Source organism: Pseudomonas sp. P5_B3, from assembly GCF_056400405.1.
In genome coordinates this window covers 1-112249 of the sequence record NZ_JBFULI010000008.1, presented here as the reverse complement: position 1 = coordinate 112249, position 112249 = coordinate 1, and the positions used below count along the sequence as shown (strand labels likewise).

The 112249-nt window shown below is 60.4% G+C and carries 111 protein-coding genes, 4 tRNA genes and 1 pseudogene; 89 read left to right on the top strand and 27 right to left on the bottom strand.

Annotation, left to right across the window (positions count from 1 at the left end; all coding sequences use genetic code 11):
• Positions 1-73 precede the first annotated feature (73 nt).
• A complete protein-coding gene (locus AC1DRN_RS07745; protein WP_108215276.1) occupies positions 74-676 on the bottom strand; it encodes a Yip1 family protein in 603 nt (200 codons plus the stop codon).
• A 283-nt stretch (positions 677-959) separates the two neighbouring features.
• On the opposite strand from AC1DRN_RS07745, the gene ttcA reads away from it, so the two are divergent.
• The gene (gene ttcA, locus AC1DRN_RS07740) at positions 960-1784 is read left to right on the top strand and encodes a tRNA 2-thiocytidine(32) synthetase TtcA (protein ID WP_223459736.1); all 825 of its coding nucleotides are present in this window, start codon (positions 960-962) and stop codon (positions 1782-1784) included.
• Positions 1785-1934: 150 nt separating this feature from the next.
• Positions 1935-2609, top strand: coding sequence for a DNA-3-methyladenine glycosylase I (locus AC1DRN_RS07735; RefSeq protein ID WP_223459733.1), 675 nt, complete (start codon positions 1935-1937; stop codon positions 2607-2609).
• A 144-nt stretch (positions 2610-2753) separates the two neighbouring features.
• Here AC1DRN_RS07735 and AC1DRN_RS07730 read toward each other — a convergent pair whose 3' ends face one another.
• The 3 genes from AC1DRN_RS07730 to arsC are packed head-to-tail and all read right to left on the bottom strand — an operon-like array spanning position 2754 to position 4127.
• On the bottom strand, positions 2754-3179 hold the full coding sequence (locus AC1DRN_RS07730; protein WP_223459731.1) for a DUF2069 domain-containing protein: 426 nt from the start codon (positions 3177-3179) through the stop codon (positions 2754-2756).
• Between the two features lies 1 nt (position 3180).
• Positions 3181-3777, bottom strand: a complete 597-nt coding sequence (gene wrbA / locus AC1DRN_RS07725) for an NAD(P)H:quinone oxidoreductase (protein WP_223459728.1) — start codon at positions 3775-3777, stop codon at positions 3181-3183.
• Entirely contained in the window at positions 3774-4127 is a 354-nt protein-coding gene (gene arsC / locus AC1DRN_RS07720; RefSeq protein ID WP_223459726.1) for an arsenate reductase (glutaredoxin), read from the bottom strand. The genes wrbA and arsC overlap by 4 nt, the downstream gene beginning before the upstream one ends.
• Positions 4128-4241: 114 nt before the next feature.
• Here arsC and AC1DRN_RS07715 point away from each other — a divergent pair, with 114 nt between their 5' ends.
• Positions 4242-4709, top strand: a complete 468-nt coding sequence (locus AC1DRN_RS07715) for a TlpA disulfide reductase family protein (RefSeq protein WP_223459724.1) — start codon at positions 4242-4244, stop codon at positions 4707-4709.
• A gap of 87 nt (positions 4710-4796) precedes the next feature.
• Here AC1DRN_RS07715 and AC1DRN_RS07710 read toward each other — a convergent pair whose 3' ends face one another.
• From AC1DRN_RS07710 to AC1DRN_RS07695, 4 genes are all read right to left on the bottom strand, one after another.
• A complete protein-coding gene (locus AC1DRN_RS07710; RefSeq protein WP_223459722.1) occupies positions 4797-5201 on the bottom strand; it encodes an META domain-containing protein in 405 nt (134 codons plus the stop codon).
• On the bottom strand, positions 5201-5635 hold the full coding sequence (locus AC1DRN_RS07705; protein ID WP_223459719.1) for a hypothetical protein: 435 nt from the start codon (positions 5633-5635) through the stop codon (positions 5201-5203). The genes AC1DRN_RS07710 and AC1DRN_RS07705 overlap by 1 nt, the downstream gene beginning before the upstream one ends.
• Before the next feature lie 77 nt (positions 5636-5712).
• The gene (locus tag AC1DRN_RS07700) at positions 5713-6705 is read right to left on the bottom strand and encodes a 2-hydroxyacid dehydrogenase (protein ID WP_223459716.1); all 993 of its coding nucleotides are present in this window, start codon (positions 6703-6705) and stop codon (positions 5713-5715) included.
• Between the two features lie 71 nt (positions 6706-6776).
• Positions 6777-9530 carry a response regulator gene (locus AC1DRN_RS07695; RefSeq protein WP_457266168.1) on the bottom strand — a complete coding sequence of 918 codons (2754 nt, stop codon included), beginning with the start codon at positions 9528-9530 and terminating at the stop codon, positions 6777-6779.
• A 215-nt stretch (positions 9531-9745) separates the two neighbouring features.
• On the opposite strand from AC1DRN_RS07695, the gene AC1DRN_RS07690 reads away from it, so the two are divergent.
• The 7 genes from AC1DRN_RS07690 (at position 9746) to AC1DRN_RS07660 (ending at position 18203) form a co-directional block, all read left to right on the top strand.
• Positions 9746-10465, top strand: a complete 720-nt coding sequence (locus AC1DRN_RS07690) for a response regulator transcription factor (RefSeq protein WP_223459711.1) — start codon at positions 9746-9748, stop codon at positions 10463-10465.
• Positions 10455-11876 carry a sensor histidine kinase gene (locus tag AC1DRN_RS07685; RefSeq protein ID WP_223459709.1) on the top strand — a complete coding sequence of 474 codons (1422 nt, stop codon included), beginning with the start codon at positions 10455-10457 and terminating at the stop codon, positions 11874-11876. Before AC1DRN_RS07690 ends, AC1DRN_RS07685 begins: the two co-directional genes overlap by 11 nt.
• Positions 11877-12044: 168 nt before the next feature.
• A complete protein-coding gene (gene cysM, locus AC1DRN_RS07680) occupies positions 12045-12947 on the top strand; it encodes a cysteine synthase CysM (protein ID WP_108215288.1) in 903 nt (300 codons plus the stop codon).
• Positions 12947-14299 (top strand): 23S rRNA (uracil(1939)-C(5))-methyltransferase RlmD, encoded by a 1353-nt coding sequence (gene rlmD / locus AC1DRN_RS07675; protein ID WP_477786662.1) that lies wholly within the window; start codon positions 12947-12949, stop codon positions 14297-14299. Before cysM ends, rlmD begins: the two co-directional genes overlap by 1 nt.
• A 121-nt stretch (positions 14300-14420) precedes the next feature.
• Entirely contained in the window at positions 14421-16664 is a 2244-nt protein-coding gene (relA, locus tag AC1DRN_RS07670; protein ID WP_108215290.1) for a GTP diphosphokinase, read from the top strand.
• A 134-nt stretch (positions 16665-16798) separates the two neighbouring features.
• Positions 16799-17632, top strand: coding sequence for a nucleoside triphosphate pyrophosphohydrolase (gene mazG / locus AC1DRN_RS07665; protein ID WP_223459706.1), 834 nt, complete (start codon positions 16799-16801; stop codon positions 17630-17632).
• 28 nt (positions 17633-17660) lie between these two features.
• Entirely contained in the window at positions 17661-18203 is a 543-nt protein-coding gene (locus AC1DRN_RS07660) for a DUF2058 domain-containing protein (protein WP_057713659.1), read from the top strand.
• A gap of 69 nt (positions 18204-18272) precedes the next feature.
• Here AC1DRN_RS07660 and AC1DRN_RS07655 read toward each other — a convergent pair whose 3' ends face one another.
• The 5 genes from AC1DRN_RS07655 to AC1DRN_RS07635 form a co-directional block, all read right to left on the bottom strand.
• On the bottom strand, positions 18273-18461 hold the full coding sequence (locus AC1DRN_RS07655; protein WP_223456119.1) for a hypothetical protein: 189 nt from the start codon (positions 18459-18461) through the stop codon (positions 18273-18275).
• 403 nt (positions 18462-18864) lie between these two features.
• Positions 18865-20085, bottom strand: a complete 1221-nt coding sequence (fabB, locus tag AC1DRN_RS07650) for a beta-ketoacyl-ACP synthase I (RefSeq protein ID WP_223459703.1) — start codon at positions 20083-20085, stop codon at positions 18865-18867.
• A gap of 11 nt (positions 20086-20096) precedes the next feature.
• The gene (fabA, locus tag AC1DRN_RS07645) at positions 20097-20612 is read right to left on the bottom strand and encodes a 3-hydroxyacyl-[acyl-carrier-protein] dehydratase FabA (RefSeq protein ID WP_003227150.1); all 516 of its coding nucleotides are present in this window, start codon (positions 20610-20612) and stop codon (positions 20097-20099) included.
• Positions 20613-20859: 247 nt separating this feature from the next.
• Entirely contained in the window at positions 20860-22761 is a 1902-nt protein-coding gene (locus AC1DRN_RS07640) for an ATP-binding protein (protein ID WP_223459701.1), read from the bottom strand.
• On the bottom strand, positions 22758-23690 hold the full coding sequence (locus AC1DRN_RS07635; RefSeq protein WP_223459699.1) for an ABC transporter substrate-binding protein: 933 nt from the start codon (positions 23688-23690) through the stop codon (positions 22758-22760). The genes AC1DRN_RS07640 and AC1DRN_RS07635 overlap by 4 nt, the downstream gene beginning before the upstream one ends.
• A 274-nt stretch (positions 23691-23964) precedes the next feature.
• Between AC1DRN_RS07635 and AC1DRN_RS07630 the strand changes: the two genes are divergently transcribed.
• The 11 genes from AC1DRN_RS07630 (at position 23965) to pyrF (ending at position 33495) form a co-directional block, all read left to right on the top strand.
• Positions 23965-24990: an NAD(P)H-dependent glycerol-3-phosphate dehydrogenase gene (locus AC1DRN_RS07630; protein WP_218427376.1), complete on the top strand. Its 1026-nt coding sequence runs from the start codon at positions 23965-23967 to the stop codon at positions 24988-24990.
• 31 nt (positions 24991-25021) lie between these two features.
• Positions 25022-25369, top strand: coding sequence for a DUF4389 domain-containing protein (locus AC1DRN_RS07625; RefSeq protein WP_223459697.1), 348 nt, complete (start codon positions 25022-25024; stop codon positions 25367-25369).
• Positions 25366-25821: a phosphohistidine phosphatase SixA gene (gene sixA, locus AC1DRN_RS07620; RefSeq protein WP_223459695.1), complete on the top strand. Its 456-nt coding sequence runs from the start codon at positions 25366-25368 to the stop codon at positions 25819-25821. Before AC1DRN_RS07625 ends, sixA begins: the two co-directional genes overlap by 4 nt.
• Before the next feature lie 135 nt (positions 25822-25956).
• On the top strand, positions 25957-27624 hold the full coding sequence (locus AC1DRN_RS07615; RefSeq protein WP_223459693.1) for an AMP-binding protein: 1668 nt from the start codon (positions 25957-25959) through the stop codon (positions 27622-27624).
• 32 nt (positions 27625-27656) lie between these two features.
• Complete coding sequence (locus AC1DRN_RS07610) at positions 27657-28100, top strand: hotdog fold thioesterase (protein ID WP_223459691.1); 444 nt, start codon at positions 27657-27659, stop codon at positions 28098-28100.
• A 113-nt stretch (positions 28101-28213) separates the two neighbouring features.
• Complete coding sequence (locus AC1DRN_RS07605) at positions 28214-29020, top strand: alpha/beta fold hydrolase (protein WP_223459689.1); 807 nt, start codon at positions 28214-28216, stop codon at positions 29018-29020.
• Positions 29017-29871: an alpha/beta hydrolase gene (locus tag AC1DRN_RS07600; protein ID WP_223459687.1), complete on the top strand. Its 855-nt coding sequence runs from the start codon at positions 29017-29019 to the stop codon at positions 29869-29871. Before AC1DRN_RS07605 ends, AC1DRN_RS07600 begins: the two co-directional genes overlap by 4 nt.
• A 50-nt stretch (positions 29872-29921) precedes the next feature.
• Complete coding sequence (locus tag AC1DRN_RS07595; protein ID WP_108215304.1) at positions 29922-30581, top strand: glutathione S-transferase family protein; 660 nt, start codon at positions 29922-29924, stop codon at positions 30579-30581.
• Between the two features lie 8 nt (positions 30582-30589).
• A complete protein-coding gene (locus AC1DRN_RS07590; RefSeq protein ID WP_223459685.1) occupies positions 30590-31396 on the top strand; it encodes a DUF4892 domain-containing protein in 807 nt (268 codons plus the stop codon).
• A gap of 69 nt (positions 31397-31465) precedes the next feature.
• Complete coding sequence (locus tag AC1DRN_RS07585; RefSeq protein WP_223459683.1) at positions 31466-32521, top strand: AI-2E family transporter; 1056 nt, start codon at positions 31466-31468, stop codon at positions 32519-32521.
• A gap of 275 nt (positions 32522-32796) precedes the next feature.
• A complete protein-coding gene (gene pyrF, locus AC1DRN_RS07580) occupies positions 32797-33495 on the top strand; it encodes an orotidine-5'-phosphate decarboxylase (RefSeq protein ID WP_177413210.1) in 699 nt (232 codons plus the stop codon).
• Positions 33496-33620: 125 nt separating this feature from the next.
• Here the strand turns inward: pyrF and AC1DRN_RS07575 are convergent, their stop codons facing one another.
• On the bottom strand, positions 33621-34625 hold the full coding sequence (locus tag AC1DRN_RS07575) for an NADP-dependent oxidoreductase (protein WP_223459681.1): 1005 nt from the start codon (positions 34623-34625) through the stop codon (positions 33621-33623).
• Positions 34626-34861: 236 nt separating this feature from the next.
• Between AC1DRN_RS07575 and AC1DRN_RS07570 the strand changes: the two genes are divergently transcribed.
• The 4 genes and pseudogenes from AC1DRN_RS07570 (at position 34862) to AC1DRN_RS07555 (ending at position 39366) form a co-directional block, all read left to right on the top strand.
• Complete coding sequence (locus AC1DRN_RS07570) at positions 34862-35623, top strand: SDR family oxidoreductase (protein WP_046037522.1); 762 nt, start codon at positions 34862-34864, stop codon at positions 35621-35623.
• Between the two features lie 284 nt (positions 35624-35907).
• Positions 35908-37293 carry an aminotransferase-like domain-containing protein gene (locus AC1DRN_RS07565; RefSeq protein WP_223459679.1) on the top strand — a complete coding sequence of 462 codons (1386 nt, stop codon included), beginning with the start codon at positions 35908-35910 and terminating at the stop codon, positions 37291-37293.
• Between the two features lie 108 nt (positions 37294-37401).
• A pseudogene (locus AC1DRN_RS07560) lies at positions 37402-38505 on the top strand (HAMP domain-containing protein); the annotation flags it as partial.
• Positions 38485-39366 (top strand): methyl-accepting chemotaxis protein, encoded by an 882-nt coding sequence (locus tag AC1DRN_RS07555; protein WP_411740702.1) that lies wholly within the window; start codon positions 38485-38487, stop codon positions 39364-39366. The pseudogene AC1DRN_RS07560 and the gene AC1DRN_RS07555, both read left to right, overlap by 21 nt.
• A 225-nt stretch (positions 39367-39591) precedes the next feature.
• Here the strand turns inward: AC1DRN_RS07555 and AC1DRN_RS07550 are convergent, their stop codons facing one another.
• On the bottom strand, positions 39592-40350 hold the full coding sequence (locus AC1DRN_RS07550) for a hypothetical protein (RefSeq protein WP_223459675.1): 759 nt from the start codon (positions 40348-40350) through the stop codon (positions 39592-39594).
• 385 nt (positions 40351-40735) lie between these two features.
• Between AC1DRN_RS07550 and AC1DRN_RS07545 the strand changes: the two genes are divergently transcribed.
• The 4 genes from AC1DRN_RS07545 to AC1DRN_RS07530 all read left to right on the top strand — a co-directional run bounded on the left by AC1DRN_RS07545 (position 40736) and on the right by AC1DRN_RS07530 (position 41148).
• Positions 40736-40811 (top strand) — tRNA-Glu (locus AC1DRN_RS07545).
• Between the two features lie 2 nt (positions 40812-40813).
• A tRNA-Gly gene (locus AC1DRN_RS07540) sits at positions 40814-40889 on the top strand.
• A gap of 104 nt (positions 40890-40993) precedes the next feature.
• Positions 40994-41069 (top strand) — tRNA-Glu (locus AC1DRN_RS07535).
• Between the two features lie 3 nt (positions 41070-41072).
• A tRNA-Gly gene (locus AC1DRN_RS07530) sits at positions 41073-41148 on the top strand.
• Positions 41149-41206: 58 nt separating this feature from the next.
• Here AC1DRN_RS07530 and AC1DRN_RS07525 read toward each other — a convergent pair.
• A complete protein-coding gene (locus tag AC1DRN_RS07525) occupies positions 41207-42076 on the bottom strand; it encodes an AraC family transcriptional regulator (RefSeq protein ID WP_223459673.1) in 870 nt (289 codons plus the stop codon).
• Positions 42077-42486: 410 nt separating this feature from the next.
• Between AC1DRN_RS07525 and AC1DRN_RS07520 the strand changes: the two genes are divergently transcribed.
• The 12 genes from AC1DRN_RS07520 to AC1DRN_RS07465 all read left to right on the top strand — a co-directional run bounded on the left by AC1DRN_RS07520 (position 42487) and on the right by AC1DRN_RS07465 (position 52822).
• A complete protein-coding gene (locus tag AC1DRN_RS07520; protein WP_223459671.1) occupies positions 42487-42684 on the top strand; it encodes a Flp family type IVb pilin in 198 nt (65 codons plus the stop codon).
• A gap of 149 nt (positions 42685-42833) precedes the next feature.
• The gene (locus AC1DRN_RS07515; protein ID WP_223459669.1) at positions 42834-43028 is read left to right on the top strand and encodes a Flp family type IVb pilin; all 195 of its coding nucleotides are present in this window, start codon (positions 42834-42836) and stop codon (positions 43026-43028) included.
• A 27-nt stretch (positions 43029-43055) separates the two neighbouring features.
• Positions 43056-43583 carry an A24 family peptidase gene (locus tag AC1DRN_RS07510; RefSeq protein ID WP_223459667.1) on the top strand — a complete coding sequence of 176 codons (528 nt, stop codon included), beginning with the start codon at positions 43056-43058 and terminating at the stop codon, positions 43581-43583.
• 46 nt (positions 43584-43629) lie between these two features.
• The gene (locus AC1DRN_RS07505) at positions 43630-44958 is read left to right on the top strand and encodes an AAA family ATPase (protein WP_223459665.1); all 1329 of its coding nucleotides are present in this window, start codon (positions 43630-43632) and stop codon (positions 44956-44958) included.
• 15 nt (positions 44959-44973) lie between these two features.
• Positions 44974-45783, top strand: a complete 810-nt coding sequence (gene cpaB, locus AC1DRN_RS07500) for a Flp pilus assembly protein CpaB (protein WP_223459663.1) — start codon at positions 44974-44976, stop codon at positions 45781-45783.
• 75 nt (positions 45784-45858) lie between these two features.
• Entirely contained in the window at positions 45859-47202 is a 1344-nt protein-coding gene (locus AC1DRN_RS07495) for a TadE/TadG family type IV pilus assembly protein (RefSeq protein WP_223459661.1), read from the top strand.
• 8 nt (positions 47203-47210) lie between these two features.
• Positions 47211-47690, top strand: a complete 480-nt coding sequence (locus AC1DRN_RS07490) for a TadE/TadG family type IV pilus assembly protein (RefSeq protein WP_477786661.1) — start codon at positions 47211-47213, stop codon at positions 47688-47690.
• Complete coding sequence (locus tag AC1DRN_RS07485; protein ID WP_223459657.1) at positions 47690-48184, top strand: TadE/TadG family type IV pilus assembly protein; 495 nt, start codon at positions 47690-47692, stop codon at positions 48182-48184. Before AC1DRN_RS07490 ends, AC1DRN_RS07485 begins: the two co-directional genes overlap by 1 nt.
• Positions 48178-49398, top strand: coding sequence for an AAA family ATPase (locus AC1DRN_RS07480; RefSeq protein WP_223459655.1), 1221 nt, complete (start codon positions 48178-48180; stop codon positions 49396-49398). Before AC1DRN_RS07485 ends, AC1DRN_RS07480 begins: the two co-directional genes overlap by 7 nt.
• 3 nt (positions 49399-49401) lie before the next feature.
• Positions 49402-50844, top strand: a complete 1443-nt coding sequence (locus AC1DRN_RS07475; protein WP_223459653.1) for a TadA family conjugal transfer-associated ATPase — start codon at positions 49402-49404, stop codon at positions 50842-50844.
• Positions 50841-51827 (top strand): type II secretion system F family protein, encoded by a 987-nt coding sequence (locus AC1DRN_RS07470; protein ID WP_223459651.1) that lies wholly within the window; start codon positions 50841-50843, stop codon positions 51825-51827. The genes AC1DRN_RS07475 and AC1DRN_RS07470 overlap by 4 nt, the downstream gene beginning before the upstream one ends.
• A gap of 29 nt (positions 51828-51856) precedes the next feature.
• Positions 51857-52822: a type II secretion system F family protein gene (locus AC1DRN_RS07465; RefSeq protein WP_223459648.1), complete on the top strand. Its 966-nt coding sequence runs from the start codon at positions 51857-51859 to the stop codon at positions 52820-52822.
• A gap of 199 nt (positions 52823-53021) precedes the next feature.
• Here AC1DRN_RS07465 and AC1DRN_RS07460 read toward each other — a convergent pair whose 3' ends face one another.
• The 5 genes from AC1DRN_RS07460 to AC1DRN_RS07440 all read right to left on the bottom strand — a co-directional run bounded on the left by AC1DRN_RS07460 (position 53022) and on the right by AC1DRN_RS07440 (position 58830).
• Positions 53022-53291 (bottom strand): DUF3613 domain-containing protein, encoded by a 270-nt coding sequence (locus AC1DRN_RS07460; protein ID WP_223459646.1) that lies wholly within the window; start codon positions 53289-53291, stop codon positions 53022-53024.
• A gap of 18 nt (positions 53292-53309) precedes the next feature.
• A complete protein-coding gene (locus tag AC1DRN_RS07455) occupies positions 53310-54023 on the bottom strand; it encodes a tetratricopeptide repeat protein (RefSeq protein WP_223459644.1) in 714 nt (237 codons plus the stop codon).
• A gap of 119 nt (positions 54024-54142) precedes the next feature.
• On the bottom strand, positions 54143-55366 hold the full coding sequence (locus AC1DRN_RS07450) for a type II and III secretion system protein family protein (RefSeq protein ID WP_223459642.1): 1224 nt from the start codon (positions 55364-55366) through the stop codon (positions 54143-54145).
• Between the two features lie 534 nt (positions 55367-55900).
• Entirely contained in the window at positions 55901-56308 is a 408-nt protein-coding gene (locus AC1DRN_RS07445; protein ID WP_007991629.1) for a PA2817 family protein, read from the bottom strand.
• 74 nt (positions 56309-56382) lie between these two features.
• On the bottom strand, positions 56383-58830 hold the full coding sequence (locus AC1DRN_RS07440; RefSeq protein WP_223459640.1) for an acyl-CoA dehydrogenase: 2448 nt from the start codon (positions 58828-58830) through the stop codon (positions 56383-56385).
• A gap of 204 nt (positions 58831-59034) precedes the next feature.
• Here AC1DRN_RS07440 and AC1DRN_RS07435 point away from each other — a divergent pair, with 204 nt between their 5' ends.
• The 4 genes from AC1DRN_RS07435 to AC1DRN_RS07420 all read left to right on the top strand — a co-directional run bounded on the left by AC1DRN_RS07435 (position 59035) and on the right by AC1DRN_RS07420 (position 62203).
• Positions 59035-59694 carry a transglutaminase-like domain-containing protein gene (locus tag AC1DRN_RS07435; RefSeq protein WP_223459638.1) on the top strand — a complete coding sequence of 220 codons (660 nt, stop codon included), beginning with the start codon at positions 59035-59037 and terminating at the stop codon, positions 59692-59694.
• Positions 59695-59737: 43 nt separating this feature from the next.
• The gene (locus AC1DRN_RS07430; protein WP_223459636.1) at positions 59738-60361 is read left to right on the top strand and encodes a glutathione S-transferase family protein; all 624 of its coding nucleotides are present in this window, start codon (positions 59738-59740) and stop codon (positions 60359-60361) included.
• Positions 60362-60494: 133 nt separating this feature from the next.
• On the top strand, positions 60495-61427 hold the full coding sequence (locus tag AC1DRN_RS07425) for an ABC transporter ATP-binding protein (RefSeq protein ID WP_223459634.1): 933 nt from the start codon (positions 60495-60497) through the stop codon (positions 61425-61427).
• Positions 61424-62203 carry an ABC transporter permease gene (locus tag AC1DRN_RS07420; RefSeq protein ID WP_223459632.1) on the top strand — a complete coding sequence of 260 codons (780 nt, stop codon included), beginning with the start codon at positions 61424-61426 and terminating at the stop codon, positions 62201-62203. Before AC1DRN_RS07425 ends, AC1DRN_RS07420 begins: the two co-directional genes overlap by 4 nt.
• Positions 62204-62357: 154 nt before the next feature.
• Here AC1DRN_RS07420 and AC1DRN_RS07415 read toward each other — a convergent pair whose 3' ends face one another.
• A complete protein-coding gene (locus AC1DRN_RS07415; protein WP_223459630.1) occupies positions 62358-62873 on the bottom strand; it encodes a DUF2062 domain-containing protein in 516 nt (171 codons plus the stop codon).
• A gap of 135 nt (positions 62874-63008) precedes the next feature.
• Here AC1DRN_RS07415 and AC1DRN_RS07410 point away from each other — a divergent pair, with 135 nt between their 5' ends.
• The 12 genes from AC1DRN_RS07410 (at position 63009) to AC1DRN_RS07355 (ending at position 74463) form a co-directional block, all read left to right on the top strand.
• Positions 63009-65243 (top strand): DNA internalization-related competence protein ComEC/Rec2, encoded by a 2235-nt coding sequence (locus tag AC1DRN_RS07410; protein ID WP_223459628.1) that lies wholly within the window; start codon positions 63009-63011, stop codon positions 65241-65243.
• Positions 65244-65341: 98 nt separating this feature from the next.
• Positions 65342-65977, top strand: a complete 636-nt coding sequence (locus AC1DRN_RS07405; protein ID WP_223459626.1) for a MotA/TolQ/ExbB proton channel family protein — start codon at positions 65342-65344, stop codon at positions 65975-65977.
• Positions 65974-66402 (top strand): ExbD/TolR family protein, encoded by a 429-nt coding sequence (locus AC1DRN_RS07400; RefSeq protein ID WP_223459624.1) that lies wholly within the window; start codon positions 65974-65976, stop codon positions 66400-66402. The genes AC1DRN_RS07405 and AC1DRN_RS07400 overlap by 4 nt, the downstream gene beginning before the upstream one ends.
• A complete protein-coding gene (lpxK, locus tag AC1DRN_RS07395; RefSeq protein WP_223459622.1) occupies positions 66402-67412 on the top strand; it encodes a tetraacyldisaccharide 4'-kinase in 1011 nt (336 codons plus the stop codon). Before AC1DRN_RS07400 ends, lpxK begins: the two co-directional genes overlap by 1 nt.
• A 24-nt stretch (positions 67413-67436) precedes the next feature.
• Positions 67437-67622 carry a Trm112 family protein gene (locus AC1DRN_RS07390; RefSeq protein WP_003179363.1) on the top strand — a complete coding sequence of 62 codons (186 nt, stop codon included), beginning with the start codon at positions 67437-67439 and terminating at the stop codon, positions 67620-67622.
• On the top strand, positions 67619-68383 hold the full coding sequence (gene kdsB / locus AC1DRN_RS07385) for a 3-deoxy-manno-octulosonate cytidylyltransferase (protein WP_223459620.1): 765 nt from the start codon (positions 67619-67621) through the stop codon (positions 68381-68383). The genes AC1DRN_RS07390 and kdsB overlap by 4 nt, the downstream gene beginning before the upstream one ends.
• Complete coding sequence (locus AC1DRN_RS07380; protein WP_223459618.1) at positions 68383-68847, top strand: low molecular weight protein-tyrosine-phosphatase; 465 nt, start codon at positions 68383-68385, stop codon at positions 68845-68847. The genes kdsB and AC1DRN_RS07380 overlap by 1 nt, the downstream gene beginning before the upstream one ends.
• Positions 68844-69863 carry a UDP-N-acetylmuramate dehydrogenase gene (murB, locus tag AC1DRN_RS07375; RefSeq protein WP_223459616.1) on the top strand — a complete coding sequence of 340 codons (1020 nt, stop codon included), beginning with the start codon at positions 68844-68846 and terminating at the stop codon, positions 69861-69863. Before AC1DRN_RS07380 ends, murB begins: the two co-directional genes overlap by 4 nt.
• A gap of 235 nt (positions 69864-70098) precedes the next feature.
• Complete coding sequence (locus AC1DRN_RS07370; RefSeq protein ID WP_008046998.1) at positions 70099-70569, top strand: (2Fe-2S)-binding protein; 471 nt, start codon at positions 70099-70101, stop codon at positions 70567-70569.
• The gene (locus tag AC1DRN_RS07365) at positions 70566-72887 is read left to right on the top strand and encodes a xanthine dehydrogenase family protein molybdopterin-binding subunit (RefSeq protein WP_223459614.1); all 2322 of its coding nucleotides are present in this window, start codon (positions 70566-70568) and stop codon (positions 72885-72887) included. Before AC1DRN_RS07370 ends, AC1DRN_RS07365 begins: the two co-directional genes overlap by 4 nt.
• Positions 72887-73870, top strand: a complete 984-nt coding sequence (locus AC1DRN_RS07360; protein ID WP_223459612.1) for an XdhC family protein — start codon at positions 72887-72889, stop codon at positions 73868-73870. The genes AC1DRN_RS07365 and AC1DRN_RS07360 overlap by 1 nt, the downstream gene beginning before the upstream one ends.
• The gene (locus AC1DRN_RS07355) at positions 73867-74463 is read left to right on the top strand and encodes a nucleotidyltransferase family protein (RefSeq protein ID WP_223459610.1); all 597 of its coding nucleotides are present in this window, start codon (positions 73867-73869) and stop codon (positions 74461-74463) included. Before AC1DRN_RS07360 ends, AC1DRN_RS07355 begins: the two co-directional genes overlap by 4 nt.
• Positions 74464-74634: 171 nt before the next feature.
• Here AC1DRN_RS07355 and rne read toward each other — a convergent pair whose 3' ends face one another.
• Positions 74635-77847, bottom strand: a complete 3213-nt coding sequence (gene rne, locus AC1DRN_RS07350) for a ribonuclease E (RefSeq protein WP_223459608.1) — start codon at positions 77845-77847, stop codon at positions 74635-74637.
• 702 nt (positions 77848-78549) lie between these two features.
• Here rne and rluC point away from each other — a divergent pair.
• From rluC to AC1DRN_RS07335, 3 genes are read left to right on the top strand one after another with little or no spacing between them, the layout of a single operon-like run.
• A complete protein-coding gene (gene rluC / locus AC1DRN_RS07345; RefSeq protein WP_223459606.1) occupies positions 78550-79512 on the top strand; it encodes a 23S rRNA pseudouridine(955/2504/2580) synthase RluC in 963 nt (320 codons plus the stop codon).
• The gene (locus AC1DRN_RS07340; RefSeq protein ID WP_223459604.1) at positions 79499-80161 is read left to right on the top strand and encodes an HAD-IA family hydrolase; all 663 of its coding nucleotides are present in this window, start codon (positions 79499-79501) and stop codon (positions 80159-80161) included. Before rluC ends, AC1DRN_RS07340 begins: the two co-directional genes overlap by 14 nt.
• A gap of 24 nt (positions 80162-80185) precedes the next feature.
• Positions 80186-81175, top strand: a complete 990-nt coding sequence (locus AC1DRN_RS07335; RefSeq protein ID WP_223459602.1) for a S49 family peptidase — start codon at positions 80186-80188, stop codon at positions 81173-81175.
• Between the two features lie 217 nt (positions 81176-81392).
• Here AC1DRN_RS07335 and AC1DRN_RS07330 read toward each other — a convergent pair whose 3' ends face one another.
• Positions 81393-81971 (bottom strand): Maf family protein, encoded by a 579-nt coding sequence (locus tag AC1DRN_RS07330; protein WP_223459599.1) that lies wholly within the window; start codon positions 81969-81971, stop codon positions 81393-81395.
• A 105-nt stretch (positions 81972-82076) separates the two neighbouring features.
• On the opposite strand from AC1DRN_RS07330, the gene AC1DRN_RS07325 reads away from it, so the two are divergent.
• From AC1DRN_RS07325 to araH, 22 genes are all read left to right on the top strand, one after another.
• Positions 82077-82604, top strand: coding sequence for a YceD family protein (locus AC1DRN_RS07325; RefSeq protein WP_007942001.1), 528 nt, complete (start codon positions 82077-82079; stop codon positions 82602-82604).
• Between the two features lie 13 nt (positions 82605-82617).
• The gene (rpmF, locus tag AC1DRN_RS07320; protein ID WP_003179396.1) at positions 82618-82800 is read left to right on the top strand and encodes a 50S ribosomal protein L32; all 183 of its coding nucleotides are present in this window, start codon (positions 82618-82620) and stop codon (positions 82798-82800) included.
• A gap of 4 nt (positions 82801-82804) precedes the next feature.
• On the top strand, positions 82805-83815 hold the full coding sequence (gene plsX / locus AC1DRN_RS07315) for a phosphate acyltransferase PlsX (RefSeq protein ID WP_223459597.1): 1011 nt from the start codon (positions 82805-82807) through the stop codon (positions 83813-83815).
• A gap of 124 nt (positions 83816-83939) precedes the next feature.
• Positions 83940-84878, top strand: a complete 939-nt coding sequence (gene fabD / locus AC1DRN_RS07310) for an ACP S-malonyltransferase (protein ID WP_046037471.1) — start codon at positions 83940-83942, stop codon at positions 84876-84878.
• A 16-nt stretch (positions 84879-84894) separates the two neighbouring features.
• Entirely contained in the window at positions 84895-85635 is a 741-nt protein-coding gene (gene fabG / locus AC1DRN_RS07305) for a 3-oxoacyl-ACP reductase FabG (protein WP_007997043.1), read from the top strand.
• 197 nt (positions 85636-85832) lie between these two features.
• Positions 85833-86069, top strand: a complete 237-nt coding sequence (gene acpP / locus AC1DRN_RS07300) for an acyl carrier protein (protein WP_003175607.1) — start codon at positions 85833-85835, stop codon at positions 86067-86069.
• 108 nt (positions 86070-86177) lie between these two features.
• Positions 86178-87422, top strand: coding sequence for a beta-ketoacyl-ACP synthase II (gene fabF, locus AC1DRN_RS07295; protein ID WP_223459595.1), 1245 nt, complete (start codon positions 86178-86180; stop codon positions 87420-87422).
• Positions 87422-88237 carry an aminodeoxychorismate lyase gene (gene pabC / locus AC1DRN_RS07290; protein ID WP_223459593.1) on the top strand — a complete coding sequence of 272 codons (816 nt, stop codon included), beginning with the start codon at positions 87422-87424 and terminating at the stop codon, positions 88235-88237. The genes fabF and pabC overlap by 1 nt, the downstream gene beginning before the upstream one ends.
• Before the next feature lie 3 nt (positions 88238-88240).
• Positions 88241-89473, top strand: coding sequence for an endolytic transglycosylase MltG (gene mltG / locus AC1DRN_RS07285; RefSeq protein ID WP_223459590.1), 1233 nt, complete (start codon positions 88241-88243; stop codon positions 89471-89473).
• Positions 89474-89492: 19 nt separating this feature from the next.
• On the top strand, positions 89493-90125 hold the full coding sequence (gene tmk / locus AC1DRN_RS07280; protein ID WP_223459588.1) for a dTMP kinase: 633 nt from the start codon (positions 89493-89495) through the stop codon (positions 90123-90125).
• Positions 90118-91104, top strand: coding sequence for a DNA polymerase III subunit delta' (locus AC1DRN_RS07275; protein ID WP_223459586.1), 987 nt, complete (start codon positions 90118-90120; stop codon positions 91102-91104). Before tmk ends, AC1DRN_RS07275 begins: the two co-directional genes overlap by 8 nt.
• 72 nt (positions 91105-91176) lie before the next feature.
• On the top strand, positions 91177-91965 hold the full coding sequence (locus AC1DRN_RS07270) for a TatD family hydrolase (protein ID WP_223459584.1): 789 nt from the start codon (positions 91177-91179) through the stop codon (positions 91963-91965).
• Positions 91966-92352: 387 nt separating this feature from the next.
• The gene (locus AC1DRN_RS07265; protein WP_223459582.1) at positions 92353-92991 is read left to right on the top strand and encodes a TetR/AcrR family transcriptional regulator; all 639 of its coding nucleotides are present in this window, start codon (positions 92353-92355) and stop codon (positions 92989-92991) included.
• Positions 92992-93128: 137 nt separating this feature from the next.
• Positions 93129-94097, top strand: a complete 969-nt coding sequence (locus AC1DRN_RS07260; protein ID WP_223459581.1) for a GTP 3',8-cyclase MoaA — start codon at positions 93129-93131, stop codon at positions 94095-94097.
• Positions 94098-94268: 171 nt separating this feature from the next.
• Entirely contained in the window at positions 94269-94877 is a 609-nt protein-coding gene (locus tag AC1DRN_RS07255) for a DUF4823 domain-containing protein (protein ID WP_223459578.1), read from the top strand.
• 16 nt (positions 94878-94893) lie between these two features.
• The gene (locus AC1DRN_RS07250) at positions 94894-95454 is read left to right on the top strand and encodes a DUF1285 domain-containing protein (protein ID WP_223459576.1); all 561 of its coding nucleotides are present in this window, start codon (positions 94894-94896) and stop codon (positions 95452-95454) included.
• Between the two features lie 192 nt (positions 95455-95646).
• Entirely contained in the window at positions 95647-96363 is a 717-nt protein-coding gene (locus tag AC1DRN_RS07245) for a FadR/GntR family transcriptional regulator (RefSeq protein WP_046037461.1), read from the top strand.
• Between the two features lie 45 nt (positions 96364-96408).
• Positions 96409-97284, top strand: a complete 876-nt coding sequence (locus AC1DRN_RS07240; RefSeq protein WP_223459574.1) for an SMP-30/gluconolactonase/LRE family protein — start codon at positions 96409-96411, stop codon at positions 97282-97284.
• A 273-nt stretch (positions 97285-97557) separates the two neighbouring features.
• Positions 97558-98376 (top strand): SDR family oxidoreductase, encoded by an 819-nt coding sequence (locus tag AC1DRN_RS07235; RefSeq protein ID WP_223459572.1) that lies wholly within the window; start codon positions 97558-97560, stop codon positions 98374-98376.
• Positions 98377-98518: 142 nt separating this feature from the next.
• Positions 98519-99523 carry a substrate-binding domain-containing protein gene (locus AC1DRN_RS07230; protein ID WP_223459570.1) on the top strand — a complete coding sequence of 335 codons (1005 nt, stop codon included), beginning with the start codon at positions 98519-98521 and terminating at the stop codon, positions 99521-99523.
• Positions 99524-99588: 65 nt separating this feature from the next.
• On the top strand, positions 99589-101127 hold the full coding sequence (araG, locus tag AC1DRN_RS07225) for an L-arabinose ABC transporter ATP-binding protein AraG (protein ID WP_223459568.1): 1539 nt from the start codon (positions 99589-99591) through the stop codon (positions 101125-101127).
• A gap of 12 nt (positions 101128-101139) precedes the next feature.
• Positions 101140-102108 carry an L-arabinose ABC transporter permease AraH gene (gene araH, locus AC1DRN_RS07220; RefSeq protein ID WP_223459566.1) on the top strand — a complete coding sequence of 323 codons (969 nt, stop codon included), beginning with the start codon at positions 101140-101142 and terminating at the stop codon, positions 102106-102108.
• A 214-nt stretch (positions 102109-102322) separates the two neighbouring features.
• Here the strand turns inward: araH and AC1DRN_RS07215 are convergent, their stop codons facing one another.
• Positions 102323-102652, bottom strand: coding sequence for a hypothetical protein (locus tag AC1DRN_RS07215; protein ID WP_223459564.1), 330 nt, complete (start codon positions 102650-102652; stop codon positions 102323-102325).
• Between the two features lie 81 nt (positions 102653-102733).
• The gene (locus AC1DRN_RS07210; protein ID WP_223459562.1) at positions 102734-103939 is read right to left on the bottom strand and encodes an MFS transporter; all 1206 of its coding nucleotides are present in this window, start codon (positions 103937-103939) and stop codon (positions 102734-102736) included.
• A 240-nt stretch (positions 103940-104179) separates the two neighbouring features.
• Here AC1DRN_RS07210 and AC1DRN_RS07205 point away from each other — a divergent pair, with 240 nt between their 5' ends.
• From AC1DRN_RS07205 to AC1DRN_RS07180, 6 genes are all read left to right on the top strand, one after another.
• Entirely contained in the window at positions 104180-104662 is a 483-nt protein-coding gene (locus tag AC1DRN_RS07205) for a GNAT family N-acetyltransferase (RefSeq protein WP_057400335.1), read from the top strand.
• A gap of 147 nt (positions 104663-104809) precedes the next feature.
• On the top strand, positions 104810-105802 hold the full coding sequence (locus AC1DRN_RS07200; protein WP_223459560.1) for a 2-dehydro-3-deoxygalactonokinase: 993 nt from the start codon (positions 104810-104812) through the stop codon (positions 105800-105802).
• 19 nt (positions 105803-105821) lie between these two features.
• Positions 105822-106442, top strand: coding sequence for a 2-dehydro-3-deoxy-6-phosphogalactonate aldolase (locus tag AC1DRN_RS07195; protein WP_223459558.1), 621 nt, complete (start codon positions 105822-105824; stop codon positions 106440-106442).
• Between the two features lie 48 nt (positions 106443-106490).
• Positions 106491-107639: a galactonate dehydratase gene (gene dgoD / locus AC1DRN_RS07190; protein ID WP_223459556.1), complete on the top strand. Its 1149-nt coding sequence runs from the start codon at positions 106491-106493 to the stop codon at positions 107637-107639.
• A 171-nt stretch (positions 107640-107810) separates the two neighbouring features.
• On the top strand, positions 107811-109121 hold the full coding sequence (locus AC1DRN_RS07185; protein ID WP_457266337.1) for an MFS transporter: 1311 nt from the start codon (positions 107811-107813) through the stop codon (positions 109119-109121).
• 60 nt (positions 109122-109181) lie between these two features.
• Complete coding sequence (locus AC1DRN_RS07180) at positions 109182-109985, top strand: IclR family transcriptional regulator (RefSeq protein ID WP_223459552.1); 804 nt, start codon at positions 109182-109184, stop codon at positions 109983-109985.
• Between the two features lie 11 nt (positions 109986-109996).
• Here the strand turns inward: AC1DRN_RS07180 and AC1DRN_RS07175 are convergent, their stop codons facing one another.
• Positions 109997-111049 carry an NAD(P)-dependent alcohol dehydrogenase gene (locus AC1DRN_RS07175; protein ID WP_457266336.1) on the bottom strand — a complete coding sequence of 351 codons (1053 nt, stop codon included), beginning with the start codon at positions 111047-111049 and terminating at the stop codon, positions 109997-109999.
• Positions 111050-111252: 203 nt separating this feature from the next.
• On the opposite strand from AC1DRN_RS07175, the gene AC1DRN_RS07170 reads away from it, so the two are divergent.
• Entirely contained in the window at positions 111253-112143 is an 891-nt protein-coding gene (locus AC1DRN_RS07170; RefSeq protein WP_457266335.1) for an AraC family transcriptional regulator, read from the top strand.
• Positions 112144-112249 lie beyond the last annotated feature (106 nt).

Here is a 112249-nt window from a genome sequence, read left to right as displayed (position 1 = left end):
TCGTTGCTGAAGAATGAAAAGGCCGCCTTGCGGCGGCCTGTGTCGGTCGTTGCCGACTGTCCGTGATGAGCGGCTAACTGGTGTAGACCGGCCCCACGCCGAGTCCCCAGACAATCACGGTGAACGCCATGATGGCGACCAGCACCACCAGGCCTACGGCGAGCACCGAACTTGAAAACAGGAAGCCCTCGTCAGATGGAATGTTCATGAATGTCGGCAAGCCCACGTACAGCAAGTACACCGTGTAGCAGATAGCTGCGGTGCCGACGATCATCCCCAGCCACAAGTGCGGGTACAGGGCGGCGAGGCCGCCGATGAACAGCGGCGTAGCGGTGTAGGTTGCGAACGCAATGCAGCGGGCCAGGCTTGGGTTGGCGTCATAGGTGCGGGCCATCCAGTGAATGAATGCACCCATTACCGCTACACCCCCGAGCATCGCCAGGTATGACATGATTGTCATCCATATCGCGCTTTCTACGGTCAGCATCACGGGAGGCCGATTGCCGATGACCCAGCCGACCTGCGTGGTGCCAATAAAGGCAGACACGGCGGGGATCGCCGCAAGGATCAGCGTATGGGTCAGGTACATGTGGCCGATGCTTTCCTCCTGGTCGCCACGGATTTCTTTCCATTCTTGGTCAGGGTGGGTGAAAAGCCCCACTACGTGATGGATCATGCCAGTCACTCCTCTTGTCTTTACCGTCGCCCCCCAGTGGAGCGCCTACGGGCCAATGCGGCCAAGCAAGTCACAGGTCTGAAATTTGTATACGACCTTAAGTCGCAGTATAGGGAGGAGTTTCCCCAGAGGGAGTAGGGGCTTTAGAGCAAATCGCGCTGTAAACCCGGTTGTTAATCGCCGACGGGTCTGTGCCGAACAGCCCTTTTGGCGAGGCACTTCGCCCCTGAGGTGTTTTTGCGTAAAATGCCCGCCTTTCGTCACACCTCACGGATTTCGCGTCATGGGCACTCTCACGGTCAACCAGAACAAACTGCAAAAGCGCCTTCGCCGACTGGCCGGTGAGGCGGTTGCCGATTTCAACATGATTGAAGACGGCGACAAGGTCATGGTCTGCCTGTCCGGTGGCAAGGACAGCTACACCATGCTCGACGTGCTGATGCACTTGCAGAAGGTCGCGCCGATCAAGTTCGAGATCGTGGCCGTGAACATGGACCAGAAGCAGCCGGGCTTCCCGGAGCACGTGCTGCCGGCCTACCTCAAGGAACTGGGCGTCGAGTACCACATCGTCGAGAAAGACACTTACTCGGTGGTCAAGGAGCTGATCCCGGAAGGCAAGACCACCTGCTCGCTGTGCTCGCGTTTGCGTCGCGGAACGCTCTACACCTTCGCCGACGAAATCGGCGCGACCAAGATGGCCCTCGGTCACCACCGCGACGACATCGTCGAGACGTTCTTCCTGAACATGTTCTTCAACGGTTCGCTCAAGGCCATGCCGCCAAAACTGCGCGCCGACGATGGCCGTAACGTGGTGATCCGCCCGCTGGCCTACTGCAACGAAAAAGACATCCAGGCTTACTCGGACCTCAAGCAATTCCCGATCATCCCGTGCAACCTCTGCGGTTCCCAGGAGAACCTGCAGCGTCAGGTGGTCAAGGAAATGCTGCAGGACTGGGAGCGCAAGACCCCGGGCCGTACCGAGAGCATTTTCCGCAGCCTGCAGAACGTGATCCCGTCGCAATTGGCGGACCGCAACCTGTTTGACTTCACCAATCTGAAGATCGACGAATCAGCGGCGTCGCGCTTCGTCAACGTCGTCAACCTCTGACCCCGATTACTGTGGGAGCGAGCTTGCTCGCGATTGCGGTGCATCAGTCAACAGAGATGTCGCCTGACACACCGCTATCGTCGGAACGCCGCCCGGAGCAAGCTCGCTCCCACAGGTTTTTTCGTTTTATTTCAGATTATTGGAGAGGGCATGCGCGACTACAAGTGGCTGAACGAGTACTGCCTGAACCGCTTCGGTTCGGCGGCTGAACTGGAAGCCCATCTGCCCGTTCCAAAGACCCCGGCGCAACTGCGCAAGATCAGCGACGATCGCTATCTTTCGATGATGGCACTACGGGTATTCCGTGCCGGACTCAAGCACAGCCTGGTGGATGCCAAGTGGCCGGCCTTCGAAGAAGTGTTCTTCAAGTTCGACCCGGAAAAAGTCGTGCTGATGAGCGCCGAGCACCTGGAACGGCTGATGCAGGACACGCGGATCATCCGCCACCTGGGCAAGCTCAAGAGTGTGCCGCGCAATGCGCAGTTCATACTGGACGTGGCCCATGAAAAGGGCAGCTTCGGCGCGCTGATCGCCGATTGGCCGGTGACCGATATCGTCGGGCTCTGGACCTTTCTGAAAAAGCGCGGACATCAGTTGGGTGGGCTGTCCGCCCCGCGCTTCTTGCGCATGATCGGCAAGGACACTTTTGTACCGAGCTATGACGTGGTGGCGGCGCTGAATGCGCAGGACATCATCGACAAGGTGCCGAGCAGCCTGCGCGACCTGGCGTTGGTGCAGGACGTGTTCAACCAGTGGCATGAAGAAAGTGGCGGACGGGCGATGAGCCAGATTTCGATGATGCTGGCTTATACCGTCAATCATTGAGACCGAGTTGCCCCAATCGCGGGCAAGTCGGATCGCCGCACCGCCGCTCCCACAGGATCTCTGTTGAAACACAAATGTGTGATCGACGCAAAAACCTGTGGGAGCTGGCTTGTCGGGTCGCCGCATCGCAGCGAAGGCGTCAGATCAGGCGACGCTGATCTCACCTTCACCCGCCAGCTTGCGGTTCAACTGATACCGCCAGCGCACATACAACAGCGCCGAGCAAAACACCACCAGGCTCGCGCCCATCTCCAGCAAACCGAAGAATTGCCGGTTCGGGTCATAGGCCGCCAATGCGCCCTTGATGAAATACAGGTTCACCACAAAGCACATCCACGAATGCCCGCGAGGGCTGCCGATGATCATCCCCGGCGCCAGAATCAGCAACGGCACCAGCTCGATCAACAGAATCACCCATGGCCGGGCGCCGTGCAGGTCGGCGACCAACAGGTAGTAGATGCACAGCAATCCCACCAGGCCGAAAAAGCACAGCAGACTGATGACACGCATCGCCTTGACGCGTGGCTCGAGCCATTCGAGGGCGGGCAGAATCTTTGGCTTTTTTGCCACCTCAGCTCTCCAGTTTCTGTGCAGTCTTCGCCAGGCGCATACCCAGCGCCCGGCACAGCGCCACTTCATGTGAGTCCAGACCGCTTTTGCCATCGGCACCGGCGTGGTGGCTGGCGCCGTAAGGCGTGCCGCCGCCCTGGGTTTCCAGCAGTGCCGACTCGCTGTAGGGCAGGCCGGTGATCAGCATGCCGTGGTGCAGCAACGGCAGCATCATCGACAGCAGAGTGGTTTCCTGGCCACCGTGCAGGCTCGCCGTGGAGGTGAATACACCCGCCGGCTTGCCCACCAGCGCACCGGTCAGCCACAGGTTGCTGGTGCTGTCGAGGAAGTACTTGAGCGGTGCGGCCATGTTACCGAAGCGGGTCGGGCTGCCGAGTGCCAGGCCTGCGCAGTTCTTCAGGTCGTCGAGGCTGGCGTACAGCGCGCCTTCGTCGGGAATCTGCGCAGACACGGCTTCGCATTCGGTCGAGATCGCCGGCACCGTGCGCAGGCGCGCTTCAAGCCCGGCCTGTTCGACACCGCGGGCAATCTGCCGGGCCATTTCGTTGGTCGAACCGCTGCGGCTGTAGTACAGAACCAGGATGTACGGCGCACTCATGGCAACAATTCCAGGATCTGCTCCGGTGGGCGGCCGATGATGGCTTTGTCACCGACTTCGAGAATCGGTCGCTCCATCAGTTTCGGGTGGGCGGCGATAGCGGCGATCAATTGTGCTTCGCTCAGGCTGTTGTCAGCCAGGTTGAGGGTCTTGTACTCGTCCTCGCCGGTGCGTAGTAATTGCCGGGCGCCGATCCCGAGTTTGCCCAGCAGGCTCTGGATTTGCGCGGCGTCCAGCGGAGTGTCCAGGTAACGGACCACGGTGGGCGTCAGGCCACGGGCTTCAAGCAATTCGAGCGCACCGCGGGATTTCGAGCAGCGCGGGTTGTGATAAAGCGTCAGATCGGTCATGAGCGGGTCGCATCTTGCGTAAGGTGGCGGCTATTCTAACTGTGTGGCGCGCAATCCAGAACCGTGAGAGGCGATGGGTCGCAAGCGCATTCAATTTTTGACAAGGAACACGACATGACAAGGCGACTGGCAGCGGCATTGGCGATCATCGGAACGTTGATGCTGGGGGGCTGCGGGAATGACTATGGCATCGACCAGGACGGTCATAAAATCGCCGCCGACCGACTGGACGGCAAATGGCTGGTACTCAACTACTGGGCAGAATGGTGTGGGCCTTGCCGTACCGAGATCCCGGAGTTGAACACCCTGGCCGAGCAGCTCAAGGACAAGAAAATCGGTGTGTTCGGGGTCAACTTCGACAACGTCCAGGGGCAAGAGCTGAAGGGCGCGAGCGAGAAGCTGGGGATCAAGTTCACGGTGCTGGCCCAGGACCCGACCGAGCTGTTCGAGCTGCCGCGCAGTGAGGCGTTGCCGGTGACGTACATCATCGATAACAAGGGCAAGGTGCGTGAGCAGTTGATGGGCGAACAGACGGCGGCGGGGGTGATGGCGAAGCTTGAGGCGTTGCAGGCGAAAAATTAAAGCAAAAAGATCGCAGCCTGCGGCAGCTCCTACAGGGTGTTCGACAATCCATGCAGGAGCTGCCGCAGGCTGCGATCTTTCAGGGGATCAACCCTCCTCAAGCCACCAACGCAGTGGCTTGCCTTCGGCTGGCCAGAAGCGCATCTGCTCGATCGGGGAGACGTCCCAGCGCTGGACGTTTTCCAGGGCCTGAAGGAAGCGTTTTTCCTGTTCCATCAGCGCCGGTGCACACAGTTTGCGGGTGCTGCCGATTTTGCCGAAGGTCAGTTTGTCGCCATCGAGGGTGTACGGTGCGAACCAGTGGTTACAGCCGCCATTGCCATAGGCCCGGCCGTCTTCAGCGAAGGTGATGGTCAGGTGGCTGTAGTCCATCAACGGCCGCTCACCGATCCATTCCAGAATGTAGCTGCGGTTTTGTTGCAACTGCACCGGCTCGGCGGCGCAGCCCAGCAGGCTGGCTCCGGCCATCGCGCTCAGAGCGAGGCGTTTCATCACGCAGGCTCCTGGCATTTTGGGCACAGGTGTTTCTCGCCAACGGTGGTCCAGCCCAGCTCGGCAATCCGCACGGTGGCGGCAGGCTTTTCGGCCTTGTTGCCCAGTTTGGCATCGACGGCGAACTCGAAGCTCAGCTCTTTGGCGCAGCTGTCACAGTTCACTTGCCAGGTGTGGATGGCCAGTTCGCCGAATACCGGGCCACTGGCCACCGCGACCCATTGACCGGGCGGGTTGATCAGGTGGCGAACCGTTTCGACGGTCAGTCGCATGGACAAGTCCTTGGCACCCTTGAGGGTCACGACCAGCACGTCGTTGTTGCGAATCGAGCCACCGTTGCCGGTGACCTGATAGCGCCCCGGCACCAGGGCGCGGCATTCGGTGAGGGTGTGTTGCGGGTTCATCAGGCTGTAGCGGAAATCGTGTTCGACCATGGGTCCTCCAAATATGCGCGATATGCTATCACGGGCTTGCACACCGCATCGCGCAGGCAGATGACCTTCGATCCGTTTCAGTCTCCCGTCACCTGGTTTTCCGGGGTGCCCGCCGTCCAGGCTGCAATGTTACGCAATGTGGTGGTGGCAATCGCGTCCAGCGCTTCGCGGGTCAGAAAGGCCTGGTGCGCGGTGACGATCACGTTGGGGAAGGTCAGCAACCGTGCCAGCACATCATCTTGCAACGGCAGGTCGGAGCGGTCCTCGAAGAACAACTGCGCCTCTTCCTCATACACATCCAGCCCCAGGTAACCCAGGCGACCGTCTTTCAATGCATCGATCAGCGCCGGCGTGTCCACCAGGCCGCCACGCCCGGTATTGATCAGCATCGCACCCGGTTGCATGTGCGCCAGGGATTGGCGATTGATCAAGTGCCTGCTCTGCTCGTTGAGCGGGCAGTGCAGGCTGATGATCTGCGACTCGGCCAGCAGTTGCGGCAGGCTCAGGTAGCGCGCGCCGAGGGCTTCGACCTGCGGGTTGGGGTAGGGGTCACAGGCCAGTAACCGGCAGCCAAATCCGCTCATGATTTTGGCGAAGGTGGCACCGATCTGCCCGGTGCCGACCACCCCGACGGTCTTGCCCACCAGGTCGAAACCGGTCAGCCCCTGCAGTCTGAAATCCCCTTCGCGGGTGCGGTTATAGGCGCGAGGCAAGCGGCGGTTGAGTGCGAGGATCAGCGCCACCGCATGTTCGGCCACCGCGTGGGGCGAATAGGCCGGGACGCGCACGATGGCCAGTCCCAGACGCTTTGCCGTCGGCAAGTCGACGTGGTTGTAACCGGCCGAGCGCAGGGCGATCAGGCGTGTACCACCGGCGGCCAGGCGTTCGAGCACCGCCGCGCCGAGGTCATCATTGATGAACGCACAGACCGCTTCATACCCTTGGGCGAGCGCCACTGTGTCGAGGCTCAGGCGCGCCGGCTGAAATTGCAGCTCGATGCCGGCCGGTTGTTCGGCAGCGAGAAAACTGTCGCGGTCGTAGTTCTGGCTGCTGAAAAGAATCGTACGCATGATGTCCTCCCTGTCCCGTTTCTGTAGGAACTGAGCTTACGCTGATGTTCGATTGACGCAGTTGCGCTGCATCAAGCATTCATGCGCGCCTGGGCCGCCAGGCGATTGATCGCCCGCTCGAGCTCCTCCAGTGCCACGCTGGCATTCGGGTCCTGTTGCTTGAGCAGGGTTTCGCTGCGTTGGCAGGCCGCACGCAATTGCGGTACGCCGCAGTAACGCGTCGCGCCATGCAGGCGATGGACCCGTTCGATCAGGGCGTTGTGGTCGTTGCTTTGCTGAGCGAGGCGGATGGCTTCGCGGTCGGCCTCCAGGGACGCCAGCAGCATCGCCAGCATGTCCGCCGCCAGATCAGCCTTGCCGGCGGCCAGGCGCAATCCTTCGTCGTGGTCGAGTACCAACAGGTCGTGGGCGCCAGCATGCCCATCGCCGGAGCGCTCCGGGCGGTGATTGCGCAGCGCCAGGCCGCTCCATTTCAGCACCACCTGCGCCAATTGCCGTTCGCTGATCGGTTTGGTCAGGTAGTCGTCCATGCCGCTTTGCAGCATCGCGCGTTTTTCGTTGGCCATGGCATGGGCGGTGAGGGCCACGATCGGCAGCGGCGTGCAATGGCGTTCGCTTTCCCATTGGCGGATCGCCTCGGTGCTCTGGCGGCCGTCCATGCCGGGCATCTGCACGTCCATCAACACCAGATCGAATGTCTCGTTCTGCACCGCCTTGATGGCGGCAAAACCGCTTTCCACGGCGAGCACATTGGCGCCCATGTCTTCGAGCAGGGTCTGCACCAGCATCAGGTTGGCCGGATTGTCGTCGACGCAAAGCACCTTCGGTGCACGGCTGGACAGCGGTTCGCCCGGCTCGCTGCGCATCGGGCGCGGGTTGACCAGATCAGACAGGGAGCGTCGCAACTTGCGGGTACAGGCCGGTTTCGCCTGGAGCTGGCTGTGGGGGTTGGGCACGGAAAGATGGAACAGCGTCTGTTCCGTGGTCGGGCACAGCACCAGCACTTTGCAGCCAAGATGCTCGAGGTCCCAGATGTGCTGGTTGAGGCGTTCCGGCGGCATGTCGTTGCTGGTGATGCCGAGCACTGCAAGGTCGATCGCCTGATCGGTCTGGTGGGCGGCGGTGACGCCATTGGTCAGGCTTTCCAGGGTGTTGAACGGTGTGGTGTTGAGGCCGCAGTCTTCCAGTTGATGCTGCAACGCCTGCCGGGCCAGTTCGTGGTTTTCCAGCACCGCCACCCGGCGCCCGAGAAGCGGCGCGGCGGGCAGGTCTTCGGCATCGTCGCGGGCTTTGGGCAGGCTCAGGCTGATCCAGAATTCCGACCCTTCCCCCGGCGTGCTGTCGACGCCGATCTCACCGCCCATCTGTTCGATCAGGCGTTTGGAAATCACCAGACCCAGGCCAGTGCCGCCGGGTTGCCGCGACAGCGAGTTGTCGGCCTGACTGAAGGCCTGGAACAGGGCGCGTACGTCCTRGTTCGACAGGCCGATGCCGGTGTCCTGAATGCTGATGCGCAGCTGCACGGTGTCTTCGTGTTCTTCTTCGAGCATGGCGCGGGCGACGACGGTGCCTTCGCGGGTGAACTTGATCGCATTGCTCACCAGGTTCGTCAGGATCTGCTTGAGCCGCAGCGGGTCGCCCACCAGTGACAGCGGCGTGTCCCGATACACCAGGCTCACCAGTTCCAGCTGCTTGGCGTGGGCGGCCGGGGCGAGGATGGTCAGGGTGTCCTGGAGCAGGTCGCGCAGGTTGAACGGAATATGGTCGAGCACCAGCTTGCCAGCTTCGATTTTCGAGAAGTCGAGAATCTCGTTGATGATCCCCAGCAGGCTATCGGCGGATTTTTCGATAGTGCCCAGGTAGTCGAGCTGGCGTGGGGTGAGCTCGCTTTTTTGCAACAGGTGGGTGAAGCCGAGAATGCCATTGAGCGGCGTGCGGATTTCATGGCTCATGTTGGCCAGGAATTCGGACTTGATCCGGCTCGCTTCCAGGGCCTCCTTGCGCGCCAGATCCAGCTCGATGTTCTGGATCTCGATGGTTTCCAGGTTCTGGCGCACGTCTTCGGTGGCCTGGTCGATGCTGTGCTGCAATTCTTCCTGGGCATTTTGCAGGGTGCCGGCCATGCGGTTGATGCCGGAAGCCAGTTCATCCAGTTCCTGGCTACCGAGGGGCGGCAAGCGGGTCTCCAGGTGGCCGTCCTTGAGTTGGGCCACGGCCTGCTTGATCTGGCTCAACGGCCGATTGATCGTGTGACCCATGCGCAGGGCCAGCAGTGCCGCACCGATCAGTCCCGTAGCGATCAACATCAGGCTGGCGAACAGGCTGCGGTAACCGCGCAACAGCATGCCGTTATGGGACAGTTCGAGCTCGACCCAGCCCAGCAGGCGGTCGGCTTCTTCAGGAATCACGTCCCCGGCCAGGTTACGGTGTTTACCGAATACCGGCAGCAGATAGCGGGTCGCATCGCTGCCGCTGCTGCGCAGCATTTGCGTGCCACTGCCAGAGGGTGTCTGATTGAGCATGGACGGGCCGGCGTGGGCCAGCAACGTGCGGTCGGGAGCCAGGAAGGTCACGGCCCGTACGTCGGTTTGTTCCAGGGCCTGGGTGGCGATGCGTTCGAGCAGTTCGTTGTCCTGATGGCCCATGGCTGGCGCCGTCAGTGGAGCCAACTGCTCGGCGATCATTTCGCCACGCTGCATGAGTTGGGTTTGCAGGTCAGCCTGTTGCATCCAGGTAAAATAACCCCCCAGCACCAATGCCATCAGGCTGGTCGGCAACAGGGTCAGCAACAGCACGCGGCCTTTGATTCCCAGTTTCTTGAGCACGCATCTCTCCTGCATCCCGCTATTTATCGGCCCGTACATGCATCCGCCATGCACCACTTGCGCAGTGTAGCGATTTGCTCGCGGGCAATCTTCGTAAAAATGGTGCAGTCATTCGTCGGCCCGGGCGACTCTTTGGCGATACGGACAAACCGTGGGTTGCCCCTGGCGAGGCAATCTTGAATAATCGCTCAACTGAGAATTGTTTGCAGATAGTCATGACTCCCATCACTGCTGGTCTCCCCCGAATCCTGTCCATCGAAGACGACCTTGTGCTCGGCGCCTATGTTCACGAGCACCTGGACCGCAGCGGCTTCCAGGTGACCTGGTGCCAGAACGGCCAGGAAGGCCTGGACATTGCCCGCCGGCAACCTTTCGACGTGGTGTTGATGGATATCCTGCTGCCGGGCATGGACGGCCTGGCGGTACTGACTCAATTGCGCCAGAGCCATTCCACCCCGGTGTTGCTGATGTCGGCCCTCGGTGCCGAGGCCGATCGCATCAGCGGCTTTCGCCTGGGGGCCGATGATTACCTGCCAAAGCCCTTCAGCATGGTGGAGTTGCGGGTGCGCATCGAAGCCATTCTGCGGCGGGTGGCACTCGACCGCCGCCCCGCGCCCGCCGTGCCGGCCCTGTCGATGGACAGCCTGCGTTTCGACGATGAAAGCTTCGACGTCTTTTACGGCGAACAGGCCGGTGGCCTGACCCGCAGCGAGTATCGGCTGCTGGAGACGCTGCACCGTAGCGCCGACGAAGTACTGAGCAAAGCCTTCCTCTATCAGCAGGTGCTGCAGCGTGGTTACGCGGCCCATGACCGCAGCCTGGACATGCACATCAGCCAGATCCGCCGCAAGCTCAAGGCCATTGGCTACACCGAGCGCGAAGTGCGTACGGTATGGGGCAAGGGTTACATCCTGAGCGCCGCCGATGAAATGTAACTTGCCGGGCAGGCATTCGTTGTTCTGGAAACTGGCTTGTCTGCTGGTGGCGTTCTGCTTGCTGATGATCTGGCTCAGTTGGTCCTGGGGACGCTACATGGAGGAACGCAATCAGTTCCTCTCGGATGAAGCCCGGGGCACCCTGACGCACTATGCCGCGCAGGCCGAGCAAGCATGGCGACAGCGCAAGAGCGCCGGCGTCGATGAATGGTTGCAGGACATCCAGTTGCATGAAGCCAGTTGGGTGGGTGTGATCGGCGGTGATTTGCAGTCGTTGAGCAGTCAAGCGCTGACGGACCGGGAAATCGAGCACCTGACTTTTTTGCGCGGCCTCGATTGGCCCATCCACAAGAAAGGCCGGCCGTGGATGCGCATACCGTTTCCCGGCGACCCGTCCGCCGGCAGCCTGGTGATCGAGCTGCCTGAACGCTTTCTGCCTGGGCAATACCGGTTGTTCTGGCGGGTGATCACCAACGGCGTGATTCCGGGGTTGTTCACCTTGCTGCTGTGCGTCGGGCTCTACCGTTTGCTGGTGGTGCCGCTCAACCACTTGCGTGAGCAGGCCAACGCCTGGCGTGCCGACCAACTGAATGTGCGCCTATCGAGCCGCACCACCAATCGTTCCGATGAATTGGGTGAGCTGGGGCGGGCGTTCGACCATATGTCCGAACGCCTGCAAAGCACCGTGGCCTTGCAGCAGCAACTGCTGCGCGACTTGTCCCACGAATTGCGTACGCCTTTGAGCCGCCTGCGGGTGGCCAGTGAAAGCGAGCAGGGGCTGGAGCCATTGCGCGAACGCATCGGCCGTGAGGTCGATGGCATGCAGCGTCTGGTGGATGACACGCTGCAACTGGCCTGGCTCGATACCGAGCGCACCCGATTGCCCGACGAAGCCATTCAGATCCAGGCCCTGTGGGAAATGCTCACGGAGAACGCCAGCTATGAAAGTGGCTGGCCCGATACGCAGTTGCAATGCACGGTGGATGCATCCTGTTGGGTTCGCGGTCATCTCAACACCCTGGCCCAGGCATTGGAAAATATTCTGCGCAATGCGATTCGTCATTCGCCAGCGGGAGGCATTGTCCAGCTGGGTGGCCAGCGTGATGGCGATTTCTGGCACCTGTGGCTGGAGGATCAGGGCGATGGTGTGGCGCAAGCTGATCTGGAGCGGATCTTCCTGCCGTTCACCCGACTCGACGGTTCGCGGCCAGGGGATGGTGGATTCGGACTGGGCTTGAGCATTGCCCGGAACGCGGTGCAGCGTCAGGGCGGACAGCTGTGGGCGCAGAACACCGGGAGCGGGTTGCGCTTGAATATGCGGTTGTTGGCGGATGATGGCGGTGTCCGTGACGACGCCATCGCGAGCAGGCTCGCTCCTACATTGACCGTGTTTGAACCGCGAAACGTGTGATCACCCCGGTACCCTGTGGGAGCGGGCTTGCCCGCGATGAGGTCCTGATGTTCACCGCAAAATATCTGCTTATTCCCATAAACCATAAGCACCACACTTTGCGTGATATGGCCTGCGAACGTTTGCCGGTATGATAGACGCCCCCGCAGTCTGGATTGCGAATACGCCATGACCTTGCAGTACCCAACCATCGCCGATTGCGTCGGCAACACTCCGCTGGTTCGTTTGCAGCGCCTGCCCGGCGCCACCAGCAATACCCTTTTGCTCAAGCTCGAAGGGAACAACCCGGCGGGATCGGTCAAGGACCGTCCGGCGCTGTCGATGATCACCCGCGCCGAACTGCGCGGGCAGATCCATCCTGGCGATACGCTGATCGAAGCGACGTCGGGCAACACCGGGATCGCCCTGGCCATGGCCGCCGCGATCAAGGGTTACAGGATGATCCTGATCATGCCGGACAACTCCAGCGCCGAGCGCAAGGCAGCCATGACGGCCTATGGCGCCGAGCTGATTCTGGTCAGCCAGGAACAGGGCATGGAAGGCGCCCGTGACCTCGCGCAGAAGATGGAAGCCGAGGGTCGCGGCAAGGTACTGGATCAGTTCGCCAACGGTGACAATCCCGAGGCGCACTACACCACCACTGGCCCGGAAATCTGGCGCCAGACCCAGGGCACCATCACCCATTTCGTCAGTTCCATGGGCACCACCGGCACCATCATGGGCGTGTCGCGCTACTTGAAAGAGCAGAACGACAACGTGCAGATCATCGGCCTGCAACCGATGGAAGGTTCGGCGATCCCGGGTATCCGCCGCTGGCCTCAGGAATACCTGCCGAAGATCTACCAGGCTGACCGCGTTGACCGGATCGTCGACATGGCCCAAAGCGAAGCCGAAGACGTGACCCGTCGCCTGGCCCGCGAAGAAGGCATTTTCTGTGGCGTGTCCTCGGGCGGCGCCGTGGCGGCAATGCTGCGCCTGTCCAGAGAAGTTGAAAACGCGGTGATCGTCGCGATCATCTGCGACCGCGGCGACCGTTACTTGTCGACCGGCATTTTCGACGCGCCCAACTGATGGCCAAACATGAAAGAGGCCTGCGCTTCCAGCCCACCGGCGGCAGCAAGGCCCCGCAAATCCCGACCGGCAAAAAGCAGCGCCTGACCATCGAGCGCCTGGCCAATGACGGTCGCGGCATCGCGTTTTTCGAAGGTCGTACCTGGTTCGTCATCGGTGCGTTGGCCGGCGAAGAAGTCGAGGCTCGCGTACTCGGTGCCCACGGCAAAGTGGTCGAGGCGCGGACCGAGCGGGTGTTCAACGCCAGCGAATTGCGCCGTCCGGCGCCGTGCGCCCATGCCGGCCGTTGCGGCGGCTGCAGCGTGCAGCATCTGCCCCACAACGAACAACTCGCCCTGAAACAGCGCATGCTCGCCGAGCAATTGTCCAAGGTCGCCGGTGTCGCGCCCGAGGAGTGGGCCGAACCATTGACCGGTCCGGAATTCGGCTACCGTCGTCGCGCCCGTGTGGCGGTGCGCTGGGACATCAAGGCGAAGAAACTCGAAGTCGGGTTCCGCGCCGCCGGCAGCCAGGACATCGTTGGCATCGATGATTGCCCGGTGCTGGTACAACCCTTGCAACCCATCATGACCCGCTTGCCGGAGATGCTGCGACGCTTGAGCAAACCTCAGGCACTCGGGCATGTGGAGTTGTTCAGCGGCTCGACCTTGGCGGTTTTGCTGCGGCACATGGCGCCGTTGTCCGACGCCGACCTGACGATCCTCAAGGATTTCTGCGCGTTCCACGAAGCCCAGTTGTGGCTGCATGGCGACGGTGAACCGCAGCCGGTCCAGGCCGATCAGTCCTTGGGCTATCGTCTTGAACAGTGGGGGCTGGAGCTGGCATACCGTCCCGGGGATTTCATCCAGGTCAACGCCGCAGTCAACGAAGCGATGGTCGCCCAGGCGCTGGACTGGTTGAAGCCGACCGCTGATGAGCGCGTACTCGATCTGTTCTGTGGCMTGGGCAACTTTGCCTTGCCACTGGCCAAGGCCGCTCGCGAAGTGGTGGCGGTCGAAGGTGTGCGGGTGATGGTCGATCGGGCAGCGGCGAATGCGGCTAGCAATAATCTGCATAACGCGAAGTTTTTTCACGCCGATTTATCCCAGCCTTTGACGGACGCCGAATGGGCCGCCGAAGGCTTTTGTGCGGTACTCTTGGACCCACCGCGTGACGGTGCTTTCGAGGTTGTTCACAAGCTCAAGACCCTGGGCGCCGAACGGTTGGTGTACGTGTCGTGCAACCCGGCCACTCTGGCGCGTGACACGGTCGAATTGATCAAGCAGGGCTACCGGTTAAAACGTGCCGGGATTCTCGATATGTTTCCTCAAACGGCGCATGTCGAGGCCATGGCGTTATTTGAAGCGAGCTAGGATGCTCGTCTGGTCCGACTGGCCCGCCCGTGCAGCCGCGCACCAGCCCGACGTGGGCGCATGGGTAACGAAGGTCAGCGAATTGACGCATTGAATCTGCGTCGTAGGGAAGGTAAGCAAGATGGTACAGGTGAGAGCACACCAGCCGATCAACACCGACGGCAGTATCAATCTCGAGGCTTGGCTCGATCACGCGGTGAGTGTCGATCTGGCACTGGATCGCGAAGCCTTGAAAGAGGCCTGCGAGTACGCTCGCGAGGCCGAACAACAAGCCAATGCGGCACAGAATCTGTGGTCGGAAGGGAACTCCACGTTTCGTACCGGCCTTGAGATCGCCGAGATTCTCGCCGATCTCAAACTCGATCAGGACTCACTGGTCGCCGCGGTCCTGTACCGGGGCGTGCGCGAAGGCCAGATCCCGTTGCCGGCAGTCAGCCAGCGTTTCGGCCCGGTGGTGGCCAAACTCATCGACGGCGTGCAACGCATGGCGGCGATCAGCGACAGCCTGAGTCCGCGCAAATCCTTGGTGATGGGCACCCAGGGCCAGGTGGAAAACCTGCGCAAGATGCTGGTGGCCATGGTCGACGACGTTCGCGTCGCCCTGATCAAACTGGCCGAGCGTACTTGCGCCATCCGTGCGGTGAAGACCGCCGACGACGAAAAACGCAACCGCGTCGCCCGTGAAGTCTTCGATATCTACGCGCCACTGGCCCATCGCCTGGGTATCGGTCACATCAAGTGGGAACTGGAGGATTTGTCCTTCCGTTACCTGGAGCCGGACCAGTACAAGCAGATCGCCAAGTTGCTCCACGAGCGGCGCCTGGATCGCGAGCGCTTCATCAGCGACGTGATGAGCCAGCTGAAAAACGAATTGCAGGCCACCGGCGTCGATGCCGACATCAGCGGCCGGGCCAAACACATCTATTCGATCTGGCGCAAAATGCAGCGCAAGGGCCTGGAGTTCAGCCAGATCTACGACGTTCGAGCCGTTCGCGTACTGGTACCGGAAATGCGCGACTGCTACACCGCGCTCGGCATCGTCCATACCCTGTGGCGGCACATTCCGAAAGAGTTCGACGACTACATCGCCAACCCCAAGGAAAACGGCTATCGATCGCTGCACACGGCGGTGATCGGGCCCGAGGGCAAGGTGCTGGAAGTGCAGATCCGCACCCATGCGATGCACGAAGAAGCCGAACTCGGTGTGTGCGCGCACTGGCGCTACAAGGGCACCGACGTCAAGTCCGGCTCCAATCACTACGAAGAGAAAATATCCTGGCTGCGTCAGGTGCTCGAATGGCACGAAGAGCTGGGCGACATCGGTGGCCTGGCGGAACAGCTGCGGGTCGATATCGAGCCCGACCGGGTCTACATCTTTACCCCGGACGGTCACGCCATCGACTTGCCGAAGGGTGCGACACCGCTGGACTTCGCCTACCGCGTACACACCGAAATCGGTCACAACTGCCGCGGCGCCAAGATCAACGGGCGCATCGTGCCGCTCAATTACAGCCTGCAAACCGGTGAACAGGTCGAGATCATCACCAGCAAGCACGGCACCCCGAGCCGCGACTGGCTGAACCCGAACCTGGGTTACGTCACCACATCGCGGGCGCGGGCGAAGATCGTTCACTGGTTCAAGTTGCAGGCCCGTGACCAGAACGTCGCGGCCGGTAAAACGCTGCTGGAGCGCGAGCTCAATCGCCTCGGTCTGCCCGCGGTGGATTTCGACAAGCTGGCCGACAAGGCCAACATGAAAACCGCCGAAGACCTGTTCGCCGCCCTCGGCGCCGGGGATCTGCGCCTGGCGCAACTGGTCAACCTGGCGCAGCAACTGGTCGAGCCGGAGCGAGGAAACGAACAGCTGGAACTGATTCCGCGCAAGGCCACCGGCTACAAACCGGGCAAGCGCGGCGATATCCAGATCCAGGGCGTCGGCAACCTGATGACCCAGATGGCCGGCTGCTGCCAGCCGTTGCCGGGCGATGCCATCGTCGGTTACATCACCGTGGGTCGCGGCGTGAGCATTCACCGTCAGGACTGCGCCTCGGTGCTGCAGCTGGCCGGGCGCGAGCCCGAGCGAATCATCCAGGTCAGCTGGGGGCCGGTACCGGTGCTCACCTATCCGGTGGACATCGTCATCCGCGCCTACGACCGTTCCGGTCTGCTGCGTGACGTCTCGCAGGTGCTGCTCAATGAGCGAATCAACGTGCTGGCGGTCAACACCCGCTCGAACAAGGAGGACAACACCGCGCTGATGTCCCTGACCATCGAGATTCCGGGGCTGGACGCATTGGGGCGGTTGCTGGGGCGGATTTCCCAGTTGCCGAACATCATCGAAACCCGGCGTAACCGTACGCCTTGATGGCATGTTTAGCGCCGATCCACTGTGGGAGCGAGCTTGCTCGCGATGACGGCTTAACATTCAGCACATGTGTTGTCTGACAAGCCGCTATCGCGAGCAAGCTCGCTCCCACAGGTTCTCGCAGAGTTTAGTAAATGTATTCACTTCAAGACCTGCTGCACCTGATGAACCGCCTGCGCGACCCGCAGTACGGTTGCCCGTGGGATCTCAAGCAAACCTGGGCCACCATCGTCCCGCACACCCTCGAAGAAGCCTATGAAGTGGCCGATGCCATCGAGCGCGGCGACTTCGATCACGTGCAGGGCGAGCTAGGCGATCTGCTGTTCCAGGTGGTTTATTACAGCCAGTTGGCCCGGGAAGAAGGGCGCTTCGAGTTTGAAGGCGTGGTCGACAGCATCACCCGCAAGCTGATCCGCCGTCATCCCCACGTGTTCCCCACCGGTGACCTGTATGCGCCGCTGGATGTCCCGCGTTTGAGTGAAGAGCAGGTCAAGCAGCGTTGGGAAGAGATCAAGGCCGAGGAGCGCGCGGAGAAATCTTCAACGCCCGAACAGCTGTCGTTGCTCGATGATGTGCCCGCCGCTCTGCCAGCGTTGTCCCGTTCGGCAAAATTGCAGAAGCGCGCGGGGCAGGTCGGGTTCGACTGGCCAGACGCCTTGCCGGTGCTCGATAAAGTGCGTGAGGAACTCGATGAAGTCCTCGAAGCGATGTCGGAAAACGATCCCGAAGCCGTGGCCGACGAGATCGGTGACCTGCTGTTTTCCGTGGTCAATCTGGCGCGGCATCTCAAAGTCGATCCGGAAACCGCACTGCGTGGCGCCAACGGCAAGTTTGAACGACGCTTTCGTTTTATCGAACAGGCATTGCGCGACACCCGCAGTCCCATGGAAGATTGCACCCTCGAAGAGTTGGACGCCTTGTGGGGCGAAGCCAAACGTCAGGAAAAGAATTTGCCCAGCTGCGGTTGAGCAGTGGCCTAAGTGAGTAATAAGCACCATGAGCATTTCCCTTCGCGACCAGTTGCTCAAAGCAGGGCTGGTCAACCAGAAGCAGGCCAAGCAGGTCAGCAAAGACAAGCAGAAACAACAACGCCTGGCCCACAAAGGCCAGATCGAGCTGGATGACTCCCAGCAGCGCGCGGCGCAGGAAGCCATGGCCGAGAAGGTCAAGCGCGACCAGGAACTCAACCGCCAGCAGCAGGAGAAGGCCGAGGCCAAGGCCCGTGCCGCGCAGGTCAAGCAATTGATCGAAGTCTCGCGCCTGCCGAAATTGACGACCGAGGATTACTACAACTTCGTCGACGACAAGAAGGTCAAGCGCATCTGCGTCAACACCCTGATGCGCAACAAGCTCAGCAGCGGTTCGCTGGCCATCGTGCATCACGCTGGCGGCTACGAAGTGATTCCGCGCGAGGCGGCACTGAAGATTCAGGAACGCGACCCTCAACGTATCGTGCAGATGAATGTGCAGACCGAAGAAGTGAGTGTCGAGGATGATCCGTACGCCGCCTATAAGATCCCTGATGATCTGATGTGGTAACACGCTGAAGGCTGCAATACGACAAACCCCGCTCATGGCGGGGTTTGTCGCTTTCAATGCTGTGTTTGCCTATGCGGAGCGCAATTCGCGTTGCTGCTCCAGGGTTTCCAGTTCGGCCTTGTAGTTTTGCGCATCGGTCTCGGAATGGAACATCCCGACCAGCAGGTCTTGTTGATGCACATCCCAGATCCGGATACCAGCGGCTACACCCTCGTGGGATTTATGTGAATCGTCGCGTTCAGTTACTTTTACGGTCATCTGCTAGCTCCAATCTCTGTTATCTGCAGCAAGGCATGTGCAGGACTTTGTTATAGGGTTTGGTAGCTTGCTAAGTAAACGACTGAGTTTGGTAATGGTTTTTTGCAAAAACGGAAACAGTCCTGCAGCCCGCGGAATCCGCGACATTCAGTCGCAGGGTGTCAAGTTTCATGACAAACGTTTCATGTTGAGAGCACCGCAAATCCAGTGTCGAGCATAAAACCTGTGGGAGCGAGCTTGCTCGCGATGAGGGCGTGTCAGCCAGCATCGATACTGACTGATAAGCCGCCATCGCGAGCAAGCTCGCTCCCWCAGGTTTTGCATCTGCCTTTAGGTTTCTCAAGGCAAAAAAAACGCCCCGAACCAGTCGGGGCGTTTTCATGTGCGGCTCGGCAGCGGGAAATTACTTGCCTACCCAGCGCTTCAGTACCAGGGTGGCGTTGGTGCCACCGAAACCGAAGCTGTTGCTCATCACGGTGTTGATGGTGGCGTTTTCGCGGGTCTTGGTCAGCACCGGCAGGTCGGCCACTTCAGGGTCCAGCTCGTCGATGTTGGCGGAACCGGCAATGAAGTTGCCTTCCATCATCAGCAGGCAGTAGATCGCTTCGTGAACGCCGGCGGCGCCCAGGGAGTGACCCGACAGGCTCTTGGTGGAGCTGATGGCCGGAGCCTTGTCGCCGAACACTTCACGCACGCCTTTCATTTCCGCGACGTCGCCGACCGGGGTCGAGGTGCCGTGGGTGTTCAGGTAGTCGATCGGGGTATCGACGGTGGACAGCGCCTGCTGCATGCAGCGGATCGCGCCTTCGCCGCTCGGGGCAACCATGTCGTAGCCGTCGGAGGTCGCGCCGTAGCCGACGATTTCCGCGTAGATCTTCGCGCCGCGGGCCAGAGCGTGTTCCAGCTCTTCAACCACGACCATGCCGCCACCGCCGGCAATGACGAAACCGTCACGCTTGGCGTCGTAGGCACGGGAAGCTTTTTCCGGAGTTTCGTTGTACTGGGTGGACAGGGCGCCCATGGCGTCGAACAGGAACGATTGGCTCCAGTGTTCTTCTTCACCGCCGCCGGCGAAAACGATGTCCTGCTTGCCCAGCTGGATCTGTTCCATGGCGTTACCGATGCAGTGAGCACTGGTGGCGCAAGCGGAGGAGATCGAGTAGTTCACACCCTTGATCTTGAACGGCGTGGCCAGGCAGGCGGAAACGGTGCTGCCCATGGTCCGCGTGACGCGGTACGGGCCGACGCGCTTGACGCCTTTCTCGCGCAGGATGTCCAGTGCTTCCATCTGGTTCAGGGTCGACGCGCCACCGGAGCCGGCGATCAGGCCGGTACGCACGTTGGAAACCTGCTCTTCGGTCAGGCCGGAGTCGGTAATGGCGTCTTTCATGGCCAGGTAGGCATAAGCTGCCGCGTGGCCGACGAAGCGATAGATCTTGCGATCGATCAGTTCTTCAAGGTTGAGGTCAATGGAGCCGGAAACCTGGCTACGCAGACCCATTTCGGCATATTCCGGGTTGAACCGGATGCCAGGGCGGCTTGCACGCAGGTTAGCGGAGACGGTCTCTTTGTCATTGCCCAGGCAAGAAACGATGCCCAGACCAGTGATAACGACGCGGCGCATGCGAATAACCCTTAGAAGTTGTCAGTGGAGGTGAACACGCCGACCCGGAGGCCTTCGGCGGTGTAGATTTCGCGACCGTCGACAGTGACCGAACCGTCGGCGATGGCCAGGTTCAGTTTACCCTTGAGGACGCGCTTGATATGAATGTTATAGGTGACTTTTTTGGCGGTCGGCAGAACCTGGCCGAAGAATTTCACTTCGCCCGAACCCAGCGCACGGCCACGGCCAGGCAAGCCTTGCCAGCCCAGGAAGAAACCGACCAGTTGCCACATGGCGTCGAGGCCCAGGCAGCCCGGCATCACCGGATCGCCTTCGAAGTGACAGGCGAAGAACCACAGGTCCGGATTGATATCCAGCTCGGCGACCAATTCACCTTTGCCGTACTTGCCACCTTCTTCGCTGATCAGGGTGATGCGATCAACCATCAGCATGTTCGGGGCGGGCAGTTGCGCGTTACCTGGGCCGAACAGCTCACCGCGACTGCAGCGCAGCAGGTCTTCCCGGGTAAAGGCGTTTTGTTTGGTCATGCGAGCTCCTCAATAGTCCCATGCGGCAGGTGGGGCAAATCTTCCCGGCCGATCGAAGCGTTCATGCCTCGAACCGGCAGCCTACTCATAGACTATTGCGTTGTGGTGAAAGTCACAGCACCAAGGACATGAAAGTACACTTGTGCACTGAAATTATTATTCAAGCCCCTTTTCGGGCCTGTTCGGGGGCTTAAGACTGCCGCACTTTCGCCTTTCACGCCAGTCGCAGATGCTCGAAAGGCCTGTACTACTGCACCCATCGCTGCAGAATTTGCTGCAGATCAGTGCGTTTGAACGGCTTGGCCAGGTAATCGTTCATACCCGCCGACAGGCAGGCTTCGCGGTCGCCCTGCAGGGCGTTGGCAGTCAGCGCGATGATCGGCAGTTCGGTGCAACCGGGTAATTGGCGGATCTGTCGGGTGGCTTCATAGCCATCGATGACCGGCAAGCGGCAATCCATCAGGATCGCTTCGAAAATCAGGCTCTCGGCACTGCGAACCGCCTGCGCGCCGTCGACCGCGAGACTGACCTTGAAGCCCAGGCTGCGTAACATGGCTTCGATGACTGTCTGGTTGACCGGGTTGTCTTCGACCAACAGCACATTGCGCCCTTCGCCGCCGCTGTCGCCGTTTTGCGCGCGGGTGGGCAACAGCGTCTGCGCCTGCTGGTGCAGTGCCAGGGGAATTTCCAGGGTGAACACCGAACCGCGGCCTTCCTCACTCTGCGCGCGCAAGGTGCCGCCCATGCGTTCGGCGAGCGTACGGGCAATCGGCAAGCCCAGCCCGGTGCCGCCGTAGCGCCTTGAAATGGAGCTGTCGGCCTGCTGGAAAGCGTTGAACATCAATTCCAGGCTTTGCGCCGGGATGCCGATGCCGCTGTCGCGCACGGTGCAGGTGAACCACAGCAACTCGTGGTCCAGCGACTGCCACTGCGCCTCGATGGTGATGCGGCCCTGCTCGGTGAACTTCAGCGCATTGCCGATCAGGTTGACCAGTATCTGCCGGATACGCGTCGGGTCGCCCTTGGCCTGCAAGCCGCGCATGTCATCGGGGACCATCAGTTGCAGGTCGAGGCCGCGTTGCGCGGCGCTGTGCTGGAACGACTGGGCGCAACTGCCGATCAGTTCGACGAGATTGAACGCAATGTGCTCCAGTTCCAGCTCTGAACGTTCGATCCGCGAGAAATCCAGAATGTCGTTGATGACCTTGAGCAAGTGCTCGGTAGACTCCGAGGCCAGCGCCGCGTATTCCACCTGCTCCTCGGTCATGTCGGTGGTTTCCAGTAACTGCAGCATGCCCAGTACGCCATTCATCGGTGTGCGCAGTTCATGGCTCATCATGGCGAGGAAGTCGGATTTGGCGTTGTTGGCCTTTTCCGCTTCTTCGCGGGTCTGGATCAACTGCGCCATGGCCTGATGCTGTTCGCGGCTGGCCTGCTCGAGACCGCTGGCGAGATTGTTGATGTGTTGCGACAGCGCCCCCAGCTCGGTGTCGTCGACAATCGGCAGCGGTGTTTTGTAGTCGCCGTCCTGGATCGCCTTGACCGCATTGCCGATATCACGGATTGGTTGCGACAGGCTGCCCGCCAGACGCCGGGCCACGAAGAAGGTAAATAGCAGGGCAAACAGCGCCAGAATGGCGGCCTTGAGCACGATTTCCTGCTGGCGTTGGCTGAAGGCATCGTTGGACAGTCCGACGATCACCCGGCCGAGATAGTCTTCGGTGGGGGCCGCGCTGGCGGATTTGCTGCTCTGGAAAAAATCATTGTGCAACGCGATTCGCTGGAGCCGTATCGGTGCCTGGAACACTTCGAGCTGTTGCGCGCGATTGTGGTGTTCGCTCGGTTGTTCGACGTACACCAGAACCCGGTTGGCGCTGTCCTGGATTTCCAGAAAGCTCACGTTGGGCGTGGCCAGTGTCGCCTTGAGCAAGGTTTCGAGCACTTCGATGTTGCCCGAGATCACTCCGTACTCGGTGGCCGGGGCCAGTTGATTGGCGATCAACTGGCCGGTGTGGGTGATTTCCTGACGCAGATCCTGGATACGCACGAACGTGAAGAAGCTGATCAGCATCAAGGTCAGCAGCAGTGCAGGGCCGAGGCTGATGAGTTGGGTGCGGGTGCTGATGTCCCAGCGACGGCGCAAGTTCATGGGCGGCGTTCTCCTTCAGCCAGCAACGTGGCGACCGACGCGTCGTTTATCTGTTCGATACCCAATGAACGCGCCACCTGSGGATTGCTCGCGACCTTGAATCGATGGGGATAGTGCGTGCGCGGCCAGGTGGTCGGTGGCCGGTCGAGCAACTCGTCGAGGATCGCCAGCCAGTCGCTCTGATCGCTGTAGGTGCTGGCCAGGCTTGCGGCCTTGACGAAACCTGCGTTGGGTCCGATCAGCGCCATTTGCCGTGAGTAGCTGCTCAGCAGCAGGTTCTTTGCGGTTTGCGGGTTGTACAGGTCGGCATCGTCCAGGCCCAGCAACACGTCGCTGTTATTCAGCAGGGCCTGTAACGGATGACTGTCGTGAATGTTGTCCCAGCGCTGGGTGACCACCTCCAGACCCAAGGGGAGGGCGGCATTACGCAGCTCATTCAACAGAAATTCACTGTGGTTGTGGTAGAGCACGCCGATGCGTTTGGCTTCGGGCAACAGGGTGTGGGCCAAGCGCAACTGGCGGTCCAGTGGTGGATCGCTCCATAGCAGGGAAAGGTGTGCAGGCAGCGTGTTGTTCAAGCGTTGCCGGGCTTGCAGGCGGCTGATGCGCAACACCAGTGTCGCCGGGCCCCGGCTGTCCTGCAGGCGCCAGTCGAGGCTCGGCAGGTCGAGCAGTATCAAGCGGATGTTTTCAGGCAGCTTGTCAGGAATCGGCAAACTCGCCAGTGTCTGGAAGCGTACGTTATCGTTCGGTCGCAACTCGCTCAGGGCCTGGGTGAACGCCCGCACATCGGGGCTGTCTTCGGCACCCGTGAGCAAAATGTCGGCCGCGTTACCCGGCAGGCTACCGAACAAGCTGCTGAACAATAGACAAAGCACGGCCAGCAGCCGGCGCAGGGACGGCGTTTTCCAGGCTGGGCAATACGACATATTAAAGCGCCAGCCCCGGCGAGCTGAAAATCAGCGCCAGTACCAGGGGCGAATGCGGTGAAGGAGCACCCGGAGACACAACACATCCCAGTCAGTGATTGATGGCGCGCATGTTAACCGAGCCGAATGACTTTTCCATTCACGATGTCCGCATTTTCCTCGGTTTTATTGGTCTTCTTCCCACAACTGCCGGTATTTGACGTCGGGGCTGGCCGCCGATGGGCTGCCCCGTATAATGCCGACATCGCCACTGGTATGGATTAACGGATTGCATATGACTGAGCAGCGCCCGATTGCGGTCCTGGGAGGCGGAAGTTTTGGAACCGCCGTGGCTAATCTGCTGGCCGAAAATGGGCTTCAGGTCCTTCAGTGGATGCGTGACCCCGAACAGGCCGAGGCCATGCGGGTCAATCGCGAAAACCCGCGTTACCTCAAAGGCATCAAGATTCTGCCCGGCGTCACGCCGGTCACCGACCTGCAAGCCACCCTGGACGCCTGTGACCTGTGTTTTGTCGCATTGCCCTCCAGCGCGCTGCGCTCGGTGCTGGTGCCGCACGCCGAACGGTTGACCGGTAAATTACTGGTGAGCCTGACCAAAGGCATCGAAGCCCACACATTCAAACTGATGAGCGAGATCCTCGAAGAGATCGCCCCGCAGGCCCGCATCGGCGTCCTGTCCGGACCCAACCTGGCCCGTGAAATCGCCGAACATGCACTGACCGCCACGGTGGTCGCCAGTGAAGACGAAGAACTCTGCCAGCAGGTTCAGGCCGCGCTGCACGGCCGCACCTTTCGTGTTTACGCCAGCGCCGACCGTTTCGGTGTGGAGCTGGGCGGGGCATTGAAAAACGTTTACGCGATCATCGCCGGCATGGCGGTGGCGCTGGGCATGGGGGAAAATACCAAGAGCATGCTGATCACCCGGGCATTGGCGGAAATGACTCGCTTTGCGGTGAATCAGGGCGCCAACCCGATGACCTTCCTGGGGCTTGCGGGCGTGGGCGATCTGATCGTGACCTGTTCATCGCCCAAGAGCCGCAACTATCAGGTCGGCTTCGCCCTCGGCCAGGGCCTGAGCCTGGACGAGGCCGTCACGCGCCTGGGCGAAGTCGCCGAAGGGGTCAACACCCTTAAAGTGCTCAAGGCCAAGGCCCAGGAGGTTGGCGTGTACATGCCGCTGGTCGCCGGGCTGCACGCGATCCTGTTCGAGGGGCGCACGCTGGAGCAGGTCATCGGTCTGCTGATGCGTGGAGAGCCGAAAACCGACGTCGATTTTATTTCCACCAGTGATTTCAACTGATCACGCTTGCCAGAAAAGCAGGGAGTTGCGCATGAACGATCCAAAAGTAGAAGCCAAATACGAGTCCATCCTGCTGCGTGTGTTGTGGATGGTGGTCTTCGTGCTGGTGTGGCAAGTGGCGCAGTTCATCCTCGGCGCCGTCGTGCTGGTGCAGTTGATCTATCGTTTGTTCTATGGCGCCCCGAACGCCAGTCTGATGAATTTCGGCGACAGCCTGAGCCAGTTTCTGGCGCAGATCGGTCGTTTCGGGAGCTTTCACAGCGACCAGAAGCCTTGGCCGTTCGCCGATTGGCCGACGCCGCGTACGCCGGAAGGTGAAGCRCCGCATGTCGTGGCACCGGCACCGCATTCGGCTCGAGATGAGGAACCCAAGCTATGAAACTCTGGGTAATGCGTCATGGTGAAGCTGTACCGCACGGGGCCCGCCCCCACGATTCGGAGCGGGAGTTGACGGAGCACGGTCGTAAGGAAGTGCTGCGCAGCGCTGAGCAGTTGATGGGGCAGCCGCTGACGGCGATCTATGCCAGCCCGTACCTGCGAGCGCAGGAGACCGCGCATCTGGTGCGTGAGGTTTTGGGGTTCGAGCCGGAGATCCGCACCGTCGAATGGCTGACCCCGGACACCGAGCCGGACAAGGTCGCCGAGCAACTGGTGTCGGTGAGCAACGTCCTTTTGGTCAGCCACAATCCGCTGGTGGGGCATTTGTTGAGTTACCTGCAACATGGCGCCGGGTATCCACCGGAAAAAGTCAGCACCGCCGGTCTGGCGGAGCTCAAGGGTGATGAGCTGCTGATCGGGTCGATGAAGCTCGACAGCATCAAGCACCCATAACCCGAATACGACACCCATCAACTGTGGGAGCAAGCTCGCTCCCACAGATGGAGAAAATTTTGAATAAAATAGTCAACCAAGCACTTGCTTGGTTGACTACGCTTGCTCCAGACCAAAACCACAGGAGCGAGTCGCATGTCTGCTGCTTTTCGTTTGCCGCTGGACGTTTTCTACGAGCGTGAGGCCCGTCATCCCCGCCAGCGCTTTCTGGTCCAGCCTGTCGCAGGCGGGCAGGTCGAGACCTTGACCTGGGCGGACGTCGCTCATCAGGCTCGTTGCGCGGCCCATTGGTTGCGGGCGCGGGAACTGCCGCAGGGCAGCCATATCGCCCTGATCTCGAAAAACTGTGCGCACTGGATCATTGCCGACCTGGCGATCTGGATGGCCGGGCATGTCTCGGTGCCGTTGTACCCCAACCTCACCGCCGAGACCGTTGCCCAGGTACTCGAACACTCGGGAGCGGTACTGGCGTTCATCGGCAAGCTCGACGACTGGCCAGGCATGTCCCGTGGCGTCAGCCCCGATCTGCCAATCATCAGCCTGCCGCTACATCCACCCGGTACGTTCGATTTCAGTTGGGCCGACCTGCAACGCAGCTCGCCGATCCAGGACGATCCCAAACCTGCCGCCGATCAACTGGCGACCATCATTTACACCTCCGGCACTACTGGCATGCCCAAAGGCGTGATGCACAGTTTTGGCACCCTGGGGTTTGCCACCACTCGTGGCACTTCGTTGTTCGGCCTCAACGAGTCGGACCGACTGCTGTCCTATTTGCCGCTGTGCCACGTTGCCGAGCGGATGTTCGTCGAACTGGCATCGATTTACACCGGCCAAACGGTGTTTTTCGCCGAGAGCCTCGATACCTTTCTCACCGACCTGCAGCGTGCACGCCCGACCGCGCTGTTTGGCGTACCGCGCATCTGGACCAAATTCCAGATGGGCGTGTACAGCAAGATTCCGGCAAAACGTCTCGACTTCCTGCTCGGCCTGCCGATCATCGGCAAACGGGTCGGGCATAAAGTCCTCGCCAGGTTGGGGCTGGATGCGTTGCGCATTGCGCTTTCCGGTGCTGCACCGGTGCCGCAGACCTTGTTGCAGTGGTATCGCAAACTGGGCTTGGACGTGCTGGAGGTTTACGGCATGACCGAGAGCTGCGGCTATTCGCACATCGGCATACCGGGCCAGAACAAACCGGGCTGGATCGGCAAACCGTGCCCGGAAGTCGAAGTGCGGATCGCCGAGACGGGGGAGGTCTTGGTGCGCAGTGGTGCGACCATGCTCGGGTATTACAAGGAACCGGAAAAAACCGCCGACACCATTACCGAGGATGGCTTCCTGCGTACCGGCGACAAGGGCGAGGAGGACGCCGAAGGCAATCTGCGCCTGACCGGGCGCCTGAAGGAAATCTTCAAGACCAGCAAAGGCAAGTACGTGGCCCCGGCACCAATTGAAAATCGCCTGGCCGTGCACTCGCGCATCGAACAGGTCTGTGTAGTGGGCGATGGCTTGGGTGCACCGTTGGGCTTGTGCGTATTGTCGGCGGTCGGCCAGCAGGATGCCGGCGGCGCCGCGCGCGCCGGCTTGCATTCGAGCCTGGAAAAACTGCTGGAAGAGGTCAATGCTGCCCTCGACAAACATGAACGGCTGCGGCGCCTGGTGGTAGTCAAGGACAGTTGGGCCGTGGAAAACGGTTTTCTCACCCCGACCCTGAAGATCAAGCGCAATGTGATCGAAGCGGCTTACGGTGAGCGCTTTGAAGAATGGAGCGAGCGCAGCGAAGCGGTGCTGTGGCAGGATTGATCCACCAACAAAACCAACAAGGAAACTCTGCGATGAGCCTGTGGCGCACCGTTCCCAACATCGAACAGTTGAACGCTATCCAGAAAAACACCATCGGTGAAGTGCTGGACATCCGTTTCGAGGCCTTTGACGATGAGTCCCTGACGGCCAGCATGGTCATTGACCATCGCACTCACCAGCCTTACGGCTTGCTGCACGGCGGTGCCTCGGTGGTGTTGGCCGAGTCGGTCGGCTCGATGGCCAGTTACCTGTGCATCGATGCCAGCAAGTTCTATTGCGTGGGCCTGGAAATCAACGCCAACCATTTGCGCGGCCTGCGCAGCGGGCGGGTGACGGCGGTGGCCAGGCCGATCCACATCGGCCGCACGACCCATGTCTGGGACATTCGGTTGACCAGCGATGAGGGCAAGGCCAGTTGCGTGTCGCGGCTGACCATGGCGGTGGTGCCGTTGGGTGAGAATCCGCCGACACGTTGAACTCAAGCCATGGCTTTGACCGGACTGTCATCATTCCTGGCAGTTACGGTCATTGCTGCAGGACGCGGTCTTGCGGACAATCAATGCCTGTTCTCGCTCATGGATTTGCAGGTATGTCGCAACAGATCTTTTTCGCCCACGCCAATGGTTTTCCTTCGGGGACCTACGGCAAGTTGTTTGCGGCGCTGGCACCCGAGTTTCAGGTGACGCATCTGGAGCAGCACGCCCACGACCCGCGTTTCCCGGCGGACGACAACTGGTACAACCTGGTGGATGAGCTGATCCATCACCTGCAACAACAGGCCGAGCCCGTGTGGGGCGTTGGTCACTCCTTCGGTGGCGTATTGCACCTGCATGCGGCCTTGCGCTGCCCCGAGTTGTATCGCGGGGTGGTGATGCTCGACTCGCCAGTGCTGACCCGAACCGATCGATGGGTCATCCGGGCGGCCAAACGCTTCGGTTTCATCGACCGCTTGACGCCGGCCGGGCGGACCCTCGGTCGTCGTGAGGAATTCGCCGACCTGGAAAGCGCGCGCAAGTACTTCGCCGGTAAAACCCTGTTTCGCGGCTTCGACCCGGAATGCTTCGATGCCTACCTGCAACATGGCTTGCACCAGGTCGATGACAAGCTGCGCTTGCGGTTCGACCCGGCCACGGAAATCAGCATCTATCGCGGCGTGCCGCATACCAGCCCGGGCAGCACCCGGCAGTTGCAAGTGCCGCTGGCGGTGGTTCGCGGGCACAACAGCCGCGTGGTGATGCGCCATCACGCAAGTTCAGTCGACCGCCTGCCGTTGGGCGAGTCGTTGACCATGCCCGGCGGCCACATGTTTCCGCTCGAACGTCCCCTTGATACCGCTGAAATGCTCAAAGGCCTGTTCTACCGCTGGGACGGCCGTCGACAACAGGAATGCGCATGAGCCACGTCGTCGAAGAGGTCCGCCTGAGCCTGCCGCACATCGAACTGGCGGCGCACCTGTTTGGTCCCGAAGACGGTTTGCCGGTCATTGCCCTGCATGGCTGGCTGGACAACGCCAACAGCTTTGCCCGTCTGGCGCCGAAGCTCAAAGGCCTGCGCATCATCGCCCTGGACATGGCCGGTCATGGTCATTCCGGGCATCGCCCGCCGGGAGCCGGTTACGCCATGTGGGACTACGCCCACGATGTGCTGCAGGTCGCCGAACAGCTTGGACTGCGCAAATTTGCGCTGATGGGGCATTCGATGGGTGCCATCGCTTCGCTGATCATCGCCGGGGCGATGCCCGAGCGGGTCACCCACCTGGCGTTGATCGACGGCATCATTCCTCCTACAGACAAAGGTGAAAACGCTGCCGAGCGAATGGGCATGGCCCTGCAAGCGCAACTGGATCTGCGGGAAAAGCGCAAACCGGTCTACGACACCCTCGACCGAGCCATCGAAGCGCGCATGAAAGGTTTAGTCGCGGTCAGCCGCGAAGCCGCCGAGTTGCTGGCCCAGCGGGGCTTGATGCCGGTGCCGGGCGGTTACACCTGGCGCACCGACAATCGCCTCACGTTGCCATCGCCGCTGCGTCTTACCACCGAACAGGCCATGGCCTTCGTCCAGCGGGTCAAGTGTCCTGCAACACTGGTGGTTGCCGCCGACGGCATGCTCGCCAAACACCCGGAATTGCTGGAGCGTCTACCCTTTAGCCGGGAACAGCTGCCAGGCGGCCACCATTTGCACCTGAATGACGAGTCCGGTGCCGATCTTGTCGCAGACTGTTTCAATCGGTTCTTCGCCATTCCTTGACTTGCGTCGGGCAACTGTCGAGGCTGGGCGGGTTGAAATGGGAGACAACCATGATAGATCTCTACACCGCTGCGACCCCGAATGGCCACAAGGTCTCTATCGTGCTCGAGGAACTCGGCCTGCCCTACACGGTGCATGCCCTGAGTTTCGACAAAAAGGAGCAGAAGTCCGCGGACTTCCTCAAGATCAACCCCAATGGCCGGATTCCGGCAATTGTCGACCGCGCCAACGGCGATTTCGCCGTGTTCGAATCCGGCGCCATCCTGATTTACCTCGCTGAACAGACCGGCAAACTGATGCCGAGCGACCCGAAGGGACGTTCGCTGGTATTGCAGTGGCTGATGTTCCAGATGGGGGGCATCGGCCCGATGCAGGGTCAGGCCAACGTGTTCTTCCGCTACTTTCCGGAAAAACTCCAGGGCGCCATCGACCGCTATCAGCATGAAACCCGCCGCCTCTACGAAGTGCTCGACACGCGTTTGCAAAGCGTGGAGTTCCTCGCCGATCAGTACAGCATTGCCGACATCGCCACCTTTCCCTGGGTGCGCGGCTACGAGTGGTCGGGCGTCTCGGTGGAGGGCTTGACGGCGTTGCAGCGCTGGATGGCGACCCTGGAGGCTCGGCCGGCGGTGCAGCGTGGTCTGCAGGTACCGCAACGCGCCGATGAAGCCAGTGTCATCAAGGGTGCCCAGGCCATGCTGATCCGATGAGTCTATCCATGCGTTCATTCAGTTTGCTGGTGCTGTGCAGTTTCAGTCCCATGTTGTTCGCCGCCGATGTTCCGGGCAGTCAGGACCTGCCGATAGTACCGCGCATGGTCGACGCCCGGATTGTCGATTATCGTCCCGCCGCCGAACTGGAGCGGATCTACCCGTTGGGTTCGATTCGTAAAATCAGTGGCCAGTTACGTTTCGACAGTCAGGTCAGTGCCCGCGGCAACGTCACTTCGGTGACCTACGAGTTGCCACCTGAACATTCATCCATCGAGGCATTCACCGCTGCCCGCGAGGCCTTGCAACAACAGGGCGCCGGGTTGCTTTTTTGGTGCCAGGCGCGCGATTGCGGCGAAAGCAGCCTCTGGGCCAATCAAGTCTTCGGCAACGCCAAGCTGTACGGCGCCGACGATCAACAAGCCTATTTGCTGCTGCGACTTGCCGCTCCACGGGACAACACGCTCGTCGCGCTGTACAGCATCACCCGCGGTAATCGCAAAGCCTACCTGCATGTCGAGCAGTTCGACGCTTCGGCACCGCTGGGTGAGTTATTGCCGAGCTCCGCGACCTTGCTGCGTGAACTCAGGAGCACCGGTGAGCTCGATTTTTCCACGTTGAACAGCGTACCTGACGAGACCTGGCTACGCCTGATTTCTCGCGGACTGAATCTGGACACCACTTTGCGGGTCAGTATTTCCGGAGCGAACGCCGAAGCCTGGCGTCAGGCCCTGATTGGCCAGGGCGTGCGTGCCGCGCGGCTGGAAACCGGCAGTGCCGAAGGCTCTGGCCTGCACATCGAGCTATTGCGCTAGGCTGTACCGGGCGAGCGTGCACGCTGCGTTCGCCTACTCTTTTGCTGACTGACTTTTTCGAGACTTTTGATGATCAATAACGATCGCCTGTTGGTGCAGATCCTGCTCGTGGTGCTGTTCGGCGCGAGTTTCTGGGTGATGGCGCCGTTCTGGTCGGCGATGTTCTGGGGCGCGGTCCTGGCATTTGCCAGTTGGCCGCTGATGCGCTTGTTGACCCGTTGGCTCAATGGCCGCGAGTCTCTGGCGGCGGCATTGCTGACGCTGGGCTGGATGGTGCTGGTAGCGGCACCGCTGGTGTGGCTGGGTTTCAACCTTGCCGATCATGTGCGCGATGCCACGGCATTCATCAAGGATGCGCAGGTCGAGGGGCTACCCGAAGCACCGGTGTGGCTGGGTTCGATTCCCCTGGTGGGCGAGCGGCTGGTCGGGATCTGGAACAGCATCGATGAGCAGGGCGCGGCGATGATGATGTCGCTCAAGCCTTATCTGGGGCAGGTGGGTAACTGGTTGCTGGCGCGCAGCGCACAGATCGGCGGCGGTATTCTCGAACTGACCCTGAGCATCGTCTTCGTATTCTTTTTCTATCGCGACGGGCCGCGCCTGGCGGCGTTTGTCCACACGTTGCTGGAGCGGCTGATCGGTCAACGGGCCGGCTACTACATTGAACTGGTGGCGGGCACGGTACAGCGGGTGGTGAACGGTGTGATCGGCACCGCGGCGGCCCAGGCGATCCTGGCGCTGATCGGGTTCCTGATTACAGGCGTACCGGGTGCGTTGGTGCTCGGCATTGTGACGTTCATGCTCAGCCTGATCCCGATGGGCCCGCCGCTGGTATGGATTCCGGCGACCGCGTGGCTGGCCTGGAAAGGCGAGTACGGGATGGCCATATTCCTCGGGATCTGGGGCACATTCGTCATCAGCGGTGTCGACAACGTGCTCAAGCCGTACCTGATCAGCCGAGGCGGTAACTTGCCGCTGGTCATTGTGTTGCTTGGGGTGTTTGGCGGGTTGATTGCCTTTGGTTTTATCGGCCTGTTCATCGGCCCGACGTTGCTGGCGGTGGCCTACAGCCTATTGATCGACTGGAGCAAGACTCAGGCACGGGTTGAAGATCGCCGGCCCTGAAATTTGTATTCTGCTTGGGGCCTCTTGGTCGGAACGCTGCCCGGAGCAAGCCCGCTCCACACAGGTTCTGTTGCGGTATCAGGTGCATGTTGCGGTTGCCGAGGGTAGCGGGCCCAGGTGTTGCGGGCGTGTCGTGTATGTATCGAGCTCGACACATTCGCCTCGAGGGCTAGTCTTGCCGGAACCGTCTCGACGATTTACCGATCATCGGGTCCCGCAGCGGCGCTGGTTCCGCTACAATGCGCGCCGATTTCGACTTGCCTGAGAGCCCACTCATGTCCGCCTGCCAGACTCCTATCATCGTCGCCCTGGATTTCCCTACCCGTGACGCCGCACTGAAGCTGGCCGATCAGTTGGACCCGAAGCTGTGCCGGGTCAAAGTCGGTAAGGAACTGTTCACCAGCTGCGCCTCGGAAATCGTCGGCACCCTGCGCGACAAGGGTTTCGAAGTGTTCCTGGACCTCAAGTTCCACGACATCCCGAACACCACCGCGATGGCCGTCAAGGCGGCTGCGGAAATGGGCGTGTGGATGGTCAACGTGCATTGCTCCGGCGGTCTGCGCATGATGGCTGCGTGCCGTGAAGTGCTGGATCAGCGCAGCGGTCCGAAACCGTTGCTGATCGGCGTGACCGTGTTGACCAGCATGGAGCGTGAAGACCTGGCGGGCATCGGTCTGGACATCGAGCCCCAGGAGCAGGTACTGCGCCTGGCCGCTTTGGCGGAAAAAGCCGGGATGGATGGCCTGGTGTGCTCGGCCCTGGAAGCCCATGCCCTGAAAACGGCGCATCCGTCGCTGCAACTGGTGACCCCGGGGATTCGCCCGGCGGGCAGCGCCCAGGACGATCAGCGCCGCATCCTGACGCCACGTCAGGCGCTGGATGCCGGTTCCGACTATCTGGTGATCGGTCGTCCGATCAGCCAGGCGGCGGATCCGGCCAAGGCGCTGGCTTCGGTCGTGGCCGAACTCGCTTAAACACCGCTAAACCTGTGGGAGCAGCCGGTCGACGCTCGATTGCTCGCGATGAGGGCGTATCAGTCCCTTTATGCTGGCTGATACACCGCCATCGCGAGCAGGCTCGCTCCTACATTGGTTTGGTGTCAAACCTTCAACACCAACTTCCCGAAATTCTCGCCGTTGAACAATTTCATCAGCGTCTCCGGGAAGGTCTCCAGTCCTTCGACGATGTCTTCCTTGCTCTTGAGCTGCCCCTTGGCCATCCAGCCGGCCATTTCCTGTGCAGCGCTGGCGTATTGGGCGGCGTAGTCCATCACTACGAAACCTTCCATGCGCGCGCGGTTGACCAGTAGCGACAGGTAATTAGCCGGGCCCTTGACCGCCTCCTTGTTGTTGTACTGGCTGATGGCACCGCAAATCACCACCCGCGCCTTCATGTTCAGGCGGCTCAACACCGCGTCGAGAATGTCGCCACCGACGTTATCGAAATATACGTCGACACCTTTCGGGCACTCGCGCTTGAGGCCGGCGAGGACGTCTTCGCTCTTGTAGTCGATAGCACCATCGAAACCCAGTTCATCGATCAGGAACTTGCACTTGTCCGCGCCGCCGGCGATGCCCACCACCCGGCAGCCTTTGATCTTGGCGATCTGCCCGGCAATGCTGCCCACGGCGCCGGCCGCACCCGACAGCACCACGGTGTCACCGGCCTTCGGAGCGCCGACGTCGAGCAGGGCGAAGTACGCCGTCATCCCGGTCATGCCCAGTGCCGACAAGTAACGTGGCAGAGGTGCCAGTTTTGGATCGACCTTGTAGAAGCCTCGCGGCTCGCCGAGGAAGAAATCCTGCACGCCCAGGGCGCCGTTGACGTAATCCCCGACCGCGAACCCCGGGTTGTTCGAGGCAATGACTTTGCCCACACCCAGGGCGCGCATGACTTCGCCGAGCCCGACTGGCGGGATGTAGGACTTACCCTCGTTCATCCAGCCACGCATGGCCGGGTCCAGTGACAGGTATTGGTTTTCGACCAGGATCTGGCCCGCCGCCGGCTCGCCGACCGGAATTTGCTGATAAGTGAATGTCTCGCGGGTCGCCGCGCCAACCGGACGTTTGGCGAGCAGGAATTGGCGATTGGTCTGGGAGGTCATGGCAGGCGCTCAAGATGAATGAAGCTTTGTTGATAGCCGGTCAGCGACGATGCCGCAAGTTCGGCTGATGTGGCGAATGCACGTTGATCCAGTGCAGTGATAGTTGGTACGACCGTTCCATCACTGCAACTCATGGGCGCCCAACCGGAGCCTTGATAGTGCTGCCGTGTTCAAGTTCTCCATGGCTAGATTGGTCCTGCGCGATTCCCCGCTTTCTTCTCTTCGAGGACATAACAATGAGCATGACGTTTTCCGGCCAGGTGGTTGTGGTAACTGGCGGGGCGGCCGGTATCGGCCGCGCGACCGCCCAGGCATTTGCCGCCGAGGGCCTGAAGGTCGTGGTGGCCGATATGGACGTGGCGGGCGGCGAGGGCACGGTGGCGCTGATTCGTACAGCCGGTGGCGAAGCGACCTTCGTGCGCTGCAACGTTACCCTGGAAAGCGATGTAAAAAATCTGATGGAGGAGGTGATCAATACTTACGGTCGCCTCGACTATGCCTTCAACAATGCCGGCATCGAAATCGAGAAAGGCAAGCTGGCCGAAGGTACGCTCGACGAGTTCGACGCGATCATGGGCGTCAACGTCAAAGGCGTCTGGTTGTGCATGAAATACCAATTGCCGCTGCTGCTGGCGCAAGGGGGCGGCGCGATCGTCAATACGGCATCGGTGGCCGGCCTCGGGGCCGCGCCGAAAATGAGCATCTACGCCGCCTCCAAGCATGCGGTGATCGGCCTGACCAAGTCGGCGGCCATCGAGTACGCCAAGAAAAAGATCCGGGTCAATGCGGTGTGCCCGGCGGTGATCGACACGGACATGTTCCGTCGCGCTTATGAAGCCGACCCGAAAAAAGGCGAGTTCGCCAACGCCATGCATCCGGTCGGTCGCATCGGCAAAGTCGAAGAGATCGCCAGCGCGGTGCTGTACCTGTGCAGCGATGGCGCGGCGTTCACCACGGGGCACTCATTGGCCGTGGACGGTGGCGTAACAGCGTTCTGAAGCAATGCATCGCTAAGGAAAAGTTGCAATCTGTGGGAGCGAGCCTGCTCGCGATGAGGGCGTATCAGTCGACATTAACGTTGGCTGACACACCGCTTTCGCGAGCAGCGCTCCCACAGCTTTTTTCGTCGCTGAGATGGCTGGTTTTATGGGGGGACGCAACGGGATCATGCAATGTGTTTCAAATGATTAGAGCAATGGGTTTTGGCGGCGTTGTCGCACATGTATTCGAACACTCCTGTGATTAACTGCTGCTCGCAAAATCAACAGGAGTTTGCTTGCTCATGGAATTGAGAATCGACCGACAGGCGCTGGTGCCCGTCGTACAGCAAATTGTTGACGCGCTGACCTGCTGGCTTCGTTCCAGTGGGGTATCGCCCGGTACGCGCCTGCCTTCGGTGCGACAGATTGCGTGGATCAATTTGCTCAGTCAGTCAAGCGTCACGCAGGCCTGCGAACGCCTGGTGACGCAGGGGATGCTGGTGTCAGGTCATGGGGCTGGCTATAGGGTTGCCGACCCGGCATTGGCCACGGTTGCGAAGTACGAGCCTGCGTGGCTCGAGGGGGCTGAGCCTGAGTACGGGCCCTGTTCGAGTGAGTTGAGGCTCGGCTGTGGCGGGCTGCCTGAAAGCTGGCGCGAGACCGACGATCTGATTTATGCGATTCGGCAAGTCAGTCGTACCGATACGGCCAGCCTGTTCAACTACAGCACGCCGCTGGGTTTGCCAGCCTTGCGACAACAGATACTCAAGCGCCTCAGGCAGCTGTATATCCCGGTGCAGGACAACCGGATCATGACCACGGCGGGGGCCAGTCAGGGGCTCGACCTGATTGTGCGGACACTGTTCAAGGCCGGTGACTGTGTGGTCGTGGAGAGTCCCGGTTATCCGGTGCTGTTCGATCTGCTCAGGCTGCACGGCGTCCACATGGTCGAGGTGCCGCGAACACCGCGGGGGCCGGACGTGGACGTGCTCGAATCGGTGCTGGTCAAACACCGGCCTCAGGGGCTGGTCATCAATAGCTTCTATCACAACCCGACCGGCAGCAGCCTTGCACCGGCGGTAGCGCGCCGCGCGCTGCAGCTGGCCAGGACCTTTGGCGTGCAGGTGATCGAAGACGACGTTTATGCGGATTTGCGCAGCGGTTGCGCTACGCGACTGGCTGCGCTGGACGACAACGTGATCTACGTGGGCAGCTATTCCAAGACCCTCAGCAGTTCCTTGCGGGTCGGTTTCGTGGTGGCCGGCTCTGAAGTCATTACGCGTCTGGCCGAAGTCAAGATGATCAGTGGCATGGGCGCCTCACGATTTTGCGAGTCGGTGCTGGCGTGCCTGTTGGCTAACGGTGCCTACGGCAAACTGGTGCAGCGTCAGCGCCAACGCTTGAACAGCGACCGGCTGGCGGTGTTGCAATTGCTCGAAGATGCCGAATGGGAAGTTTTCGGCAAGCCGGCGGGAGGCCTGTTCATCTGGGCTCGATCACGGATGTCCGACTACGATCAGGTGCGAACCCAGGCACGGCGCCTGGGTGTACTGCTGTCATCGAAGACCGCCTTCACCCCTTCGGGTGAGGCCAGTGACTGGCAGCGTATCAACGTGGCCTATGCCTGCGACCCGCGTGCCCGTGCGCTCTTTCAGGCCACTGCCCGGGATCGACCTCAAGCGTTCTGAAAACGACGTTGATGTAGCTTTTTGCCATTATTCCGGCGCCAGAGCCTTGTGTTGCTACTGGCCCGTTGCGAATCTGCGTCTACAGACTTTGGCAGGGGACTAAGAGCAATGAATTCGGCCGTGCAAGGACGTTTTGCCAACCTCGGTATGGCGAAAAAACTGGGTATCGGGTTTGTCCTGGTGCTGTTGTTGACTGCGCTGGTAGCGGGCATTGGCGTGTGGTCCCTGCAAACCATCAGCCAGCGCTTCGACGGGCTCAAGCAAATGTCATCGCTCAACAGCGGTTTGCTCAAGGTGCGGCTGCTGGAGCAGGAGTACGCCTTGCACGGCAATCCGAAAACCGTCGATGCCCTGCACGAGGGCGTCGATGGCCTGATCGCCCTGGCCGGCCAGCTCAAGGCCGCGTCTGCGGCCAACGTGCCGGTGATGAACGATGTCGAGCAGTCCCTGGGTGCCTATCGCAAGGCCTTCGACGAGTTTGTCTCGCTCACCCAGGCCAAGGACCTGGCGCTGGAAATGGCCAGTTGGTCGGTGTCCAGCGTGGCCAATAATCTTGATGTATTGCAGTCTGGGCTCGCCGATGACGGCGCCTATACCCTGAAAGATTCCGAAGGTAAGGACGGTGCGCAATTCCTCGAGCAGGCCAGCCAGGTCAGCCAGGTTTCACGCTTGATGTTGCAAGCCATGAATGAAGCTCGCGTGCGCCTGGATCAAAGCCGCAAAGGCGACGACAGCGCCGGGCAGGGCAAGATCGAACAGGCCAGCCAGGCATTGACCCAGGCCGAGCAGCTCAAGACCACGGTCAAGGATGAGGGTTACCAGACCGTCCTCAATGAGGTGATGGGTCATATCGCCAGTTTCAGTGACAAGCTCGCTGAGTACACCGGCCTGCTGGAACAGGAAAAAACCGTCTATCAGCAATTACACCAACGCGCAGCCCAGGTGGTCGAGCGGGTGGATCAGGCTTATGTCGCGCAAGACCAGGCGATGCAGGCTGAACTGAAAAAGAACTCGCTGCTGATCATTGGCTCTTCCGCCCTGGCCTTGCTGGTCGGGCTGGTTGCCGCGTGGTTCATTACCCGGTTGATCGTGGCACCGCTGCGCAGTGTGATTCAGGTGGCGCAGCAGATTGCCTCGGGGGATTTGAGTGCGACCATTGACGTGACCCGCCGCGACGAAATCGGTCAGTTGATGCAGGCAATGCAACAAATGGGCGCGGGGCTCAGCCATATCGTCAGCGGCTTGCAGTCGGGTATCGAACAGTTGGCGACTTCCGCCCAGTCGCTGTCGGCGGTGACGGAACAGACCAATCTTGAGGTCAGTTCGCAGAAGGAGGAAACCGAACAGGTCGCCACTGCAATGAATCAGATGACGGCCACGGTGCATGATGTCGCGCGCAATGCGGAAGAAGCCGCGTTGGCCGCGCAAACAGCGGACGGCAAGGTTGAAAGTGGCCAGCAGGTGGTGCGCCAGAGCATGGCGCGGATCGAGCAGTTGGCGGACTCAGCCACCTCGGCCAGTTCGAGCATCGAAAGCCTGAGTGCGGAAATCCAGAACATCGGCACGGTGTTGAGTGTGATCAAGAGCGTGGCGGAGCAGACCAACCTGCTGGCGTTGAACGCGGCGATCGAGGCGGCCCGGGCCGGCGAACAGGGCAGGGGCTTTGCCGTGGTGGCCGATGAAGTGCGTGCATTGGCCAAGCGAACCCAGCAATCGACCGAGGAAATCGAACGCCTGGTCAGCGCCTTGCGCTCGGCGGCGCAGTCGTCGGTGCAGCAGATCCAGAGCAGTGGCGAGTTGGTGAAGCTGGCGGTCAGCGACGCATTGCAGACCGAGAGTGCGCTGGGAAGCATTGCGGCGGCGGTATCCTTGATCCAGCAGATGAACCAGCAGATCGCCGCGGCGGCCGAGGAACAGAGCTCGGTGGCCGAAGAGATCAACCGCAGTGTCACCAGCATTCGCGCCAGTGCCGACCAGTCATCGCTGGCGATGCAGGGCAATGCGGCGTCCAGTATTGAGTTGGCGCAACTGGGGGTTGAGCTGAAGGGGATGGTGGGGCATTTCAGGCTTTGAAATGATCTTCGGTACAAACCAAAAAAGCCACCTCTCGGTTAATACTGATCAGTTAACACACGAAACCTGTGGGAGCGAGCTTGCTCGCGATGGGGGCCTAATGTTCAACATCAATGTTGACTGACCCGTCGCTATCGCGAGCAAGCTCGCTCCCACAAGGATTGCAGTGTTCAAACCCTTAACTGATCGGCATAAACCTCTCGGTGGCTTTTGTGTTTTCGCTGATCAGTCGTAGATCGCTTTCTTTTTCCAGTCCGCGTCGGCCTCGACGTCTTTGAGGCCTTCGGTCAACTGGTTGACTTCGCCTTCGACCGGCGCAATGCGATCCATGACCTGGTCATTGGCACGGGCCAGAAGCTTTTCCAGGTATTCCAGTTGCTCGGCGTAAACCTGTGGTTCCTGTTGTTTGCGCAGGTATTGCACGCCGCGTTCGAATGCCAGGCGAGCCTGTCCGGGCTGGTTCTGTTGCAGGGAGTGCTGGCCGAGGTTGTTGAAGAACTCGATGTGCAGCAGCACGAGGATGTGGCGCACTTCACGGATCCAGCGTTTGGCCTCGTTGGGGGCCAGGAAGCCGTCCTGTGCCGCGCGGGTGATCTGGCCGTGCAGGGCTTCGAGCAGGAAGCGTACATCCTTGGCCTTGGCTTCGGTCTGGATCGGTGCCGGCGGATTGTTGACCGGGATGGATTCACCCTGGCCGACAAGGGCTTCCAATTCGACGATCCGAGCCTTGAGGTTGGCGCTGGATTTTTCCAGGTTGAGCAAGCGCTGGCAGACGTTCAGTTCCAGGCGGGCCAACAACAGCTTGAGTGCCGGGGTCATCAGTTGGCCGGGGAACGTCTCGGTGATTTCGCCGCAGCGACGCAGACGATCATTGAGCTCGATCTTGGTACGGGCCTTTTCCAGCTTGTTGTTTTCCAGCACATGGTTCATGTAACCAATGGCGATCAACAGGGCGATCCCGGCTACGACGAGCAGGGTGATCATGAGTGGCGTCACCGGTAAGACCTCTTTATAGGTTGCGCATGCGAGTCGGGTGGCTTGGCATTTGAGCGCCCAGGCCCGCACGACGGGTTGGATCGGACATGCTTGTGCTTATATCGGCCGCAGCCCCGTTTCTATAAATGATGGCACCAGATATACAAAGTGCCATCATTGGGTGAACTATAACGTCTTGGCGGGTGCCAGAATATAGGCGTCAAACGCCGGGCAGCGGAAAAACCGCAATGGCTCCCAAAAGCAGGGCGAAGTCATTGATTTAAATAAATTTATATCAGGGGGTTGACGACCTCTCAATCCATCCATAGAATGCGCGCCACTTGCAGCGTAAAGCACACAGCGAAACGAAGCAGGGAGTGAATGTTGTACGTGTGTCCCCTTCGTCTAGTGGCCTAGGACACCGCCCTTTCACGGCGGTAACAGGGGTTCGAGTCCCCTAGGGGACGCCAATGCGGGAATAGCTCAGTTGGTAGAGCACGACCTTGCCAAGGTCGGGGTCGCGAGTTCGAGTCTCGTTTCCCGCTCCAATTTTAAACAGCGTTGCTTTCGGGCAGGGCTGAGTGAAACCAGAACCAAGTCTTCGGATGCGGCTCTGGACACCGAAACACACACCATGTGTTCCGGGTAGCGTGTCCCCTTCGTCTAGTGGCCTAGGACACCGCCCTTTCACGGCGGTAACAGGGGTTCGAGTCCCCTAGGGGACGCCATTTGCGGGAATAGCTCAGTTGGTAGAGCACGACCTTGCCAAGGTCGGGGTCGCGAGTTCGAGTCTCGTTTCCCGCTCCATATTTAACGAAAACGCCGCTCATTGAGCGGCGTTTTCGTTTGCGCGTAAAAAACCGGATCAACCGCTGAGGCTCTGTACCAGGCTTTCGAGCGCTTCAATGGTTTTGTCATCCTGCACCGGTTGCGCAGCGGCAGCCGCTTTGATTTGGCGTGCCACGCGGTATTCGCTGGGTGTGCAGTTGGCGAACTGCTTGAAGGCACGAGCGAAGTAGGAAGGATCCTTGAAGCCGGCCTCATAACCGATGCTGGTAATCGGCATCTGGCTGTTGTCGAGCAGATCCTTGGCGAAGTTCATGCGCTTGTCCAGGATGTAATCCGTGAAGCCAAGCCCATTGGCCTCCTTGAACAGGCGGCTGAAGCGAAATGTCGTCATGCCGCAGCGCTGCGCCAATTCCCTCTGATCGATGCTGTCACGAAAGTGCTGTTCGATGTACAGCATGACATTGCTCAGCGCCTGGTGTTTTTGGTGTCCCGAGGTCAGCCGGATGCTTTCCGGCAGGGTCGGGGAGTGGTCGATCTGCGATGAGTTGCCCCGGCCGTGGGCATTTCGGCGCAGCTCGCAGAGCTGCACCACCGCCGTCAGGTAACGATTCCTCTCGGTGGTCGAGAGCGGGAGCACCATGTATTCCCATACGCTGGAGCGCATGGCCCATACAGCCAGTTCCTCCGAGTGTTGCACGGTGAACATGGTGATCGGGATGGTGGGGGTGGTGCGTTTGATCTCCAGCAATAGCCTCAAGCCTGGAGTGTCGGGGCGATCAAAATGGACGCAGATCATGTCTGCCAGTTCCGCGATGGGCAGCACGGAGTTTTTCGCCAGTCTGCAGTCGCAGGTACTCTCGAACTGCGCGATGAGTTCTTTCGTGGACCGATCATGAGTCAGATCGAACCACAGGAGCGATGGCCTTTTGGTCAAATTGGACGTCATGTCTCTACTCTGGGGTTCTTGGTGACTCTCTTAGCTAAGGAGTATTGCCAAGGTGCCATCACTTTGCAGATTTAATCCTGATAGGAAAGACGATTTTTAGTTGCTTTCGCTATATAGGTTGCCTGGAAGGCAGCCTCGGGCGAGTGTTTGTTGGTGTGTTTTCGACGAGCCCGGGTTGAACCGTTTGTCGCTTGTGAATTATTGATAATCGCCATTGCTTTGCCACGCCTTGTTTACCCCTCCCATGACTTCTGCAAAGGCCAATGACCCGTATTTGGCCACCCCGCAAAAAAGTCCTAGCGATGTGCAAAATCTTACTAACGCCCATGCCTTGCCCCTGACTAGGGTTACATCAGGCAGCGCAGAAAGTACTGCCTCAGAAAAAACAACATTCGAGTGAGGTGGGCAAAATGATCATGCAAACAATCAAGGCTTCGGTAGTGAAATTTGCCAAAGACGAAGATGGTCTGACCATTGTGGAGTATGCGGTGGCCGGCGGTTTGATTACGGTTGCTGTCGCCGCAATCTTCGTGAAGCTTGGAACCGCGGTGACTACCCAAATCACAGCGCTGTGCAAGGCTGCCAATGGCAACGTTGCGTGCCCTTAACCAACTTTGGGTGTGGGGACATGCGACGTCCATGGAGCAACCGGTTGTTATTGATTTGCTGATAGAGCTGCCGGATTACTCAATGGATTTCGCGCTGTCCCTGCCAGTGTAGTTCTGAGACTTATGACTGCTGAAGTGAGGTGCGCAAAATGACTTTGCAGAAAATTAAAACATTGGGGCTGGCGTTCTTCAAAGACGAGGATGGCCTGACCATCGTGGAATACGCAGTGGCGGGCGGTTTGATTACGGTGGCTGTCGCCGCAATCTTCTTGAAAGTTGGAGGTGCGGTGACTACTCAAATCACAGCACTGTGTCAGGCCGCCAATAGCAACGTTGCGTGCTAACGACTAATCCCAGTAGGGAGACACGCCATGTCCACGGAACTGATGGTATCGACTGTTTTACTGGTAGGACTTTTGGGCGTGGCGGTGGTGAGCGATCTGCTTCGCCACCGTATTCCCAACATGCTGGTCTTGTTGGGACTTTCCCTGGGATTGGTCGGTCAAATTTATTCGGGTGGTGTCAGCGGGTTGGGTGACAGCCTACTGGGCATCCTGATCTGTTTTGCGCTGTTTCTGCCCATGTACGCCTTGGGGGGCATGGCTGCCGGCGACGTCAAATTGATGGCCATGGTCGGTAGTTTTCTACCGTTTCACTACGCATTGTGGGCTGCAATGTTCAGCCTGATCGCCGGTGGCGTGTGCGGTTTTCTGATCGTGCTGTTTCGTGGTCAATTGTCTCAGACCGTGGGGCGCTATTGGTTGATTCTGAGAGCGCAGGCCTATTTTGCGCCCGCTTCAGATGAAGTAGCCGGCAAACCTTTCCCTTATACGATTGCAATATTGATCGGCACTTTGAGCAGCGTCTACTGGCAACTGGTTGCCGGTGGGGCACTTTGAACAGCGCCTGCTGGCAACTCGTTGCCAGTGGGTTGGGAGATTAGTCATGCACGTCATGGTTGATACTGATGCTTTCCCCAATGCGCGGGAAGCGGTGCAGCGACTGGCTCCTCAGCCGTGCACAATCCGCGAAACCGGTCTGACCGACAGTTTTCTCGGCGAGTTGGTGTGCAAACATTTGTTTGATGCCGGTGTACTGGACATGTCGCGACTGGTGGACCGCCTGGCGCTGACCGGCGCGGTACTTGAAGAGGTCCTGGCGTTTCTGCGCAAGGATGGCCGTGTCGAAGTGCTGGGCCAGGTGAGTCAAACGGGCGGGCAGATGTTGCGTTATGGCCTGACCGAGCGTGGTCGCAGTGTCGCCCGCGATGCCCTGTCGCGAAGTGGCTATATCGGTGCGGCACCCTTCCCGGTGAGTGCTTACCGTTCCCTGATCAAACTGCAGACCATTCACCATGGTCGCATCAACGCCAACGATATGCGCAATGCCCTGGCTGGCGTAGTGCTCACGGAGGAGATGCTCGATCAGTTGGGTGTGGCGATGAACTCCGGGCGCGCGATCATGATTTATGGCCCCGCGGGTACCGGCAAGACATATGTCAGCAGTCGGCTGATCCGTCTGTTCGCCGAGGCCATCTGGGTCCCTCATGCCATCGTCATCAACGAGTCGGTGATCGAGATCTATGACCCGCAGGTGCATCAGCGGCTCGATGAAAATGCCCAGCAGAACAATCTGATGCTCAACGAAGGGATCGACCGTCGACTGCTGCGCTGCAAACGCCCGATCGTCATCACGGGCGGTGAGTTGAGCATGGAACAGCTGGACGTTCGCTATGACCCCTTTACCCGTCAATACCAGGCCGCCTTGCAGCTCAAGGCCAGCAATGGCCTGTTCATCATCGACGACATGGGGCGCCAGCGCATGGCCCCCGCCGAACTGTTCAATCGCTGGATCGTCCCGATGGAAGAGAAACGCGATTTCCTCAACCTGGGCGGCGGTCGGCATTGCGAGCTGCCGTTCGATCTGATTCTGGTGTTTTCCACCAACCTCAATCCCCTGGAACTGGCCGATGAGGCCTTCCTGCGCCGGATTGGCTACAAGCTGCAGTTCGGTTACCTGAAGCCCGAGCAGTACGAAAAGATCTGGCGTATGGAAAGCGAGCGTCTGGGCATTTCCTATGACCCGCTGCTGGTGCGTTATGCGCTGCAAAGGCTGTATGCAAGCGAAGGCATGCCCCTGGTGCCCTGCCATCCCCGCGATCTCCTGAACATGGCGCTCGATCGCCAGCGTTATATCGGCGGTTCCGGACCACTGTCACCGAAAGAGTTGGAATGGGCCTGGCACAACTACTTCGTCCAGCTCGACTTTCTTTGAAACGGAGATACTGACATGAGCTCTCGTACGCTTACCCTGATAGGCGTTTCTCTGGCCATGGGCCTTGGGGCTGCATGGATGGCCGACTCCTGGCTGAGCGCGCGGCTCAATGCCAGCCCGGATGACCACCTGCGAAGCGTGGTGGTCGCCACGGTAGAGATTCCATTCGGACAGATGGTCGAGGCCCAGCAGGTCACGACTGTACGCATGCCCATGGATACGATCCCGGACGATGCCTTCGATGCCAGCGAAAAAGCCGTGGGCAAGATCGCCACGTTCGACATTCTGCGGGGCGACATCGTGCGTGGTGCACGTCTGAGCGAGCACCTGGGGGGCAGCACCCTGGCCTCTTTGATTACACCTGACAAACGCGCCATATCGGTACGCGTGGACGATGTGGTCGGCGTTGGCGGATTCCTGTTGCCGGGTAACCGGGTCGATGTACTGGCAACCAAAACCACCAATGCCGGCAGTAACAGCGCCACGTCCAGAACCATCCTCGAGAACCTGCGGGTATTGGCGGTGGATCAGACCGCGGGTACCGACAAGACTCAACCGGTAGTGGTGCGCGCCGTGACGCTGGAGATGACGACCGCCGAGGCTGAAACCCTGGTCACGGCGCAAACGGAAGGGAAGTTGCAGTTGACCTTGCGCAACCCACTGAACGCCGAGAAAAAAATCGCGACCGTTACGCCTGCCGCATCGGTCATGGCGGTGGCTACCGCCACAGAGCCAAAACGCGTAGTGCCGCGTGGTAATGGAGAGAGTCGCAGAGCCGTCACCATTATCCGTGGAGTCCAGGCCAGTGTAGTGAACATGCGTTGACAGGGCGGTAGAGGCGCCTGGGCACCCAGGCATTGGCGGAGCCGATCCGGATCAGTATCGGCAATCGAGGGCTTGATGATGAATCTTCGTATTCAGCGGCCGTTCACTTCGACGCCAAGGCGCCAGGAAGGGTCGGTGAGTGTATTGATGGTGATCTCGTTGGCGGCGATGGCCATGATGGCGGCGCTGGCTTTGGACGGCGGGCATATGCTGCTGAACAAAACGCGCCTGCAGAATGCAGTGGACGCCGCCGCCCTGAGTGGCGCCAAGACCCTGAGCCAGGTGGCGGGTGGTATCAACAGTGCCAGCACGACGAAGACCGCCGCGCTCAATACGCTGGTACAGAATGCCAATGCCACGGGCAACAATGAATTGGCCACGGCTGTCGGTGGCAATGCCGGTGCATTTGCAGTGGTGGAACTGGCAAGCAGCGTCTATGGTCCGTTCTCCTATCCCGGGCCGGCGGATGCCAAATACGTTCGGGTATCGGTACCGAGCTATAGCCTGAAGGGATTTTTCTGGAACGTCGCCCAGGCATTCGGCACTGGCGGTCCGGGAGCCAAAGCGGTGGCGGCGATCGCCACCGCAGGCCCCAGCCCTACCAGCCCCTGCGATCTCGCGCCTTTGATGGTCTGTGGCGACTCGACTAAATATAACCCGGGCGCAGGCATGTTCTGGGGCTTCCAGTTTGGTGATTTGCAGGTATTGAAGACGGCTGCCGGTAATTCGTCTCCCATTGGTCCAGGTAACTTTCAGCTGATCGATTTTGGCTCGGGCGGCAATCAGGTCAAGGAAGATCTGGCCGGCGGTGGCAAGGTCTGTCGCAATGTGGGGCAAAATGTCCAGACCGCCCCTGGCAACAAGGTCGGCCCTACCTCTCAAGGCCTGAATACGCGCTTCGGCATCTATCAGGGGCAGGTCAGTGCCTCGGCCTATCCGCCGGATCTGGTGACTACGTCCAGCACCCCCGCGATCACTTACGACGACTCAGTCGTCCCTCCACAAAAGATGTACCAGGGACAAGCCGTCACCTCGAGCAATGGCAATCTCACGGCGGGCAGCAACTCGATACTGGACTACAACGACTGGCGTGCGAGCGTTGCCGCGTGTGTGGCGGGGGGGAGTGGCTGTCAGGGCAATGGGGTGTTCGAGCGCCGGATGCTGAAAGTCGTGGTGGGTGACTGCACCGGTAAACAGGGCGGTTCAACCACGATCCCCGTCCTCGGTTTCGGCTGCTATTTCGTGGTGCAGCCCATGGATGGCGGCGGCACGGACTCGCAGATCTTCGGTCAGTTCGTGAAAACGTGCGAAGGCGACAACGTGGCCGGCCCCTCGCCGTCAACCGATTCCGGCCCGCAGATCATTCAGCTCTACAAAACCTATCTCAACGGCAGCGGCACTCCGAGCACTGACTCGTAGGAGGCGTCATGAGACTTCACGGATTTAAACATCCACAGCGCCAGCAAGGCCTGGCCATTGTGGAGTTCACCCTGGTCCTGCCGGTGTTGCTGTTGCTGTTGCTGGCCTTCGGTGAGTTCGGCCGCATGCTCTACCAGTACAACGTCCTGCTGCAGGCCAGCCGCGATGCCRACCGTTTCGTCGCCAGCCAGGCCTGGGACTCGACGCTAGGTGCGGTCGCTGTGAGCAATGCGCTACTGACCCAGACGCAAAACGTGGCGGTGTATGGCGTGCCGGCCAACACCGGTACCGCTGTGGTGTCAGGGTTGACGACTGGCAATGTAGTCGTTGCCGCAGTGGGTACCGACCATGTGCGGGTCACCATCACTTACACGTACTGCCCGGTGATTGGCGCTGGCAATTGCACCGGATCGCTTCCCGGCTTTTTTGGTAATCGGATTACACTGAGCATTCCGCTGGTCGCCACTACCGTGATGAGGGCCCTGTGATGAACAGAAAGCACATGCACGGCACCTATACGGTGGAGTTCGCCGTCATTGGCCTGCTGATGTTCACGCTGTTGTTCGGCGTGGTGGAAATGGGCCGCCTGTACTTCACGGTCAATGCGCTGGATGAGGCCGTACGCCGTGGTACGCGCCTGGCGGCGGTGTGCAATATCAGCGATCCGGTGGTGTTGCGGCGAGCGATCTTCAATGCCGCGACCGACGCGGGTACGAGCCAGCTGATCGGCAATCTGGCCACCACCAACCTGACGTTGACCTATCTGGACGTAAACGGTGCGCTGGTGGCCAACCCCGCTGACCTGGTCAGCGTCACTGGTTTTCGTGCCATCCGCTATGTCCAGTTGAGTCTGCAAAACTTCGTTTTCAAACTGTTCATTCCCGGGTTTGGCGTGCCCATTACCTTGCCCGCCTTCAGGGCAACGTTGCCACGTGAAAGCCTCGGGCGTCATTCCGATTCCGGGGAGATCACGCCATGCTGAATACCAGGGACACTCCACTCTCCAGTTCGACCGGCAAAGCCGGGCTCAGGTTGCTGATCAGCAGCCGTGATGCCACGTCGTTGCGCGACCTGCAGAGCGTCTGCCAACGCATGCCCAGCCTGGAGGTGAGCACTCGCCTGGTCAGCAATGGGCATGTCGACCCGCTCTACGGCCTGGACCGGATGCCCGATCTGCTGCTGTTGCGCGTCAGCCACCTGTGGCGTGAAGAGCTGGCGGCACTGTTGCAGCGCCCGGCCCATGAGCGTCCGCCGATGTTGGTGTGCGGGCTGCTGAGCGAACAGGAAGGCATGCGCCTGGCGATGCAGGCCGGTGCCCGTGATGTGCTGCCGGAGCCTGTTGCCGAGACGGAACTGGTCGGCGCCTTGAATCGGCTGGTCATGGAGGTTCGGACCGGTAGTGGGACAGTAGGGAAATTGATCGCCGTGATGAACGCCAAGGGCGGTTCGGGTGGAACCTTGCTGGCCTGCAACCTGGCTCAGCAGCTCAGCATGAAGGGTGGCAGTACCCTGTTGCTGGACATGGACCTGCAATTTGGCAGCGTGACGCATTACTTGGATGTGGCGCTGGTTCACAGCCATCTGGAGGTGTTGCATCAGATCGACGGCATGGACAGCGTCGCGCTACGGGGTTTTTGCAGCCACTTCAGCCCGACCTTGCATGTGCTGGGTGGCCGGGCCGGTGAGCTGTGTCTGCCGCAGGATGCCCAACCCGAGCAACTTGACACCCTGTTGCAGTTGGCCCGCGCCAGCTATGACTGGGTAGTGATCGATCTGCCACGGCAAATCGACCACCTCACCGGCTCCGTGCTGGAACAGGTGGATCGGGTGTACGTGGTGGTGCAGCAGAGCGTCAGCCATCTGCGCGATGCCAGCTCCCTGGTGCGGATGCTTCGCGAAGACCTGGGTGTGCGTGGGGATCAACTGCAGATAGTGGTCAACCGCTATGACAAGTCGGCGGCGGTCAGCCTCAAAGATATCGGCGAAGCGCTGCGCTGCACGAACCTGGCGAAATTACCCAACGACTTCAACGTGGTCAGCCAGAGTCAGAACACTGGCGTGCCGTTGGGTCTGCATGCGCCGAAGGCGGCGATCACCGCTGCCCTGCGCAACGTGGCCGATGACCTGGTCGGCAACCAGGTGGTTGGAAAAAAAGGTGTGCTCAAACGCGCCTTCAACCGTTTTTTCGGGGGGTGACCCATGATCAGTGACTTTCGTAACCGCTTGCGCAAACAATCCGCTAAATCCGCCCCGTCGCAGGCTAACCAGCCAGGTGACGACCAGCTGGATCCGGCAGAGGAAGTGATGGCGTGGGAGCGTGCAACGCCGGACGTTCTTTATGAAACCAAAAGTCAGGTCACCCCGGTGGAGGCCGAGTGGCGAGAAAGGATCTACCAGCAGTTGCTCAAGGTCATGGACCTGTCCTTGCTGGACTCCCTTGAACAGGCTGAGGCCACACGGCAGATTCGCGATATTTGCCAACGCCTGCTCGATGAACATTCGGCACCGGTGAGTACGTCCAGCCGCCAGTTGATCATCAAGCAGATCACCGACGAGGTGCTCGGCCTTGGTCCCCTGGAACCGTTGCTGGCCGATCACAGCGTGTCCGACATTCTGGTCAACGGTCATGCCTCGGTCTATGTCGAGCGCTTTGGCAAACTGCAACGCACCGATGTGCGCTTTCGCGATGATCAGCATTTACTGAACATCATCGACCGCATCGTCTCCAGTCTCGGGCGGCGTATCGACGAGTCCTCACCGTTGGTGGATGCCCGGCTCAAGGACGGTTCGCGGGTCAACGCGATTATCCCGCCGCTGGCCATCGACGGTCCGAGCATGTCGATCCGGCGCTTTGCGGTGGACCTGCTCAATACCGACAGCCTGATCCAGGTGGGGACGTTGACCCCGGCCATTGCCCTGCTGCTCAAGGCGATTGTCCGTGGGCGCTTGAACGTGCTGATTTCCGGCGGTACCGGCAGTGGCAAGACTACCATGCTCAATGTGCTGTCCAGTTTCATTCCGCACAACGAGCGGATTGTCACCATCGAAGACTCGGCCGAACTGCAACTGCAGCAGCCTCACGTGGTGCGCCTGGAAACCCGGCCTTCGAATATCGAAGGGCGCGGCGAGGTGAGCCAGCGGGAGTTGGTGCGCAACAGCCTGCGGATGCGTCCGGACCGCATTGTGATTGGCGAAGTGCGCGGCGTCGAGGCGCTGGACATGCTGACGGCGATGAACACCGGCCACGACGGCTCGCTCACCACGATCCACGCCAACACCGCGCGCGATGCGTTGGGGCGGGTCGAGAACATGGTGTCGATGACCGGGGCTACTTTCCCGATCAAGGCCATGCGTCAGCAGATCGCTTCGGCCATTGATGTGGTGATCCAGCTGGAACGCCAGGAGGACGGCAAGCGCAGACTGGTCAGTGTGCAGGAAATCAATGGCATGGAAGGCGAGATCATCACCATGACCGAAATCTTCTCCTTTGCGCGCCATGGCATGGGCGAAAACGGCGAAGTGCTGGGTGATTATCGGCCCAGCGGCATGATCCCCGCCTTCCGCGATGTGCTGGCCAAGCGCGGCATCGAGTTGCCGCTGACGATGTTCAGGCCTGAATGGATGGAGGCACGGCAGCCATGAACCAGGTTCCCGGTGAATTCATTCTGATGTTCCTCGGCATGGTGTTTATCGCCGTCTTCCTCCTGTCCCAGGGGGTGGCGGTGCCGGTATTCGGCGAGGCCGGCAAGATGCGCAAGCGCATCCGCGGCCGCCTGCACGTAATGGAAAAAGCCAATAATTTGCCCAACATGCAAACGGTATTGAGGCAGAAGTACCTGACGCGCTTGTCGCCACTGGAGGCCACGCTCGAGCAGTTGCCCTTTATGGCGAACCTGACACAGCTGATCGAGCAATCCGGTCATGAATATCGTGCTTATCGGGTGCTGTTGCTCGGGCTGTTCCTGGGCGCCTGTGCAGGCATCTCGATCTGGATGATCTCGTCAGTCTGGTGGATGGCGCTGCTGGCCGGCTTCGCAGTGTTCTGGGTACCACTGCTGAAAATTTCTCGCGACCGTGGCAAGCGTTTCGCTGCGTTCGAGGAAGGCCTGCCGGATGCGCTGGATGCCATGTGCCGCGCTCTGCGCGCCGGGCACCCATTCAACGAAACCCTGCGCCTGGTGGCCGAGGAGCACAAGGGGCCGGTCGCTCATGAGTTCGGCCTGACCTTCGCCGATATCAACTATGGCAACGATGTGCGCCGGGCCATGCTCGGCCTGCTGGAGAGGATGCCGAGCATGACGGTGATGATGCTGGTGACTTCGATTCTGATCCATCGTGAGACCGGCGGTAATCTGACCGAGGTGCTGGAGCGTTTGAGTCGGCTGATTCGCGGGCGCTTCCGCTTTCAGCGCAAAGTCAAAACCCTGTCGGCGGAAGGGCGCATGTCGGCCTGGGTGCTGGTGGCCATTCCCTTCGTGCTGGCGATCGCGATCATAGTCACCAGCCCCAGTTACTTGCCTGTGCTGATCAATGATCCCACCGGCCACAAGCTGATCATCGGGGCGTTCTGCGCCATGTTGATCGGAATTTTCTGGATACGCAGAATCATCCGGATTCAGGTTTAAGCGGTGTTCGCCACCGGGAGGTACAGGTCATGGACTTTTTGCTCGGGTTGTTCAGTCGGGCCACGGGGAACGAGGAGCTGGCTCGCCTGTTGTTCCTTGGTGCGATCGGTTTGAGTACGGGGCTTGTGGTCGTCGCCGTGAGTTTGCTGATGATGGGGCTTCAGGATCCCGTGCAGCGTCGCCTGGCGCTGATCAAGCGTGGTCATTTAGGCAACACGACCGGGCAGGACGCCCCGGGTAATCTGCAACTGTTGCTGGAACGGGTCGGCCAGCGCTTTGGCTCAGCCGAATCGGCACAGACTTCCGTGACCCAGACCCTGTTGATGCATGCGGGATACCGTTCCTCGTCGGCGGTGCAAATATACTGGGCGGCACGCTTGATGTTGCCGCTGTTATTGATGGGTATTGCGCTGCTGCTGTTGCCGATGATTCCCAAGGTATCCCTGATACTGGGGCTGCTGCTGGTGGTCTTGGTGGCCGGTATCGGATGGTTGGTGCCAGCGCTGTATGTCGCCAAGCGTAAGCAGATGCGACAAGGCCGGCTGCGTGCCGCGTTTCCGGATGCGCTGGATCTGATGGTGGTGTGCGTGGAGTCGGGCCTGGCCTTGCCCACGACCATCGAGCGGGTGGCCGAGGAGATGTCGGTCAGTCAAGTCGATCTGGCTGAAGAGCTGGCCCTGGTCAATGCGCAAATCCGCGCGGGCCTTTCCAGTACCGAGGCGCTCAAGCAACTGGCTGTACGCACTGGCCTGGATGACGTACAAGGGCTGGTCAGCCTGTTGGCACAGAGTATTCGTTTTGGTACCAGCGTGGCCGACACCTTGCGCATCTATGCCGATGAGTTCCGCGACCGGCGTACGCAAGCCGCCGAAGAGATGGGGGCGAAAGTCGGCACCAAGTTGATATTTCCGCTGATTTTCTGTCTATGGCCGAGCTTCTTTCTGGTCGCTATCGGCCCAGCCTTGATCGGGGTACTCAGAGTATTCGGTAAGTGAGCAGGAGTGGCTTGCTGTCGAACAGGCAGGCTGTACTGCATAAGAATGGGGTGGAGCAGGCAAACGGAGTGCATTCACTCCAATCGCCTGCTCCACCTTGTAGAACCTGGACTGTTTTTTCCTGCATTCGTGATTGAGCCTGGCTTTTTAGCCAGGCCACTCTGGACTACGCCAGAGGCTGATCACCCATCGACATGCCTCAGTTGCCGATGGTCATTTGTCCCGCTGCATCCTGGTCAAAATATTGCGGAATCGGGTAGTTGAAGCTATTCAGCCAGCGCTGCATGGCCAGGTCACGTTCGGTGGCCGAAGCGGTTTGCAGTTTAGTGGAGGCAACCACACCGCGAATCTGCAGTTGCAACCATTGTTCGGTGCCTTGTTGATACGGCGAAGAGGGGCCCGGCTCAATGGCCCAGGCAGTGGTGGACAGGCAAGCCGTGCACAGGATCAACAGCCGTTTGGTATTCATCTCGACTCCTCTTGCGTTCTACTTGTTCGCACTGGTGGAGGCATCGGCTACCTCAGCCTTGCGATTGCCATCGGTAGCCACCACTTTTTGGGCGGAGGCCTTGAGTTTTTCCGCGCGGGTTTGAGCCTCTACGACTTGCTTGGGGCTCAAGTCGGCGCGGGTCACGAGTTCGGCAGCCGATTTCCAGTTATCCTGGTAGATCAGCAGCGTCACCATATTGAGTGCCGCCAGTGTGTTTGCCTGCTTGAGCTCCATGGCGGTCATGAACTCAAAACGTGCTTCAGGGATCCGGTGCTGATTGAGATAGACGACCCCCAGGTCATTGCGCATCCTGTCGTCGGTGGGGGCCATCTGCACCGCACGCTCAAGGTGAGTGGCAGCGCTGGCGTTATCATTTTTGGCGGCGGCCAGTTGGCCCAGGCCAAGTTCCCCTTCAGCTGCCAGACAGGTGCCGAGCAAGCTTTCGTACAAGGGCTGCGCGTCGCCGCTACGCCCCATCAAGCGCAGCACCCGAGCCTTGCGCAGGCGAACCTGCACCAGGTTATCGGGCATTCCTTCCAGATTCGCCAGGCTGGCATACAAACGGCCTTCGTCGGCCATGCTGTCGGCCAGGTTCAGGGCCAGTTCTTGCTCCGAATCGGGCTTGGCACAGCTGGCCGGTCGCGAAGACAGGCCGTTGCTGGCACAACCTGCGAGCATTAATGTCGCCGCTATTGCAATGACTGCTTTCATCGAAGGTCCCCTGGCTACAACAGGTTGAACGCCTGGCCAATGGCAATAAGGCTGGCCCGGCAAGCGTGCAAAGTCACCGTCAGGCGTGAGGGCGAGGCCCGTCTGGTTCAGGCTCCGGTTCATTGCGAGAGCCCGCTGCGACTGTCGAAGTCGCCATTTTCCAGGAAAAACATGCGGTAGAAGTTCGGGTCGTAATTGCGCAGCTGCTCACCAGGCAATGACGGCAGTTGTGCATTGGCCGCCAGTGGCTGGACCAGATGCGGGGTGACGATCATCAGCAGTTCGCGCTCTTCACGGTTGATGGTGTTGTCGCGGAAAAACGCGCCCAGAATGGGGATATCGCCCAGCCCCGGAAACTTGTTCACCTGGGAATCGTTGTGGGTGCTGATCAGGCCGCTGATGACGAAGCTTTCGCCGTCGGCCAGGGAAATGCTGGTATCGGTACGGCGCACGGTCAAGGCCGGGACTATCGTGCCGGCGATGCTCACGGCGTTGGTGAAGTCCAGTTCACTGACTTCCGGCGCCACCTTCAGCGCGATACGGTTTTTCCCGATGATGGTCGGCGTCAGGGTCAGGCGGATACCGAATTCCTTGTACTCGATGGACACGTTATCGCTGCCGGAACTGGGCACCGGAATCGGTATTTCACCGCCGGCCAGGAAGCTCGCACTCTGCCCGCTGAGCGCTACCAGGCTTGGCCGTGCCAGGGTGTAGGCGAAACCGCTGCCTTCCAGCGCGTTGAGCGCCACCAGGGTATTGCCGGTAGCAAAAGCGAGGTTGAACTGGTCGTTTCTCACCGGTATCACCGGCGAAACAATACCGCCGATGGTGGGCAAGGTTCTCGGCGAACCGAACAGGAAGTTGCCGCGGACGCCGAAAATCGAGGCGGAAGCTTCCTTGAGCTTGGTCCGGCTGACTTCAACGAAGCGGATATCGGTCTGCACCTGGCTCGGCAGCAGCGGGTCGTCGGAAGGCACCGACGGCACGCTGGTCAGCGCCGACGTGGCTTTACCCTTGACGAACACCATGCTTTGGCGCGGCGTTTTCGAACAGGCGGTCCAGACCATTAGGCTGGTGGTCCCCGGTGCAAGGCCCGTGAGTATGAACGCGCTGCTGCCGCTGGGTTGCACGTCGGCAATTTTCGGGTCACCCACCGCCAGTTGCGTTACCGGAACGGGGCTGCGCAGTTCACTCTGCAGCCCCTGACCGACCTCGTAGGTTGTCGGCCAATTGTCCAGTTGCGGGCAATTGGCCGGCGCGGCCTGAGCCGCATCCACGCTGAGGCCCATCCAGAACAGGCCATGGATAATTCGCTTGAAAGCGGGCTCGGTACGAAAGCTCATTAAGTACATCCTCACTGGATGGGCCGTCTTTAGGCGGACTGAGTTGTCTCGGATCACTTCACTTCACGGGGATCGGGCTATCCCCCTCCCAATGCGCCAGACCCGCTATCCATAGCCTTGGCGTTATTCCTTGCGTTACACACGAGCGGGTCCACTTCGCTGATCTGGCGGGACAGCGAGCGACCTGGTTCCCTCGGAAAGCAATCGGTAATGAAGGTACAGAGCCGGAAAACGCCTGCCAGGATCATGGTGAGGTAACTCCTTTTGCCAATTTGCTGTCTGATCACTGAAGCTAACGTGGAAAATCCAGCCGTGATGACTTCTTATTGTTTGAAGGTAGTTCAATCAGTCCAAAGTGCCATGAATTTAAACAAAACCATTGGTGCAAAGGCTGGGTTTAGGCGGGCGGGCGAGCGATTCGGGCAAGGTCGCAGCACGGTGCGCTTGCCTGATGTTGACGGGGTGTGCTGAAGGCAATAAATAAAAAGGCCCGCATGCTCAAGCATGCGGGCCTTTGGCATCACTGATAGAAGATCAGTGCTTGCTGTCCTGGTTCGACAATGCCAGCAGTTGCTTTTCCTGGTTCCAGTCGAAAGGTTCGTCGTTCTGTTCGGCTTCGAAGCGGCGCTCTTCCAATGCCTGATACAGGTCGATCTCTTCATCGGACAAGTAGTGCAGGCAGTCACCGGCGAAATACCACAGCAGATCCCGTGGAATCAGGTGGGCGATTTGCGGATAACGGGAAATGACTTGAGTCAGGATGTCCTGGCCCAGGTACTGGCTTTCGATTGGGTCGATCGGCAGTGACGCCAGCAATTCGTCGAAGCGCTCAAGGAACAAGGCATGGCTTTCTTCGGGAACCTGCTCGGCCTCACCTACGGCGACCAGGATGCTGCGCAGGTGGTCGAGTAAAACGAGATGATCGGCAACGATGTTGGACACGAGATAAGTCCTCAAGAGCAAAACGGGCGCGGGAGTATAAAGCGCCCGCGCCCGTTTTTACATGCTTGAAGGGATCAGCGGACTTTTCCCTTGGCCAGTGCCAAAGCCTTTTGGTCAAAGTCATCGACATCGATCACCTTGCGCCGGGCCGCTTCGGCTTCACGCAGGGTTTGGGCTTCCACCGGCTGCAACACACCAGCCTCGAGGGCGGCATCGATCGCCGACTCGCCGGCCAGCGGTTTGACCTGGCCACTCTTGAGTGCCACGTGCAATTTTTTCTGCAATGGCTGTGCGGCGCTCAACAGATTGCAGGCGTGTTGCAATGCACCGACCGGGTCGTCGCTCGCTTGTGGGCGATAGCAACCCAGGAGCAATTCCTCCAGGGCAGGGTCGCACTTGGCGCGGCCAATCAACGCAGCGACTTCGGCACCGAGTTTGTCCGATGGCCCTTTGTGCCGGCGACCGAACGGGAACACGATCACCCGCAACAGGCAGCCGACGACTTTGTTCGGGAAGTTATCCAGCAGCTCATCCATGGCCCGTTCCGCCTGGCTCAGGCTTTCTTCCATGGCCCAGGCCAGCAGCGGCGCCATGTACTGCGGTGAGTCGAGGTCGTTGTAGCGTTTGAGCGCGGCGGAGGCCAGGTAAAGGTTGCTCAACACGTCACCCAGCCGTGCGGACAGACGTTCCCGGCGTTTCAGTGCGCCGCCCAGCAGCATCATGCTGAGGTCGGCGAGCAGGGCGAAAGCAGCGGCCTGACGATTGAGAGCACGGAAGTAACCCTGGCTGAGTTTGTCGCCCGGGGTGTGTTCCAGGTGCCCGAAACCGAGATTCAACACCAGCGTACTGGCGGCGTTGCCCACAGCGAAACCGATGTGCTTGAGCAGCAGGCCATCGAACTCCGTGAGCGCCTGATCCTTGTCTTCACGGTCGGCAAGGGCCATTTCCTTGAGGACGAAGGGGTGGCAGCGAATTGCACCCTGGCCGAAGATGATCAGATTGCGCGAGAGAATGTTCGCGCCTTCGACGGTGATGAAAATCGGCGCGCAGTTCCATTTGCGACCGAGGTAGTTGTTCGGCCCCATGATGATTGCCTTGCCGCCGTGCACATCCATGGCATCGCTGAGGCAGTCGCGGCCGCGCTCGGTCAGGTGGTACTTGAGAATCGCCGACAGCACCGACGGTTTCTCGCCCAGGTCGACCGCATTGGCGGTCAGCATGCGGGCGGCGTCCATCATCCAGGTGTTGCCGCCAATGCGCGCCATGGCTTCCTGAATGCCTTCGAAAGCGCCAATCGGCACGTTGAACTGCTCGCGAACCTGAGCGTATTGGCCCGTCACCAGGCTGGTGAACTTGGCCATGCCGGTGCCCACCGCCGGCAGGGAAATCGAACGCCCGACCGACAGGCAATTCATCAGCATCATCCAGCCTTTGCCGAGCATCTCCTGGCCGCCGATGAGGAACTCCAGCGGGATGAACACGTCCTTGCCTGAATTCGGGCCATTCATGAATGCGGCGCCCAATGGCAGATGCCGGCGGCCGATCTCGACACCGGGCAGGTCGGTTGGAATCAGTGCCAGGCTGATACCCAGGTCATCTTTGTCGCCCAGCAGGTGATCCGGGTCGTAGGCCTTGAAGGCCAGGCCGAGGAGGGTGGCCACCGGACCGAGGGTGATGTAACGCTTTTCCCAGTTCAAGCGCAGGCCGAGGACTTCCTGACCCTGCCATTCACCTTTGCAGATCACTCCCGAGTCCGGCATGCCGCCGGCGTCGGAGCCGGCCAAGGGACCTGTAAGGGCAAAGCACGGGATGTCATCGCCGCGAGCCAGACGTGGCAGGTAATGATTGCGTTGTTCGTCGGTACCGTAATGCAGCAACAGTTCGGCCGGGCCGAGGGAGTTGGGGACCATTACGGTGGTTACGAGGTCGCCGCTGTGGCTCGCCAGTTTCATCGCCACTTGCGAGTGGGCATACGCGGAGAAGCCCTTGCCGCCAAACTCCTTGGGGATGATCAGGGCGAAAAAGCCGTTGTCCTTGATGAAGGTCCAGACTTCGGGCGGCAGGTCCATGGTTTGACTGAGCTGCCATTCATTGACCATGGTGCAGAGTGTCTCGGTCGGCCCGTCGATGAAAGCCTGTTCCTCTTCATTCAATTGCGCTTTGGGATAGGACAGCAGTTTGCTCCAGTCCGGACGGCCACTGAACAGTTCGCCGTCCCACCAGACCGTGCCGGCGTCGATGGCGTCGCGCTCGGTTTGCGACATGGGTGGCAGGGTTTTCTGGAACCAATTGAACATCGGCGCGCTGAACAATTTGCGGCGCAGGTCGGGCAGCAGCAAGGGCGCGGCGACAGCGGCGATCAACACCCAGATAACCAGCAACAACCAGCCCGGCGCGCGGCTGAAAGCGCCCATTGCCACGGCATAGACGGCCACGATGACCAGGGCGGGCAGCGGGGCGATGCGGCGGTGGGCCAAATAAGCAATCCCGACCAGCAGAACCAGTATCCACAACAGCAGCATATTCATTCCTCCGTGAAACCATGGCGAACCAGCCCACAGAGCTTAGACGGCATCCGCGAAACAGGCTGGTTGGAGCGATGTGATTGGAATCGTGGGAAAAGCGTTCATTGAGCGAGCGGCAAAGCGCCCATGTTTGGCCGAAACGTCGTTATCTCTGTGCTCAAGCGCTCGCTAGACTCGGGGCTTCCCCAGGAGATTGTTCTCATGCACGAGTATCTGAGTCCCGGCCGCTTCATCGATAGTGACCACCCGTCCGTGGTGGAGTTCGCCGAAAAACACCGTGGCGCCAGTCGCGATCCGCTTGCGCAGGCGATCAGTCTCTATTACGCCGTGCGCGAAGCGGTGCGCTACAACCCATACACATTCAGTCGCGATCCGCAGACCCTGTGCGGCAGTTATGCATTGGCGACCGGGGAGAGTTACTGCGTGCCCAAAGCCACGTTGCTGGCAGGTGCGGCGCGGCATTGCGCGATTCCCGCGCGGATCGGCCTGGCGGATGTACGCAATCATTTGTCGACGCCACGGCTGCTTGAATTGCTCAAGAGCGACATGTTCGCCATGCACGGCTACACCGAGTTTTATTTGCAGGATCGCTGGGTCAAGGCGACCCCCGCGTTCAATCGCAAACTCTGCGACCTGTTCAATGTGGCGCCGCTGGAATTCGACGGGATAAACGACAGTGTTTTTCATCCCTTCAACCGCGATGGCGCGAAGCTGATGGAGTACCTCGTCGATCACGGCCAGTTCGCCGACGTACCTGAAGCGTTCTTTTTCGAACACCTGGAAAAATGCTATCCGCACCTGTTCGGTGAGCAACAGCAACCGCTGTTGGGTGACCTGCAGAGCGATTTGAGTCGCGCCTGATCCGGCGTATGCTGCCTGCCCACTTACCGAAAAAGAGGCGGTCATGCTGAAGATCTGGGGTCGGAAAAACTCGTCGAATGTCAGAAAACCGTTGTGGGCCGCCGAAGAACTGGGGCTGGCCTACGAGGCTATCGATGCCGGTGGCGCCTTTGGTGTCGTCGATACGCCCGAATACCGCGCCATGAATCCCAATGGTCGGGTTCCGGTGATCGAGGACGATGGCTTCGTGCTGTGGGAATCCAATGCCATCGTGCGTTATCTGATGGCCCGTCACGCCAACGGCACGGCCTGGTATCCGGCGGATCTGCAAGCCCGTGCCAGCGCCGACAAATGGATGGACTGGACCACCTCAAGCTTTGCCGGTCCGTTCCGTACCGTGTTCTGGGGCGTGCTGCGTACCCCGGCAGACCAGCAGGACTGGCCCGCCATCAAGGCGGCGATCAAAGAATGCGACACGCTACTGGCGGTGGCCGATCAGGCGTTGGCGAACAAGCCCTACCTGTCCGGGGACGAGATCGGCATGGGCGATATTCCCCTGGGCAGTTTCATTTATGCCTGGTTCGAGATGCCGATCGAGCGTGCGCCACAGCCGCATCTGCAGGCCTGGTACGCGCGGTTGAAGCAGCGTCCGGCGTATCAAAAGGCAGTCATGACCGCGTTGACTTAATACTCACTATCGACACGCTTGACTGTACTTGTGTGGCGGCGACAAGCACCATTGCGCTGATGCGACGTGGTTGCAATGCGCGCCGCCCGCCCTTACCTGACCCTTTCTTCCCTTCTTGGTGCGTAAATCAGATATGAGTTCCGCTCTGTCCATCCGGCAGCTAACCAAAACCTACGGCAACGGTTTCCAGGCCCTGAGTGGTATCGATCTGGATGTCGCCGAAGGTGACTTCTTCGCCTTGCTCGGCCCGAACGGCGCCGGCAAATCCACGACCATCGGCATTCTCTCGACCCTGGTGAACAAGACCAGCGGCACGGTGAATATCTTCGGTCACGACCTGGACAAGAACCCTGCGCAGCTCAAGCGCTGCATCGGCGTGGTGCCCCAGGAATTCAACTTCAACCAGTTCGAAAAGACCTTCGACATCGTCGTGACGCAGGCAGGCTACTACGGCATCCCGGCGAAAATCGCCAAGGAACGCGCCGAACAGTACCTGACCCAGCTCGGCCTGTGGGACAAGAAGGACGTGCCGTCGCGTTCACTGTCTGGCGGCATGAAGCGGCGCCTGATGATCGCCCGCGCGCTGGTTCATGAACCGCGCCTGCTGATCCTCGACGAACCGACTGCCGGGGTGGACATCGAACTGCGTCGCTCGATGTGGAGCTTTCTCACCGAGCTGAACCAGAAAGGCATCACCATCATCCTCACCACCCACTACCTGGAAGAGGCTGAGCAGTTGTGCCGCAACATCGGCATCATCGACCACGGCACCATCGTCGAGAACACCAGCATGAAGCAGTTGCTCAGCCAACTGCATGTCGAAACCTTCCTGCTGGATATGAAGAACACATTGCAAGTAGCGCCGCAGTTGCTCGGTTACCCGGCCAAGCTGATCGACAGCCACACCCTGGAAGTCCAGGTGGACAAGTCCATGGGCATCACCGCGCTGTTCACCCAGTTGGCGCAGCAGAACATCGAAGTGCTGAGCCTGCGCAACAAAACCAATCGCCTCGAGGAGTTGTTCGTGTCTCTGGTGGAGAAAAATCTGTCGAAGGTGGCGGTATGAGTTCCGAGCTGCGCCCCAACCTCGTTGCCCTCAATACCATCGTTTACCGTGAAGTCCGGCGTTTCACCCGGATCTGGCCGCAGACCCTGCTGCCGCCGGCCATCACCATGGTCCTGTACTTCGTGATCTTCGGTAATCTGATCGGTCGGCAAATCGGCGACATGGGTGGCTTCACTTACATGGAGTACATCGTGCCGGGGCTGATCATGATGTCGGTGATCACCAACTCCTACGGCAACGTGGTGTCGAGTTTCTTCGGCAGCAAGTTCCAGCGGTCCATTGAAGAACTGATGGTCTCGCCGCTATCGCCGCACACCATTCTGATCGGCTACACCCTGGGCGGCGTGCTGCGCGGCTTGATGGTGGGAATCATCGTGACCCTGCTGTCGCTGTTTTTCACCCACTTGCAGGTGCATCACCTGGGCGTGACCATTCTGGTGGTGGTGCTGACCGCGACGATCTTCTCGCTGCTGGGTTTCATCAACGCCGTGTTTGCGCGCAACTTCGATGACATTTCGATCATCCCGACTTTCGTGCTGACGCCACTGACCTACCTGGGCGGGGTCTTCTATTCGATCACCTTGCTGCCGCCGTTCTGGCAGACCGTGTCCCTGGCCAACCCGGTGCTGCACATGGTCAACGCATTCCGTTACGGCATTCTCGGCGTGTCGGATATCCGGATCAGTATTGCGATTACGTTCATGCTGGTGGCGACCGTGGTGCTTTACCTCGGTTGTGCGCGGTTGCTGGTGAGTGGGCGTGGGATGCGTACTTGAGGACGACCGAGTCGTCTGCATCGCGAGCAAGCTCGCTCCCACAGGGGATCTACTTTGTGACATGGATCGAGTGTGGGAGCGAGCTTGCTCGCGATGGCGTCAGCCCAGACACCGCATAAAAAACGGCCTCCCCAGTGGAGGCCGTTTTGCATTCTCACATCCGGCTCTTCTTGCGCCGCTTCCATTGCCGGGCCACCCACCAGCGCCAATACATCATTACCAAGACGTAGGCCAGTGCCCCGAGTACCAACCCGGTTACCACCGAACCCAGCAGAAACGGTTGCCACAAGGTCGAGATTTCGCCGCTGATCCATTCCCAGGTCAGCGAGTCCGGCAACTGCCGGGCGGGAACGTCCATCAGCCAGGCGCCGGCCTGGTAGGTGCAGAAGAACACGGCAGGCATGGTGATCGGGTTGGTCAGCCAGACCAGGCTCACGGCAATCGGCATGTTGCCGCGCACGATGATGGCAAGGATGGCCGCCAGCAGCATCTGCAGCGGGATCGGCAGGAACGCGGCGAACAGACCCACCGCCATGGCGCGGGCAACGGAGTGGCGATTGAGGTGCCACAGGTTCGGGTCATGCAACAGCGTGCCGAGAAAGCGTAAGGACTTGTGTTCCCTGATGCTCATCGGGTCTGGCATGTAACGTTTGAATAAGCGCCGGGGCATAAGGCTTCTCGGTCGGTCAGGGCGGCAAGTATGTCTGGATTCTACGAGCTGCCCATTCAGACTTTGTGACAATTATTGACGACGCCCATCCGATGGGCGGGCTAAGCCTTGGAGGGTACTCTCAAGGACGGGCTTATGCGCACAGGGATGATGGCGCTGGCGTTGGGTCTGCTGACCTTGCGCTTTTTACCGGCATTGCCGCCGGTCTGGTTGTGGCTGGCGATGCCGGTGGCGGGTTTGATGTTGCTGCCGTTCAGGACGTATCCGGTGGCGTTTTACCTGTTTGGTTTGAGCTGGGCCTGCGCGAATGCGCAGTGGGCGCTGGACGACCGGTTGCCGCCGGCCCTGGACGGCGAAACCCGCTGGATCGAAGGGCGGGTCACAGGCTTGCCTCGGCATGACGACGATGTCGTGCGTTTCGAATTGACCGACATCCAGTCCCGACGTACCCGGCTGCCGCAGCAAATGCGTCTGGCCTGGTATGGCGGGCCGCCGGTGAACAGTGGCGAACGCTGGCGCCTGGCAGTCAAGCTGAAGCGCCCGGTCGGGCTCCTCAATCCGCAGGCCTTCGACTATCAAGCCTGGTTGCTGGCACAACGCATCGGGGCGACCGGGACGGTCAAGGAGGGCGAACGCCTTGCACCAGCCCAATGGGCCTGGCGCGATGCAATCCGTCAGCGTTTGCTGGCGGTGGATGCCCAAGGGCGAAGCGGCGCGTTGACGGCATTGGTACTCGGGGACGGCGCCGGGCTGAGTCGCGAAGACTGGCAGGTATTACAGGACACCGGCACGGTGCATCTGTTGGTGATTTCCGGGCAGCACATCGGATTGCTGGCGGGCGTTGTGTATCTGCTGATCGCCGGCCTGGCCCGCTTTGGGTTATGGCCGAACCGTTTGCCATGGCTGCCCTGGGCGTGTGGCCTGGCATTCGCCGCTGCGCTCGGTTACGGGATGCTGGCCGGTTTCGGGGTGCCGGTGCGACGGGCCTGCGTAATGATTGGCCTGGTGTTGTTGTGGCGTCTACGGTTCCGTCATCTCGGTGCATGGTGGCCGCTGTTGCTGGCACTCAACGGCATTTTGCTGCTGGAGCCGCTGGCGAGTCTTCAGCCTGGTTTCTGGCTGTCCTTCGCAGCCGTGGCGGTCTTGATATTGACCTTCGGCGGCCGGTTGGGGCCATGGCGTTGGTGGCAAACCTGGACCCGCGCCCAGTGGCTGATTGCAATCGGGCTGTGCCCGTTGTTACTGGCATTGGGGTTGCCCATCAGTCTCAGCGGGCCGCTGGCCAATTTGTTCGCAGTGCCCTGGATCAGTCTGGTGGTACTGCCACCGGCGTTGCTCGGGACGCTGTTGCTGCCGGTACCTTACGTGGGGGAGAAATTGCTGTGGCTGGCGGGCGGCTTGATCGATTGGTGGTTCAGGGGATTGGGGCTCGTCTCCGGTCAGGTCCCCGCGTGGGTGCCCATGGCAGTTCCACTATGGGCCTGGGTCATCGGTGCCATTGGCGCCTTTTTGCTATTGCTGCCGCGAGGCGTACCGATGCGCCCGTTAGGCTGGCCCATGCTGTTGATGCTGGTTTTTGCGCCCAGGCCGATGTTGCCCGAAGGCATGGCCGAAGTCTGGCAACTGGACGTCGGCCAAGGGCTGGCGATCCTGGTGCGCACTCGGCATCACACGATGCTGTATGACGCCGGACCGCGTTTCGGTGAGCTCGACCAGGGGGAGCGGGTGGTGCTGCCGGCGTTGCGCAAACTGGGGGTGAAGGGCCTCGACCTGATGCTGATCAGCCACGCCCACGCCGATCATGCCGGTGGTGCCCGGGCGGTTGCCAAGGGCTTGCCGGTGAAACAGGTGGTCAGTGGTGAACCGTCGGACCTGCCTGCGCAGTTGCAGGCCGAGCGTTGTGACAGTGGTCGGCAATGGACCTGGGATGAAGTCGATTTCCAGCTTTGGCACTGGCCATTGGCCGGCGACAGCAACCAGAACTCTTGTGTCCTGCTGATCGAGGCCAATGGCGAACGGTTGCTGTTGAGTGGCGACATTGATGCGGCCGCCGAGAGAGCCCTGCTGGACAGTCCGTTGGCCCTTCCCACCGATTGGCTGCAGGCGCCACACCACGGTAGTCGCAGTTCTTCGTCCAATGCCCTGTTGGATGTCCTGCAACCTAAAGGTGCGCTGATCTCCCGCGGGCAGGGCAATTCGTTTGGCCATCCGCATCCCACGGTCATCGCGCGTTATCAAAAACGTGGAATGGCGATCTACGACAGCGTCGAACAGGGTGCCATTCGTCTGCAACTGGGGCGCTTCGAGCCGCCGTGGTCAATGCGCCAGGAACGGCGTTTCTGGCGCGATCCGCCGCCCTCGGACCAATGACCGGGCATTATCAATGCCCGACCGGATGCGACATCACGGTCTTCGGTGCTTGCACCCCCTATGTTAGAGTGGCGCACTTTTTCGAGGGGACTGTCACTGTGTGGGAATTGGTCAAATCCGGCGGCTGGATGATGCTGCCGATCATTCTGAGTTCCATCGCGGCCATGGCCATCGTCGCCGAGCGCCTCTGGACCCTGCGAGCCAGCCGCGTGACCCCGGAGCATTTGCTCGGGCAGGTCTGGGTCTGGATCAAGGACAAACAGCTCAATAAAGAAAAACTCAAGGAACTGCGCGCCAACTCCCCGTTGGGCGAGATCCTGGCGGCCGGCCTGGCCAACTCCAAGCATGGTCGCGAGATCATGAAGGAGTGCATCGAAGAGGCCGCCCAACGGGTCATCCATGAGCTGGAGCGTTACGTCAGCGCCCTGGGCACCATCGCCGCCATGGCGCCGTTGCTGGGTCTGTTGGGTACGGTGCTGGGCATGATCGATATTTTCAGTGCGTTCACCGGTTCAGGCATGACCACCAACGCCTCGGTACTGGCCGGTGGTATTTCCAAGGCCCTGATCACCACGGCTGCCGGCCTGATGGTGGGTATCCCTGCGGTGTTCTTCCACCGTTTCCTGCAACGCCGGATCGATGAGCTGGTGGTGGGGATGGAGCAGGAAGCGATCAAACTGGTCGAGGTGGTGCAGGGTGACCGTGACGTGGACCTGTCCGGGAGCAAAGCGTGAAATTCCGCCGCAAACCACGGGAAACGGTGGACATCAACCTCGCGTCGCTGATCGACGTGGTGTTCATCCTGCTGCTGTTTTTCGTCGTGACCACCACCTTTACCCGTGAGACCCAGCTGCGCGTTGAGCTGCCGGAAGCGGTCAGTGGCGCATCTGCCGACGACCAGACCCGACAGCTCGATATCGCCATCAGTGCCGACGGTGTGTTCTCGGTGAACAACCATATATTGCCAAAAAGCGACCTGGCCACGTTGATGGAAGCGCTGCAGAAAGAATCCAAGGGTGATACCAACCTGCCATTATCGATCAGCGCCGACGGCAAATCCCGGCATCAGTCGGTCATCACTGCGATGGACGCCGCGGGCAAACTCGGATTCAGCCATTTGCGCATGACCACCATCGAAGCGGCGCCTCCCGCGTCCTGATGGCCATGTCCGATCGATTGCTGGCCGCGTGGTACGCAGGTCATCCGGCCCTGAAGCTGTTGCAGCCACTGGAGTGGCTGTACCGGCGCGTGGTCATGAACAAGCGCAAGCGCTTTCTGGCGGGTGAGGGCGAGATCTATCTGCCACCCGTGCCGCTGATTGTGGTGGGCAACATCACCGTGGGTGGCACCGGCAAGACGCCGCTGATTCTATGGATGATCGAGCACTGCCAGCGCAGCGGCCTGCGGGTCGGCGTGGTCAGCCGCGGCTACGGCGCCAAACCGCCGCAATTGCCATGGCGAGTCGAGGCCGAACAGAGTGCCGATGTCGCCGGTGACGAGCCGTTGCTGATCGTCCAGCGCACCGGCGTGCCGCTGATGATCGATCCCAATCGCAGTAACGCCGTCATAGCCTTGCTGGCCAGTGAGCCGCTGGACCTGATCCTGTCTGACGACGGCATGCAGCACTACCGCATGGCCCGCGACCTGGAACTGGTGTTGATCGACGCCGCTCGCGGCCTGGGCAACCGCCGTTGCCTGCCTGCCGGGCCATTGCGTGAGCCGGTCGAGCGCCTGCAAAGCGTCGACGCGGTCCTCTATAACGGGGCGGCGACTGACCGCGATGATGGGTTTGCCTTTCAATTGCAATCCACCGCGCTGGTCAATCTGCGCAGCGGCGAACGGCGTCCCCTCGACCACTTCCCCAGCGGCCAGGCCCTGCACGCGGTGGCCGGCATCGGCAATCCGCAACGTTTCTTCAAGACCCTCGAAACGCTACACTGGCAGCCGGTTCCACATGCGTTTGCCGATCACGCCGAATACAGTGTGCAGGCTTTGAATTTCACGCCGTCATTGCCGTTGGTGATGACGGAAAAAGACGCGGTGAAATGCCGTGCCTTTGCCGCCGCCGACTGGTGGTACCTGGCGGTCGATGCCGTGCCGTCGCCGGCCTTCGTGGCCTGGTTCGACACACAGCTGATGCGCCTGCTGCCGGCTCGTTTGTTGCCTTAACTCCGTTTTTTCCAGGGAATGCTCATGGACACCAAATTGCTCGATATCCTCGCTTGCCCGGTCTGCAAAGGCCCGCTCAAGCTCAGCGCCGACAAGACCGAGCTGATCAGCAAGGGCGCAGGCCTGGCCTACCCGATTCGCGACGGCATCCCGGTAATGCTCGAATCCGAAGCGCGCACCCTGACCACCGACGAGCGCCTGGATAAATGACCACAGCCTTTACCGTCGTCATTCCATCGCGTTACGCCTCCACCCGCCTGCCGGGCAAGCCGTTGCTGCTGATTGCCGGCAAGCCAATGATCCAGCACGTCTGGGAACAGGCGAGCAAAAGCAGTGCCGAGCGCGTGGTGGTGGCCACCGATGACGCGCGTATCGTCGAGGCCTGCAAAGGCTTCGGTGCCGAAGTGGTGATGACCCGTGAAGATCACAATTCCGGTACCGATCGCCTGGCCGAAGTCGCGATGAAACTGGGCCTGGCGCCCGACGCCATCGTGGTCAACGTCCAGGGCGACGAACCGCTGATCCCGCCAAGTGTGATCGATCAGGTCGCCGCCAACCTGGCGGCCCACGCCGAAGCGCGTATGGCCACCCTGGCCGAGCCGATCGAAGACGTGGACACCCTGTTCAATCCCAACGTGGTCAAGGTCGTCAGCGACCTCAATGGCCTGGCGCTGACGTTCAGTCGTTCCACCTTGCCTTGGGCGCGGGATGCCTTCGCCGTGAACCCTGAGCAGTTGCCCGAAGGTGTGCCGTACCGCCGCCACATCGGCATCTATGCCTACCGCGCCGGTTTCCTTCAGGATTTCGTCAGCTGGGGTCCATGCTGGCTGGAAAACACCGAGTGCCTGGAGCAGCTGCGTGCCCTGTGGCACGGCGCGCGGATCCATGTGGCCGACGCACTGATCGCACCGCCAGCCGGTGTCGATACCGTTGAAGACCTCGAGCGCGTTCGTCGCCTGCTGGAGGCGTGATGCGGGTTCTGTTTGTCTGCCTGGGCAACATCTGCCGCTCTCCCACGGCCGAAGGCGTGCTGCGGCACAAATTGCGTGAAGCGGGTCTGGCTGATCGGGTCGAAGTCGCTTCCGCGGGCACCGGTGACTGGCATGTCGGCAAGGCGCCGGACCAGCGCAGTCAGGCCGCGGCGAAGCTGCGTGGATATGACTTGTCCACCCAGCGCGCCCGGCAAGTCAGCCGCGCCGATTTCGCCACCTACGACCTGATCCTGGCGATGGACAACAGCAACCTGCGCAATCTCGAGGCCTTGCAACCGGCCAAGGGCAAGGCCGAGCTGGACCTGTTCCTGCGCCGTTACCAGTCGCCAGTCGATGAAGTGCCGGACCCGTACTACGACGGTGAGCAAGGCTTCGAGCAGGTGCTTGACCTGATCGAGCACGCCAGTGATTTACTGGTGATCGAATTGAAGGGACGGTTATGAGTTTGCAGGTTCAATCGCAGGTTTCGCTCAAGCCGTTCAACAGCTTTGGCGTGGACGTTGAGGCTCGGCTGTTTGCCGAGGCCCATAGCGACGCCGATGTGCGTGAAGCCTTGGCCTATGGGCTGGAACACGAGGTTCCGGTGCTGGTGATCGGCGGTGGCAGCAACCTGTTGCTGACGGCGGATATCGACTCGCTGGTACTGCGCATGGCCACGCGCGGGATTCGCGTGCTGAGCGATGAGGGCGGCAAAGTGGTGATTGAGGCCGAGGCGGGCGAGCCCTGGCATCCCTTTGTGCAACACACACTGTCCCTGGGGTTGTCCGGCCTGGAAAACCTCAGCCTGATTCCCGGCACCGTCGGTGCGGCACCCATGCAAAACATTGGCGCTTATGGCGTCGAGATCAAGGACGTGTTCGCCGGCCTGACCGCCCTCGATCGCCAGACCGGCGAACTGCGCGACTTCACACTGCAAGAGTGCAACTTCGCTTACCGCGACAGCCTGTTCAAGCAGGAGCCGGGGCGTTGGTTGATCCTGCGTGTGCGTTTCACCCTCGACCGCGCGGCGCATCTGCACCTGGAATACGGACCGGTGCGTCAGCGCCTGACCGAACAAGGCATCGAGCATCCGACCGCCAGCGATGTCAGCCAGGCCATTTGCAGCATCCGCAATGAAAAACTCCCGGACCCGGCCGTGCTCGGCAATGCCGGCAGCTTCTTCAAGAACCCCTTGGTGTCGGCGGCGCTGGCTGCGCGGCTCAAGGGTGAGTACCCGGACCTGGTGGCCTATGCGCAACCCGACGGTCGAATGAAACTGGCCGCCGGCTGGTTGATCGAGCGGGCGGGGTGGAAGGGGTTCCGTGAGGCTGACGCTGGCGTGCATAAATTGCAGGCGCTGGTGCTGGTCAACTATGGCGGCGCGACGGGCCTGCAATTGCTGAACCTGGCGCAGCGCATCCAGAAAGACATTTTCGAGCGTTTCCATGTCGATCTGGAAATGGAGCCGAACCGGTATTAAGCTTCCAAGACGAATCAAAAGGCCCTGCACAATGTTTATTGTGCAGGGTTTTTTTGTTAATGCTCGGTTAACTTAGTCAGCTAACGATGCACACTCTTGCTCCACCAAAGGCCCGGTGCAGACATCTGCGTCCGCATAAGAGAGCCCATTAGCCTGAGTCGATCTGCGTGCGACCCATCGAAATCCAGCGGCAGATTGCTCGACCCCATAACTCAAGAACTATGCGGGCGTGCCCATGATTACCCTGAAACTCAATGGTCAAGACCATCAACTCGACGTCACCGAGGACATGCCGCTGCTCTGGGCGATCCGCGACGTGGCCGGTTACAACGGCACCAAATTCGGCTGCGGCATGGGCCTGTGCGGAGCCTGCACCATTCATATCGAAGGGGCTCCGGCACGCAGTTGCATCACGCCCATCGGTTCAGTCGTCGGGCAGAATGTCAGCACCATCGACAACCTGCACGCCGACCCGATCGGCAAAGTCGTGCAGCAAGCCTGGCTCGACACGGCAGTCGCCCAATGTGGCTTCTGCCAGGGCGGGCAAATCATGTCGGCGACGGCGCTGCTCAAGACCAATCCGAACCCGAGCGACGAGCAGATCGAAGAAGCCATGGTGGGCAACATCTGCCGTTGCGGCACCTACAACCGTATCAAGACCGCGATCCGCCAGGCTTCCACTCACCTGAAGGAGGCCAAGGCATGAGCCGGTTACCGAATGATATTGCCCTGAGCAACCTCAGTCGCCGTGGTTTTCTCAAAGGCGTGGGGGTGACCGGTGCGTTGGTGGTCGCCGCGAGTTGGGGTTGGCAGGACGCGTTTGCCGAAGAGAAAGAGAAGAAGTTCGGCGCCGACGGCATGCCCCACGGCTGGGTCGACGATCCGAAAGTTTATGTGAGCATCGCCGCCGATGGCACGGTGACCGTGATCTGCAACCGCTCGGAGATGGGCCAGGGTGTGCGCACCAGCTTGACCATGGTGGTGGCCGATGAGCTGGAAGCCGACTGGGCGATGGTCAAGGTGCAGCAGGCCCCCGGCGATGAAGTGCGTTTCGGCAACCAGGACACCGACGGCTCGCGCAGCATGCGTCACTGGTACGAGCCGATGCGTCGCTGCGGTGCCGCTGCGCGGACCATGCTCGAACAGGCTGCGGCTGCACAATGGAAAGTGCCGGTTGGTGAATGCCATGCGCAATTGCACAAGGTTGTCCATGAGCCTTCTGGCCGCGAAATCGGATTTGGCGCCCTGGCCTCCGCCGCAGGCGCCTTGCCGGTTCCGGCCCGCGACAGCCTGAAACTCAAGCAACCCGAGCAATTCCGTTACATCGGCAAGGAAGGCACCAAGGCCATCGACGGTGAAGACATCGTCAACGGTCGTGCGGTGTACGGCGCCGACGTGCATTTCGACGGCATGCTGTACGCGACCATTGCGCGGCCCACGGTGTATGGCGGCAAAATCAAAAGCTTTGATGGCAGCGCGGCGATGAAGGTCTCCGGCGTGGTCAAGGTGGTGCAGATCGAAAGCCGTCCGTTGCCTTCGGAATTTCAACCGCTCGGCGGGATCGCCGTGGTGGCGAGCAATACCTGGGCGGCGATCAAGGGCCGCGAGGCGCTGATAATCGAGTGGGACGACGGCCCCCATGCCAGCTACGACTCGATCGCCTATCGCAAGGAACTTGAAGCTGCCTCGCTCAAGCCCGGCAAGGTGGTGCGCAATACCGGCAACATCGACAAGGCCATGGCCAGCGCCGACAGCACCCTGGAAGCCTCCTACTATTTGCCGCATCTGTCACAGTCGCCGATGGAACCGATGGTCGCCATTGCGCGGTTCACGGACGGTGCCTGTGAAGCCTGGGGGCCAAGCCAGGCGCCGCAGGTCACCCGGGAGCGGATCGGTGAACGCCTGGGCCTGCCGTTCGACAAGGTCACGTTCAATGTGACCTTGCTGGGTGGCGGGTTCGGGCGCAAGTCCAAGCCTGACTTCATCATCGAAGCCGCCATCCTCGCCAAGGAATTCCCCGGCAAAGCGGTGCGGGTGCAATGGACCCGCGAAGACGACATCCATTGTTCCTACTTCCACACCGTTTCGGCCGAATACCTCAAGGCCAGCCTGAACAAGGATGGCCTGCCGTCCGGCTGGTTGCACCGTACGGTGGCGCCAAGCATCACTGCGTTGTTTGCACCGGGCATGAACCATGAGGCAGCGTTCGAACTGGGCATGGGATTCACCAACATGGCGTATGCGATCCCCAACATTCGCCTGGAGAACCCCGAAGCAACGGTGCACACCCGCGTCGGCTGGTATCGCTCGGTATCGAACATTCCCCATGGCTTCGCGATCCAGAGTTTTATCGATGAGCTGGCGCACAAGGCCGGGCAGGATCCGCTGAAGTACCAGATCAGACTGCTCGGTCCGGACCGTCAGATCGATCCGCGCACCTTGAGTGAAGAGTGGAACTACGGCGAATCCCCCGAGCGTTATCCGATCGACACCGCGCGCCTGCGCACGGTACTGGAGACCGCCGCCAAGGCCGCCGGTTGGGGGCGCGAGTTGCCCAAGGGTCGCGGTCTGGGACTGGCGGTGCATTACAGCTTCGTGACGTATGTGGCGGCGGTGATCGAAGTGGAGGTGAAAGACGACGGTACGCTGGTGGTGCACAAGGCCGACATCGCCGTCGATTGTGGGCCACAGATCAATCCCGAGCGCATTCGCGCGCAGTTCGAAGGCGCCTGCGTCATGGGCCTGGGTAATGCGGTGCTGGGGGAAATCAGCTTCAAGGATGGCAAGGTCCAGCAGGATAACTTCCATATGTACGAAGTGGCACGCATGTCCCTGGCGCCAAAAGAAGTGGCGGTGCATCTGGTGACGCCGCCGGGCGACGTGCCATTGGGCGGTGTCGGTGAGCCAGGCGTGCCACCGATTGCGCCGGCACTGTGCAATGCGATCTTTGCTGCCACCGGCAAACGCATCCGCAACCTGCCGGTTCGTTATCAGCTGTCGGGCTGGCAGAAGGCTGGCGCCTGATGGACAGCGCCGATCTGAACGTCCTGCGCAGCGTGTTGCAATGGCACCGTGCCGGTCAGCGGGTGGTGTTGTACAGCGTGGTCGAAACCTGGGGCACCGCGCCCCGGGCACCTGGTGCCATGTTGGCCTTGCGTGAAGACGGCATGGTGATCGGTTCGGTCTCGGGCGGGTGTGTCGAAGATGACTTGATCGCCAGGCTGCACGACGGGCGCCTTGCGCTCGACGGGCCGCCGGTGCAATTGATCACCTACGGCGTGACCCGCGAGGAAGCCGCACGTTTTGGCTTGCCCTGCGGTGGCACCTTGCGCTTGACCGAGGAGCGTATCGACGATGGGGCTTGGATCGAGCAATTGCTCGCCCGTTGCGAGGCCCATGACATCGTTGCCCGTGAACTGAACCTGGCCACCGGCAAAGTGCTTTTGCAGCCGGCCAGTAAAGCTGACGTGTTGACGTTCGACGGACAGACCTTGCGGGCAATCTATGGCCCGCGCTGGCGCTTGCTGCTGATCGGCGCGGGGCAACTGTCACGCTATGTCGCTGAAATTGCCAGGCTGCTGGATTTCGAGGTGCTGATTTGCGATCCGCGTAGCGAGTTCGTCTACGGCTGGGAGGAGCAGCACGGACGATTCGTTTCGGGCATGCCGGATGAGGCGGTGTTGAATATCCAGACCGATGAACGCACGGCCATCGTGGCCTTGACCCATGATCCGCGTCTGGATGACATGGCGCTGCTCACGGCCCTGGATTCCAGGGCATTTTACGTCGGGGCGCTGGGGTCGCGGGTCAACAGCCAGAAGCGCCGGGAAAACCTGGCTCAACTGGGTTTGTCGCAACCGGCGATTGACCGCTTGCATGGTCCGATCGGTTTGCACATCGGCAGTCATAATCCAGCGGAAATTGCCTTGTCGCTCATGGCGGAAATCGTGGCGGTCAAAAACGGCGTCGAACTGAAGCAGAAGAAAGTCTTGCAGGAGAGGGTATGAGCGAGTCCATTGGCGTCATCGTGCTGGCGGCGGGGCAGGGCAGCCGGTTTCGTCAGTTGGCGGGCGCCAAAAAGGATAAATTGCTGGCCGATTGCACCGGTCGTGACGGTGCGGTTCGATCAGTCATCGAGCACACCTTGGTCAACCTGCCGGTCGCTCTGGACAAGCGCGTACTGGTGACCACTGCTGACCGCCCGCAAGTGATTCGCATGGCTCAGGCCTATGGCTGTGCGATTGTGCTCATCGAATCGACGGGAATGGGCGACAGCATTGCCGCCGGGGTCGCTGCCTGCAAGCAACTCGATGGCTGGTTGATGGTGCTGGGGGATATGCCGTTCATCCTGCCGTCCAGTATCGAGCAAGTGGTGGCAGGTATTGGCGGCGACAGTATCAGCGTGCCTGTGCAGAGCGGTGAGTACGGGCATCCGGTCGGGTTCGGACGGGACTTCGCAGCGGGGTTGATGGAGTTATCGGGGGATCGTGGCGCCAAACCGCTGTTTGCCCAGGGGCGGGTGGTTGAAGTGACCGTGGATGATCCTGGTGTGTTGTGGGATGTGGATGTGCCTGAAACACTAACCTTCAGACCAACATAGATCCTTGTGGGAGCGAGCTTGCTCGCGATAGCGGTAGATCAGCTAGCACCAATGTGAATGTCATACCGCTATCGCGAGCAAGCTCGCTCCCACAGTGGATTGGGGGATGATCAGAGATAAAAAAAGCCCCGCCTGGGATCACCAGGCGGGGCTTTTCAGTGGCCGATGGAATCAGACGAGAGGTTTAGGCTCGTGCTCTTTTTCCTGGGCTTGCTCGTGTTGCTCTACCGCTTCCTGAACGGAGCGCGGTGCTTCGTGGATCACCGACTCAACCGGCTCGGCAGCCACTTCGGCGGCCGGTGCAGGCTCGGCAGCGACAACTGCTTCAACCGGAGCCGCAACGGCAGCCAGTTCAGCTTCCTTCTGCAGGCGCTCGGCTTCACGCTTGCGACGACGCACTTCGCGTGGGTCGTTAGGAGCACGGCCACTTGGCGTCAGGGCGCTGGCAGGAGCAGCTTCGACTACCGGAGCTGGTGCTTCGGCAACGACCGGCGCTTCAACGACTAGTGCTTCAACCACCGGCGCTGGAGCCGGTTCCGCAGCGGCAACCACCGGCTCGGAAACCAAGGCTTCAGTCACAGGGGTTTCAACAGCTGGTGCAGCGGCTTCAGCGACGGCTGGCTCGGCAACCCAGTTGAATGCCGTTTGCTCTTCACGCACTTCGCGAACGGTTTCAGTCACGGTTTCGACGACAGCTTCTGCAACCACGGCAGGTGCTTCAATCACTGGGGTTGGCTCGGCAGCCGCTTCAACGGCAGGCTGAGCTTCCGACGCTGGTGCCACTTCGATTTCCGGTGACGCAGTGAATTCGACCGGGGTGGTCGCTTCAACGACTGGTGCTTCAACCGGAGCTGCTTCCAGGGTCGCGGCAGTGGCGCGTTCGGCTTGCACATTGGCTTGCGCTTCAGCCGGAGCGCTGATCACGCTGCTGGCGACGGCTGCGGTAACAGCCAGGCCGGCGGCCAGATCGGCAACGCTTGGTGCTTCGGCGTTTTCGCCGGACTCGGACTCGTCCGAACCTTCGATCACGTTGCCGTTGGCGTCACGCTGACGCTCGCGACGGTTGCTGCGACGACGCTGGCCACGGGAGCGGCGACGTGGGCGATCGCCCTCGGCGCTTTCCTGACCGTCTTCCTGCAGTTGCTCTTCGTTGGTGGTCAGTTCTTCTTCGGCTTCGGCTACGGCAGCTTGTTCGGCACGTGGCTGACGCTCTTCACGCGGTGGGCGTGGCGCGCGTTCTTCACGTGGCTGGCGAGCTGGACGCTCTTCTGCGGTAGCAGCGGCGGCCGGAGCAGCCGGAGCGGCATCCAGAGGCTCGCGCAGTTCACGAACGCGTTCTTCGCGCTCGCCACGTGGCTTGCGATCTTCTCGGGGAGCGCGCGGTGCACGTTCTTCACGAGGCGCGCGTGGTGCGCGTTCTTCGCGGGCAACTGCCGGAGTTTCTTCACGGGACTCGCGAGGCTCGCGAACTTCCCGTGGTTGACGCTCTTCACGCGGCTCACGTGGTGCGCGTTCTTCACGCGGTGCACGTTCTTCGCGGGGCTTGCGGTCTTCATCGCGGCGAACGTTGCGGTTGCGGCTTTGCTGGCGACCGTTGCGACGCTCTTCGTTGCGGGCCGGACGCTCGGCGGCAGGCTTTTCAACCACAACCGGCGCGACAGGCTCTTCCTTGGTGGCGAACAGGCTGACCAGCGACTTCACCAGGCCTTTGAACAGGCTTGGCTCTGGCACGGCGACCGGCGCAGGGGCCGGCGCGGCAACTTCGGTCGGAACCGGAGCATTGGCGCGGGCCGGGGCCGTCTTGACCGCTGCTTCCTGGCGAACCAGGGTGCGGGTCGCAGCGGCTGGCTGGACTTCTTCCACTTCGGCAGCGGCAGCGGCGATTTCGTAGCTGGACTGGTTGGTGGCCGCTTCCGGGCTGTCATCACGCAGGCGCTGCACTTCGAAGTGCGGCGTCTCGAGGTGATCGTTCGGCAGGATGACGATGCGGGCGCGGGTGCGCAGTTCGATCTTGGTGATCGAGTTGCGTTTTTCGTTGAGCAGGAACGCAGCCACCGGGATCGGCACTTGTGCACGAACTTCGGCGGTACGGTCTTTCAGGGCTTCTTCTTCGATCAGGCGCAGGATCGCCAGGGACAGCGATTCAACGTCACGGATGATGCCGGTGCCGTTGCAACGCGGGCAGACGATGCCGCTGCTTTCGCCCAGGGAAGGACGCAGGCGCTGACGGGACATTTCCAGGAGGCCGAAGCGCGAGATGCGACCGACTTGCACGCGGGCACGGTCGGCTTCCAGGCATTCGCGGACTTTCTCTTCCACGGCGCGCTGGTTCTTGGCAGGGGTCATGTCGATGAAGTCGATGACGATCAGGCCGCCGATGTCGCGCAGGCGCAACTGACGGGCGATTTCTTCGGCCGCTTCAAGGTTGGTTTGCAGGGCGGTTTCTTCGATGTCGCTGCCTTTGGTGGCGCGCGCCGAGTTGATGTCGATGGACACCAGGGCTTCGGTCGGGTCGATGACGATGGAACCGCCGGAAGGCAGTTCGACGACGCGCTGGAAAGCGGTTTCGATCTGGCTTTCGATCTGGAAGCGGTTGAACAGCGGAACGCTGTCTTCGTACAGCTTGATCTTGCTGGCGTACTGCGGCATCACCTGGCGGATGAAGGTCAGGGCTTCGTCCTGGGCTTCGACGCTGTCGATCAGCACTTCGCCGATGTCCTGGCGCAGGTAGTCGCGGATCGCGCGGATGATCACGTTGCTTTCCTGGTAGATCAGGAACGGCGCGGCGCGGTCCAGCGAAGCTTCCTTGATGGCGGTCCAGAGTTGCAGCAGGTAGTCGAGGTCCCACTGCATTTCTTCGCTGCTGCGGCCCAGGCCGGCAGTGCGCACGATCAGGCCCATGTCGGCCGGGGCAACCAGGCCATTCAGGGCTTCACGCAGTTCGTTGCGCTCTTCGCCTTCGATGCGACGGGAAATACCGCCGGCACGCGGGTTGTTCGGCATCAGTACCAGGTAACGACCGGCCAGGCTGATGAAGGTGGTCAGGGCGGCGCCCTTGTTGCCACGTTCTTCTTTTTCGACCTGAACGATGACTTCCTGGCCTTCGCTCAGGACGTCCTTGATGTTGACGCGACCTTCGGGGGCTTTCTTGAAGTATTCGCGGGAGATTTCTTTGAGGGGCAGGAAGCCGTGGCGCTCAGAGCCGAAATCGACAAAGGCAGCCTCGAGGCTTGGTTCGATGCGAGTAATCCGGCCTTTATAGATGTTGGCCTTCTTCTGCTCGCGTGCACCGGATTCGATGTCCAGGTCATAGAGGCGCTGGCCATCTACCAGTGCAACACGCAACTCTTCGGGTTGAGTTGCGTTAATCAGCATTCTTTTCATGTAGTACCGTCGGTTTCCGGGCTGCCGGAAACGGCGTTCGGCACACACGACTTCTCACGGTCGGTGTCAGGTGCGTCGGGAGTGGTTGGCCATTTCCCGTGTCCAGCGAAGTCCGGCCAATGTGGGCCTTCATCGCGACGTACGCGTCCTGCTTGCTGTGGCTACTTAAGCACTCAGTCAGGAGGAGGAATCAACCAGCGGCTGTGGACGAGATGAAGCGTCTTGAGAAAGCCTGTTGCTACACAGTCCGGCGGTTGTGCATCTCCACCCTACACGTATCCCTGATAATTCGGGTGCTGCCGCGCGCAGAATCCGCAGCGGGTTGGCATTTACCGTGAGCTCCGAAAGGGGAGGTCACGCATCATGGCTAATTTAGGCGTTGTTTCCGATGCCTTCGCTCGGGGTCATTCGCAGCTGACTGCACTTTGTGAACTGGCCGTGAATATGGCTCGCAAAACGAGTGGAATACTCTGCTTTGTGGCGTGATTCAGGCCTCATGTCACCTGCGCTCGTTACACCTGCAAACTCCACCGTTACGTAGCGAAAGCCCCGTAGGACGGCCTCGCGTCCTGGTGAATTGCGTTGGTCAGGGCCGGTTTTTGACCGTTGGTCCGCTGTCCAGGCCGCTTTTGGCGACGTTCGCGACTATAGCAGCAATGATTAAGTGCTTCAATTCCATAAAAAATTGTTATCATCCGCGGCATGACGACGACTACCCTCCCGACTCCAGGCGTACAACTGCTTGAGGTCTCGCCGGAATATGCCGGCCAACGCATTGATAATTTCCTTCTCGCCCGACTCAAAGGCGTGCCCAAGACCTTGATTTACCGCATTTTGCGTAAGGGCGAAGTGCGCGTGAACAAAGGTCGGATCAAGCCCGAGTACAAGCTGCAGGCGGGCGATATCGTGCGCGTGCCGCCGGTTCGCGTGCCTGAGCGCGACGAGCCGGTGCCGCTGGCACAAGGCCTGCTGCAGCGACTCGAAGCCTCGATTGTCTTCGAAGACAAGGCGCTGATCGTGATCAACAAGCCTTGCGGCATCGCCGTTCATGGCGGCAGCGGCTTGAATTACGGAGTAATCGAAGCCTTTCGTCAGTTGCGTCCCGATTGCAAGGAACTCGAACTGGTTCATCGTCTCGACCGTGACACCTCCGGCCTGCTGATGATCGCCAAGAAGCGCAGCATGCTGCGTCACTTGCACACGGCCTTGCGCGGTGATGGCGTCGATAAGCGCTATATGGCGCTGGTTCGCGGTAACTGGGCGTCCTCGATCAAGCAGGTTCGAGCGTCGCTCGGCAAGAGCAATCTGCGCTCCGGTGAGCGCATGGTCGAGGTCGACGAGGAGGAGGGCAAGGAGTCTGTGACCGTGTTCAAGGTCCTGCGTCGCTTTGGCGACTTTGCCACTCTGATTGAAGCCAAGCCGATCACCGGTCGCACTCACCAGATCCGCGTCCACACGTTGCACGCCGGGCACTGCATTGCCGGCGACACCAAGTACGGCGATGACGATTTCAGTAAGGAAATTCGTGATCTGGGCGGCAAGCGTCTGTTCCTGCACGCCTACATGCTGACCGTACCACTTCCCGATGGCGGTGAGCTGAAGCTGCAAGCGCCGGTCGACGAGATGTGGGCCAAAACCGTGGAGCGATTGAGTGCGCCCATCTGATTACAAGCTGCTGATCTTCGATTGGGACGGCACGCTGGCCGATTCCATTGGGCGGATTGTCGAGGCGATGCACGTTGCCTCGCAGCGTTCCGGGTTTGAGTTGCGCGATGATTTTGCCGTCAAGGGCATTATCGGTCTGGGCTTGCCGGAAGCGATCCGCACGCTGTATCCCGAGATTGGTGACGGCGAGTTGATCGCGTTCCGTGAGCACTATGCTGAACATTACATTGCGTCGGAAGCTGTGCCTTCGCCGCTGTTCGAGGGCGTGGTCGAGTCGCTCGAGGCATTTCGTGTCGAGGGTTATCATCTGGCTGTGGCGACCGGCAAGGCCCGTCGCGGGCTGGATCGGGTGTTGAAGTCCCATGGCTGGGAGAATTATTTCGATATCACCCGCGCTGCCGACGAGACCGCCAGCAAGCCCCATCCGCTGATGCTCGAGCAGATTCTCGCTCATTGCGAGGTTCGCCCGGAGCAGGCGTTGATGGTTGGTGATTCATCCTTTGACTTGCAGATGGCGCGCAACGCCGGCATGGGTTCGGTGGCTGTCAGCTATGGCGCTCAATCGATCGATGCGTTGAAGTTGTATGAGCCGCGGCTGGCCATCGATCGTTTTTCAGAATTGCATGCCTGGCTGAGTCAGCGGGCTTAACCGGTTGTTTTTGGGGTGGATGGCATGGCCGACGAATGGAAGGCGCCCGCCAAGGCGAGCGCAGAGAGCGGTGACGAGAAAAGCTGGAAGTTGCTGGAGAAGACGCTGCTGGCCGGAGTGCAGGAGCAGCGCCGGTCCCGTCGCTGGGGAATATTCTTCAAACTGCTGACTTTTGTGTATCTGATTGGCGCAATGATTCTGTTTTCGCCGCTGATGGATATGGAAAAAGCCGCCACCCGCAGTGCTCATTACACGGCGCTGATCGATGTGACGGGCATGATTGCCGACAAGGAGCCGGCCAGCGCAGACAATATCGTTGGCAGCCTGCGTGCGGCTTTCGAGGACGAGAAGGTCAAGGGCGTCATCCTGCGCATCAACAGCCCGGGTGGCAGTCCGGTGCAGTCGGGCTATGTCTATGACGAGATCCGTCGTCTGCGCGGCCTGCATCCGGACACCAGGCTGTATGCGGTCATTTCCGATCTCGGGGCTTCCGGTGCTTACTACATCGCCAGCGCGGCAGATCAGATCTACGCCGACAAGGCCAGCCTGGTCGGCTCCATCGGTGTGACGGCGGCCGGTTATGGTTTTGTCGGCACCATGGAGAAGCTGGGCGTCGAGCGGCGCACCTACACCGCTGGCGCACACAAGTCGTTCCTCGATCCGTTCCTGCCGCAAAAGCCGGAAGAAACCGCCTTCTGGCAAGGCGTGCTCGATACGACCCACAAACAGTTCATCAGCAGCGTCAAGCAGGGGCGCGGCGATCGCCTGAAGGACAAGGATCATCCGGAGCTGTTCTCCGGTCTGGTCTGGTCCGGCGAGCAGGCGCTGCCGCTGGGGTTGATCGATGGGCTGGGTAATGCCAGTTCGGTTGCGCGGGATGTGATCGGCGAGAAAGAGCTGGTGGACTTCACTGTGCAGGAGTCGCCGTTCGATCGCTTCTCGAAAAAGCTCGGTGCCAGCGTGGCTGAGCATTTGGCGATGTGGATGGGCTTTAACGGTCCGTCGTTGCGCTGATACTGCGGTGACATGAAAAACCGGCCTGCGAGGCTAATGCCAGTCAGTTGAGTGTTTGAGCGCCGCAAACCTTGTGGGAGCGAGCTTGCTCGCGATGACGGTTGGACAGTCACACAAGGGGTGCCTGGCAGTCCGCCATCGCGAGCAAGCTCGCTCCCACAGGTTTCGTGTGTTAGCTGATCGGCATTAGCTTGCGAGGCCGATTTTTTATTGGGGGTCAGGGGATTTGCACGCCTTCGGCCAGCAACATGTCGATCAGGCGAATCAGTGGCAGGCCGATCAGGCTGGTGGCGTCAGGCCCCTCGGTGCTGCGAAACAGGCTGACCCCCAGGCCTTCGGCCTTGAAGCTGCCTGCGCAGTCGTAGGGTTGCTCGGCGTGCAGGTAGCGTTCGATGCGGGTCGTATCGAGTGTGCGCATGTGTACGGTGAACGGCACGCAATCGACCTGGCAGTGTCCGGTCTGGCTGTTGAGCAGGGCCAGGCCGGTCAGGAACGTCACGCGGGCACCGCTGGCGGCCAGTAGTTGCTCACGGGCTTTTTCGAACGTGTGGGGCTTGCCGATAATCCGCTCTCCCAGTACGGCGACCTGGTCGGATCCGATTATCAGATGAGCGGTATGGCTGTCGGCCAGGGCGCGCGCTTTCTCTTCGGCGAGGCGCTTGACCAGTTCGATGGCGGATTCGCCAGGGCGATGGCTTTCGTCGATATCCGGCGAGCTGCACGTGAAAGGCAACTGCAAACGGGCCAGCAATTCCCGGCGATAGACCGAGCCAGAAGCGAGTAATAAAGGCAGCATGCGCATCTCCAGAAGGCAGGTGCGGATTCTAGCGAGGCTTCCAAGTGACGGACAGGGCTGAATTTCCTTTGACATGGGCGGGTGCATCCCTATAATGCTGCGCCTATGTTGAATGACCCGATTCCACCTCACGTTGACCCGCGCAAATTGGCTGATCGTGGCACCACCCTTCAAGGTGAAATGCTGCTGGCCGATTTGGAGAGACTCTGCGACCCGCTTTCCGACAATGTCGGTACGGTGCAGGCTAAATTCGTTTTTGAACGAGATGAACGTAAATCTGTGGTTATCCACAGCTTTATCGACACTGAAGTCAAAATGGTTTGCCAGCGTTGTCTTGAGCTGGTCACCCTGCCGATCCATAGCGAATGCAGTTACGCCGTGGTGAAGGAGGGTGCGAATACCCAGTCGTTGCCGAAAGGTTATGACGTGCTGGAACTGGGCGAAGATCCTTTGGATCTGCAGTCACTGATCGAGGAGGAGCTTCTGCTCGCCTTGCCCATTGTGCCTGCTCATCATCCGGAAGAATGCCAGCAGCCGGCGGGAGCAGATGAGCCCGAACCGAGCGAGGACGAGGTAACGCGGTCCAACCCGTTCAGTGTATTGGCGCAGTTAAAGCGTGACCCAAACGTTTAGGAGTTAATCAATTATGGCTGTTCAGCAGAACAAAAAATCCCGCTCTGCCCGTGACATGCGCCGTTCGCACGACGCTCTCGAGGCTAGCACCCTGTCTGTAGAAAAAACCACCGGTGAAGTTCACCTGCGTCACCACGTATCGCCAGAAGGCGTATACCGTGGTCGTAAAGTGATCGACAAGGGCGCTGACGAGTAATCACTTGTCCGCTCAAGTCATCGCGATTGACGCAATGGGCGGGGACTTCGGTCCCCGCAGCATTGTTCAGGCCAGCCTTGCTTGCCTGTCTGCTACACCCTCGCTGCACCTGACCCTCGTCGGTCAACCCTCCCTACTTGAAGAATTGATCGCTGGCCATTCGGCTGTGGATCGCGCGCGCCTGTCGATTGCCCCTGCGAGCGAAGTCATTACCATGGACGAAAAACCCACCCAGGCCTTGCGTGGCAAACCTGACTCGTCGATGCGTGTAGCCCTGGAATTGTTGCGCGACGGCAAAGTCCAAGCCTGTGTCAGTGCCGGCAATACCGGGGCGTTGATGGCGTTGTCGCGGTTCGTGCTCAAGACCTTGCCGGGTATTGATCGTCCGGCCATGGTGGCGGCGATTCCGACACAGAAGGGTTACTGCCAATTACTCGACCTGGGTGCCAACGTCGATTGCAGTGCCGAGCATCTGCTGCAGTTTGCGGTGATGGGCTCGGTTGCTGCGCAAACGCTGGGCATAGCGCGTCCACGGGTGGCGTTGCTGAATATCGGCACCGAAGACATCAAGGGCAACCAGCAGGTCAAGCTGGCCGCCACTTTGTTACAGGCCGCTCGCGGCATCAATTACATCGGTTTCGTCGAAGGTGATGGTTTGTACCGCGGCGAAGCGGATGTGGTGGTGTGTGACGGTTTTGTCGGCAACATCCTGCTCAAATCCAGCGAAGGCCTGGCGACCATGATTGCCGGGCGCATCGAGGCGTTGTTCAGGAAGAACGTGGCCTCTCGCGTGGTCGGCGCGCTGGCGCTGCCCTTGATGAAACGTCTGCAGGCCGATCTGGCACCTGCCCGGCATAACGGCGCGAGCTTTCTCGGATTGCAGGGGATCGTGGTGAAGAGCCACGGTTCTGCCGGAGTGCAGGGTTTTCAAAGCGCCATTCAGCGCGCACTGATCGAAATTCAGGAAAACCTGCCTGAACGCATTCACGGTCGTCTGGAGAATTTATTGCTTTAGGCGTTTTCGTCGGACAATGCTTAAATGTGACCGGTTGGTTCGATGGGCCATCCAACTGTCAGTTTCTTGCGCCCCCAAGCGGGACGCCAATTCTCCGACGACAAGATCATTAGGGGCTTGTTACATGTCTGCTTCCCTCGCATTCGTCTTTCCAGGACAGGGTTCGCAGTCCCTCGGCATGCTGGCCGAGCTGGGCGCGCAACATCCGGTTGTTCTCGAAACATTCAAAGAAGCTTCCGATGCACTGGGTTACGACCTGTGGGCACTGACCCAGCAAGGGCCGGAAGAGCAACTCAATCAAACCGATAAAACCCAACCGGCCATTCTGACCGCCTCGATCGCCCTGTGGCGTCTATGGCTGGCGGAAGGTGGTGCGCGTCCGGCTTATGTCGCCGGTCACAGCCTGGGTGAATACAGCGCGCTGGTCGCGGCAGGCAGTCTGAGCCTGGGCGATGCAGTGAAGCTCGTCGAGCGTCGTGGCCAGCTGATGCAGGAAGCCGTGCCGGCCGGACAAGGCGGTATGGCTGCCATCCTGGGCCTGGACGATGCCGACGTACTGGCGGCCTGTGCCGAAGCGGCGCAAGGCGAGGTGGTCAGCGCGGTGAATTTCAACTCGCCGGGCCAGGTGGTCATCGCCGGTGCCAAGGCTGCCGTCGAGCGCGCCATCGAAGGCTGCAAGGCGCGTGGCGCCAAGCGCGCCATGCCGTTGCCGGTCAGCGTGCCGTCCCATTGCGAGCTGATGCGTCCGGCTGCCGAGCGTTTCGCCGAATCGATCGCCGCGATCGACTGGCAGGCACCACAGATCCCTGTGGTGCAGAACGTCAGTGCCCAGGTGTCGGCCGATCTGGAAACCCTCAAGCGCGATCTGCTCGAACAGCTGTACAAGCCAGTACGCTGGGTCGAATCCGTACAGGCGCTGGCAGCCAAGGGCGCGACCAATCTGGTCGAGTGCGGCCCGGGCAAAGTGCTGGCGGGTCTGAACAAGCGTTGCGCCGAAGGCGTGTCGACATCCAACCTCAATACCCCAGACGCTTTCGCTGCCGCCCGTGCAGCGTTGGCCTGAATCAGGAGAAGCTTGCATGAGTCTGCAAGGTAAAGTTGCACTGGTCACCGGTGCGAGCCGTGGCATCGGCCAGGCTATCGCCCTGGAACTGGGTCGTCAGGGCGCCATCGTTGTGGGTACCGCGACCTCCGCGTCGGGTGCCGAGCGCATTGCCGCGACCCTGAAGGAAAACGGTATTCAGGGCACTGGCCTGGAACTCAACGTCACCAGCGACGAGTCCGTGGCGGCTGTTCTGGCGAGCATCCAGGAGCAGTTCGGTGCGCCGGCGATCCTGGTCAACAATGCCGGTATCACCCGCGATAACCTGATGATGCGCATGAAAGACGACGAGTGGCACGACGTTGTCGATACCAATCTGAACAGTCTGTTCCGCCTGTCCAAGGGCGTTTTGCGCGGCATGACCAAAGCCCGTTGGGGCCGAATTATCAGTATTGGTTCGGTTGTGGGTGCCATGGGCAACGCAGGCCAAGTAAACTACGCTGCCGCCAAGGCTGGTCTGGAAGGTTTCAGCCGTGCTCTGGCGCGTGAAGTCGGTTCGCGTTCGATTACGGTAAACTCGGTGGCCCCAGGGTTCATCGATACCGATATGACCCGTGAATTGCCCGAAGCGCAGCGTGAAGCCTTGCAGACGCAGATTCCGCTGGGTCGTCTGGGGCAAGCTCAAGAGATCGCGTCCGTGGTCGCTTTTCTTGCGTCGGACGGTGCGGCTTACGTTACCGGAGCTACAATCCCGGTGAACGGCGGGATGTACATGTAATTCAAATGTGACGGATTGCTTCAAAAAAATGTCATACGAGCTGTCTAAAATCCGTTATAAAGCTGCAATCTATTTTATCGGCATAGGGTCACCGGGTTTGAGGAGTGAAGCTTTCAGTTGAAAAGCTGAAAAGTCTTTCTATACACTTACCCACTGGCCAGCTGCCTGAATTTGTCCATTAGGAGTGAAAACAAGGTATGAGCACCATCGAAGAGCGCGTCAAGAAAATCGTTGCTGAGCAACTGGGCGTTAAAGAAGAAGAAGTGGTCAACACTGCTTCCTTCGTAGAAGACCTGGGTGCCGACTCCCTTGACACCGTTGAGCTGGTGATGGCTCTGGAAGAGGAATTCGAGACCGAAATCCCTGACGAAGAAGCCGAGAAGATCACTACCGTACAAGCTGCAATCGACTACGTTACTAGCCACCAGGCGTAATAGTTTGTAATCGTTGCTCGCTGTCATGGAAAAACCGCACTGCTATCACGGCGTGCGGTTTTTTCTTTAGGCCTGATGCAAAGTCGTCATTTGAAAAAGGAGAGTGCTGTGTCGCGTAGACGCGTCGTAGTCACCGGTATGGGTATGTTGTCGCCACTGGGCACGGATGTGCCGAGCAGCTGGCAGGGCATTCTGGCTGGCCGCAGTGGCATTGGTCTGATCGAACACGCCGACCTTTCTGCCTATTCCACCCGTTTTGGCGGCTCGGTAAAGGGCTTCAATGTCGAGGAATACCTGTCGGTCAAGGAAGCCCGCAAGCTCGACCTGTTCATTCAATACGGTCTGGCCGCAGGTTTTCAGGCGGTACGCAACGCCGGCCTGGAAGTCACCGACGCCAACCGTGAGCGCATCGGCGTGGCCATGGGTTCGGGTATTGGCGGTCTGACCAATATCGAAGAAACTGCCCGTACGCTGCACGAGACTGGCCCACGACGGATCTCTCCGTTCTTCGTACCAGGCTCGATCATCAATATGATTTCCGGTTTCCTGTCGATCCATCTGGGGGCACAGGGACCTAACTACGCCATCGCCACGGCCTGTACCACTGGTACCCACTGCATTGGCATGGCCGCCCGCAACATCATGTACGACGAAGCCGACGTGATGATTGCCGGTGGTGCCGAGATGGCGGCCTGCGGTCTGGGCATGGGCGGCTTCGGTGCCTCCCGCGCGCTGTCGACCCGCAATGACGAGCCGACCCGCGCCAGCCGTCCATGGGACAAGGGGCGTGATGGCTTTGTATTGTCCAACGGTGCCGGTGCGCTGGTTCTGGAAGAGCTGGAACACGCCAAGGCCCGTGGCGCGACCATCTACGCCGAGCTGATCGGTTTCGGCACCAGCGGCGATGCTTACCACATGACTTCGCCGCCCGCCGATGGTGCCGGTGCTGCTCGTTGCATCACCAATGCGCTGCGCGATGCCAAAATCAATGGCGATCAAGTGCAGTACATCAACGCCCACGGCACTTCGACTCCCGCAGGCGACCTGGCCGAAGTCAATGCGATCAAGTCGGTGTTCGGCGATCACGCCTACAAGCTGGCCGTCAGTTCCACCAAGTCCATGACCGGCCACCTGCTGGGTGCGGCGGGCGCGGTCGAGGCGATTTTCAGCGTGCTGGCGATCAACAGCCAGGTAGCGCCGCCGACCATCAACCTCGATGAGCCGGACGAAGGTTGCGACCTCGATTTCGTGCCGCACACGGCGCGTAATATGGATATCGATGTGGTCGTTTCCAACTCCTTCGGTTTTGGCGGCACTAACGGCTCGCTGGTGTTCCGCCGGTTCGCAGGCTGATGGACAGCTGGGTCGACGGTCAGCCGGCTGACGCTTTGTCGCTGAAGGATCGCGGCCTGGCTTATGGCGACGGTCTGTTCGAGACCATCGCCGTGCGTAACGGGCAGCCCGTATTGCTGGACCGGCATCTGTCGCGTCTGGCGGACGGTTGTTCGCGTCTGGCGCTTGCCGCCGATCAGGCGTTGATCCGCAGCGAACTGCTGGCCTACGCCGGGGCACTGGGTGACGGGGTGCTCAAGCTCATCCTCACTCGTGGCGATGGTCTGCGCGGTTATGCCCCGGATCCTTCGGCTCAGGCCCGACGCATTCTGCAAGGCAATCCACCCGCGGCTTACCCTGCCGTGCATGGCGAGCAGGGTGTTCGTCTGTTTCCTTGCACCACGCGATTGTCCAGACAGCCATTACTGGCTGGCCTCAAGCACCTGAACCGTCTTGAACAAGTCCTCGCCCGTGCCGAATGGCAGGACACCGAGCATGCCGAAGGCTTGATGCTCGATCAGGCCGGGCGCGTGATTGAAGGCGTGTTCAGCAATTTGTTCCTGGTGCGTGATGGTGTACTCGTCACCGCCGACCTCAAGCGCTGCGGCGTGGCCGGCGTGATGCGTGGCGAAATATTGTTTCAGGCCAGGTCGCTGGGAATCCCCACGCAAATCACCGACATTCCCCTCGAACAACTGCAATGGGCTGACGAAGTATTTATCTGCAACAGCGTGTATGGCGTTTGGCCGGTGCGCGCCTGTGCTGCTCTTCACTGGCCGGTTGGGCCGCTCACACGTAAACTCCAAACCATTGCCCGTGCGCTACTGGATGCTTGATACGTGAGACGTAAATTCTTGCTGCTGCTGGAAACCGGACTGGTTCTGGCGGGGCTGCTGTTGGGTGCTTCAGCCTGGAAAATTCATTCGGCGCTGGTACAGCCGCTGAACGTTGCCCAGGAACAATTGCTGGATGTGCCCAAGGGCACCACGCCGACCCGCACCTTCTACCGACTCGAAGCCAATGGCGTCATCAAGGACGCATTCTGGCTGCGGGTATATTGGCGCTTCAACCTCGCCAGGCAACCCCTGCACAGCGGTGAATACCGCATGAAGCCGGGCATGACCGTCGAAGGCCTGATCGACCTGTGGAAACGCGGGGAAATGGTTCAGTACAGCCTGACCCTGGTCGAAGGCTGGAATTTCCGTCAGGTCCGCGCAGCGCTGGCCAAAGAAGAGAAGCTCGACCATAGCCTCGACGGTTTGAGCGACAGCCAGGTCATGGACAAGCTCGGTCATAGCGGGATTTTCCCGGAAGGGCGCTTCTTCCCTGACACTTATCGCTACGTGCGCGGCATGACCGATATCGAACTGCTGAAAACCGCTTACGAGCGCCTCGACGAAGTGCTCTCCAAGGAGTGGGAACAGCGCTCTTCCGACGTGCCGTACACCGAACCCTACCAGGCGCTGATCATGGCCTCGCTGGTGGAGAAGGAAACCGGGGTACCGCAGGAGCGCGGGCAAATTGCCGGCGTGTTCGTACGACGCATGGCGATGGGCATGCTGCTGCAGACCGATCCGACGGTGATCTACGGCCTTGGCGACCGCTACAGCGGCAAGCTGACCCGGGCTCATCTCAAGGAAGCGACGCCCTATAACACCTACATGAATGCGGGCCTGCCGCCTACGCCTATTTCGATGGTCGGTCGCGAAGCCATCCATGCGGCACTCAATCCGGTGGAGGGCAACAGCCTATACTTCGTGGCGCGTGGTGATGGCACTCACGTGTTCTCCGACGACCTGGACGCTCACAACAATGCTGTGAAGGAGTTCCAGCTCAAGCGTCGCGCCGATTACCGCTCCAGCCCGGCGCCTGCCTCCACGCCCGAGACGCCGCCCACCGAGGCTGAGCAAACCGGTACGCAGGAGGCCAGGTCTTCGCAAGAGTTGACTCCGATCCCGGCCGCTTCACCGAACACGGCTCCCGAGGCGTTGCCGCAGGTGCCGGCGCAAGATCCTGCGCCAGCCCCTGAAGTGCCGGAACTCGATGCCAACGCACCGAAAAGCCCGCAATGACTCTGACTAAGGACTGCCTGTGACTGGCTTGTTTATTACGCTGGAAGGCCCGGAAGGCGCCGGCAAGAGCACCAACCGTGAATACCTGGCCGAGCGCCTGCGCGCCGCCGGCATCGAGGTGGTGCTGACCCGCGAGCCGGGTGGCACGCCGCTGGCCGAGCGCATCCGTGAAGTGCTGCTGGCCCCGGTCGACGAAGTCATGAACCCGGATACCGAGTTGCTGTTGGTGTTCGCGGCGCGTGCCCAGCACCTGGCCGAAGTGATTCGCCCGGCGCTGGCCCGCGGTGCCGTGGTCTTGTGTGATCGTTTCACCGATTCGACATACGCCTACCAGGGCGGCGGCCGAGGCTTGTCGCTGGAGCGCATCGCGACCCTTGAAACCTTCGTCCAGGGCGATCTGCGTCCGCACCTGACGCTGATTTTCGATCTGCCTGTCGAGGTGGGTCTGGCCCGCGCCAGTGCTCGCGGTCGTCTGGATCGCTTCGAACGCGAAGGCCAGGCCTTTTTCGATGCCGTACGCAAAGCCTTCCTCAAGCGGGCCGAGGCAGATCCGGCGCGTTATGTGCTGGTCGATGCTGCCCAGTCGCTGGCACAGGTTCAGCAATCACTGGATGCCTTGCTGCCGCGCCTGCTGGAGTTGAGCCGTGGCTGAGGCCTATCCGTGGCAGGAAACCCTCTGGCAGCACCTGGCCGGTCGCGCCCAGCATGCGCATGCTTACCTGCTGCATGGCCCCGTCGGGATCGGCAAGCGGGCACTGGCCGAGCGCCTGATGGCCAGCTTGCTGTGCCAGCGCCCGAACGCGCTGCAAGCCTGCGGTGAATGCAAATCCTGTCTGCTGCTCAAGGCTGGCAGCCACCCGGATAACTACATCCTGGAACCGGAAGAGGCCGACAAGGCGATCAAGGTCGATCAGGTTCGCGATCTGGTCGGTTTCGTGGTGCAGACTGCGCAGTTGGGCGGGCGCAAGGTGGTGTTGATCGAGCCGGCCGAGTCGATGAACATCAATGCCGCCAACGCCTTGCTCAAAAGCCTTGAAGAACCGTCCGGCGATACTGTTTTGTTGCTGGTCAGCCATCAGCCGAGCCGTTTGTTGCCAACCATCAAGAGTCGCTGCGTGCAGCAGGCCTGTCCGCTGCCGGGCGAGGCCATGAGCTTGAAGTGGCTGGCCCAGGCGTTGCCGGAGTGCTCCGAAGAAGAGCGCGTCGAACTGCTGACCCTGGCCGCCGGTTCGCCGCTGGCGGCAGTCAATCTCCAGGCCCAGGGCGTGCGTGAGCAACGCATGCAAGTGGTGGAAGGGGTAAAAAAACTCCTCAAGCAACAGCAGTCGCCGACGCAACTGGCCGAAGAGTGGAAAAACATTCCGATGTTGCGCCTGTTCGATTGGTTCTGCGATTGGTCGAGCCTGATCCTGCGCTATCAGTTGACCCAGGACGAAGCCGGCCTGGGCCTGACCGACATGCGCAAGGTCGTGCAGTACCTGGCGCAGAAAAGCGCCCAGGGCAAAGTCCTCGATATCCAGGACTGGATCCTCGCCCAAAGGCAGAAAGTCTTGAGCAAGGCCAACCTCAATCCGGCCTTGCTGCTGGAGGCATTGCTGGTGCAATGGGCGTCGTTGCCTGGCCAAAGATGACTGTCCGCGCCTAGACTCCGAATATCAGAACATCCGCCCGTCCCACCCATTCGATACAAGTTGCAGCCCTTTATGCTCGTAGATTCCCATTGTCACCTTGATCGCCTCGACCTGGCCGCCCACGACGGCTCCCTGGATGCCGCCCTTGATGCGGCCCGACAGCGCGGGGTAGGGCACTTTCTGTGTATCGGTGTCAGCGCGGACAACGCGGCCGACGTCAAGGCCCTGGCCGAACGTTATGACGACGTCGACTGCTCGGTGGGCGTGCACCCTCTGGATGTGCAGCCGGATGCCGCGCCGGCGCTGGACTGGCTGTTGCAGGAGCTCAATCACCCGCGGGTGGTCGCCATTGGCGAAACCGGCCTGGACTATCACTACGAGCCGGAAGCTGCAGAGTTGCAGCAGGAATCGTTCCGCCTGCACCTGCAGGCCGCGCGGCAGACCGGCAAACCGGTGATCATCCATACYCGTGGGGCCCGTACCGATACCCTGGACTTGTTGCGTGAAGCGGCGCTGCCCCAGGCGGGCGTATTGCATTGCTTTACCGAAGACTGGGAGATGGCGAAGGCTGCGCTGGACATGGGCTACTACATTTCCCTGTCCGGGATTGTCACTTTCCGCAATGCTGACGCATTGCGCGATGTGGCCAGCAAGGTGCCGGCCGACCGATTGCTGGTGGAAACCGACTCGCCGTACCTGGCGCCGATACCCTATCGCGGCAAGCCAAACCTGCCGCAGTACGTGCGTGAAGTCGCGGAATTTCTGGCAATGTTGCGTGGTGAGCCCTACGAGCGGTTTGCCGAGCAGACCACTGAGAACTTCAAGCGGTTGTTTCCGTTGGCGCATGTGAAATCAGTTTAGGGTTTGAAGCCGCTTTCGCGAGCAGGCTCGCTCCCACAAGGTTAAATCGCAGGCAAAAAAAACCCGGGTTCTGGGGGGTGAATCCGGGTTAAGACCATTAGGAGTAAAACAATGGCACGCGGTCCGTTGGTACCAATATCGGCGTGACACTTGGGGGAGATGCCCCGCCGACAGTTCAAGTATTGATCAGGATTGCGCCTAGTCCAGTTTGGTGGCCCGGGTTTTTAAACAAATTTGGAATACGTGCGCTTCGGAAGAGTTCTCATCAACCCGCAAACGTACGCGGAATGACCAGAAAGCGCAGATATGGTCGGATGATCCGTGCATTTTTGCGTAAGTTAGGCATAATACGCGGCTTCGAATTTTGACCCCGACAGACCTTTTCTTATGCATAAAGAACCTCGTAAGGTCCGTGAATTTCGTCGCCGCGAGCAGGAAATTCTCGATACCGCGCTCAAGCTGTTCCTCGAACAAGGTGAAGACAGTGTCACCGTCGAGATGATTGCTGATGCCGTCGGTATCGGCAAAGGCACGATCTACAAGCACTTCAAGTCCAAGGCGGAAATCTATCTGCGCCTGATGCTCGACTACGAGCGCGATTTGAACACACTGCTGCATTCGGCCGATGTCGACAAGGACAAGGAAGCCCTGTCCCGGGCGTACTTCGAATTCCGCATGCGCGATCCACAACGCTATCGCCTGTTCGACCGCCTCGAAGAGAAAGTAGTCAAGGGCAACCAGGTGCCGGAGATGATCGAGGAACTGCACAAGATCCGTGCCTCGAATTTCGAACGCCTGACCCTGCTGATCAAAGGCCGGATCAGCGAAGGCAAGCTGGAAGACGTGCCGCCTTACTTCCATTACTGCGCGTCCTGGGCGCTGGTGCACGGTGCCGTCGCGCTGTATCACTCGCCGTTCTGGAGCAATGTGCTGGAAGATCAGGAAGGTTTCTTCCAGTTCCTGATGGACATCGGCGTGCGCATGGGTAACAAGCGCAAGCGCGACACCGACACTTCCGGCAGCTGAGCCATTCAGTTGCCTTATTGCGCCATGATTTCGCTACTTGGCGCAGTGCCGCAGGAATATACTCAGGTAGAGGACTTGCTAAAACTTGATTTCTAAGTCAAGTTTTAGCGGCCCGATATTCTTCCGCCGGAGTGACCATGATCGTTGACCGTCAAGGCAGGCGTTTTCGCAACTTGCGAATCAGTCTGACCTCAGCCTGCAATTACGCTTGTACCTACTGTGTGCCCAATGGCAAGCGGCTGGTGGCTGCGCAGGATGAGTTGTCGGCCGAAGCCATGGCGCGCGGTGTGGCTTATCTGATTGAAGCTGCGGGGATCGAGCGTCTGCGCATTACCGGCGGCGAGCCGCTGGTCAGCCCGAAACTCGAGGCGTTCATGACGGCGGTCGGGAAGATGGGCCTGGAAGACATCAGCCTGACCACCAATGGCCAGTTGCTGGCGAAGAAACTGCCGCTGCTGGTGAACGCCGGCATTCGGCGCCTCAACGTTTCCCTCGATACCCTCGACGCCAGCGCGTTCCGTGCCATTGCCCGGGGCGGCGACCTGGCTACCGTGCTCAACGGCATGAACGAGGCCAGTGCGGCCGGCATGAAGATCAAGGTCAACATGGTGCCGCTGCGCGGGCAGAACCTCGATCAAGTGATGCCGCTGCTCGACTACTGTCTGGAGCGTGGTTATGAACTGCGCTTCATCGAGCTGATGCGCATGGGCCATCTGGCCAGCGATTCCAATGCTTTTCTGCAACAGTTCGTCAGCCTCAAGCAGTTGCTGAGCCTGATCGGCGAGCGCTATGAATACCTGCAGGCCGATGCCCCGGTCGATGCGACGGCCGTTCGCTATGAAATTCCGGGGCAAGGCTATTTCGGCGTGATCGCCAACGAGAGCGTGCCTTTCTGCCGGACCTGTTCACGCTTGCGTTTATCCTCCACCGGGTGGCTGCATGGCTGCCTGTCGTCGAGCAATCGCCATTACATCGGCGACCTGCTGGACAAGCCGCGCCATCAAGCACTGCCGGCCTTGCAGCGACTCCTGGTGAAAGCCTTGGGCGACAAGCAGGAAGTGGCGTTCTCTGGTGGTGCGACTGTCATGAAGATTATCGGCGGTTGAACCGGCCTCATCGCGGGCAAGCCACGCTCCCACAGGGTTTACGCAAAACCTTGTGGGAGCGTGGCTTGCCCGCGATTGCGATTGATCAGGCGACGATCAACTTGAGCTGGCGCAAAAGCTGCATCCTACGGCCATTCGCCGGTTTTCCGACACCGGCCTCTGGAGGATAGGATGCGTAGCCTGGTTTTGCTGCTGGCCGTTTTGGCACTTGGTGGCTGCATGAACGTCAGCGATATGGCCGAAGGGACTCGTTACCATATGAGCGATGCGGGGTTACTCGATCACAGCGACAGCCGTCGCGTAAACAATCTGCGCATTCAACCGGACTCGTTCGTCTATATCGCCCAAGGCGCTTTCATGCCCCCAAGCAGCGACGTTTACCCACGGCCCAACGTGATTGCCGAAGTCGCGTTCGATGGCTTCGTCGAATACTTCCCGATGGTCCGCCGTGCCCGTACGCCCGAAGGCCTCGACCAGGCCATGGGCGAAGCCCGTGCCGCCGGCGCGCACTATTTGCTCTACACCCGGTTTGCCCGGTCTGACGACCGTATCGGCAACTCGGACGAGTGGCTGGATCAGGAAGCCCTGGATCGTCTCGGCATCGACAGCGGTATGATTCAGATCATGTTGATCGAGACCAGCACCCAGTATTTGATTGATACTGCAACCATCAAGAGTCGTGGCGGTTTACTGACGTTCCACGATAAAAAACCCGAAGACCTGATGGGCCCGCCGCTGGAACAATACGCGCGCAGCCTGCTGGGGCTCAGCGACCAGTAATTTCAAGGAGAACGCCATGAGTGGCCCGCAAAAAGCCAACGACCTGCTGGGGCAAATCCCCAAGACCAAAGGCTTGCCGCCGGTGCACCTGTGGAACCCCGATTTCTGCGGCGACATCGACATGCGCATCGCCCGGGACGGCATCTGGTATTACCTGGGCACGCCGATCGGGCGCAAGCCGATGGTCAAGCTGTTCTCCACCATCATTCGCCGCGACGGCGATGATTATTTCCTGATCACGCCGGTGGAAAAGGTCGGCATCAAGGTCGACGATGCACCGTTCGTGGCGATTGCGGTGGACGTGGAAGGCGAGGGCGAGGCGCAGGTGTTGCGCTTTACCACCAACGTCGATGAAACCACCGAGGCCGGTGCCGGGCATCCGATGCGCGTGGTCATCGACCCGGTAACGCAAGAGCCAGCCCCTTACGTGCATGTGCGCAGCAATCTTGAAGCCTTGATCCATCGCAACGTGTTCTATCAATTGGTGGAACTGGCGGTGAGCCGCGAGATCGACGGCCAGCGCTGGCTCGGTGTATGGAGTGGCGGCGAGTTCTTCCCCATCGGTCTCGAACCCTGACACATAACAACACTGTGGGAGCGAGCTTGCTCGCGATGAGGGCATAACATTCAACATCCATGTTGCCTGTTACTCCGTCATCGCGAGCAAGCTCGCTCCCACAGTGGTTCTGTGGATTCAGTAAATTCAAATTGACATCCAATCGTATGATGATTAGCGTGAGCTCCCATCACGTACGGCTTTGAGGTGTCCATGTCCAGCAGCTTTCATGCTTCGACCGTTGACTGGCTGGGATGCTGGCTCGCCACGGGGCAGGTCAAGCCCGGTGAGTCACTCAAGGTCGAAGCCGACCTCGGCGAACAACTCGGCGTGAGCCGCACGGTCATCCGCGAAGCGATCAAAACCCTGGTTGCCAAAGGCATGCTCGAAGTCGGCCCGAAAGTCGGCACGCGGGTGTTGCCGGTGCGGCGCTGGAACCTCTTCGATCCACAAGTCGTCGGCTGGTTGTCGCGCAGCGGCTTGCCGGAAAACTTTGTCGACGATCTGCTCGACCTGCGCCGTACCATCGAACCGATGGCCGTGCGCTGGGCCTGCGAGCGCGCAACCGGCGAACAGGTGAACGCGATCCTGCTGGCCTGCAACGCGCTGGAACGGGCGGTGGACAGCGGCATCGATTACAACCGTGCCGACCAGCTCTTCCACGAGTGCATCCTCGCTGCCAGCCACAATCAATTCATCGAACAAATGGTTCCCGCCCTCGGCGCGTTGCTTGCGGTGGCCTTTGAAGTGTCCGCCGCCGACCCGGATGAACTGCGTCGCACCTTGCCGATTCACCGGGACCTGGCTGAGGCAATCGCGGCCCGAGATACCGCCCGGGGTGTCTGGGCCTGCATGACCCTGATCGATAACGCGGACCTGGCGATCAAGCGTTACTACCCGCAAGTCATGGCCGATAAAAAGGCCAGCTGACAACGAAAGTCCCCACATAAAAACAAGAACAAAGCAGGAGGTTTCATGACGTTGACGGCGGTTACCGGGCATCGGGCGAAACTGGGCGAAGGCCCGTTTTGGGATGCGCCGACCCAGGCGCTGTATTGGGTGGATATCGCGGGCAAACAGGCACTGCGGTTGATCGGCGCCAATGTGCAGATCTGGCAGATGCCGGAGCATGTGTCAGCCTTCATCCCCTGTGAAAGCGGCGATGCGCTGGTGACATTGAGTAGCGGTGTGTATCGCCTTGATCTCGACTCACCCGGCCTGGGACCGCGCCTGACGTTGTTCTGCGTAGCCGATCCGCAACCGGGCAACCGCCCCAACGAAGCCCGTTGCGACGCTCAAGGCCGACTCTGGCTCGGAACCATGCAAAACAACATCGGAGAACACGGTGAAGATATGCCCATCGTTCGCCGTTCGGGCGGATTGTTCTGTATAGATCGCGCCGGGCGGGTCGTGCCGCTGCTGCGTAACCTGGGTATTCCCAATACGCTGTTGTGGAGCGATGACGCCACCAGCGTGTATTTCGGCGACAGCCTCGACGGCACCTTGTATCGACATTTCATCCGTACCGACGGCGCCCTCGATGCGCCGCAGGTCTGGTTTGGTTCGCACGATCGTGGCGGCCCGGACGGTTCGGCGATGGATGCCGAAGGCTTTATCTGGAATGCCCGTTGGGACGGTAGCTGCCTGCTCAGGTTGAGCCCCGACGGCAAAGTCGATCGGATCATCGAACTGCCGATCAGCCGTCCCACCAGCTGCGTGTTCGGCGGTGCAGACCTGAAAACCCTGTACATCACCAGCGCAGCCAGTCCGCTGGGCCATCCGTTGGATGGGGCGGTGTTGTCGATTCCAGTGGATGTGCCTGGAAAGCATTGCACGCGTTTTGCTGGGTAAATCCCAAAATATGGGATGTAAATATATATATTGAGATTTTTCGCGGGCCAGGTTTATAGTCGGCCTCACCAGTTACATGCACTCACACTTAAAAAAACAAAACAGGTGAAGTGATGCAGCGAAGTTTCCCCGTGCTCCCTTGCGGAGCCAGTGTCTCAGAGCGTTTCCGAGCTGAAACGTTTTCGCGTTCTACTGTTTCCTACTCAACGCCTTTTGACCGGACATCGACAGATGACCGGTTTTCGTCGTGTTCTCGAACAGGAGTCTTGATCCATGGCTGAACCACTGTCATTGCCACCAGTACCCGAACCGCCCAAGGGCGAACGCCTGAAAAACAAGGTCGTATTGCTGACCGGTGCCGCCCAGGGCATTGGCGAAGCGATTGTGGCGACCTTCGCATCCCAGCAGGCCAGGTTGATCATCAGCGACATTCAGGCCGAGAAAGTCGAGAAAGTTGCGGCGCACTGGCGGGACAAAGGCGCCGATGTGGTGGCGATCAAGGCTGACGTTTCTCATCAACAGGACCTGCATGCGATGGCCAGGTTGGCAGTCGAACGACACGGCCGGATTGACGTGCTGGTCAACTGCGCCGGGGTCAACGTATTCCGTGACCCGCTGGAAATGACCGAGGAAGACTGGCGTCGCTGCTTTGCCATCGACCTCGATGGCGCCTGGTACGGTTGCAAGGCGGTGCTGCCGCAGATGATCGAGCAGGGCATCGGCAGCATCATCAACATTGCCTCCACCCATTCCTCCCACATCATTCCGGGCTGCTTTCCGTACCCGGTGGCCAAGCATGGCCTGCTCGGCCTGACCCGCGCACTGGGCATCGAATATGCGGCCAAGGGCATCCGCGTCAATGCCATTGCGCCGGGTTACATCGAAACCCAGATCAACATCGATTACTGGAACGGTTTCGCCGACCCCCACGCCGAACGCCAGCGCGCGTTTGACCTGCACCCGCCGCGTCGCATCGGTCAGCCGATCGAAGTGGCAATGACCGCCGTGTTCCTGGCCAGCGATGAAGCGCCGTTCATCAATGCTTCGTGCATCACCATTGATGGCGGGCGTTCGGTGATGTACCACGACTGAGTCATCGGGCTTTCAGGCGACTTGCTACGCCTGAAATCCAATCATCATACGATATGACTATTGGTAGTGCGGTTTTACCGCCCATTGGTTTACAAATAACGCTTTCAAAGAACGCTCAAGAACAATAACAAGGAGTCAGCTTATGAATCGTCGTCATGCTATCCGTTCCCTGTGCTGTGCCGCGTTGGCGGTCTCGGCGGTCAGCCTGAGCAGCACGCTGCTGGCGGCCGAGCAAGTGAAGATCGGTTTCCTGGTCAAGCAAGCGGAAGAACCCTGGTTCCAGACTGAATGGGCCTTTGCCGAAAAGGCCGGGAAAGAGAAGGGCTTCACCCTGATCAAGATCGCCGTGCCGGACGGTGAGAAAACCCTTTCCGCCATCGACAGCCTCGCGGCCAACGGCGCCAAAGGCTTTGTGATCTGCCCGCCTGACGTGTCCCTGGGACCTGCGATCATGGCCAAGGCCAAACTCAACGGGCTGAAAGTGATTGCCGTTGATGACCGTTTCGTCGATGCCAGCGGCAAGTTCATGGAGGATGTGCCGTACCTCGGCATGGCCGCGTTCGAAGTCGGCCAGAAGCAGGGCAACGCCATGGCCACCGAGGCGAAGAAGCGCGGCTGGGACTGGAAAGACACCTATGCGGTGATCAACACCTACAACGAACTCGACACCGGCAAGAAGCGCACCGACGGCTCGGTCAAGGCACTCGAAGACGCCGGTATGCCGAAAGACCACATCCTGTTCGCGGCCCTCAAGACCCTCGACGTGCCGGGTAGCATGGACGCCACCAACTCCGCCCTGGTGAAACTGCCGGGTGCGGCGAAGAACCTGATCATCGGCGGCATGAACGACAACACCGTGCTCGGCGGCGTACGCGCCACCGAGAGTGCGGGTTTCGCTGCGGCCAACGTGATCGGCATCGGTATCAACGGTACCGACGCCATCGGCGAGCTGAAGAAACCCGACAGCGGCTTCTACGGCTCGATGCTGCCAAGCCCGCACATCGAGGGCTACAACACCGCGAGCATGATGTACGAGTGGGTTACCACCGGCACTGAACCGGCGAAATTCACCGCCATGGACGACGTGACGCTGATCACCCGCGACAACTTCAAGCAGGAACTGGAAAAGATCGGCCTGTGGAACTGACGGCCGTTTGATTTCAGCGGCGGCCTCGGCGACGGGGCTGCCTGACCGGTTTGAAGAGGTGGGTTATGCACGCGCAAACAAATACACAACAACACAGCGGCAGCTTGCGCTTCAACGGGATCGGCAAGACCTTTCCCGGGGTGAAGGCGCTGGACAACATCAGCTTCGTCGCCCATCCGGGGCAGGTTCATGCCTTGATGGGCGAGAACGGTGCCGGCAAGTCGACGCTGCTGAAAATCCTCGGCGGGGCCTATACGCCCAGCAGCGGTGCCTTGCAGATCGGCGAACGGGCGATGGACTTCAAGTCCACCGCCGACAGCATCGGCAGTGGCGTCGCGGTGATCCACCAGGAGCTGCATCTGGTGCCGGAAATGACCGTGGCGGAGAACCTGTTTCTGGGGCATCTGCCGGCCAGTTTCGGCCTGATCAACCGCGGTGCCCTGCGCCAGCAGGCACTGGCCTGTCTCAAGGGCCTGGCCGATGAAATCGACCCGCAAGAGAAAGTCGGGCGCCTGTCCCTCGGCCAGCGGCAATTGGTGGAAATCGCCAAGGCGTTGTCCCGTGGCGCCCACGTGATTGCCTTCGACGAACCCACCAGCAGCCTTTCGGCGCGGGAGATCGAGCGCTTGATGGCGATCATCGGCCGGCTGCGGGACGAGGGCAAAGTGGTGCTCTACGTGTCCCATCGCATGGAAGAGGTGTTTCGCATTTGTGATGCTGTGACGGTGTTCAAGGACGGGCGATACGTGCGCACGTTCGAGGACATGGGCCAGTTGACCCACGATCAACTGGTCACCTGCATGGTCGGTCGTGACATTCAGGACATCTACGATTACCGCCCCCGTCAGCGTGGCGCGGTGGCGTTCAAGGTCGACGGTTTGCTTGGGCCGGGGTTGCGTGAGCCGGTGAGTTTCGAGGTGCACAAGGGCGAAATCCTCGGGCTGTTCGGGCTGGTCGGTGCCGGTCGCACCGAGCTGTTGCGCCTGCTCAGCGGCCTGGCGCGCAACAGCGCCGGACACCTGAAGCTTCGTGGCCATGAGCTGAAGCTGCGTTCACCCCGGGACGCGATTGCCGCCGGGATCCTGTTGTGCCCCGAGGACCGCAAGAAGGAAGGCATCCTGCCGCTGGCCAGCGTCGCCGAGAACATCAACATCAGCGCACGCGGCGCCCATGCCACCTTCGGCTGCTTGTTGCGCGGCCTGTGGGAGAAGGACAACGCCGACCAGCAGATCAAGGCGCTCAAGGTGAAAACGCCCCATGCCGGGCAGCAGATCAAGTTTCTTTCCGGCGGTAATCAGCAGAAGGCCATTCTCGGCCGCTGGCTATCGATGCCGATGAAAGTGTTGCTGCTTGACGAACCCACCCGCGGCATCGACATCGGTGCCAAGGCCGAGATCTACCAGATCATCCATAACCTGGCGGCCGAGGGGATCGCGGTGATTGTGGTGTCCAGCGACTTGATGGAAGTCATGGGCATTTCCGACCGCATCCTGGTGCTGTGCGAAGGCGCCCTGCGTGGCGAGCTGAGCCGCGAACAGGCCAACGAATCCAACCTGCTGCAACTGGCTTTGCCGCGCCAACGCGCCGACGGCGTGGCGAACTGAGAGGTGACTATGATGACAACCCAAGACAACACCCTGCCAACCACCCGCAAACCGCTGGACCTGCGGCGCTTCCTCGATGACTGGGTGATGCTGCTGGCGGCCGTCGGCATCTTTGTCGCCTGCACTTTGCTGATCGACAACTTCCTTTCACCGCTGAACATGCGTGGCCTGGGCCTGGCGATTTCCACCACCGGGATCGCGGCGTGCACCATGTTGTATTGCCTGGCGTCCGGGCATTTCGACTTGTCAGTGGGCTCGGTGATTGCCTGCGCCGGGGTGGTCGCGGCGGTGGTGATGCGCGACACCGACAGCGTGTTTCTCGGAGTCTGTGCGGCGCTGGTGATGGGGCTGATCGTCGGGCTGATCAACGGCATCGTGATTGCCAAGCTGCGGGTCAACGCGTTGATCACCACGCTGGCGACCATGCAGATCGTGCGCGGCCTGGCCTACATCTTCGCCAATGGCAAAGCGGTGGGGGTGTCCCAGGAGTCGTTCTTCGTCTTCGGTAACGGCCAGTTGTTCGGCGTGCCGGTACCGATCCTGATCACCATCGTCTGTTTCCTGTTCTTCGGCTGGCTGCTGAACTACACCACCTACGGGCGCAACACCATGGCCATCGGCGGCAACCAGGAAGCGGCGCTGCTGGCCGGTGTGAATGTCGACCGGACCAAGATCATCATCTTTGCCGTGCACGGCGTGATCGGTGCCTTGGCCGGGGTAATCCTGGCGTCGCGCATGACCTCCGGCCAACCGATGATCGGCCAGGGTTTCGAGCTGACGGTGATCTCGGCCTGCGTGTTGGGCGGGGTTTCGTTGAGTGGCGGGATCGGCATGATCCGGCACGTGATTGCCGGGGTACTGATTCTGGCGATTATCGAGAATGCGATGAACCTGAAGAACATCGATACGTTTTATCAGTATGTGATTCGGGGTTCGATTCTGCTTCTGGCCGTCGTGATTGACCGCCTGAAACAGCGCTGACACCCATTACACCTGTGGGAGCGAGCTTGCTCGCGATGGCGGAGTGTCAGCCAGCATTTATGTTGGATGTGCCGGCCTCATCGCGAGCAAGCTCGCTCCCACAGTGATTTGTGTCGTGCACAAATATTGTCAGTGCCCTAATCCCTGTGGGAGCGGGCTTGCCCGCGAAGAGGCCCTGATATTCTCCGCCTGAGTTGCTGTCCCCAAACAGCAACTATTGGCTGTCGGCGCCCTCATCACCCGAGTCACCGCTGGTGGTCGAGCCAAGTCCACCACTGTTGGGTGTTTTGCTGCCTGGCAAACTCATACCACCCTGACGTCCCGCATCTTTGCCTTGAGCCCGCGGGTCGGTGCCGGTGTAGGGCGGCAGGTTTTTGTCGATCGTCGTGCCATCGGTGTTCATGCCTGGAGCACTCTGGATCGCCGGTGCCCTGGGCTTTTCCACCGGGTTGGTCGGGCCGGTGCTCGAGCCGATGGTCCCGGCGAACGCGGCAGAAGACAGCAGGGCGGCGAGGGTGAGGGCGATCAACCTGGACAGGATCATGGTGTTGTCTCCAACGGGTAGAGTCCTTACCTGATTAGTCCGCTCTCGATCCGGATGGGTGCATTGTTAGCGACGAACGGCTCAGGCCTGTTCCAATGTCCTGACCGCTGTGGCTCTACGCCAGATCAAACGGCCCAGGGTGATCAGCCAGTTGAGCGCAGCCACCGCCAGCACCGTGAGCAACAACGTGGTCATGCCTTGTTCGACGATGATTTTTCCGGCCAGCAAAGGAAAGCCGAATACGCCGATGAAGTACGACAGGCTGAACAGCAACAAGGATTGCGCGGTGGTGCCGTTCGGCGCTTCATTGGCGGCCAGGCCGTTGATCACCGAGTAGGTCAGGCCGTAACCGATCCCGAGCATCACTGCCGCGAGCACGTAGCTGAAGCTGCTGTCGACGACAAAACCGAACATCACGATCGATGCCAGCATCAGCCCCGAAAGCAGGCACGATGCACGCAATGGATCGCGCTTGACCACGAAACCGGCAACCAGCATGCGGCCGCTGATCGCCGCGCTCATGAAGCCGAGGAAGAACAGCGAATAGTCGAGCGAACGCGCCACCGCATAACTGGTTTGAAAACTCGACAGACCGCCGAACACGCAGCCTCCCAGACCGACCATGATGATCGGGAAAACGGCTCTGGACGACAGCACCTGACCTGCTGCGCGCCAGGAAATCCGCGACACGCTGGTCGATGGCATATGGGCCTGTTTCAATTGCCGGTCCAGTCGCCAGAACAGCAGTACACCGATCAGGCTGGCCAGTGCCGCCAGATAAAACGCCGCAGTCACCGGATAACCGAGGGCGCTCGCCGCGCGGCCGAGCAACGGGCCACTACCAATCCCGGTCATCATGCTGCCCGACAGCAGGGCGAAGTATTTGGCGCGCTGTGCAGGTGTCACCAGGCTTGCCACGATGATCGGACCGAGGGTGTAGAACACGCCCCAGCCCAGTCCCAGCAGCAGGCCGAAAAACAACAGCAGATGGCCAAAGCCCGGGGTCAGGGCGAAGCCCAGGCTGGCCGCTACCAGCAAAACACCGAACAGCGCCACCGATCGGGCGGCACCGAGCGAATCGGACAAATGACCGGAAACAATCACCGCCGCAAAAGTGCTGAGCATCGCCGCTGAAATCACACTGCCGGCGTCGTGCTCGTTGCCACCGCGAGAACCGATCAGCAACGACAGCAAAAACGTCGAACCGTAGGACAGCGACAACAGGTAACTGGCGAGGCAAAACAGGCCGAACAACTTGCTTGAGACAGGAGGTGTTGCGGTAGACATGGCGCGGTTCCTTGGCCGGATAAATGAGCAGCGCGGCTATCTAATCACGCAGTGCCCGAATGTTAGGTCCGAGGTTATCGATGCCAGGGTTAGTGTTGGCCGGAGTAAAGCTTCCAGACACTTTGTGGCGGATCAGCTTTTGTGGCGAGGGAGCTTGCTCCCTCGCCACAGGCAAGCCCCCTCGCCACAAGTACCGCGCCGACTTAGTATGGCGTTTTCCACTTTTGACAAGGCACGTCCATGACGATCGAAATCCGCCCGGCGACCCCCAGTGACGCACCGCAAATCCTCGCGTTCATCACTGAACTGGCCGACTACGAGCGTGCCCGCCATGAAGTCATCGCCAGTGTTGCCGACATCGAACGCAGCCTGTTCAGCGAAGGCGCCACCGCCCATGGCCTGATCTGCCTGCGCGACGGTGCACCCATCGGTTTCGCGGTGTTCTTCTTCAGCTATTCCACCTGGCTTGGCAGCAATTGCCTGTACCTCGAAGATCTCTATATCACCCCGCAACAGCGCGGCGGAGGCGCGGGCAAGACCCTGCTGCGGCATCTGGCGAAAATCGCCTGCGCCAACGACTGCGGCCGTTTCGAGTGGAGCGTGCTGGAGTGGAATACCCCGGCCATCGAATTCTACAAATCCTTGGGGGCGCAGCCGCAAGAGGAGTGGGTTCGCTATCGGATGGACGGGGCGGTGCTGCGGGATTTCGCTGCGGGTAACTGATCGCTTTTAAAAGATCGCAGCCTTCGGTCTGCGATCTTTTTTTGTATTGTCTCACAATATGGGATTGATATTTATATATTGAGATTTATCCCGGCACAGGTTTATAGTCCTGCTCACTCACTGCCAAAAACCAAAACAGGTGAAGCGATGCAGGCGCAATTGATCGCGCTCGACTGGGGGACAACCTCATTACGTGCTTACAAACTGGCTGAAGGTGGCTTGGTCCTCGAACAGCGTTCGCTGTCGTCGGGGATCATGCAGCTGCCGAAAGCGCCGCGAATCATTGGCGGCCGGGAATGCGCCGACGGCTTTGAACTGGCCTTCGATGAGGCTTGCGGCGACTGGCTCGACGCCCAGCCGGATTTGCCGGTGATTGCCTGCGGCATGGTCGGCAGCGCCCAGGGCTGGCGCGAAGCGGCCTATCGCGATACACCGGCGAACGTCGCCACTCTCGGTACTTCTCTGCAAACCGTGCGCAGCCTGCGCGGGGGCGATGTGCATATCGTGCCCGGCGTTATCGAGCGTTCGCGTTTGCCGAACGTGATGCGCGGCGAAGAAACCCAGGTGCTCGGTGTGCTGCAAAACCTGACGGGTGAGGTGGGCGCTGACCTGCTGATCGGCCTGCCGGGCAGCCATTCGAAATGGGTTGAAGTGGCCGATGGCTGCATCGTGCATTTCGATACCTTCATGACCGGCGAAGTGTTCGCCGTGCTCAGCGAGCACAGCATTCTCGGACGCACCCAACAGCGTGGTGGGTCGTTCGATGGCGATGCGTTTGATCGCGGTGTGCAGGTCGCGTTGTCGGCGGACGGTGAAACCGGTCCGCTGTCGACGATGTTCAGCGCCCGCAGTCTCGGGCTGACCGGCGAATTGAGTGCCACCGCCCAGGCGGACTACCTGTCCGGCCTGTTGATCGGCCACGAGTTGGCGGCCCTGGCCAATGTCCAGCGGCGTCGGCGCAACAGCGTGCATCTGCCGTCGATCATCCTCATCGGTAATACCCGACTCTGTGCCCGCTACAGTCGCGCGCTCGATGCCTGCGGTTTTGCCCGGGTAACCCTGGCCGAACAGGCCACCGAACGCGGATTGTGGCAACTGGCGCTCGCCGCCGGCCTGGTCACGTCCACCGCATCCCGTTAAACCTGCCTGGAGGTCTGACATGCTCAAACAAGCGCTGGCGCAAAACGGCCTGATCGCGATCCTGCGCGGCCTGTGTCCACAGGAAGCCGCCGCCATTGGCGAAGTCCTGTATGCCGCCGGATTTCGCGTCATCGAAGTGCCGCTCAATTCCCCTGAGCCGTACGAAAGTATCCGCATCCTGCGCAGTACCTTGCCCGCCGATTGCCTGATCGGCGCCGGTACGGTGTTGACGCCGGAGCAGGTCGAGCAAGTGAAAGCCGCGGGCGGCCAGGTGATCGTCATGCCCCACAGCGATCCGAAGGTCTTGCGCGCGGCGAAAGCGGCGGGGCTTTACCTGTCGCCGGGTGTCGCTACACCTACCGAAGCGTTCGCGGCACTGGCTGAAGGGGCGGATGTGCTGAAGATGTTCCCGGCTGAGCAGATGGGCCCGGCGGTCGTCAAAGCCTGGCTGGCAGTGCTGCCGGCGGGAACGATTCTGGCGCCGGTCGGGGGCATCACGCCGGACAACATGCAGTCGTTCATCGACGCTGGCGTCAAAGGCTTCGGCCTCGGCTCCGGTCTGTTCAAACCGGGCATGACGGCGGAACAAGTGGCGGCCAATGCCAAGGCCTATGTCGCTGCGTGGAAGGCCCTTCGATAAGACTTTTTGGGCGCTGCGAGCGCTGCATCTAACAAGAGAGACAAACAGATGAAAATCACCAAACTGACCACCTTCATCGTTCCGCCACGCTGGTGCTTCCTCAAGGTCGAAACCGACGAGGGCGTCACCGGTTGGGGCGAGCCCGTGGTCGAAGGTCGCGCCCACACCGTTGCCGCTGCCGTTGAAGAATTGTCCGACTACCTGATCGGCAAAGACCCGCGCAACATCGAGGACATCTGGACTGTGCTCTATCGCGGCGGCTTCTACCGTGGCGGCGCGATCCACATGAGCGCCCTGGCCGGTATCGACCAGGCCTTGTGGGACATCAAGGGCAAGGCGCTGGGCGTGTCGGTCAGCGACTTGTTGGGCGGTCAGGTACGGGACAAGATTCGTGTGTATTCGTGGATCGGCGGCGACCGTCCGGCAGATACCGCACGGGCGGCGAAAGAAGCGGTCGAGCGTGGTTTCACCGCGGTGAAAATGAACGGTACCGAAGAACTGCAATTCCTCGACACCTTCGACAAAGTCGATCAGGCCTTGGCCAACGTCGCTGCCGTGCGCGATGCCGTCGGCCCGAACGTCGGCATAGGCGTCGACTTCCATGGCCGGGTGCACAAGCCCATGGCCAAGGTGCTGATGAAGGAGCTTGATGCGTACAAGCTGATGTTCATCGAAGAACCGGTGCTCAGCGAAAACTACGAGGCGCTCAAAGAGCTCGCGCCGCTGACCAGTACGCCGATCGCTTTGGGTGAGCGGCTGTTCTCGCGCTGGGATTTCAAACGCGTGCTCAGCGAAGGCTACGTCGACATCATCCAGCCGGATGCGTCCCACGCCGGTGGCATCACCGAAACCCGCAAGATCGCCAACATGGCCGAAGCCTATGACGTGGCGCTGGCGCTGCATTGCCCGCTGGGCCCGATTGCCCTGGCAGCCTGCCTGCAACTGGACGCGGCTTGCTACAACGCGTTCATTCAGGAGCAGAGCCTGGGCATCCATTACAACGAAAGCAACGACCTGCTCGACTACGTCAAAGACCCACGGGTGTTCGACTACGACCAAGGCTTCGTGAAGATCCCGAACGGCCCGGGCCTGGGCATCGAGATCAACGAGGAATACGTGATCGAACGCGCCGCCATCGGGCACCGCTGGCGCAACCCGATCTGGCGCCATGCCGATGGCAGTTTTGCCGAGTGGTGAGTGATCTCTGATCCACCACAAATCCCTTGTAGGAGCGAGCCTGCTCGCGATGGTGTGTCAGTCGCCATCAATGGTGAATGACACACCGCTATCGCGAGCAGGCTCACTCCTGCAAGGGGTCTGCGTCAGCCTTTAGAACGACCTCAATAACCATAAGAAGAGGCACCCCTCATGCAACCGCAAACCCTCACCGGGCAGGCGTCGTTGGTGACGCCCAGCCGCAAGCGTTTTTTCATCATGGTGCTGTTGTTCATCACGGTGGTGATCAACTACCTGGACCGCAGTAACCTGTCGATTGCCGCCCCGGCGCTGACCAGTGACCTAGGCATCGACCCGATCCACGTCGGCCTGATCTTCTCTGCCTTCGGCTGGACCTACGCCGCCATGCAAATCCCCGGTGGCTGGCTGGTGGATCGCGTGCCGCCACGGATTCTGTACAGCGTTGCCTTGTTGCTGTGGTCGGTGGCCACGGTGATGCTCGGCTTCGCCGCCAGCTTCATCGCGCTGTTCGTGTTGCGCATGGCTGTCGGTGCGCTGGAAGCGCCGGCGTATCCGATCAACAGCCGCGTGGTCACCACCTGGTTCCCCGAGCGCGAGCGCGCCACGGCCATCGGTTTCTACACCTCCGGGCAATTCGTCGGCCTGGCCTTCCTGACGCCGGTACTGGCATGGCTGCAGCACGAATTCGGCTGGCACATGGTGTTCGTCACCACCGGCGCGGTGGGCATTGTGTGGGCGGTGATCTGGTACGCGGTGTATCGCGAGCCGCGGGATTTCAAAGGCGCCAATGACGCAGAGATTGATCTGATCCGCGAGGGCGGCGGGTTGGTGGATATCCAGGCCGAACAGGCCAAGGTCAAAGCCAAATTCAGCTGGACCGACCTGGGCATCGTCCTGACCAAGCGCAAACTCTGGGGCATCTACCTTGGGCAGTTCTGCCTCAACTCGACGCTGTGGTTCTTCCTGACCTGGTTCCCGACCTACCTGGTGAAATACCGCGGCATGGACTTCATCAAGTCCGGCCTGTTGGCGTCGCTGCCGTTTCTCGCCGCGTTTATCGGCGTGCTGTGTTCCGGGTTCTTCTCGGACTTCTTGATCCGTCGCGGCTACACGGTGGGTTTCGCCCGCAAATTGCCAATTATCAGCGGTTTGCTGATCTCCACCTCGATCATCGGCGCCAACTTTGTCGAGTCGACGCCGCTGGTGATTGCCTTTCTGGCACTGGCCTTCTTCGGCAACGGCCTGGCTTCGATCACCTGGTCGCTGGTATCGACGCTCGCCCCGGCGCGCCTGCTCGGGCTCACCGGCGGGGTGTTCAACTTCATCGGCAACTTGTCGGCGATTGCCACGCCTATCGTGATCGGCTTTCTCGCCACGGGTGATTCCTTTGCTCCGGCGATCACCTACATCTCGGTGCTGGCATTGATTGGCGCACTGTCCTACATCCTGCTGGTGGGCAAGGTCGAGCGTATCAAGTTGTAGTCGTGGCACGCGGGCGACCATAATGCCGCCCGTTCACTCGCTCAACGGTAAAGGCTGGATATGCAGGAAGACGCCCCAAAAATCGCCAAGGACGCCGCGCCGACCGGCACCCAGACCCTGCTTCGCGGTCTGGGTGTGGTCCAGGCCGTGGCCAGTGGCGCCCGCGATCTCAAGGAAATCGCCCGGCTGATCGGCACCACGCGCAGCACCACCCATCGCCTGGCCAGTTGCCTGGTGGACGAGCGTTATCTGCGGGTGGTGCCGCAAGTCGGTTATCTGCTGGGGCCGAAACTGATTGAACTGGGGTTCCAGGCCCGTGAAGAGTTGCCGCTGGTGACCCTGGCCGGGCCGTATCTGGACGAGTTGTCGGCATTGACCGGCGACACCATTCACCTGGCGATTCGTGAAGGCGACGAAGTGTTGTACCTACACAAGAATCCGGGGCGCAATGGCCCGGAAATGCGTTCGCGGGTCGGTCATCGCATGCCGTTGGCGCGCACCGGGATCGGCAAGGCGCTGATGCTCGATGATTCACCGCAAGAGTGGCAGCGCCTGTACGAAGTCAGTCTGCCGGTGGGTGGGAAAAATCAATTCTGGCCGCAGCACCCGGAGCAATCCTGGGAGCAGTTTCAGCAGCGCATGGTCGAGTACGTGGCCGGCGGTTACGCCTTCGATCTGGAAGATAACGAACCGTCGATCCGTTGCGTGGCTGCGCCGGTCCGCGATGCCAGCAAACGCATCGTCGCCGGCATCAGCATCGCCAGTACCGTGCCGTACATGCCGCTGGAAAAAATGGCCGAGCTGATTCCCCTGATCAAAGGGGTCACGGCCCGGCTGTCGGCGGAGCTTGGTTTGAAGGTTTAAGCCTTGAAGGTTTAGAGCTTCAATGTCGCCATGTCGATGACGAAGCGGTACTTCACGTCACCGGCGATCATGCGGGCGTAAGCCTCGTTGATCTGGCGGATGTCGAGCATTTCGATGTCGCAGGTGATGTTGTGTTCGGCGCAGAAATCCAGCACTTCCTGGGTTTCGGCGATGCCGCCGATCAGCGAGCCGGCCAATACCCGGCGGCCCAAGACCAGTTTGGCCGCATGCACTGGCGGCTCTACGGGTTCGATCAACCCCACCAGAATATGCACACCGTCGAAACGCAGGGTGTCGAGGTAGGGGTTGAGGTCGTGCTGCACCGGAATGGTGTCGAGCAGGAAGTCGAAGTGACCGGCGGCAGCCTGCATCTGCGCGTCATCGGTGGACACGATCACATGGTCCGCGCCCTGGCGGCGAGCCTCTTCGGCCTTGCTTGCCGAACGGGTGAACAGCGTCACTTCGGCGCCCATGGCCTTGGCGAACTTGATGCCCATGTGGCCCAGGCCGCCCATGCCGAGAATCCCGACCTTGTCACCGGCCTTCACGCCGTAGTGCTTGAGCGGTGAGTAGGTGGTGATGCCGGCGCACAGGATCGGCGCGGCGCTGGCCAGGGCCAGTTTTTCCGGGATGCGCACCACGAAATGCTCGCTGACCACGATGCTGTCGGAGTAACCACCCATGGTGTTGCTGCCATCCACGCGGTCCGGGGTGGCGTAGGTCATGGTCGGGCCTTCGAGGCAGTATTGCTCCAGGTCGGCCTGGCAAGCTTCGCAATGGCGGCACGAATCGACCATGCAGCCAACACCGACCAGATCGCCGACTTTGTGTTGGGTGACATTCGCACCGACGGCGGTCACTTTGCCTACGATTTCGTGACCAGGCATCAGCGGGTAAACAGCAATGCCCCACTCGTTGCGGGCCTGATGGATGTCGGAATGGCAGACGCCGCAGTAGAGAATCTCGATGGCAACGTCGTCAGGCCTTGGGCTGCGACGTTCGAATTTCACGGGGGCGAGGGGAGTGGTGGCCGACTGGGCGGCGTATCCGATGGCGGTGTACATGGTGAACCTCGCAAAAGCGCTGACGGGTGAGGTGGCGCATTCTGGGCGCCGAACCCGGTAGCGACCATGGCGATTCCTCCGGGTGTCATGCCTATTCCTCCGGCATGCGGGTGTGGGCCGTCGCATTGGCCAGCGGATCTGCGATGATGCTTTCGTCCCTTTTTCCGTGACTTTTTTTGTGACTTTTTTTGTGAAGAGCCCCGATGCTGCTGACCCGTCATCTTGATGCCAATGCCAGCCTGGTTTCGCTGATCGAGCCGCTGTCCACTCGTAACGGTTTCGTCCCGACCGCGTTGCCGGGCGTGCAGGTTCTGCGGGCCAGTTGCGATGTAGCCCGTGGGCCGCAGATCTACGAGCCGAGCCTGGTGATCATCGCCCAGGGCAGCAAACTGGCGTACCTGGGGCCGCGCACCCTTGAATACGGGGCGGGGCACTATCTGATTCAGGCGCTGCCGGTGCCGTTCGAGTGTGAAACCTTTGCCGCGCCGGACGGGCCGATGCTGGGCGTTTCTGTCGCGATCGACCGGGTGATGCTGGGCGAACTGGTGTTGGCGATGGGCCTGGCGCCAGGGCGGCATATTCCGGCGCAAACACCTGAGTCCATGACCTCGGCAGTGCTCGATGATGCGATGCGCGGTTGTGTCGAGCGGCTGTTGCGTTGCCTGCACGATCCGCTGGAGTGCCAGGTCATGGGGCAAGCGCGCTTGCGCGAGTTGCTGTTCGTCGCGTTACGTGGTCCACAAGCCGATGTATTGCGGGCGTTGGTTGAGCAGCAAGGGCAATTTGCCCGGATCGCGGCATCCCTCAGTCATCTGCATGCGCATTTTGCCGAACCGCTGAACGTCGAGACCCTGGCCAGTTGCGCGAACATGAGTGCGTCGACCTTTCACGAGCATTTCAAGCGCAGCACCTTGTTGTCGCCGGTGCAGTATCTGAAGCGATTGCGTCTGCTCAAGGCGCAGCAGTTGTTGCTGGGCGAGGGGCTGGGCGTGGCGCAGGTGGCGCATCGGGTGGGGTATCAGAGCACGTCGCAGTTCAGTCGCGAGTACAAGCGCTACTTCGAGCGTAATCCGGGTGATGAGCGCGCAGCCTGATCCACCGATAAACCCTGTAGGAGCGAGCCTGCTCGCGATGAGGGAGTGTCAGCCGCCGTCAATGTTTTCTGATGTACCGCTATCGCGAGCAGGCTCGCTCCTACAG

What these genes read in the sequence shown, in the direction of transcription:
- AC1DRN_RS07615 (WP_223459693.1), top strand. Translation starts at nt 25,957, where the DNA reads ATGTCTGCTGCTTTTCGTTTGCCGCTGGACGTTTTCTACGAGCGTGAG.
- acpP (WP_003175607.1), top strand. Translation starts at nt 85,833, where the DNA reads ATGAGCACCATCGAAGAGCGCGTCAAGAAAATCGTTGCTGAGCAACTG.
- AC1DRN_RS07605 (WP_223459689.1), top strand. Translation starts at nt 28,214, where the DNA reads ATGTCGCAACAGATCTTTTTCGCCCACGCCAATGGTTTTCCTTCGGGG.
- mazG (WP_223459706.1), top strand. Translation starts at nt 16,799, where the DNA reads ATGTATTCACTTCAAGACCTGCTGCACCTGATGAACCGCCTGCGCGAC.
- rpmF (WP_003179396.1), top strand. Translation starts at nt 82,618, where the DNA reads ATGGCTGTTCAGCAGAACAAAAAATCCCGCTCTGCCCGTGACATGCGC.
- AC1DRN_RS07475 (WP_223459653.1), top strand. Translation starts at nt 49,402, where the DNA reads ATGATCAGTGACTTTCGTAACCGCTTGCGCAAACAATCCGCTAAATCC.
- AC1DRN_RS07365 (WP_223459614.1), top strand. Translation starts at nt 70,566, where the DNA reads ATGAGCCGGTTACCGAATGATATTGCCCTGAGCAACCTCAGTCGCCGT.
- AC1DRN_RS07700 (WP_223459716.1), bottom strand. Translation starts at nt 6,705, where the DNA reads ATGCGTACGATTCTTTTCAGCAGCCAGAACTACGACCGCGACAGTTTT.
- AC1DRN_RS07185 (WP_457266337.1), top strand. Translation starts at nt 107,811, where the DNA reads ATGCAACCGCAAACCCTCACCGGGCAGGCGTCGTTGGTGACGCCCAGC.
- sixA (WP_223459695.1), top strand. Translation starts at nt 25,366, where the DNA reads ATGAAACTCTGGGTAATGCGTCATGGTGAAGCTGTACCGCACGGGGCC.
- pabC (WP_223459593.1), top strand. Translation starts at nt 87,422, where the DNA reads ATGGACAGCTGGGTCGACGGTCAGCCGGCTGACGCTTTGTCGCTGAAG.
- fabD (WP_046037471.1), top strand. Translation starts at nt 83,940, where the DNA reads ATGTCTGCTTCCCTCGCATTCGTCTTTCCAGGACAGGGTTCGCAGTCC.
- fabA (WP_003227150.1), bottom strand. Translation starts at nt 20,612, where the DNA reads ATGACCAAACAAAACGCCTTTACCCGGGAAGACCTGCTGCGCTGCAGT.
- AC1DRN_RS07520 (WP_223459671.1), top strand. Translation starts at nt 42,487, where the DNA reads ATGATCATGCAAACAATCAAGGCTTCGGTAGTGAAATTTGCCAAAGAC.
- AC1DRN_RS07250 (WP_223459576.1), top strand. Translation starts at nt 94,894, where the DNA reads ATGAGTGGCCCGCAAAAAGCCAACGACCTGCTGGGGCAAATCCCCAAG.
- AC1DRN_RS07525 (WP_223459673.1), bottom strand. Translation starts at nt 42,076, where the DNA reads ATGACGTCCAATTTGACCAAAAGGCCATCGCTCCTGTGGTTCGATCTG.
- cpaB (WP_223459663.1), top strand. Translation starts at nt 44,974, where the DNA reads ATGAGCTCTCGTACGCTTACCCTGATAGGCGTTTCTCTGGCCATGGGC.
- araH (WP_223459566.1), top strand. Translation starts at nt 101,140, where the DNA reads ATGACAACCCAAGACAACACCCTGCCAACCACCCGCAAACCGCTGGAC.
- fabG (WP_007997043.1), top strand. Translation starts at nt 84,895, where the DNA reads ATGAGTCTGCAAGGTAAAGTTGCACTGGTCACCGGTGCGAGCCGTGGC.
- AC1DRN_RS07465 (WP_223459648.1), top strand. Translation starts at nt 51,857, where the DNA reads ATGGACTTTTTGCTCGGGTTGTTCAGTCGGGCCACGGGGAACGAGGAG.
- AC1DRN_RS07425 (WP_223459634.1), top strand. Translation starts at nt 60,495, where the DNA reads ATGAGTTCCGCTCTGTCCATCCGGCAGCTAACCAAAACCTACGGCAAC.
- AC1DRN_RS07570 (WP_046037522.1), top strand. Translation starts at nt 34,862, where the DNA reads ATGAGCATGACGTTTTCCGGCCAGGTGGTTGTGGTAACTGGCGGGGCG.
- AC1DRN_RS07600 (WP_223459687.1), top strand. Translation starts at nt 29,017, where the DNA reads ATGAGCCACGTCGTCGAAGAGGTCCGCCTGAGCCTGCCGCACATCGAA.
- AC1DRN_RS07685 (WP_223459709.1), top strand. Translation starts at nt 10,455, where the DNA reads ATGAAATGTAACTTGCCGGGCAGGCATTCGTTGTTCTGGAAACTGGCT.
- AC1DRN_RS07195 (WP_223459558.1), top strand. Translation starts at nt 105,822, where the DNA reads ATGCTCAAACAAGCGCTGGCGCAAAACGGCCTGATCGCGATCCTGCGC.
- AC1DRN_RS07745 (WP_108215276.1), bottom strand. Translation starts at nt 676, where the DNA reads ATGATCCATCACGTAGTGGGGCTTTTCACCCACCCTGACCAAGAATGG.
- AC1DRN_RS07205 (WP_057400335.1), top strand. Translation starts at nt 104,180, where the DNA reads ATGACGATCGAAATCCGCCCGGCGACCCCCAGTGACGCACCGCAAATC.
- AC1DRN_RS07710 (WP_223459722.1), bottom strand. Translation starts at nt 5,201, where the DNA reads ATGAAACGCCTCGCTCTGAGCGCGATGGCCGGAGCCAGCCTGCTGGGC.
- AC1DRN_RS07505 (WP_223459665.1), top strand. Translation starts at nt 43,630, where the DNA reads ATGCACGTCATGGTTGATACTGATGCTTTCCCCAATGCGCGGGAAGCG.
- araG (WP_223459568.1), top strand. Translation starts at nt 99,589, where the DNA reads ATGCACGCGCAAACAAATACACAACAACACAGCGGCAGCTTGCGCTTC.
- AC1DRN_RS07380 (WP_223459618.1), top strand. Translation starts at nt 68,383, where the DNA reads ATGCGGGTTCTGTTTGTCTGCCTGGGCAACATCTGCCGCTCTCCCACG.
- AC1DRN_RS07590 (WP_223459685.1), top strand. Translation starts at nt 30,590, where the DNA reads ATGCGTTCATTCAGTTTGCTGGTGCTGTGCAGTTTCAGTCCCATGTTG.
- AC1DRN_RS07265 (WP_223459582.1), top strand. Translation starts at nt 92,353, where the DNA reads ATGCATAAAGAACCTCGTAAGGTCCGTGAATTTCGTCGCCGCGAGCAG.
- AC1DRN_RS07355 (WP_223459610.1), top strand. Translation starts at nt 73,867, where the DNA reads ATGAGCGAGTCCATTGGCGTCATCGTGCTGGCGGCGGGGCAGGGCAGC.
- AC1DRN_RS07555 (WP_411740702.1), top strand. Translation starts at nt 38,485, where the DNA reads ATGCAGGCAATGCAACAAATGGGCGCGGGGCTCAGCCATATCGTCAGC.
- AC1DRN_RS07450 (WP_223459642.1), bottom strand. Translation starts at nt 55,366, where the DNA reads ATGAGCTTTCGTACCGAGCCCGCTTTCAAGCGAATTATCCATGGCCTG.
- relA (WP_108215290.1), top strand. Translation starts at nt 14,421, where the DNA reads ATGGTACAGGTGAGAGCACACCAGCCGATCAACACCGACGGCAGTATC.
- AC1DRN_RS07595 (WP_108215304.1), top strand. Translation starts at nt 29,922, where the DNA reads ATGATAGATCTCTACACCGCTGCGACCCCGAATGGCCACAAGGTCTCT.
- AC1DRN_RS07480 (WP_223459655.1), top strand. Translation starts at nt 48,178, where the DNA reads ATGCTGAATACCAGGGACACTCCACTCTCCAGTTCGACCGGCAAAGCC.
- AC1DRN_RS07715 (WP_223459724.1), top strand. Translation starts at nt 4,242, where the DNA reads ATGACAAGGCGACTGGCAGCGGCATTGGCGATCATCGGAACGTTGATG.
- rluC (WP_223459606.1), top strand. Translation starts at nt 78,550, where the DNA reads ATGACGACGACTACCCTCCCGACTCCAGGCGTACAACTGCTTGAGGTC.
- arsC (WP_223459726.1), bottom strand. Translation starts at nt 4,127, where the DNA reads ATGACCGATCTGACGCTTTATCACAACCCGCGCTGCTCGAAATCCCGC.
- AC1DRN_RS07325 (WP_007942001.1), top strand. Translation starts at nt 82,077, where the DNA reads ATGTTGAATGACCCGATTCCACCTCACGTTGACCCGCGCAAATTGGCT.
- AC1DRN_RS07575 (WP_223459681.1), bottom strand. Translation starts at nt 34,625, where the DNA reads ATGACCTCCCAGACCAATCGCCAATTCCTGCTCGCCAAACGTCCGGTT.
- AC1DRN_RS07460 (WP_223459646.1), bottom strand. Translation starts at nt 53,291, where the DNA reads ATGAATACCAAACGGCTGTTGATCCTGTGCACGGCTTGCCTGTCCACC.
- AC1DRN_RS07180 (WP_223459552.1), top strand. Translation starts at nt 109,182, where the DNA reads ATGCAGGAAGACGCCCCAAAAATCGCCAAGGACGCCGCGCCGACCGGC.
- AC1DRN_RS07705 (WP_223459719.1), bottom strand. Translation starts at nt 5,635, where the DNA reads ATGGTCGAACACGATTTCCGCTACAGCCTGATGAACCCGCAACACACC.
- AC1DRN_RS07170 (WP_457266335.1), top strand. Translation starts at nt 111,253, where the DNA reads ATGCTGCTGACCCGTCATCTTGATGCCAATGCCAGCCTGGTTTCGCTG.
- AC1DRN_RS07440 (WP_223459640.1), bottom strand. Translation starts at nt 58,830, where the DNA reads ATGCTGCTGTTGTGGATACTGGTTCTGCTGGTCGGGATTGCTTATTTG.
- AC1DRN_RS07370 (WP_008046998.1), top strand. Translation starts at nt 70,099, where the DNA reads ATGATTACCCTGAAACTCAATGGTCAAGACCATCAACTCGACGTCACC.
- AC1DRN_RS07495 (WP_223459661.1), top strand. Translation starts at nt 45,859, where the DNA reads ATGATGAATCTTCGTATTCAGCGGCCGTTCACTTCGACGCCAAGGCGC.
- AC1DRN_RS07235 (WP_223459572.1), top strand. Translation starts at nt 97,558, where the DNA reads ATGGCTGAACCACTGTCATTGCCACCAGTACCCGAACCGCCCAAGGGC.
- AC1DRN_RS07335 (WP_223459602.1), top strand. Translation starts at nt 80,186, where the DNA reads ATGGCCGACGAATGGAAGGCGCCCGCCAAGGCGAGCGCAGAGAGCGGT.
- kdsB (WP_223459620.1), top strand. Translation starts at nt 67,619, where the DNA reads ATGACCACAGCCTTTACCGTCGTCATTCCATCGCGTTACGCCTCCACC.
- AC1DRN_RS07585 (WP_223459683.1), top strand. Translation starts at nt 31,466, where the DNA reads ATGATCAATAACGATCGCCTGTTGGTGCAGATCCTGCTCGTGGTGCTG.
- AC1DRN_RS07240 (WP_223459574.1), top strand. Translation starts at nt 96,409, where the DNA reads ATGACGTTGACGGCGGTTACCGGGCATCGGGCGAAACTGGGCGAAGGC.
- AC1DRN_RS07655 (WP_223456119.1), bottom strand. Translation starts at nt 18,461, where the DNA reads ATGACCGTAAAAGTAACTGAACGCGACGATTCACATAAATCCCACGAG.
- pyrF (WP_177413210.1), top strand. Translation starts at nt 32,797, where the DNA reads ATGTCCGCCTGCCAGACTCCTATCATCGTCGCCCTGGATTTCCCTACC.
- AC1DRN_RS07640 (WP_223459701.1), bottom strand. Translation starts at nt 22,761, where the DNA reads ATGAACTTGCGCCGTCGCTGGGACATCAGCACCCGCACCCAACTCATC.
- cysM (WP_108215288.1), top strand. Translation starts at nt 12,045, where the DNA reads ATGACCTTGCAGTACCCAACCATCGCCGATTGCGTCGGCAACACTCCG.
- wrbA (WP_223459728.1), bottom strand. Translation starts at nt 3,777, where the DNA reads ATGAGTGCGCCGTACATCCTGGTTCTGTACTACAGCCGCAGCGGTTCG.
- lpxK (WP_223459622.1), top strand. Translation starts at nt 66,402, where the DNA reads ATGGCCATGTCCGATCGATTGCTGGCCGCGTGGTACGCAGGTCATCCG.
- AC1DRN_RS07255 (WP_223459578.1), top strand. Translation starts at nt 94,269, where the DNA reads ATGCGTAGCCTGGTTTTGCTGCTGGCCGTTTTGGCACTTGGTGGCTGC.
- AC1DRN_RS07515 (WP_223459669.1), top strand. Translation starts at nt 42,834, where the DNA reads ATGACTTTGCAGAAAATTAAAACATTGGGGCTGGCGTTCTTCAAAGAC.
- AC1DRN_RS07200 (WP_223459560.1), top strand. Translation starts at nt 104,810, where the DNA reads ATGCAGGCGCAATTGATCGCGCTCGACTGGGGGACAACCTCATTACGT.
- murB (WP_223459616.1), top strand. Translation starts at nt 68,844, where the DNA reads ATGAGTTTGCAGGTTCAATCGCAGGTTTCGCTCAAGCCGTTCAACAGC.
- AC1DRN_RS07735 (WP_223459733.1), top strand. Translation starts at nt 1,935, where the DNA reads ATGCGCGACTACAAGTGGCTGAACGAGTACTGCCTGAACCGCTTCGGT.
- AC1DRN_RS07630 (WP_218427376.1), top strand. Translation starts at nt 23,965, where the DNA reads ATGACTGAGCAGCGCCCGATTGCGGTCCTGGGAGGCGGAAGTTTTGGA.
- AC1DRN_RS07550 (WP_223459675.1), bottom strand. Translation starts at nt 40,350, where the DNA reads ATGATCACCCTGCTCGTCGTAGCCGGGATCGCCCTGTTGATCGCCATT.
- AC1DRN_RS07330 (WP_223459599.1), bottom strand. Translation starts at nt 81,971, where the DNA reads ATGCTGCCTTTATTACTCGCTTCTGGCTCGGTCTATCGCCGGGAATTG.
- AC1DRN_RS07610 (WP_223459691.1), top strand. Translation starts at nt 27,657, where the DNA reads ATGAGCCTGTGGCGCACCGTTCCCAACATCGAACAGTTGAACGCTATC.
- AC1DRN_RS07485 (WP_223459657.1), top strand. Translation starts at nt 47,690, where the DNA reads ATGAACAGAAAGCACATGCACGGCACCTATACGGTGGAGTTCGCCGTC.
- dgoD (WP_223459556.1), top strand. Translation starts at nt 106,491, where the DNA reads ATGAAAATCACCAAACTGACCACCTTCATCGTTCCGCCACGCTGGTGC.
- AC1DRN_RS07215 (WP_223459564.1), bottom strand. Translation starts at nt 102,652, where the DNA reads ATGATCCTGTCCAGGTTGATCGCCCTCACCCTCGCCGCCCTGCTGTCT.
- AC1DRN_RS07565 (WP_223459679.1), top strand. Translation starts at nt 35,908, where the DNA reads ATGGAATTGAGAATCGACCGACAGGCGCTGGTGCCCGTCGTACAGCAA.
- rne (WP_223459608.1), bottom strand. Translation starts at nt 77,847, where the DNA reads ATGAAAAGAATGCTGATTAACGCAACTCAACCCGAAGAGTTGCGTGTT.
- AC1DRN_RS07175 (WP_457266336.1), bottom strand. Translation starts at nt 111,049, where the DNA reads ATGTACACCGCCATCGGATACGCCGCCCAGTCGGCCACCACTCCCCTC.
- AC1DRN_RS07660 (WP_057713659.1), top strand. Translation starts at nt 17,661, where the DNA reads ATGAGCATTTCCCTTCGCGACCAGTTGCTCAAAGCAGGGCTGGTCAAC.
- fabB (WP_223459703.1), bottom strand. Translation starts at nt 20,085, where the DNA reads ATGCGCCGCGTCGTTATCACTGGTCTGGGCATCGTTTCTTGCCTGGGC.
- AC1DRN_RS07390 (WP_003179363.1), top strand. Translation starts at nt 67,437, where the DNA reads ATGGACACCAAATTGCTCGATATCCTCGCTTGCCCGGTCTGCAAAGGC.
- AC1DRN_RS07510 (WP_223459667.1), top strand. Translation starts at nt 43,056, where the DNA reads ATGTCCACGGAACTGATGGTATCGACTGTTTTACTGGTAGGACTTTTG.
- AC1DRN_RS07360 (WP_223459612.1), top strand. Translation starts at nt 72,887, where the DNA reads ATGGACAGCGCCGATCTGAACGTCCTGCGCAGCGTGTTGCAATGGCAC.
- AC1DRN_RS07420 (WP_223459632.1), top strand. Translation starts at nt 61,424, where the DNA reads ATGAGTTCCGAGCTGCGCCCCAACCTCGTTGCCCTCAATACCATCGTT.
- AC1DRN_RS07690 (WP_223459711.1), top strand. Translation starts at nt 9,746, where the DNA reads ATGACTCCCATCACTGCTGGTCTCCCCCGAATCCTGTCCATCGAAGAC.
- AC1DRN_RS07470 (WP_223459651.1), top strand. Translation starts at nt 50,841, where the DNA reads ATGAACCAGGTTCCCGGTGAATTCATTCTGATGTTCCTCGGCATGGTG.
- AC1DRN_RS07210 (WP_223459562.1), bottom strand. Translation starts at nt 103,939, where the DNA reads ATGTCTACCGCAACACCTCCTGTCTCAAGCAAGTTGTTCGGCCTGTTT.
- AC1DRN_RS07435 (WP_223459638.1), top strand. Translation starts at nt 59,035, where the DNA reads ATGCACGAGTATCTGAGTCCCGGCCGCTTCATCGATAGTGACCACCCG.
- ttcA (WP_223459736.1), top strand. Translation starts at nt 960, where the DNA reads ATGGGCACTCTCACGGTCAACCAGAACAAACTGCAAAAGCGCCTTCGC.
- AC1DRN_RS07415 (WP_223459630.1), bottom strand. Translation starts at nt 62,873, where the DNA reads ATGCCCCGGCGCTTATTCAAACGTTACATGCCAGACCCGATGAGCATC.
- AC1DRN_RS07245 (WP_046037461.1), top strand. Translation starts at nt 95,647, where the DNA reads ATGTCCAGCAGCTTTCATGCTTCGACCGTTGACTGGCTGGGATGCTGG.
- AC1DRN_RS07230 (WP_223459570.1), top strand. Translation starts at nt 98,519, where the DNA reads ATGAATCGTCGTCATGCTATCCGTTCCCTGTGCTGTGCCGCGTTGGCG.
- AC1DRN_RS07260 (WP_223459581.1), top strand. Translation starts at nt 93,129, where the DNA reads ATGATCGTTGACCGTCAAGGCAGGCGTTTTCGCAACTTGCGAATCAGT.
- AC1DRN_RS07455 (WP_223459644.1), bottom strand. Translation starts at nt 54,023, where the DNA reads ATGAAAGCAGTCATTGCAATAGCGGCGACATTAATGCTCGCAGGTTGT.
- AC1DRN_RS07410 (WP_223459628.1), top strand. Translation starts at nt 63,009, where the DNA reads ATGCGCACAGGGATGATGGCGCTGGCGTTGGGTCTGCTGACCTTGCGC.
- AC1DRN_RS07430 (WP_223459636.1), top strand. Translation starts at nt 59,738, where the DNA reads ATGCTGAAGATCTGGGGTCGGAAAAACTCGTCGAATGTCAGAAAACCG.